Source organism: Ruegeria sp. HKCCD6647-2, from assembly GCF_057221075.1.
On the sequence record NZ_JBWVBD010000005.1, the window covers coordinates 168,954 to 282,532 of the forward strand.

109 protein-coding genes and 3 tRNA genes (1 of these 112 only partly in view) are annotated in these 113,579 nt (G+C 58.2%); 44 read left to right on the plus strand and 68 right to left on the minus strand.

The annotated features are described in order from the left end of the window. Positions 1-78 precede the first annotated feature (78 nt). Genes der through AC2TDJ_RS14720 form a run of 3 tightly spaced genes read right to left on the minus strand, consistent with a single transcriptional unit; the run spans position 79 to position 3,630 of the window. Positions 79-1,542 (minus strand): ribosome biogenesis GTPase Der, encoded by a 1,464-nt coding sequence (der, locus tag AC2TDJ_RS14710; protein WP_480843207.1) that lies wholly within the window; start codon positions 1,540-1,542, stop codon positions 79-81. 48 nt (positions 1,543-1,590) lie between these two features. After that, positions 1,591-2,913 (minus strand): PQQ-like beta-propeller repeat protein, encoded by a 1,323-nt coding sequence (locus AC2TDJ_RS14715; protein WP_480843209.1) that lies wholly within the window; start codon positions 2,911-2,913, stop codon positions 1,591-1,593. A 45-nt stretch (positions 2,914-2,958) separates the two neighbouring features. Beyond that, on the minus strand, positions 2,959-3,630 hold the full coding sequence (locus tag AC2TDJ_RS14720; RefSeq protein WP_480843211.1) for a hypothetical protein: 672 nt from the start codon (positions 3,628-3,630) through the stop codon (positions 2,959-2,961). A gap of 224 nt (positions 3,631-3,854) precedes the next feature. On the opposite strand from AC2TDJ_RS14720, the gene AC2TDJ_RS14725 reads away from it, so the two are divergent. Next, positions 3,855-5,084 (plus strand): efflux RND transporter periplasmic adaptor subunit, encoded by a 1,230-nt coding sequence (locus AC2TDJ_RS14725; protein ID WP_480843213.1) that lies wholly within the window; start codon positions 3,855-3,857, stop codon positions 5,082-5,084. Next, entirely contained in the window at positions 5,081-8,860 is a 3,780-nt protein-coding gene (locus AC2TDJ_RS14730) for an efflux RND transporter permease subunit (protein WP_480843215.1), read from the plus strand. Before AC2TDJ_RS14725 ends, AC2TDJ_RS14730 begins: the two co-directional genes overlap by 4 nt. Positions 8,861-8,908: 48 nt before the next feature. Here AC2TDJ_RS14730 and AC2TDJ_RS14735 read toward each other — a convergent pair whose 3' ends face one another. The 4 genes from AC2TDJ_RS14735 to AC2TDJ_RS14750 form a co-directional block, all read right to left on the minus strand. Further along, positions 8,909-9,232 carry a hypothetical protein gene (locus AC2TDJ_RS14735; RefSeq protein ID WP_480843217.1) on the minus strand — a complete coding sequence of 108 codons (324 nt, stop codon included), beginning with the start codon at positions 9,230-9,232 and terminating at the stop codon, positions 8,909-8,911. A gap of 162 nt (positions 9,233-9,394) precedes the next feature. Beyond that, positions 9,395-9,802 carry a DUF2147 domain-containing protein gene (locus AC2TDJ_RS14740; protein ID WP_480843218.1) on the minus strand — a complete coding sequence of 136 codons (408 nt, stop codon included), beginning with the start codon at positions 9,800-9,802 and terminating at the stop codon, positions 9,395-9,397. A 52-nt stretch (positions 9,803-9,854) separates the two neighbouring features. Then, positions 9,855-11,660, minus strand: a complete 1,806-nt coding sequence (locus tag AC2TDJ_RS14745) for an ABCB family ABC transporter ATP-binding protein/permease (RefSeq protein ID WP_480843220.1) — start codon at positions 11,658-11,660, stop codon at positions 9,855-9,857. Between the two features lie 76 nt (positions 11,661-11,736). Next, positions 11,737-13,062, minus strand: a complete 1,326-nt coding sequence (locus tag AC2TDJ_RS14750) for a LysM peptidoglycan-binding domain-containing protein (RefSeq protein WP_480843222.1) — start codon at positions 13,060-13,062, stop codon at positions 11,737-11,739. Positions 13,063-13,188: 126 nt separating this feature from the next. Here AC2TDJ_RS14750 and AC2TDJ_RS14755 point away from each other — a divergent pair, with 126 nt between their 5' ends. Then, on the plus strand, positions 13,189-13,740 hold the full coding sequence (locus AC2TDJ_RS14755) for an LOG family protein (protein WP_480843224.1): 552 nt from the start codon (positions 13,189-13,191) through the stop codon (positions 13,738-13,740). A gap of 42 nt (positions 13,741-13,782) precedes the next feature. Here AC2TDJ_RS14755 and AC2TDJ_RS14760 read toward each other — a convergent pair whose 3' ends face one another. Next, positions 13,783-14,235, minus strand: coding sequence for a baeRF12 domain-containing protein (locus AC2TDJ_RS14760; protein ID WP_480843226.1), 453 nt, complete (start codon positions 14,233-14,235; stop codon positions 13,783-13,785). A gap of 347 nt (positions 14,236-14,582) precedes the next feature. Further along, entirely contained in the window at positions 14,583-14,999 is a 417-nt protein-coding gene (locus AC2TDJ_RS14765; RefSeq protein WP_480843228.1) for a winged helix-turn-helix transcriptional regulator, read from the minus strand. A gap of 145 nt (positions 15,000-15,144) precedes the next feature. Between AC2TDJ_RS14765 and AC2TDJ_RS14770 the strand changes: the two genes are divergently transcribed. Next, the gene (locus AC2TDJ_RS14770; RefSeq protein ID WP_480843230.1) at positions 15,145-15,915 is read left to right on the plus strand and encodes a nuclear transport factor 2 family protein; all 771 of its coding nucleotides are present in this window, start codon (positions 15,145-15,147) and stop codon (positions 15,913-15,915) included. 213 nt (positions 15,916-16,128) lie between these two features. Here the strand turns inward: AC2TDJ_RS14770 and AC2TDJ_RS14775 are convergent, their stop codons facing one another. Then, positions 16,129-16,728: a superoxide dismutase gene (locus tag AC2TDJ_RS14775; protein ID WP_170375882.1), complete on the minus strand. Its 600-nt coding sequence runs from the start codon at positions 16,726-16,728 to the stop codon at positions 16,129-16,131. 100 nt (positions 16,729-16,828) lie between these two features. On the opposite strand from AC2TDJ_RS14775, the gene AC2TDJ_RS14780 reads away from it, so the two are divergent. Next, complete coding sequence (locus AC2TDJ_RS14780) at positions 16,829-17,590, plus strand: FkbM family methyltransferase (RefSeq protein ID WP_480843233.1); 762 nt, start codon at positions 16,829-16,831, stop codon at positions 17,588-17,590. Between the two features lie 102 nt (positions 17,591-17,692). Beyond that, entirely contained in the window at positions 17,693-18,088 is a 396-nt protein-coding gene (locus AC2TDJ_RS14785; protein ID WP_480843234.1) for a hypothetical protein, read from the plus strand. Between the two features lie 39 nt (positions 18,089-18,127). Here the strand turns inward: AC2TDJ_RS14785 and AC2TDJ_RS14790 are convergent, their stop codons facing one another. From AC2TDJ_RS14790 to AC2TDJ_RS14810, 5 genes are read right to left on the minus strand one after another with little or no spacing between them, the layout of a single operon-like run. Next, entirely contained in the window at positions 18,128-18,694 is a 567-nt protein-coding gene (locus AC2TDJ_RS14790; RefSeq protein WP_480843236.1) for a sarcosine oxidase subunit gamma, read from the minus strand. After that, complete coding sequence (locus tag AC2TDJ_RS14795) at positions 18,687-21,701, minus strand: sarcosine oxidase subunit alpha family protein (RefSeq protein ID WP_480843237.1); 3,015 nt, start codon at positions 21,699-21,701, stop codon at positions 18,687-18,689. The genes AC2TDJ_RS14790 and AC2TDJ_RS14795 overlap by 8 nt, the downstream gene beginning before the upstream one ends. A 43-nt stretch (positions 21,702-21,744) precedes the next feature. Further along, on the minus strand, positions 21,745-22,074 hold the full coding sequence (locus tag AC2TDJ_RS14800; protein ID WP_480843238.1) for a sarcosine oxidase subunit delta: 330 nt from the start codon (positions 22,072-22,074) through the stop codon (positions 21,745-21,747). Continuing rightward, positions 22,068-22,289, minus strand: coding sequence for a hypothetical protein (locus tag AC2TDJ_RS14805; RefSeq protein WP_480843240.1), 222 nt, complete (start codon positions 22,287-22,289; stop codon positions 22,068-22,070). Before AC2TDJ_RS14805 ends, AC2TDJ_RS14800 begins: the two co-directional genes overlap by 7 nt. Continuing rightward, positions 22,289-23,533, minus strand: coding sequence for a sarcosine oxidase subunit beta family protein (locus AC2TDJ_RS14810; RefSeq protein ID WP_480843241.1), 1,245 nt, complete (start codon positions 23,531-23,533; stop codon positions 22,289-22,291). The genes AC2TDJ_RS14805 and AC2TDJ_RS14810 overlap by 1 nt, the downstream gene beginning before the upstream one ends. Before the next feature lie 178 nt (positions 23,534-23,711). Here AC2TDJ_RS14810 and ccmI point away from each other — a divergent pair, with 178 nt between their 5' ends. The 3 genes from ccmI to AC2TDJ_RS14825 are packed head-to-tail and all read left to right on the plus strand — an operon-like array spanning position 23,712 to position 25,644. After that, complete coding sequence (gene ccmI, locus AC2TDJ_RS14815) at positions 23,712-24,932, plus strand: c-type cytochrome biogenesis protein CcmI (protein WP_480843243.1); 1,221 nt, start codon at positions 23,712-23,714, stop codon at positions 24,930-24,932. After that, positions 24,929-25,393 carry a Holliday junction resolvase RuvX gene (gene ruvX / locus AC2TDJ_RS14820; RefSeq protein WP_480843245.1) on the plus strand — a complete coding sequence of 155 codons (465 nt, stop codon included), beginning with the start codon at positions 24,929-24,931 and terminating at the stop codon, positions 25,391-25,393. Before ccmI ends, ruvX begins: the two co-directional genes overlap by 4 nt. A 17-nt stretch (positions 25,394-25,410) precedes the next feature. Beyond that, positions 25,411-25,644, plus strand: coding sequence for a DUF1289 domain-containing protein (locus AC2TDJ_RS14825; protein ID WP_480843247.1), 234 nt, complete (start codon positions 25,411-25,413; stop codon positions 25,642-25,644). Positions 25,645-25,654: 10 nt separating this feature from the next. On the opposite strand, the gene AC2TDJ_RS14830 is transcribed toward AC2TDJ_RS14825, so the two are convergent. The 5 genes from AC2TDJ_RS14830 to dusA form a co-directional block, all read right to left on the minus strand. Then, positions 25,655-25,864, minus strand: coding sequence for a hypothetical protein (locus AC2TDJ_RS14830; RefSeq protein ID WP_480843249.1), 210 nt, complete (start codon positions 25,862-25,864; stop codon positions 25,655-25,657). A gap of 363 nt (positions 25,865-26,227) precedes the next feature. Continuing rightward, the gene (locus AC2TDJ_RS14835) at positions 26,228-26,956 is read right to left on the minus strand and encodes a SpoIIAA family protein (RefSeq protein ID WP_480843250.1); all 729 of its coding nucleotides are present in this window, start codon (positions 26,954-26,956) and stop codon (positions 26,228-26,230) included. 36 nt (positions 26,957-26,992) lie between these two features. Then, a complete protein-coding gene (locus AC2TDJ_RS14840) occupies positions 26,993-27,778 on the minus strand; it encodes a hypothetical protein (RefSeq protein WP_480843252.1) in 786 nt (261 codons plus the stop codon). Continuing rightward, a complete protein-coding gene (locus AC2TDJ_RS14845) occupies positions 27,772-28,596 on the minus strand; it encodes a sulfite exporter TauE/SafE family protein (protein ID WP_480843254.1) in 825 nt (274 codons plus the stop codon). Before AC2TDJ_RS14845 ends, AC2TDJ_RS14840 begins: the two co-directional genes overlap by 7 nt. A gap of 28 nt (positions 28,597-28,624) precedes the next feature. Further along, positions 28,625-29,620, minus strand: a complete 996-nt coding sequence (gene dusA / locus AC2TDJ_RS14850; RefSeq protein WP_480843256.1) for a tRNA dihydrouridine(20/20a) synthase DusA — start codon at positions 29,618-29,620, stop codon at positions 28,625-28,627. Between the two features lie 549 nt (positions 29,621-30,169). Here dusA and AC2TDJ_RS14855 point away from each other — a divergent pair. Next, positions 30,170-31,813 (plus strand): PQQ-dependent sugar dehydrogenase, encoded by a 1,644-nt coding sequence (locus AC2TDJ_RS14855; RefSeq protein WP_480843257.1) that lies wholly within the window; start codon positions 30,170-30,172, stop codon positions 31,811-31,813. 129 nt (positions 31,814-31,942) lie between these two features. Here the strand turns inward: AC2TDJ_RS14855 and AC2TDJ_RS14860 are convergent. Beyond that, a tRNA-His gene (locus AC2TDJ_RS14860) sits at positions 31,943-32,019 on the minus strand. A gap of 47 nt (positions 32,020-32,066) precedes the next feature. Next, entirely contained in the window at positions 32,067-32,549 is a 483-nt protein-coding gene (locus tag AC2TDJ_RS14865) for a GNAT family N-acetyltransferase (protein ID WP_480843259.1), read from the minus strand. Positions 32,550-32,627: 78 nt separating this feature from the next. Here AC2TDJ_RS14865 and AC2TDJ_RS14870 point away from each other — a divergent pair, with 78 nt between their 5' ends. Continuing rightward, complete coding sequence (locus AC2TDJ_RS14870) at positions 32,628-32,816, plus strand: DUF6324 family protein (protein ID WP_480843260.1); 189 nt, start codon at positions 32,628-32,630, stop codon at positions 32,814-32,816. 4 nt (positions 32,817-32,820) lie between these two features. Here the strand turns inward: AC2TDJ_RS14870 and AC2TDJ_RS14875 are convergent, their stop codons facing one another. Then, positions 32,821-33,252 (minus strand): MmcB family DNA repair protein, encoded by a 432-nt coding sequence (locus AC2TDJ_RS14875; RefSeq protein ID WP_480843262.1) that lies wholly within the window; start codon positions 33,250-33,252, stop codon positions 32,821-32,823. 114 nt (positions 33,253-33,366) lie between these two features. On the opposite strand from AC2TDJ_RS14875, the gene AC2TDJ_RS14880 reads away from it, so the two are divergent. After that, positions 33,367-33,690 carry an ArsR/SmtB family transcription factor gene (locus AC2TDJ_RS14880; protein WP_480843264.1) on the plus strand — a complete coding sequence of 108 codons (324 nt, stop codon included), beginning with the start codon at positions 33,367-33,369 and terminating at the stop codon, positions 33,688-33,690. Then, positions 33,683-34,108 carry an SRPBCC family protein gene (locus tag AC2TDJ_RS14885; RefSeq protein WP_480843265.1) on the plus strand — a complete coding sequence of 142 codons (426 nt, stop codon included), beginning with the start codon at positions 33,683-33,685 and terminating at the stop codon, positions 34,106-34,108. The genes AC2TDJ_RS14880 and AC2TDJ_RS14885 overlap by 8 nt, the downstream gene beginning before the upstream one ends. A gap of 214 nt (positions 34,109-34,322) precedes the next feature. Here the strand turns inward: AC2TDJ_RS14885 and AC2TDJ_RS14890 are convergent, their stop codons facing one another. From AC2TDJ_RS14890 to ribB, 4 genes are read right to left on the minus strand one after another with little or no spacing between them, the layout of a single operon-like run. Next, entirely contained in the window at positions 34,323-34,628 is a 306-nt protein-coding gene (locus tag AC2TDJ_RS14890) for a hypothetical protein (protein ID WP_480843267.1), read from the minus strand. Positions 34,629-34,687: 59 nt separating this feature from the next. After that, complete coding sequence (nusB, locus tag AC2TDJ_RS14895) at positions 34,688-35,170, minus strand: transcription antitermination factor NusB (RefSeq protein ID WP_480843269.1); 483 nt, start codon at positions 35,168-35,170, stop codon at positions 34,688-34,690. Beyond that, the gene (locus AC2TDJ_RS14900; protein WP_480843270.1) at positions 35,167-35,718 is read right to left on the minus strand and encodes a 6,7-dimethyl-8-ribityllumazine synthase; all 552 of its coding nucleotides are present in this window, start codon (positions 35,716-35,718) and stop codon (positions 35,167-35,169) included. The genes nusB and AC2TDJ_RS14900 overlap by 4 nt, the downstream gene beginning before the upstream one ends. 2 nt (positions 35,719-35,720) lie before the next feature. After that, positions 35,721-36,842, minus strand: a complete 1,122-nt coding sequence (gene ribB, locus AC2TDJ_RS14905; protein WP_480843271.1) for a 3,4-dihydroxy-2-butanone-4-phosphate synthase — start codon at positions 36,840-36,842, stop codon at positions 35,721-35,723. 412 nt (positions 36,843-37,254) lie between these two features. Between ribB and AC2TDJ_RS14910 the strand changes: the two genes are divergently transcribed. Then, complete coding sequence (locus AC2TDJ_RS14910) at positions 37,255-38,244, plus strand: phosphatase PAP2 family protein (protein ID WP_480843272.1); 990 nt, start codon at positions 37,255-37,257, stop codon at positions 38,242-38,244. A gap of 3 nt (positions 38,245-38,247) precedes the next feature. On the opposite strand, the gene AC2TDJ_RS14915 is transcribed toward AC2TDJ_RS14910, so the two are convergent. After that, on the minus strand, positions 38,248-38,835 hold the full coding sequence (locus AC2TDJ_RS14915) for a riboflavin synthase (protein WP_480843273.1): 588 nt from the start codon (positions 38,833-38,835) through the stop codon (positions 38,248-38,250). A 164-nt stretch (positions 38,836-38,999) separates the two neighbouring features. On the opposite strand from AC2TDJ_RS14915, the gene AC2TDJ_RS14920 reads away from it, so the two are divergent. The 3 genes from AC2TDJ_RS14920 to AC2TDJ_RS14930 all read left to right on the plus strand — a co-directional run bounded on the left by AC2TDJ_RS14920 (position 39,000) and on the right by AC2TDJ_RS14930 (position 43,495). Beyond that, on the plus strand, positions 39,000-40,265 hold the full coding sequence (locus AC2TDJ_RS14920) for a capsule biosynthesis protein (protein ID WP_480843275.1): 1,266 nt from the start codon (positions 39,000-39,002) through the stop codon (positions 40,263-40,265). Positions 40,266-40,357: 92 nt separating this feature from the next. Further along, on the plus strand, positions 40,358-41,491 hold the full coding sequence (locus AC2TDJ_RS14925; protein WP_480843277.1) for a polysaccharide biosynthesis/export family protein: 1,134 nt from the start codon (positions 40,358-40,360) through the stop codon (positions 41,489-41,491). Between the two features lie 3 nt (positions 41,492-41,494). Further along, a complete protein-coding gene (locus AC2TDJ_RS14930; protein ID WP_480843278.1) occupies positions 41,495-43,495 on the plus strand; it encodes a capsular polysaccharide biosynthesis protein in 2,001 nt (666 codons plus the stop codon). Here the strand turns inward: AC2TDJ_RS14930 and ribD are convergent. The 6 genes from ribD to AC2TDJ_RS14960 form a co-directional block, all read right to left on the minus strand. Beyond that, positions 43,492-44,592: a bifunctional diaminohydroxyphosphoribosylaminopyrimidine deaminase/5-amino-6-(5-phosphoribosylamino)uracil reductase RibD gene (ribD, locus tag AC2TDJ_RS14935; RefSeq protein WP_480843280.1), complete on the minus strand. Its 1,101-nt coding sequence runs from the start codon at positions 44,590-44,592 to the stop codon at positions 43,492-43,494. The genes AC2TDJ_RS14930 and ribD overlap by 4 nt on opposite strands. Then, entirely contained in the window at positions 44,589-45,059 is a 471-nt protein-coding gene (nrdR, locus tag AC2TDJ_RS14940; RefSeq protein WP_039534475.1) for a transcriptional regulator NrdR, read from the minus strand. The genes ribD and nrdR overlap by 4 nt, the downstream gene beginning before the upstream one ends. A 121-nt stretch (positions 45,060-45,180) precedes the next feature. Then, positions 45,181-45,591 (minus strand): secondary thiamine-phosphate synthase enzyme YjbQ, encoded by a 411-nt coding sequence (locus tag AC2TDJ_RS14945; protein WP_480843282.1) that lies wholly within the window; start codon positions 45,589-45,591, stop codon positions 45,181-45,183. 23 nt (positions 45,592-45,614) lie between these two features. Beyond that, a complete protein-coding gene (locus AC2TDJ_RS14950; RefSeq protein WP_480843283.1) occupies positions 45,615-46,007 on the minus strand; it encodes a hypothetical protein in 393 nt (130 codons plus the stop codon). Between the two features lie 78 nt (positions 46,008-46,085). After that, a complete protein-coding gene (locus AC2TDJ_RS14955; RefSeq protein ID WP_480843285.1) occupies positions 46,086-46,646 on the minus strand; it encodes a DUF4166 domain-containing protein in 561 nt (186 codons plus the stop codon). Then, positions 46,636-47,058 (minus strand): thiol-disulfide oxidoreductase DCC family protein, encoded by a 423-nt coding sequence (locus tag AC2TDJ_RS14960; RefSeq protein WP_480843287.1) that lies wholly within the window; start codon positions 47,056-47,058, stop codon positions 46,636-46,638. Before AC2TDJ_RS14960 ends, AC2TDJ_RS14955 begins: the two co-directional genes overlap by 11 nt. Before the next feature lie 375 nt (positions 47,059-47,433). Here AC2TDJ_RS14960 and AC2TDJ_RS14965 point away from each other — a divergent pair, with 375 nt between their 5' ends. Then, a complete protein-coding gene (locus AC2TDJ_RS14965; RefSeq protein WP_480843289.1) occupies positions 47,434-48,456 on the plus strand; it encodes an AraC family transcriptional regulator in 1,023 nt (340 codons plus the stop codon). Positions 48,457-48,641: 185 nt separating this feature from the next. Here the strand turns inward: AC2TDJ_RS14965 and rpoD are convergent, their stop codons facing one another. The 8 genes from rpoD to AC2TDJ_RS15005 all read right to left on the minus strand — a co-directional run bounded on the left by rpoD (position 48,642) and on the right by AC2TDJ_RS15005 (position 60,293). Then, positions 48,642-50,633, minus strand: coding sequence for an RNA polymerase sigma factor RpoD (gene rpoD / locus AC2TDJ_RS14970; RefSeq protein ID WP_480843290.1), 1,992 nt, complete (start codon positions 50,631-50,633; stop codon positions 48,642-48,644). Positions 50,634-50,747: 114 nt separating this feature from the next. Next, positions 50,748-52,700, minus strand: coding sequence for a DNA primase (gene dnaG / locus AC2TDJ_RS14975; protein ID WP_480843292.1), 1,953 nt, complete (start codon positions 52,698-52,700; stop codon positions 50,748-50,750). Positions 52,701-52,778: 78 nt separating this feature from the next. Continuing rightward, a complete protein-coding gene (locus tag AC2TDJ_RS14980; RefSeq protein ID WP_480843294.1) occupies positions 52,779-53,075 on the minus strand; it encodes a hypothetical protein in 297 nt (98 codons plus the stop codon). A gap of 34 nt (positions 53,076-53,109) precedes the next feature. Then, positions 53,110-53,655: a sarcosine oxidase subunit gamma gene (locus AC2TDJ_RS14985; RefSeq protein ID WP_480843296.1), complete on the minus strand. Its 546-nt coding sequence runs from the start codon at positions 53,653-53,655 to the stop codon at positions 53,110-53,112. Next, positions 53,648-56,581: a sarcosine oxidase subunit alpha family protein gene (locus AC2TDJ_RS14990; protein WP_480843298.1), complete on the minus strand. Its 2,934-nt coding sequence runs from the start codon at positions 56,579-56,581 to the stop codon at positions 53,648-53,650. The genes AC2TDJ_RS14985 and AC2TDJ_RS14990 overlap by 8 nt, the downstream gene beginning before the upstream one ends. Continuing rightward, a complete protein-coding gene (locus AC2TDJ_RS14995) occupies positions 56,578-56,841 on the minus strand; it encodes a sarcosine oxidase subunit delta (protein ID WP_480843300.1) in 264 nt (87 codons plus the stop codon). The genes AC2TDJ_RS14990 and AC2TDJ_RS14995 overlap by 4 nt, the downstream gene beginning before the upstream one ends. A 56-nt stretch (positions 56,842-56,897) precedes the next feature. Next, a complete protein-coding gene (locus AC2TDJ_RS15000; protein ID WP_480843302.1) occupies positions 56,898-58,151 on the minus strand; it encodes a sarcosine oxidase subunit beta family protein in 1,254 nt (417 codons plus the stop codon). A gap of 711 nt (positions 58,152-58,862) precedes the next feature. Continuing rightward, positions 58,863-60,293, minus strand: a complete 1,431-nt coding sequence (locus AC2TDJ_RS15005) for a Glu/Leu/Phe/Val family dehydrogenase (RefSeq protein WP_480843304.1) — start codon at positions 60,291-60,293, stop codon at positions 58,863-58,865. Between the two features lie 423 nt (positions 60,294-60,716). Between AC2TDJ_RS15005 and AC2TDJ_RS15010 the strand changes: the two genes are divergently transcribed. The 3 genes from AC2TDJ_RS15010 to AC2TDJ_RS15020 are packed head-to-tail and all read left to right on the plus strand — an operon-like array spanning position 60,717 to position 63,605. Then, positions 60,717-62,417 carry a Tad domain-containing protein gene (locus tag AC2TDJ_RS15010; protein ID WP_480843306.1) on the plus strand — a complete coding sequence of 567 codons (1,701 nt, stop codon included), beginning with the start codon at positions 60,717-60,719 and terminating at the stop codon, positions 62,415-62,417. Further along, the gene (locus AC2TDJ_RS15015) at positions 62,414-63,004 is read left to right on the plus strand and encodes a TadE/TadG family type IV pilus assembly protein (RefSeq protein WP_480843308.1); all 591 of its coding nucleotides are present in this window, start codon (positions 62,414-62,416) and stop codon (positions 63,002-63,004) included. Before AC2TDJ_RS15010 ends, AC2TDJ_RS15015 begins: the two co-directional genes overlap by 4 nt. Before the next feature lie 58 nt (positions 63,005-63,062). After that, the gene (locus AC2TDJ_RS15020) at positions 63,063-63,605 is read left to right on the plus strand and encodes a TadE/TadG family type IV pilus assembly protein (RefSeq protein WP_480843310.1); all 543 of its coding nucleotides are present in this window, start codon (positions 63,063-63,065) and stop codon (positions 63,603-63,605) included. Positions 63,606-63,609: 4 nt separating this feature from the next. On the opposite strand, the gene AC2TDJ_RS15025 is transcribed toward AC2TDJ_RS15020, so the two are convergent. Continuing rightward, complete coding sequence (locus AC2TDJ_RS15025; protein WP_480843311.1) at positions 63,610-64,080, minus strand: hypothetical protein; 471 nt, start codon at positions 64,078-64,080, stop codon at positions 63,610-63,612. Between the two features lie 149 nt (positions 64,081-64,229). Here AC2TDJ_RS15025 and AC2TDJ_RS15030 point away from each other — a divergent pair, with 149 nt between their 5' ends. Continuing rightward, positions 64,230-65,141: a pirin family protein gene (locus AC2TDJ_RS15030; RefSeq protein ID WP_480843313.1), complete on the plus strand. Its 912-nt coding sequence runs from the start codon at positions 64,230-64,232 to the stop codon at positions 65,139-65,141. Positions 65,142-65,163: 22 nt separating this feature from the next. Here the strand turns inward: AC2TDJ_RS15030 and AC2TDJ_RS15035 are convergent, their stop codons facing one another. Beyond that, complete coding sequence (locus AC2TDJ_RS15035) at positions 65,164-65,751, minus strand: TetR/AcrR family transcriptional regulator (RefSeq protein ID WP_480843315.1); 588 nt, start codon at positions 65,749-65,751, stop codon at positions 65,164-65,166. Positions 65,752-65,866: 115 nt separating this feature from the next. On the opposite strand from AC2TDJ_RS15035, the gene AC2TDJ_RS15040 reads away from it, so the two are divergent. From AC2TDJ_RS15040 to AC2TDJ_RS15065, 6 genes are all read left to right on the plus strand, one after another. Further along, a complete protein-coding gene (locus tag AC2TDJ_RS15040) occupies positions 65,867-66,100 on the plus strand; it encodes a hypothetical protein (protein ID WP_480843317.1) in 234 nt (77 codons plus the stop codon). 129 nt (positions 66,101-66,229) lie between these two features. Then, positions 66,230-67,516, plus strand: coding sequence for a homoserine dehydrogenase (locus tag AC2TDJ_RS15045; protein WP_480843319.1), 1,287 nt, complete (start codon positions 66,230-66,232; stop codon positions 67,514-67,516). A gap of 71 nt (positions 67,517-67,587) precedes the next feature. Next, the gene (gene glpX, locus AC2TDJ_RS15050; RefSeq protein WP_480843321.1) at positions 67,588-68,571 is read left to right on the plus strand and encodes a class II fructose-bisphosphatase; all 984 of its coding nucleotides are present in this window, start codon (positions 67,588-67,590) and stop codon (positions 68,569-68,571) included. A 91-nt stretch (positions 68,572-68,662) separates the two neighbouring features. Continuing rightward, a complete protein-coding gene (gene recJ, locus AC2TDJ_RS15055; protein WP_480843323.1) occupies positions 68,663-70,405 on the plus strand; it encodes a single-stranded-DNA-specific exonuclease RecJ in 1,743 nt (580 codons plus the stop codon). Positions 70,406-70,514: 109 nt separating this feature from the next. After that, positions 70,515-70,589, plus strand: a tRNA-Glu gene (locus AC2TDJ_RS15060). Positions 70,590-70,613: 24 nt separating this feature from the next. Then, a tRNA-Glu gene (locus tag AC2TDJ_RS15065) sits at positions 70,614-70,688 on the plus strand. A 306-nt stretch (positions 70,689-70,994) separates the two neighbouring features. Here the strand turns inward: AC2TDJ_RS15065 and AC2TDJ_RS15070 are convergent. From AC2TDJ_RS15070 to AC2TDJ_RS15120, 11 genes are all read right to left on the minus strand, one after another. Then, positions 70,995-72,284 carry an ABC transporter permease gene (locus tag AC2TDJ_RS15070; protein ID WP_480843325.1) on the minus strand — a complete coding sequence of 430 codons (1,290 nt, stop codon included), beginning with the start codon at positions 72,282-72,284 and terminating at the stop codon, positions 70,995-70,997. Then, positions 72,281-73,201, minus strand: coding sequence for an ABC transporter permease (locus AC2TDJ_RS15075; RefSeq protein ID WP_480843326.1), 921 nt, complete (start codon positions 73,199-73,201; stop codon positions 72,281-72,283). The genes AC2TDJ_RS15070 and AC2TDJ_RS15075 overlap by 4 nt, the downstream gene beginning before the upstream one ends. A gap of 13 nt (positions 73,202-73,214) precedes the next feature. Then, on the minus strand, positions 73,215-74,327 hold the full coding sequence (locus tag AC2TDJ_RS15080; RefSeq protein ID WP_480843327.1) for an ABC transporter ATP-binding protein: 1,113 nt from the start codon (positions 74,325-74,327) through the stop codon (positions 73,215-73,217). 114 nt (positions 74,328-74,441) lie between these two features. Further along, positions 74,442-75,566 (minus strand): extracellular solute-binding protein, encoded by a 1,125-nt coding sequence (locus AC2TDJ_RS15085; protein WP_480843328.1) that lies wholly within the window; start codon positions 75,564-75,566, stop codon positions 74,442-74,444. Between the two features lie 269 nt (positions 75,567-75,835). Further along, positions 75,836-76,762, minus strand: a complete 927-nt coding sequence (locus AC2TDJ_RS15090; protein WP_480843329.1) for a 3-hydroxyacyl-CoA dehydrogenase NAD-binding domain-containing protein — start codon at positions 76,760-76,762, stop codon at positions 75,836-75,838. Beyond that, positions 76,762-77,502 (minus strand): SDR family NAD(P)-dependent oxidoreductase, encoded by a 741-nt coding sequence (locus AC2TDJ_RS15095; RefSeq protein WP_480843330.1) that lies wholly within the window; start codon positions 77,500-77,502, stop codon positions 76,762-76,764. Before AC2TDJ_RS15095 ends, AC2TDJ_RS15090 begins: the two co-directional genes overlap by 1 nt. Positions 77,503-77,665: 163 nt before the next feature. Continuing rightward, positions 77,666-78,061 carry a cupin domain-containing protein gene (locus tag AC2TDJ_RS15100; protein WP_480843331.1) on the minus strand — a complete coding sequence of 132 codons (396 nt, stop codon included), beginning with the start codon at positions 78,059-78,061 and terminating at the stop codon, positions 77,666-77,668. Next, positions 78,058-78,852, minus strand: a complete 795-nt coding sequence (locus AC2TDJ_RS15105) for an SDR family NAD(P)-dependent oxidoreductase (protein WP_480843332.1) — start codon at positions 78,850-78,852, stop codon at positions 78,058-78,060. Before AC2TDJ_RS15105 ends, AC2TDJ_RS15100 begins: the two co-directional genes overlap by 4 nt. Beyond that, entirely contained in the window at positions 78,849-80,384 is a 1,536-nt protein-coding gene (gene betC / locus AC2TDJ_RS15110) for a choline-sulfatase (RefSeq protein WP_480843334.1), read from the minus strand. The genes AC2TDJ_RS15105 and betC overlap by 4 nt, the downstream gene beginning before the upstream one ends. Next, complete coding sequence (locus AC2TDJ_RS15115) at positions 80,381-81,520, minus strand: aromatic ring-hydroxylating oxygenase subunit alpha (protein ID WP_480843336.1); 1,140 nt, start codon at positions 81,518-81,520, stop codon at positions 80,381-80,383. The genes betC and AC2TDJ_RS15115 overlap by 4 nt, the downstream gene beginning before the upstream one ends. A 134-nt stretch (positions 81,521-81,654) precedes the next feature. Continuing rightward, positions 81,655-82,674, minus strand: a complete 1,020-nt coding sequence (locus tag AC2TDJ_RS15120) for a GlxA family transcriptional regulator (RefSeq protein ID WP_480843338.1) — start codon at positions 82,672-82,674, stop codon at positions 81,655-81,657. Positions 82,675-82,864: 190 nt separating this feature from the next. On the opposite strand from AC2TDJ_RS15120, the gene AC2TDJ_RS15125 reads away from it, so the two are divergent. From AC2TDJ_RS15125 to AC2TDJ_RS15150, 6 genes are all read left to right on the plus strand, one after another. Next, the gene (locus AC2TDJ_RS15125) at positions 82,865-83,236 is read left to right on the plus strand and encodes a YciI family protein (protein ID WP_480843340.1); all 372 of its coding nucleotides are present in this window, start codon (positions 82,865-82,867) and stop codon (positions 83,234-83,236) included. 4 nt (positions 83,237-83,240) lie between these two features. Then, positions 83,241-84,476 (plus strand): RNA polymerase sigma factor, encoded by a 1,236-nt coding sequence (locus tag AC2TDJ_RS15130; RefSeq protein WP_480843342.1) that lies wholly within the window; start codon positions 83,241-83,243, stop codon positions 84,474-84,476. A 69-nt stretch (positions 84,477-84,545) separates the two neighbouring features. Beyond that, positions 84,546-84,932: a VOC family protein gene (locus AC2TDJ_RS15135; RefSeq protein WP_480843344.1), complete on the plus strand. Its 387-nt coding sequence runs from the start codon at positions 84,546-84,548 to the stop codon at positions 84,930-84,932. 27 nt (positions 84,933-84,959) lie between these two features. Then, complete coding sequence (locus AC2TDJ_RS15140) at positions 84,960-85,358, plus strand: MAPEG family protein (RefSeq protein WP_480843346.1); 399 nt, start codon at positions 84,960-84,962, stop codon at positions 85,356-85,358. Further along, complete coding sequence (locus AC2TDJ_RS15145) at positions 85,358-85,702, plus strand: TfoX/Sxy family protein (protein ID WP_480843348.1); 345 nt, start codon at positions 85,358-85,360, stop codon at positions 85,700-85,702. Before AC2TDJ_RS15140 ends, AC2TDJ_RS15145 begins: the two co-directional genes overlap by 1 nt. A 13-nt stretch (positions 85,703-85,715) precedes the next feature. After that, the gene (locus AC2TDJ_RS15150) at positions 85,716-86,375 is read left to right on the plus strand and encodes a DUF2461 domain-containing protein (protein ID WP_480843350.1); all 660 of its coding nucleotides are present in this window, start codon (positions 85,716-85,718) and stop codon (positions 86,373-86,375) included. A 54-nt stretch (positions 86,376-86,429) separates the two neighbouring features. Here the strand turns inward: AC2TDJ_RS15150 and AC2TDJ_RS15155 are convergent, their stop codons facing one another. Next, positions 86,430-87,314 (minus strand): LysR substrate-binding domain-containing protein, encoded by an 885-nt coding sequence (locus AC2TDJ_RS15155; protein ID WP_480843351.1) that lies wholly within the window; start codon positions 87,312-87,314, stop codon positions 86,430-86,432. A gap of 162 nt (positions 87,315-87,476) precedes the next feature. On the opposite strand from AC2TDJ_RS15155, the gene AC2TDJ_RS15160 reads away from it, so the two are divergent. The 4 genes from AC2TDJ_RS15160 to AC2TDJ_RS15175 all read left to right on the plus strand — a co-directional run bounded on the left by AC2TDJ_RS15160 (position 87,477) and on the right by AC2TDJ_RS15175 (position 93,993). Then, positions 87,477-88,481 carry an isopenicillin N synthase family dioxygenase gene (locus tag AC2TDJ_RS15160; protein ID WP_480843353.1) on the plus strand — a complete coding sequence of 335 codons (1,005 nt, stop codon included), beginning with the start codon at positions 87,477-87,479 and terminating at the stop codon, positions 88,479-88,481. A gap of 78 nt (positions 88,482-88,559) precedes the next feature. Next, positions 88,560-90,989 carry a GcvT family protein gene (locus AC2TDJ_RS15165; protein WP_480843355.1) on the plus strand — a complete coding sequence of 810 codons (2,430 nt, stop codon included), beginning with the start codon at positions 88,560-88,562 and terminating at the stop codon, positions 90,987-90,989. 14 nt (positions 90,990-91,003) lie between these two features. Continuing rightward, a complete protein-coding gene (locus AC2TDJ_RS15170) occupies positions 91,004-92,530 on the plus strand; it encodes a trimethylamine methyltransferase family protein (RefSeq protein ID WP_480843356.1) in 1,527 nt (508 codons plus the stop codon). 221 nt (positions 92,531-92,751) lie between these two features. Beyond that, positions 92,752-93,993, plus strand: a complete 1,242-nt coding sequence (locus AC2TDJ_RS15175; protein ID WP_480843357.1) for an NAD(P)/FAD-dependent oxidoreductase — start codon at positions 92,752-92,754, stop codon at positions 93,991-93,993. Between the two features lie 138 nt (positions 93,994-94,131). Here AC2TDJ_RS15175 and AC2TDJ_RS15180 read toward each other — a convergent pair whose 3' ends face one another. Beyond that, positions 94,132-94,290 (minus strand): hypothetical protein, encoded by a 159-nt coding sequence (locus tag AC2TDJ_RS15180; RefSeq protein ID WP_480843359.1) that lies wholly within the window; start codon positions 94,288-94,290, stop codon positions 94,132-94,134. Positions 94,291-94,424: 134 nt separating this feature from the next. Between AC2TDJ_RS15180 and AC2TDJ_RS15185 the strand changes: the two genes are divergently transcribed. Further along, positions 94,425-95,528, plus strand: coding sequence for a mandelate racemase/muconate lactonizing enzyme family protein (locus AC2TDJ_RS15185; protein ID WP_480843361.1), 1,104 nt, complete (start codon positions 94,425-94,427; stop codon positions 95,526-95,528). Positions 95,529-95,700: 172 nt separating this feature from the next. Here the strand turns inward: AC2TDJ_RS15185 and AC2TDJ_RS15190 are convergent, their stop codons facing one another. The 4 genes from AC2TDJ_RS15190 to AC2TDJ_RS15205 all read right to left on the minus strand — a co-directional run bounded on the left by AC2TDJ_RS15190 (position 95,701) and on the right by AC2TDJ_RS15205 (position 99,789). Next, entirely contained in the window at positions 95,701-96,657 is a 957-nt protein-coding gene (locus AC2TDJ_RS15190) for a GlxA family transcriptional regulator (protein WP_480843363.1), read from the minus strand. Positions 96,658-96,730: 73 nt separating this feature from the next. Then, the gene (proX, locus tag AC2TDJ_RS15195) at positions 96,731-97,720 is read right to left on the minus strand and encodes a glycine betaine/L-proline ABC transporter substrate-binding protein ProX (RefSeq protein WP_480843365.1); all 990 of its coding nucleotides are present in this window, start codon (positions 97,718-97,720) and stop codon (positions 96,731-96,733) included. 38 nt (positions 97,721-97,758) lie between these two features. Continuing rightward, positions 97,759-98,694 (minus strand): ABC transporter permease, encoded by a 936-nt coding sequence (locus AC2TDJ_RS15200; protein ID WP_480843367.1) that lies wholly within the window; start codon positions 98,692-98,694, stop codon positions 97,759-97,761. Positions 98,695-98,706: 12 nt separating this feature from the next. Continuing rightward, entirely contained in the window at positions 98,707-99,789 is a 1,083-nt protein-coding gene (locus AC2TDJ_RS15205; protein ID WP_480843369.1) for a quaternary amine ABC transporter ATP-binding protein, read from the minus strand. 150 nt (positions 99,790-99,939) lie between these two features. Here AC2TDJ_RS15205 and AC2TDJ_RS15210 point away from each other — a divergent pair, with 150 nt between their 5' ends. From AC2TDJ_RS15210 to AC2TDJ_RS15225, 4 genes are read left to right on the plus strand one after another with little or no spacing between them, the layout of a single operon-like run. Next, positions 99,940-100,650 carry a GntR family transcriptional regulator gene (locus tag AC2TDJ_RS15210; protein WP_480843371.1) on the plus strand — a complete coding sequence of 237 codons (711 nt, stop codon included), beginning with the start codon at positions 99,940-99,942 and terminating at the stop codon, positions 100,648-100,650. A 7-nt stretch (positions 100,651-100,657) separates the two neighbouring features. Beyond that, on the plus strand, positions 100,658-101,575 hold the full coding sequence (locus AC2TDJ_RS15215) for a dihydrodipicolinate synthase family protein (RefSeq protein WP_480843373.1): 918 nt from the start codon (positions 100,658-100,660) through the stop codon (positions 101,573-101,575). Between the two features lie 5 nt (positions 101,576-101,580). Beyond that, positions 101,581-103,077: an aldehyde dehydrogenase gene (locus AC2TDJ_RS15220; protein WP_480843375.1), complete on the plus strand. Its 1,497-nt coding sequence runs from the start codon at positions 101,581-101,583 to the stop codon at positions 103,075-103,077. Then, positions 103,074-104,414 carry an NAD(P)/FAD-dependent oxidoreductase gene (locus tag AC2TDJ_RS15225; RefSeq protein ID WP_480843377.1) on the plus strand — a complete coding sequence of 447 codons (1,341 nt, stop codon included), beginning with the start codon at positions 103,074-103,076 and terminating at the stop codon, positions 104,412-104,414. Before AC2TDJ_RS15220 ends, AC2TDJ_RS15225 begins: the two co-directional genes overlap by 4 nt. A 21-nt stretch (positions 104,415-104,435) precedes the next feature. Here the strand turns inward: AC2TDJ_RS15225 and AC2TDJ_RS15230 are convergent, their stop codons facing one another. From AC2TDJ_RS15230 to AC2TDJ_RS15240, 3 genes are all read right to left on the minus strand, one after another. Further along, on the minus strand, positions 104,436-105,170 hold the full coding sequence (locus tag AC2TDJ_RS15230; RefSeq protein ID WP_480843379.1) for an SDR family NAD(P)-dependent oxidoreductase: 735 nt from the start codon (positions 105,168-105,170) through the stop codon (positions 104,436-104,438). Next, entirely contained in the window at positions 105,167-105,898 is a 732-nt protein-coding gene (locus AC2TDJ_RS15235) for an SDR family NAD(P)-dependent oxidoreductase (protein WP_480843381.1), read from the minus strand. Before AC2TDJ_RS15235 ends, AC2TDJ_RS15230 begins: the two co-directional genes overlap by 4 nt. Positions 105,899-106,035: 137 nt before the next feature. Then, positions 106,036-107,592 (minus strand): trimethylamine methyltransferase family protein, encoded by a 1,557-nt coding sequence (locus AC2TDJ_RS15240; RefSeq protein WP_480843383.1) that lies wholly within the window; start codon positions 107,590-107,592, stop codon positions 106,036-106,038. Between the two features lie 376 nt (positions 107,593-107,968). Here AC2TDJ_RS15240 and AC2TDJ_RS15245 point away from each other — a divergent pair, with 376 nt between their 5' ends. Continuing rightward, positions 107,969-110,359, plus strand: coding sequence for a fatty acid cis/trans isomerase (locus AC2TDJ_RS15245; RefSeq protein WP_480843384.1), 2,391 nt, complete (start codon positions 107,969-107,971; stop codon positions 110,357-110,359). 118 nt (positions 110,360-110,477) lie between these two features. Here AC2TDJ_RS15245 and AC2TDJ_RS15250 read toward each other — a convergent pair whose 3' ends face one another. The 4 genes in view from AC2TDJ_RS15250 to AC2TDJ_RS15265 are tightly spaced (at most 12 nt apart) and all read right to left on the minus strand, a layout consistent with a single transcriptional unit that may run on beyond the window. Continuing rightward, positions 110,478-111,233, minus strand: a complete 756-nt coding sequence (locus tag AC2TDJ_RS15250) for an ABC transporter ATP-binding protein (RefSeq protein WP_480843385.1) — start codon at positions 111,231-111,233, stop codon at positions 110,478-110,480. Positions 111,234-111,242: 9 nt separating this feature from the next. Further along, positions 111,243-111,998 carry an ABC transporter ATP-binding protein gene (locus AC2TDJ_RS15255; protein WP_480843387.1) on the minus strand — a complete coding sequence of 252 codons (756 nt, stop codon included), beginning with the start codon at positions 111,996-111,998 and terminating at the stop codon, positions 111,243-111,245. A 12-nt stretch (positions 111,999-112,010) separates the two neighbouring features. Next, entirely contained in the window at positions 112,011-113,216 is a 1,206-nt protein-coding gene (locus AC2TDJ_RS15260) for a branched-chain amino acid ABC transporter permease (protein WP_480843389.1), read from the minus strand. 3 nt (positions 113,217-113,219) lie between these two features. Continuing rightward, positions 113,220-113,579, minus strand: the final stretch of a protein-coding gene (locus AC2TDJ_RS15265; RefSeq protein ID WP_480843391.1) for a branched-chain amino acid ABC transporter permease. 672 nt of this gene lie beyond the right edge of the window; only the last 360 of its 1,032 coding nucleotides appear in the window; its start codon lies beyond the right edge, outside the window — the gene reads right to left on this strand; the stop codon is at positions 113,220-113,222.

The following is a 113,579-nucleotide window of genomic DNA, read 5'->3' on the forward strand; positions in this document are numbered from 1 at the left end:
AATGCACGCGCCTGAATGCTAACGCGATGCCGAATGGCTGTCACGCCCCCACGGCTAAAATGCTGAAAATTGGCGCAGTTACGCGCGGCCCTTGAGATGTTTGGCCAGCGCGCCCGCGTTTTTCTTGCGCCGTCCCTTGTACGGGTTCTTGTCCCCTTGCCCGCGCAAGGTCAACCGGATTGGCGTCCCCGGCATGTCAAAGTCTTCGCGCAGCCCATTCACCAGATAGCGTGAATAGCTGTCCGGCATCTTGTCGGGATGTGAGCACATGACCACAAACCCTGGCGGACGGGTCTTGGCCTGGGTCATGTAGCGCAGTTTGATCCGGCGGCCCTGCGGCGCTGGGGGCGGATGCTGTTCCAGCATCGCGGTCAGCCAACGGTTCAAGGCAGCCGTCGGCACGCGACGGTTCCAGACATCATGGGCGCGCAAGATGGCGGCGCGCAGACGCTCCAGACCCCGGCCCGTTTTGGCGGAAACGGTTACCAGCGGCGCTCCGCGCAACTGTGGCAAAAGGCGGTCGAAGGATTCCTTCAACTCGCGCAGCTTTTCCTGCTTGTTGTCCTCGACATCCCATTTATTGACGGCGACCACGACGGCACGGCCTTCACGTTCAGCCAGATCGGCGATGCGCAGGTCTTGCTGCTCGAACGGAATGGCGGCATCCAACAGTACCACCACGACCTCGGCGAACTTGACCGCGCGCAGGCCGTCCGAGACCGAAAGCTTCTCAAGCTTTTCCTGCACCTTGGCCTTCTTGCGCATCCCAGCCGTGTCGAAAATCCGCATCGGCGTGCTGCTGCCATCAGGGTCCGCCCAATCGATCTGCAGGCTTATCGCATCTCGGGTGATCCCGGCTTCGGGACCGGTCAGCAGGCGATCTTCGCCGATGATCTTGTTGATCAAAGTAGATTTTCCGGCGTTCGGACGGCCAACAACGGCCACCTGCAGCGGTTTTGCCGCTGTGATCAGAGGGCTCTCGCCCTCGCCGTCTTCATCCAGTTCGATATCCGTCTCTGGGGCGTCGTCCTGCGCCTGTTCCTCGGCGGCATCCGCCAGAGGCATCAACTGCGCATAAAGGTCGGTCATCCCCTCGCCATGCTCACCCGACAGACGAACCGGTTCGCCCAGACCCAGATTGTAAGCCTCAAGCACTCCGGCATCAGCCGCGCTGCCCTCGGCTTTGTTGGCTGCCAGAATCACGTGCTTGGAGCGCTTGCGCAGGATTTCGGCGAACATCTCATCCGTCGGCGTCAGGCCAGCCCGGGCGTCGATCATGAACAGGCACACATCAGCCATGTCCACCGCTCGTTCGGTCAGCCGGCGCATCCGGCCTTGCAGGCTGTCGTCGGTCGCGTCCTCCAGCCCCGCCGTGTCGATCACGGTAAAGCGCAGATCGCCCAGACGTCCTTCGCCTTCGCGCAGGTCGCGCGTAACGCCGGGCTGGTCGTCGACCAAAGCCAGACGTTTGCCCACAAGGCGGTTGAACAGGGTGGATTTGCCCACATTCGGGCGCCCCACGATGGCGAGGGTCAGCGACATGATACTCAACTTTCAAGACTCAGACGCGCCCTTTAGCGCATCTTGTCGTCAACGGAAAGCGTGTAGATCACCTTTGGTCGAGACCACATACAGCGTCTGCCCGGCCACGACGGGCGTGGTCGTTGCCCCGCCCGGCACCTCGGCCTGATAGACAAGTGAGCCATCAACCGGGTTGAAGAACCGCAGGAAGCCGTCATTCGAGGCCACGACAATACGCCCACCCGCCAGGATCGGCCCGTAATGCGCATAGATCGCGCCGCGACGACCCGGCTTGTCCTTGACGAAACCGGGCAAGTCCTGCGCCCAGACGATCGAACCATCCGCCGCGTTCAGGCGGACCAGTTGGTTGCGGTCGCTGATCAGAAACACGCTGTTGCCTGCGACCCAAACCGTGTCCACTGCACCTTCGGCGGCCGTCCAGTTCCGCTCGCCCGAACTGGCGTCAAATGACACGGTGCGGCCAGAGTGGTTGCCGATATAGATCGCATTGCCGACGACCATCGGCCCTCCGGTCACATCCACGACCTGCGCAGCCGCGCGCCCCCGGCGACCACCTGCGACCGATGCATTCCAGCGCCGGATGCCACCCTTGCGGAACGTGGCTGCAATATCACCTGAACCAAATGCAAAGACCGCGAGGTCCGAGGTCAGAACCGGGGCCGGAGCACCCAAGACATTGCCGACGCTGGGCGTACCGTCGATCTGCCAGGCAATGCGCCCGTCTTTGGTATTCACCGCCCAGCCGGTTTCGTCACCGGCCACCAGATAGAGCAGACCGCCGCTGACCAGCGGCGAACCACTGCCGGTCGCGTTCAACCGTTTTTGCCAACGCTGCGCGCCTGTCTTTGCGTCCAGGGCCGTCAGACGCCCGAAACCGGACGAAACATAAAGAACCCCTTCGGCATAGGCGAGGCCACCACCGGTGGCCTGGTTGTCTTTCTCGGATGGTGGGATCAGATTGGTGCTCCAGGCGACCTGCCCCTGTGGCGTGACGGCGGTGACGGTCGCTCCGGAATCGAGCGTGTAAATCAGGCCGCCCGCGACAACCGGTTCTGCCGTAATCCGTTGTTTGCGCGAATCCCCGGCACCGATCGATGTAGACCAGACACGCTGTGGTGTAGAGCCAAGCGCCGCATTTGTCGTCCGGAACGCGGGTGTTCCAGGGCTTTGCGCCCAACTGGCATTCCGTGACTGGGCAGGCAGGCTGATTGGCTTGGCCCCTTGGGTTTCGACAGTTTCGTTATCCTGAACAGACCGGATGTCTTCACGGGCACCAGGTAGTATGACTTCGGGTTCCTGACAGGCACTCAGCGTGGTCAGGGCAATCACAGCAGCGGGCATCCCAAAGCCTGAGAAAAATCTTGTTACCATCTTTGTTCGAACTCGCCTGTCTGTTTCCCTGGTTCCGCCGCCCGATCAGCCCTGCTGTCCTGCAACCGGAGCAGGCTCGCCACCCAGCGCGATGATCAGCTGCGCAGCGCGCTGTTGCAGATCGACACCCGCCTCAGCGTCCTGCCGCAACGCCTGCAAGCGGTCCATCGCCGCCTGCGTTTCGCCCTCGGCCACATCGATCAGTGCCAATTGCTCCTCTGCCAGCAGACGCAAGGGCGCGCCGGGCACGGCCAGAGCCTCGAATTGCTGACGACGGTCCGCCACGGGCATAGTATCGCCTTGCAGCAGCAATGCCTTGAAAGACGCAATGGCACGGTAGATTTCGGGCAGATCGCCCTGCACCGCAATGGCGTTCAGGCTGGCCACTGCGTCCTGCCGCGACCCGGCTTCGATCTGCGAAGCGGACAGCAGCATATTCAGCACCGCCTCTCCACCCGGCGATTGCGTCTCGATCCCCTCAAGGCTGGCCGCCCGTTCGGTCGAGTCGTTTTCGGCCAGCGAGGACAGAATCGCATCACCCAATGCTTCGGCCTGCGCGGCGTCGCGTGCTTTGCGGTATTCATTGAAGGCCGCACCACCCACAATGGCGATGACGGCGATGACCCCGACCCATCCCCAACGGCGCAAAAGTTGGTACATTCGGTCGCGGCGCACCTCTTCGGTGACTTCTTCAATGAAACTGTCGGCGTCGCTCATCCCTGCCCCCAGGCTACGTGTCTGGCTTTCTAGCGCCATGTCATACCCCGCCGCCACCGGCAAGCCAAGTGCCCGAATTTACGCATTTGCGCCGACTGGCGTGGCACTTGCCAAAAAAAGTAAACCGAACTATTCAGTTCAGTATGGACAAGTCCGCAACCTGACCCCATTTGAAAGCTAATACGCCAATGTCAGGTTGGCCGCAAAATCTGGAAAGGCACCACATGCGTTTGATTTCATTTGTCAACGCCGTATTGGTAATTATTGCATTGTATTTCCTCGTGTTCGAGCGCGACGCGTTGTTTGCTTTTGCCGGTCGCGGCGATGATCAGGCCGAAGCCCCAACTGAGACTGCATCGGAGACCCTTGCACAGGCGCCCGGCACGATCGGCGTGATCGCCTTGCGCTCGACCGCGCGCGAAATCGGCAGCGCCGTTCAGTTGCGCGGCCAGACCAAGGCGAACCGTCAGGTCGAAGTTCTGGCCGAGACGACGTCGACCGTGTTGTCCGACCCAAAGCGTAAAGGTGCTTTCGTCGAGACCGGAGATCTGTTGTGCGAACTTGATCCCGGCACCCGTCCGGCGAGCTTGGCCGAAGCTAAAGCGGCATTGCTTGAAGCCGAAAGCCGCGTCCCCGAGGCCGAAGCCCGCCTGCAAGAGGCCCATGCCCGACTGGCAGAAGCGGAAATCAACCTGAAGGCCGCGCGAAAGCTGTCGGAAACCGGGTTCGGGTCGGAAACCCGTCGGATTTCGAGCGAGGCGGAGATGAGCAGCGCGCAAGCGGGAATCAAGTCCGCCGAAGCCGGTCTGGAAGCAACGCAGGCCGGGATCGAGGCTGCGCAGGCCGCGGTCGCCGCAGCTCAACGCGAAATGGACCGGCTTACCATCGAAGCTCCGTTCAAAGGCCTGCTGGAAAGCGACGCGGCCGAACTGGGCAGCCTGATGCAGCCGGGATCGCTATGCGCGACGGTTATCCAGTTGGACCCGATCAAGTTGGTGGGCTTTGTTCCGGAAACCGAAGTGAACCGGATTGTTGTCGGCTCAATGGCGTCGGCGCAGCTGGTTACCGGGCTGCAGGTCGAGGGGCGCGTAACCTTCCTCAGCCGCTCGGCGGATGAAACCACCCGCACTTTCGAGGTCGAGATTACCGTACCCAACCCGGAATTGCTGATCCGTGACGGCCAGACCGCAAATATCCAGATCGCGGCCGAAGGCGTGAAAGCACATCTGCTGCCGCAATCGGCCCTGACCCTGAACAACGAAGGTAAGCTGGGTGTTCGTACGGTCGGCGCCGGTGATGTGGTCGGCTTCGTTCCGATCCAGTTGCTGCGCGACACCGCCGAAGGCGTCTGGGTCGGCGGTTTGCCGGAAACGGCCGACGTCATCGTGGTCGGTCAGGAATTCGTAACCAGCGGCGTCACGGTTGCGCCCACCTATCAGGAAGCGTCTAAATGACGGGTATTGTCAGTTGGGCCGCTGGCCGGGCCCGAATGGTCATCGCCTTCATCGCGATCTCACTGATCGTCGGTGGGTTTGCCTATGTGAACCTGCCCAAGGAGGGCGAACCGGACATCGAGATACCGGCCTTGTTCGTGTCGGTCAGTTTCCCCGGAATCTCAGCAGAAGACAGCGAAAACCTTCTGATAAAACCGATGGAAACCGAACTGGCGGATCTGGACGGTCTGAAAGAAATGACCGCTACCGCCGCCGAAGGCTATGCCGGTATTGCGCTGGAATTCGACTTTGGCTGGGACAAGACGGCCATAACCGCGGACGTGCGCGATGCCATGAACACCGCGCAGGCCGATTTCCCGGATGGGGCGGAACAATACACACTGACCGAGATCAACTTCTCGGAATTCCCCATCGTTATCGTCAACCTGACCGGCGCTGTCCCTGAACGTACAATGGCCCGCATTGCCAAGGACTTGCAGGACGAGCTTGAGTCTCTGGATGCAGTTCTTGAGGCCGGAATCGCCGGTAACCGCGACGAGATGCTTGAGGTCGTCATCGACCCCCTTCGACTTGAGGCTTACAACGTCACCGCCGACGAACTGATCAACGTGGTTCGGAACAACAACCAGCTGATCGCGGCAGGTGAGGTGGAAACCGCGCAAGGGACATTTTCGGTCAAGATCCCTTCGTCCTTCAAAACCGCGCAGGACGTTTATGGTCTGCCGATCAAGGTCAACGGTGACCGGGTTGTGACGCTCGGTGAGCTTGCCCAGATCAACTACACGTTTGAAGACCGCGAAGGCACCGCGCGCTTTGACGGCGAACCGACGGTCGCTTTGCAGGTGGTCAAACGCAAGGGCTTCAACCTGATCGACACAGTTGCGCTGGTCAAAGAAACCGTCGCCGCCGCGCAGGCCAAATGGCCGCCCGAGATGCAGGCCGCCGTTGGTGTCGGCACATCCAACGACCAAAGCCGCATTGTGGGCTCCATGGTCAGCCAGTTGGAAGGCTCGGTTCTGACCGCGATTGCGCTGGTGATGATCGTGGTTCTGGCCTCGCTGGGCACGCGGGCCGCACTTTTGGTGGGTTTCGCAATTCCCACCTCATTCCTGCTGTGTTTCGCCTTCCTTGCCGTGATGGGCGTCAGCATTTCGAACATTGTGATGTTCGGCCTCATCCTTGCTGTGGGGATGCTGGTCGATGGTGCGATCGTGGTGGTGGAATACGCCGACAAGCGCATCAAAGAAGGCGTCGGCCCGATGCACGCCTATGTCGAGGCGGCGCAACGCATGTTCTGGCCCATCGTTTCGTCAACCGCGACAACCCTGTGTGCTTTCCTGCCCATGTTGTTCTGGCCCGGCGTACCGGGCGAGTTCATGGGAATGCTGCCGGTCACGCTGATCTTCGTTCTGTCGGCCTCGCTGATCGTGGCGCTGATCTACTTGCCGGTCATGGGTGGTGTTTCGGGCCGTCTGAGCCGAGTGTTCGACCGCACCTCGAACTGGCTGCGGGCCCGCACGCCCTGGTGGATGCGCGCGATCATGGTGCCGCCGTCGCTGTACATGATCTTCCTTGGCGCGATGCAGATGCTGAACCCGGATTACCTGTTGCCCGGAGGCTCATTCGCCGGTGCCCTGCTGTTCCTGTTCGGCGCTTTCGCCGGCTCGGTAACCCTGAGCGCCGCCAGAATCGAACGCCATGTCGAAGAGCGCGTGCACACGGCCAAGGAACACACACCTTTCGGCTATGTGATCAAGTTCCTCGTCGGCAACCCGATCATGCCGATTGTATCGCTCGTTGCAGTTGGCTTTGCCGTGTTCACTGTCATGACTGCCTATGGCGAGAACAACCGGGGCGTCGAGTTCTTCGTCGAAAGCGAACCGGAACAGGCCACTGCCTATGTCCGTGCACGCGGTAACCTGTCTCTGGCTGAAAAGGACGCGATGGTCCTGGCCGCCGAAAAGGTGATTGCTGCGCATCCTGCGGTGATCAATGTCTTTGCCTTTGCTGGCGAGGGCGGACTGAACCAGAACAACGGTGGGGCTCAGGCCCCGGCCGATACCGTGGGCCGCGTCCAGTTCGAAATCATTCCTTGGGAAGATCGTCCGAATATCTCGGAACCCGTTCTGGGTGGCCTGTTCGATCGGCACGTTGTGGCGCCGGACTATGATGGCGACTTTGTCATTGATCAGCTAAATGCAGAACTTGCGAAACTGCCCGGTATCGTGGTTGAAATCCTGGCACTGGAACAGGGACCAGCCTCGGCCAAGCCGGTGCATCTGCGCATTAAAGGTGACGGCTGGGAGGAACTGACCACCGCCACAGTCGCGGCACGCGAAGCTTTCGAACAAACGCCCGGTCTGATCAAGATCGAGGATACATTGCCCCTGCCCGGCATCGACTGGCAAATCGACGTCGACGTCGCGAAAGCGGGCCGCTTTGGCGCAGACGTTGCGACCGTAGGCGCCATGGTCCAGTTGGTCACGCGCGGTATCCTGTTGGGTGAGATGCGTCCGGACAGCACGGATGAAGAGATCGAAATCCGCGTTCGACTGCCCGAGAATGACCGGGTTCTGTCCACTCTGGATACGCTCAAAGTACGCACGCCGGACGGATTGGTCCCCCTGTCGAACTTTGTCACGCGTCAGCCGGTGCCGAAGCTTGCCGAGATCAACCGCGTAAATCAGCAGCGCTATTATGATGTTAAGGCCGATGTTGAACCCGGTTTGAACAAGGTTGTGATTGACGGCCCGGATGGAAGTGAACAACGACTGGCCGTCGTACGCGAAGTGGCCGAGGGATTGACCCCAACCAATGCAGTTGTCACCAGCACGGATGGCATAGACTATGAGCTTTTCCAACTGACCGAAGCCGAGAACGTTGGCGCCCTTCAGGCTGCAATAGACGGCGGCGAGGCCCGGTTTGCCCTTATCAATCCCAATGAGCGGATCTCGGTACTGACGGAATGGCTGCAAAGCGATCCGTTTGGCAACACCATCAGCTGGGAGTGGACCGGCGATCAGGAGGATCAGGAGGAATCCGGAGCCTTCCTCGTCAACGCCTTCATGGGCGCGCTGGGCCTGATGTTCGTGATCCTGCTGGCGCAGTTCAACTCGTTCTACAACTCGGTGCTGGTTCTGCTGGCCGTGGTATTGTCGACCACCGGAGTGCTGATCGGGATGATGGTCATGCAACAACCGTTCTCGATCATCATGACCGGTACCGGCATTGTGGCCCTGGCAGGGATCGTCGTGAACAACAACATTGTTCTGATCGATACCTATCAGGAATACAGCACCTACATGCCAAGGATCGAGGCGATTGTGCGCACGGCTGAATCGCGCATTCGACCGGTCCTGCTGACCACGCTGACCACGATGGCGGGTCTGACACCGATGATGTTCGGCTTGTCGCTGGATTTTATCAACGGCGGATACTCGATCGACAGCCCCACAGCGCTGTGGTGGAAACAGCTGGCCACTGCGGTTGTGTTCGGCCTGGGTATTGCCACCGTGCTGACGCTGATTGTAACGCCGTCCTTCCTGGCGTTGCGCGTGTGGGTGACCACATATGCCATCTGGCTGGGCAAACTGCTGGCGCGTGTGACAGCGGGTCGGGCGAGCAAGATCGCGCAGGACATGGCCATCGGCAGATCCGCGCGCAGCATGCAGACCACCGAAATCCTGTGGGATGGCGACGAGGTTCCGACCGGCCAAGACGGGACGGATCAGGAACCGCGCGATCCCCCATCCCATCCGCTCAAGGCTGCAGAATAAAAAAATGGCGAGCCCCAGGGCTCGCCATTTTCAAATCGGGGTCACGGATCAATCCGTAAAGACATACTCACCCAGGTCGCACAGATCCAGGCCATAATCCTCGGCTGTCGATCCATCCGAGAACTCTCCGCGGATGTCGTAGATACAGGTCGACAATCCGTCTGCGATCACAACATCGATCTCGTAACCCGGCGCGATGTACCCTCCGCGCAGCAGGTTACCTTCCCAGTCATTCGAAGATGCAGGTGAAACATTGAACCCGGTCAGGTCTGCGCTGCTTTCATTTGCCAGCAGAAACGTCAGGTCCTCGGCCTGAGCCGTGGACGCCAGAAACAAAACGCCAACAATCGGTGCTGCAAGAAATTTCTTCATCAAGGTTTCCTCTGTAATCGTGCCTCATCTCACGCGAACTGCGTGCCGCAGTTCGTGCACATCGGTAATATGTGATGGTGACACCCGGTCAACTAAATATTGCGACCAGGGATTTCGGGAGGCTTCCCCAAAAGTGATCGGTAGCGCAGCGCGATACCGGATTTAAGGGTGCAGCCGCGTCCAGGTCTGATGCGCGCATACAACGTGCTCGCATCCCCGCACGGAAAGTGAATTGCCGGACAAGGTCATTTGCGGGGAAACGTCAACGTTGATCATGGGGACCCAGAAATCACCACCCCCGTAGTTGCCACCGCCTTGGTTTGCCACATCCCAAAACAGTTTCTTTCCGATATTGGGCGTCTGCACTTCCTTGCCGGACGCATCATAGGCCGAGAGTATCTGCCCGCAGAATTTGTCGCCGCAGGCCGTGATTTTGATGTGAGAGGTCAGGTTCTTACGATCCGGTTCCGTCTTCCATACACCTTCGATCGGGTCGGCCGCGGCAGCAACCGCACCAATTAGCAAGGCCGCCAATGCCGGCAGAAACGTCTTTCGCAGTGATCCGCGCATGAGGAACCCTCCGCTGATCTGCGACCCATCATAGCATTTCTGAGCGGCTTCTTCACGCCGCCTGTGCGTCCGCCTGCTGCCGGCTCCAAAGCTGTGCGTACCGGCCCTCGCGCGACAGCAGTTCGTCATGCGTGCCCTGTTCGATGATCTCGCCACGTTCCAGCACGACGATCTGGTCCGCCTCTGCGATCGTGCTCAGGCGGTGGGCAATCGTAATCACCGTCCGCCCCTCACCTGCGCGCGCCAGAGCGTCCTTGATGTCCTGTTCCGTGTCGGTATCCAATGCCGAGGTCGCCTCGTCCAGCAACAGGATCGGTGGGTTCTTCAGCAGCGTCCGGGCGATGCCCACGCGCTGTTTTTCACCCCCGGACAGTTTCAATCCCCGCTCGCCCACCTTGGTATCATAACCCTCGGGCAACGAGACGATAAAATCGTGTATCTGGGCGGCCTTAGCGGCCTCTTCTACATCGGCTTGCGAGGCGCCTTCGCGACCGTAGGCAATGTTGTAGCGGATCGTGTCGTTGAACAGTACGGTATCCTGCGGCACTACGCCGATGGAAGAGTGCAAGCTGGTCTGAGTAACATCGCGCACATCCTGCCCATCGATCTTCAATGCCCCGCCGGTGACGTCATAGAACCGGAACAACAATCGGCCAATGGTGGATTTTCCCGACCCGGTCGCACCCACGATAGCCACGGTCTGCCCCGCCGGTACAGTCAGGGAAACACCTTTGAGGATTTCTCTGTCCGCCTCATAGCCAAACCGGACATTTTCCAGCGCGACCTCGCCGCCGGACACATTCAGGTCCGGTGCACCCGGTTTGTCGGTGACTTCAGCAGGTTGTTCGAGCAGGTCGAACATCTGCCCCATATCCACCAGTGACTGCCGGATTTCCCGATAGACCGTGCCCAGAAAGTTCAGTGGCACCGTGATCTGGATCATGTAGGCGTTTACCATCACGAAATCGCCCACTGTCAGCGACCCGTTCTGAACCCCGGTCGCGGCCAGAACCATGACGCCGATCAGACCGCATGTGATCAGAAAAGACTGACCAAAATTCAGAAACGCCAGCGAATAGGCCGTTTTCAAAGCCGCCTGCGCATAAGCTTTCATTGACACGTCATAACGATCAGCTTCGCGCGTTTCGGCGTTGAAATACTTGACCGTTTCGAAGTTCAGCAGGCTGTCGATGGCGCGTTGATTGGCCTCGGTGTCCTGATCGTTCATCTCGCGCCGCAGCTTCACGCGCCATTCGGTTATGGCAAAAGTGAACCAGATATAAAGCGCAATGGTGACGGCAACGACGACCAGGTACCAGACATCGAAAAGCCACATCAGGATGATCGCGACCAGCAACAGTTCCAGGATCAACGGTCCAATGGAAAACAGCAGGAACCGCAACAGGAATTCGACACCCTTTACCCCGCGCTCAATGATCCGGCTGAGGCCACCAGTGCGGCGGGTCACGTGATAGCGCATCGATAACTGATGGATATGCTGAAAGGTTTCCAGCGCCAGTGCACGCAGCGCCCTCTGTCCGACCGGTGCGAACAAGGCATCGCGCAATTGCTGGAACCCGACGGTCATCATGCGCGCAACGCCATAGGCCACGGTCAGGCCAACCGCGCCCAACGCCAATGGCGGAACGCCTTCGCCGGCCAGACTGTCCACCGCCCCTTTATACAGGATCGGCGTATAGACGGCGATCAGCTTGGCCAGAACCAGCATGACCATTGCCAGCACCACGCGACGTTTGACCCACGATTCGTCTTCGGGCCAAAGGTACGGCGCGACCTTGCGTATGGTGCGCCAGCCCGAGCGGTGTTCGTCTGGTGCGGGATTGTCGGCGGAATGCATCAGGGTGTTTGCCTTTTCACGTACCTTGTGCGGTCAGGGATATTCGCCAGCCCCAATAGGGCCAGAGGTCATGCGTTTACTCGGGGATGGTGAAAATCTGCCCCGGATAGATCAGGTCGGGGTCTCGGATCGAATCCCGGTTAGCCTCGAACACCCTGACATACAGAATACCGTCCCCATACCGCTTGCGTGAAATGGCCCAGAGCGTATCTCCCTTCTGAACCGTCACCGACCGGATCGGAGGCGTCTCGCCTGTTGTTTCAGGCTCTGCCTCGCGCAGCACCTCCACAGGTTCGCGTTTGAAAGGCGTTTCAAGGCGGCTGACAACCGTCCCGTCCGACGCGACCTCATCCACGCGCAGGGTATAGACACCGGGGTCAATGTCTTCCAGCTCACTCCGCCACTTTCCATCTTCGGTCGGGGCAAGATCATCGACAAGTCGATTGTCCAGATACAGCCGCACAGCCGAATCCTGCTGCACGCGTCCTGTCAACTCGACGTCACCGACGTCGGAGTAGCCGATAGTGTCTAATGCAACTTGCTCCGGCGGAGTGGTCTGTACGGTCGGCGGTTGTACAAGCTCCACGCCCTCCTCGCCCGAACGAATTACAGCCACTTGCTGGTCCTGCGTGGCGTCCGTCGCATCCGTGGTGAGTTCGGCTTGTGCGTCGAGCTGTCCCTCCTCTTCGGTCCGTTCGGGATCTGCATCAGCGATCTCGGCATTTGCCGGTTCGGTCACAGAATCCTGAGATGCGGCATCTTCGGCTGCGGGTGACGCGGCGACCCCAGCCGGAGAGGCTTCCGGCTCCGGTTCGGGCAATGCGGCGATCAGGTAGTCATCCGATCTTGTCGACTGCGCACCGTCTCTAATCTCCAGGACAAGCCCGCGCGCCGTCTCGGCAAAGGGTATGGTAACGAAAACGGCGAATTGCCCGGTTTCATCCACCGTGAAGCTGTGTACCGGCTCTCCATCGAGCAATACGTTGATTTCGACACCGGGATCGGCAGTTCCCGACAAAACCGCATTTCCATCCGGTTCAACGAAAATCTGGTCCAGAACAGGTGCCGCCGCGACTGTCGCCGGAGCTTTGGTTTCACCCACTGCTTCGTCCACTGGAGTCTCGGCAGTCTCGGTCGCGGCATCTTCCGTAACCTGCTCAGATTCCTCTGTTACGGATGGTGTCTCTTCAGTCGCCTCAGGCGTCGCGTCGTCTGTCTGTGCAACGGTTTCATCCGTCGGCTGTTGTGCTTCAGACTCCGCCGTCTGAGCCGGAGGCGCATCGCCATCTCCGTTCAAGATGCCGCTCAGATACAGTCCTCCCGCTGCGATCACTGCAATGAGACCAGCGATCACCCCCCAGGCGAACGTTCCGAAACCTCCGCTTCCCGACTTGGCGTCCATTGTTTTCCTTTCATTCCGCAGCGCAAATGCTTTGACTTCCACACATTCTGCGTGGCGGTTGAGCCAACCTATCAATCCCGCTATCAGGGGTCAAAACCTGAGATACAAGTCCGGAGTCTTCAATTCATGTCCCAGAAATCCGTCTGTGTGTATTGCGGGTCACGTAACGGCGCAAACACAGCCTATGCCGACGCGGCCCGAGAGTTCGGGACCCTGCTGGCCAACGAGGGATGGCGCCTCGTCTACGGTGCCGGAGATGTCGGCTTGATGGGAGAGGTCTCGCGCGCCGCCCAATCGGCCGGAGGTGACACGTTCGGCGTGATCCCCGTACACCTGTTGCAACGCGAGGTTGGCAAAACCGACCTGACGCGCTTTGTCGTTACTGAAACGATGCACGAGCGCAAAAAAGTCATGATCATGAATGCGGATGCCGTAATGGTATTGCCCGGTGGCCCCGGGTCATTGGACGAACTGTTCGAGGCCCTCACATGGCGTCAGTTGGGGCTGCATGACAAACCAATTCTGGTGATGAATGTCGCCGGGTATTGGGACGCACTGCATACATTACTGGACGGTGTTATCGACCAAGGATTTGCCGAAAGCTCTTTGGCAGAGTTCATTACCTGGGTCGACACACCGCAGACCGCCATGTCCAAACTGCGCAACATGCTGGCCTGACAGAAGAAAACGGGCGGTCCATGCCGCCCGTTAGTTTTTGACTTAGGCCGGTTTGGCCAATCTGGATCTGAGGATCCCTTCGACCTTGTGCAGGGGATGATTGGTCAAGGTCTTGTCAATTTCGGCGACAACCTTGGCCAAAACTTCGGTGTGAAGACGGCGGCGCAAAAGGCCCAGAACATGCGGACTGGCGACCAGAACCAACCGTTTGTAAGCCCCTTTCAATCCTTTTCGGTTCAGCAGATTGGCAACATCCTGAACGAACAGTGATTTGGCATGGGTTTTCCATGTTTCTTCTTCGACTGCCGATTTCTGCTTCGGGCCCCCGTCATAGCGCCGACCAGCTTTATCGTTGCGTTTTGAAGGCTCTGCGTCCGTTTCTTCAACGGATACGACCACCAGGTTGGGGTCCTGTGCATCCGTAATGTTCTCCATCACCAATGCCTTTTCTCCGTCGGCGATGATGACCCAAGTTCCCTGTTCAAGTGCTGCCATTGTAATCTCCTGCAAAGGCTAAACTGGCTTCCCTCGTGTTTCAGACACAATTCCGCTGTTGCGCGCAGACGGGTTTTCCACGCACCGTTTCGATAGGTCTTCTATTGGTTGGCGGCTCTCTCCCTCCGCACACTATAGCTAGGTACTGCCAGCGCCCCTGCAATAGGTCTCAATCCGAAAGTTGACGTATCGGCAGGTTTTCACCGGCAATCGGCCAAGTAAGAAATGCCGCTACCCATCGACAAGCGGCGCGGCTGCAGGTTGGGAATAGCAGTTCGATGCAACGTCGACTCAATGTCAGGTTGATGCAACATTTATGGCCTTGAAAAAGACACCGGCCCTGAGCGTCACTTCGTTTGCTCTCTCTCGAATTCCATGCGCGCGGATTTTACCTGGTCCATTTGCTCGTGAGACCACAATACCAGCGGTTTTAGCAGTTCCAGCAAACTGCGGCCCAATGGTGTAAGCTCGTACGACACCGCGACAGGTGGACCCGGATCGACCGTTCGGGTCAGGTACCCGTCACGCTGCAGACCCCGCAGGTTCTCGGTCAGCACGCGCTGCGTTACGTCTCCGATACAACGCTTGAGCTCTCCAAACCGTTTAGGTTCGTCCTCCAACGCCAGAATAATGATCATGCGCCACTTACCCGTCACGTTGGACAGAACGGAGCGAATAGAGCAGTTCGACGCTTCGGCTTTGCTGTTGACGCCTACAGGCAGCATTGTGATCCCAGGTGCGTTTTTGATACTAAACACGATCATAGTACCAAATCCTTTTAATTCAAGTCCATGTTTTTAATTCAGTAACCTTCACACAACCATGTTTCCATAAAGTGCGTAGTTGATATGTAGTTCGTTTTTAATACTTACTATTGCCACAACTCGAATCACGAAAAGGAAGCTCAACATGACCCCCAAAGAACTTGTCCTCGCCTTGTTTTCAGCGGCCTTTATTGAACACGACCCTCAAGCCGCGGGGCAATTGGTGGCACCCGACTACATTCAGCATAATCCGCAAGTCCCAACCGGTGCCGAAGGTCTGATTGGGCTGATACCTTTAGTTGAACAATCCGGCATGACGGTGACGACCCATCGGGTGATAACCGAAGGCGATCTGGTGGTGTTGCACAATACTTACGAAAACGCCGACGCCTTTGGCGCGCCATCCCTCGCCGCCTTCGATGTGTTCCGCGTCGAGGACGGCAAGGTCGTCGAACACTGGGACAATCTGCAAGCGGTTCCCGAAACCACCGTTTCTGGCCGCGGGATGACAGACGGCGCCACTGAAATCACCGATCCGGACCAGACCCAAGCCAACAAAGCGCTTGTTCTGGGCTTTGTCCGCGACGTACTGGCCGGGGCCGCCCCGGAAAATGTGGCGGATTACATGGATCCCGAAATTTATATGCAGCACAACCCGATGATCGACGATGGTCTGGATGGGCTCATGGCCGCCATTGAAGAATATGCCGCGCAGGGGCAGGTTATCACCAAATTCGAACCGCAATTCGCAGTGGCCGAAGGGAATTTTGTCTTTGTGGCATCGGACGCAATCATGGGTGGCAAGCCCTGGGCGTTCTTTGATCTTTGGCGCGTTGAGAACGGCAAAATCGTCGAACACTGGGATGTGGTTTCTCCGATCCCCGTAGAAATGGCGCATGACAACGGAAAGTTCTGACCGTCTTCATTCCCCTGCCTGGCGGCCAATTTCGCAGATGTTGACCGCTGGGCTTAGGGTTGTTTTGTTTGCACGCAGCACTGCCAAGCAATGGCCCCGACCCGACAAATTCGCTGCCGCGGCGCTGTCCTCGGCTAACAGCCGCCCCAGAAAGAAAAAGCCCGCCAGCGTCACTGCCGGCGGGCCCTTGTCCCACGTTAGCGGGCTATTGGATTACATGCGCGACGCAACGTTTTCCCAGTTCACCAGATTGTCGAGGAAGTTCGACAGGTATGCCGGACGCTTGTTGCGGAAATCGATGTAATAGGAATGCTCCCACACGTCGCAACCCAGCAGAGCAGTCTGACCGAAGCACAGCGGGTTCACACCGTTTTCGGTCTTGGTGACAGCCAGCGAACCGTCCGAATTCTTGACCAGCCACGCCCAACCGGAACCAAACTGGCCTGCACCGGCGGCGCTGAACTGCGATTTGAATTCGTCGACCGAGCCGAAGCTCTCGGTCAGGGCCTTTTCCAACTCGCCAGGCATGGCGTTGCCGCCGGGGCCCATCATTTCCCAGAATTGGTTGTGGTTCCACAGCTGGCTGATGTTGTTGAAGATGCCGTTCTGTGCCACGGCGTTGGCGTCGTAGGTGCCAACGATGATCTCTTCCAGCGACTTGCCGTCCCACTCGGTTCCGGCGATCAGCTTGTTGCCGTTGTCGACATAGGCTTTGTGGTGCAGGTCGTGGTGATATTCCAACGTTTCCGCGGACATACCCTTGGCTGCCAGCGCGTCATGTGCATAAGGAAGATCAGGAAGTTCAAAAGCCATCTTGGCCCCCTGTGAAATATAAGTTGCGGTTCCCAAGGGTTAAATGCTTTGGCAACAGCCGCAGGTCAAGGGCCGAGATCACAAAACCACGAGGTCCGCGATGCTGACACAGGCGCGCAAGATGTTTTACCGCGCCCGCGGGTATTATGCAGGCAACCTGAATGGCGAGCCATTTCGTCTGGACCCCTACCATTCGAAATTCTGGCGCAAGGCCTCGGCCGGTGCCTGGGAACCCGAGACTTTTGACGTGCTGGACAAACACCTGTCCCCTGACGGGGATTATCTGGATATCGGCGCATGGATCGGCCCCACCGTCCTGTACGGTGCCCGCCGCGCCCGTCATGTGTGGTGTTTCGAACCCGATCCCACCGCGTTTCGGCACCTGGCATGGAATTTGGATCTGAACAACATTCGCAACGTTTCGGCCTTCGGTGTCGCCCTGTCGGACGAGTTCGGCGTTGCGCGTATGGCCTCGGTTCGGGGCGAACCTGGCGATTCCACCAGCTCTCTGCTGCATGACGGCGCACACGGGACCGACGCTATGACCATCGCATGGGATCAGTTCGAGGCAGTCAATGACCTGTCCAGAGTTTCGCTGGTCAAAATGGATATTGAGGGGGCCGAGTTTTTTGTTTTGCCGACGCTGTTGGCATGGCTGAAGAAACAGCGCCCAGCCTTGTTCCTGTCGCTTCATTCGCCCTTGTTGGCAGACGAAAATCGGCATGAATGGACAAAAAATCTCTTAGAAAGCCTGTCATTCTATTCCGAGGTTCGGAACGTAGCCGGACATCCGTTGGACATCCAGAATATCCTTGGGCAACAGGAGTTGATGAAGTACCAATCCATATTGCTCTTACGGTAGAGTGGGTGAACTCATTTTCCCGAATAAGTAATTTTCTGCTTGCAACCTCAAATAAGTGATTGTTGAACTGCACTTACGGAAGAGTAGGAAGGATATTAACTAGTGAGAGTTTCATTAGCTTTATTGTTTGCCGGCATGATGACCGCTCAGACAGCAGCCGCAGAGACCATGACCATTCATTGCAAAATGACCAAACAGGATGGCCTTGGCTGGATCGCACCTGAATATGCGTTCCAGATTGATGCCAATTCAGAAAAGGCGAAGGCCGTCAGCAGCTATCACGACTGGACAGAGGCGCGATTGAAGAACCGTGGTGCAAAAGGGTATCGCATTTCTTGGAACATAACCGCTCCATTGTCTGATGGCACGAAACAGCGGGTGAAATACCAAGCAAACCTGGATGCCGCGAACAAGACAGTAAAAGTCCGTATGTCCTGGGCTCATGCGAATTACAGCAACAAACCCTACGGTGTCGGTAATTGCAGCGCCAAAAGTTAAGAGAGGCCCCGGAAGATCTGGGGCCTTCACTTTTCAGTACTAGTAAACCCCGACCTCACTGCCCGGCTGCGCCGCCACCTTGATCAGTTTGAATACATAATCGGCAGTCGACCGGAAACAGACGACGCGGAAGGTCTCGGCATCGTCCATCCAGAATGCCCCCGCCACTTGCGCCAGGCGCGAACGGCGGATCTGGCCGGGTTGAAATGCCTCGGCTGACAGATCAACCGGAGCCAGCTTGCCCAGCACTTCGCACGCGTTGCCACCCGAGATGCGGAACACGGCGCGGGCATCCGACACGTTGACCGCCAGTGCATGCGTGCCGCTCAGCGCGTTGGTCATGGCGGTCAGTTTGGCCTCGACCTCGGCGTAGGGAACAAGCACCAGCAATTCGTCAGTGGACATCCAGCAGACGCCGGTATCGCCGTTGACAAGTGCCTCACGCTGGCCGGGCACCTTCTGCCCGGTGGCGTCCTTGACGGCCTTGGCCAACACCTTGTCTGACAAGTCGCCGCGCAGGGTGATCATGCCCTGCAGGCCGACTTCCTCGACCTTGGCGATGCCATCATAGCTGGCGTGGTTCAGTGCGCTGATGGGTTCAGACATTCTGCTTCTCCCCGTCCTTGTCGAAGAAGATCGGGTCCACGATCTTTGCTTTGTAGGTTTTGCCGTCGGTGCCCGGGAATTCGACAATCTCACCCATCCGGTCCGGGCCGTGCTTGATCAGGCCCATGGCGATGCCTTTGCCCAGGTTGGCCGAGTAATAAGTCGACGTTACACGCCCGATCATGTTGCGCTGACCGTTGGCATTGACGCCCTCGCCCGCTGCATAAGCCCCGTCGGGAATGACAGAACCATCCACAGTCTCGAGCCCGACCAGTTTCCAGCGCTCCGGATCGGTCATATGGACACGTTCCTGAGCCCGTTTCCCGAGGAAATCTTCTTTCTTTTTCGAGATTGCCCAGTGCAGCCCCAGATCCTGCGGGATCACGGTGCCGTCGGTCTCGTCCCCGATCATGATAAAGCCTTTCTCGGCCCGCAGGATGTGAAGACATTCGGTGCCATAGGGCATCACGCCGAACTCTTTGCCCGCTGCTATCAGAGCGTCCCAGAACGCCTGTCCCTGGCTGGCAGGAACTGCGATCTCATAGGACAGTTCGCCCGAGAACGAGATACGGTAAGCGCGGCAATCGAACTCACCGATCTTGCCATCGCGCCACTCCATGAACGGCAGCGCCTCTTTGCTGACATCCATGCCGCCTAGCTTTTCCAAAACCTTGCGGGCGTTGGGGCCGACCACAGCGACCTGAGCATACTGCTCGGTCACATTGGCGACGTAGACTTTCCAGTCCCACCATTCGGTCTGCAGCCATTCCTCCATGTGACCATGGATGCGCTCGGCCCCGCCCGTGGTTGTGTGACACAGCCAGGTATCCTCATCGATTCGGGCGACAACACCGTCGTCGATCAGGAAGCCGTTTTCCGAACACATCAGGCCATAGCGGCATTTGCCGATCTTCAGCGTGGACATCATGTTGGTGTACATCATGTCGAGGAACTTGCCTGCGTCGGGGCCCTTGACGATCAACTTGCCCAGCGTCGAGGCATCAAGCAGGCCGAGGTTTTCGCGGGTGTTTTTCACTTCGCGGTTCACCGCGTCATGCACGGACTCACCGGGACGGACATAGGCGTAGGTCCGGCGCCAGTGGCCGACCGGTTCCCAGTCTGCTCCGTTCTTGTCGTGCCAGTTGTGCATCGGTGTCTGGCGGATTGGCTGGAACACGTCGCCACGCGCTTCGCCGCCGATCGCACCCATGGAAATGGGCGTGTACGGTGGGCGGAACGTGGTGGTGCCGACTTGCGGAATCTCCGAGTTCAATGAGTCCGCCAGAATCGCCAAACCGTTGATGTTGCTCAACTTACCCTGATCGGTCGCCATTCCCAGCGTCGTGTATCGCTTGGTGTGCTCAACGCTCTCATAACCCTCGCGCGCGGCGAGCTGAACGTCGGACACTTTGACGTCGTTCTGGAAGTCGAGCCAGGATTTCATCCGCAGTTGAACCTCGGCATTGGCTGGCATCAGCCAGACGGCTTCCATCGGTGCTTCATCCGTGGTTTCGCCGGTCGGAGCCTTGGTGTTCTTGGGCTTGAAACCGGCGGCCTTCGCTGCGGCCTTCCCCGCCGCATGCGCGTCGGCCAGAACTTCACCCAACGCCAGCGGCCCGTTCGAGGACCCGGCAGCAACAACGAACCCTTCGCCATCGGCGCCAAGCGGCGGACGATCCGGATCAGGGCGGAAATGCGCATTGGCTTTGTCCCAGATCAGCTTACCGCCGCAATGGGACCACATGTGCACGACCGGAGACCAGCCACCCGACATGGCGACCGCATCGGCCTCGACCTCTTCGCGTGCACCACCGACACCTTCCTGATTGCAGATCGCAACTTTCTTGACGCGCTTGCCGCCTTTGACTTTGGCAATGGCTTTGCCCGGGTCGACACGAATGCCCAGTTGGCGCGCCTCTTCCGCCAGCGGACCCGCCGCAGCACGGGCGTCAACAATACGCAGCACTTCGACGCCGGCCTGCTTCAGGATGATCGCCGTGCGATAGGCGTCATCATTGTTGGTGGCGATGATAACGCGCTCACCGGGTGTGACACCCCAGTTCACCACGTAATCGCGCATGGCCGAGGCCAGCATAACGCCCGGCACATCATTGCCCGCGAAAGACAGCGGACGCTCGATAGCGCCAGTGGCTGTGACAACCTGCTTTGCCCGGATGCGCCACAGGCGATGACGTGGTCCCTGAACGCCTGGTGTGTGGTCGGTCAGACGCTCATACCCCAGCACATAGCCGTGGTCATAGACGCCTGCGCCCATGCAGCGCGAGCGCATCGTGACGTTGTCCATTGTTTCCAGTTCGGAAACCAATTGTTCCACGAACTTATCCACAGGCTCGCCATCGATGGTTCCGCCGTCAACCGGGGCGCGACCACCCCAATGCGCGGTCTGTTCAATCAACATGACCTTGGCACCGGACTGTGCTGCCGCCTTCGCGGCTTGCAGGCCAGCGACACCGCCACCGATGACCAGAACATCGAAGAAGGCGTAGAAGTGTTCGTAGGTATCTGCGTCGCGAGTATCCTTGTCAGGTGCTTTACCCAGACCGGCAGACTGACGGATAAACGGCTCGTAGACGTGTTTCCAGAACGGTTTCGGATGGATGAATGTCTTGTAGTAGAAACCGGCCGGCAGGAACCGGGCAAAAGCCGTGTTCACCGCGCCAATATCAAACTCCAGATTCGGCCAGTGATTCTGCGAGATAGCGGTCAAGCCGTTGAACAGTTCGGTCGTGGTCGCACGCTGGTTCGGTTCGAACCGGTTGCCCTGTCCCAAACCGACCAGAGCGTTTGGCTCTTCCGCCCCGCTGGCGACGACGCCGCGCGGACGGTGGTATTTGAACGACCGGCCCATCATCATCTGATCATTGGCCAACAGCGCCGAGGCGAGCGTGTCGCCCTCGTAGCCCTGCATTGAGGTGCCGTTAAAAGTAAAAGTGACCTGTTTCGACCGGTCAATCAGCCGGCCTTGTTTTGCGAGACGGGTGCTCATGTTACGGACCTTTCGCAGGCGGTATTACGGATGGCGGCGCGGATCATTCAAACTCTCTCCACTTCCAGCCAGGGCGCTTGGCCGAAATAGCCTCGCGAATTTCTTTCGGGGGCTCGGTGGTCTGCGCGGAATACGTTCCGAACACTTCGAGCGTGTTGGTGCAGCGTGCCGCGTGGAACCACTTGCCGCAGCCATTTGCATGGCGCCAGCGTTCAAAATGAACGCCTTTGGGGTTCTCACGCATGAACAGGTAGTCGTGGAAGTCATTGTCCGACGAACCGGGGCCATAGCGCTTCAGATGCGCCTCGCCGCCAGCGGCCAGTTCAGATTCTTCGGCATCTACGCCACAGTAAGGGCAATTCAGGATCAGCATTTTGCCACTCCTCGCTTGATTTTTTTCATCCACACGCTCAAGTTGAAGGCATGGATTCTTTTACTATTTTTTTCATCATTACCGGCACGTTGGCCGCAATCGGTCTGATCACCCTTCTTGTCTTCCGAACGGAAGAGAAAAAAGCGATCAAGCCGCGCCCCGAAACCCCGGAACGCCCGGATAGCATTCATCGAGCTGACTCCGGCGACTGACATCAGTGGGCCACCCCGGCGGCGACGCTTTCATCAATGAAGCGTCCCTCTTTGAAGCGCTCCAGCGAGAAGGCTTCGGTCAGCGGCGAATGGCCGGTGGCCATCAGCTGTGCCATGCCCCAACCTGACCCCGGGATAGACTTGAAGCCGCCAGTGCCCCAGCCGCAGTTGATAAAGCAGCCGCCCAAGGGCGTTTTCGACAGGATGGGCGAGCGGTCACCAGTCATGTCCACGATGCCGCCCCACTGACGCAGCATTTTCAGACGCGAGATCATCGGGAAGGTCTCGACCAGCGCGCGGACGGTTTCCTCGATATGGTGGAACGACCCGCGCTGGGTGTAGTTGTTGAACCCGTCGGTGCCGCCGCCAATCACCATCTCGCCTTTGTCGGACTGGGACATGTAGCCGTGAACGGTATTGGCCATGACCACCACGTCCATACAGGGCTTGATCGGCTCGGACACCAGCGCCTGCAGGGCCAGCGACTCGACCGGCAGGCGGAAGCCCGCCATCTCGGCCAGTTGGCCCGAGTGACCGGCGACAACAATGCCCAGCTTGTCACACTCGATCGCACCCTTGGTGGTTTCGACACCCGTTACGCGTCCGTTTTCCCGGCGCACGCCGGTGACTTCGCATTTCTGGATGATGTCCATGCCCATGTTCGAGCATGCGCGCGCATAGCCCCAGGCCACCGCATCATGTCGGGCCGTGCCACCGCGTTCCTGCCACAGCGCGCCCAGAACCGGATAGCGCGGACCGTCGATATTGATGATTGGCACCAGTTCCTTGACGCGCTCGGGGGTGATCCACTCGGTTTTTACACCCTGCAGTGCGTTGGCATGTGCCGTGCGCTGATATCCGCGAATCTCGTGCTGGGTTTGGGCCAGCATCATCACGCCGCGGGGGCTGAACATGATGTTGTAGTTCAGTTCCTGGCTCAGATCCTCATACAGGCCGCGCGCCTTTTCGTAGATCGCAGCCGACGGATCCTGCAAATAGTTCGAGCGGATGATGGTGGTATTTCGACCGGTATTGCCACCGCCCAGCCAGCCTTTCTCGATTACCGCGACATTCTGGATACCGTAGTTCTTCCCCAGGTAATACGCGGTCGCCAAACCGTGACCACCGGCACCGACGATGATCACGTCATACCGTTTCTTTGGCTCGGGCGAGCGCCAGGCGCGCTCCCATCCGGTGTGATAGCGCAGCGCTTCACGCGCCACAGCAAAGGCTGAGTAGTGTTTCATGTGCGAATCCGTCCGGTCTTCGGTGATTGGGCGCAGATATGCCGTGTGGCGGCATTTTACCTGTGCCACACAACGTCGCAATAATGCGTTATTGCGACATGAAGGCCCCTCGCGGCCATTTGTCCCTTTTTTCGGGTCGCCGACAGGTCTAAGTCAGGGCAACCATTTTGGAGGGACCATGACGTTCTCGGTTCTCATCGTCTTGATCGCACTGTTGATCACAGGGTTTCTTGGGTATTCCATGCTGCGCGGACGCCGGAACGGCAAGCCGACAGCGGCTTATGACCTGAGTGTCTATCGGGAGCAACTGGCCAGCGTCGATCGCGATCTGGCGCGCGGCGTGATCGGCAAGGCCGACGCGGACCGCGTGCGCACGGAAATCTCGCGTCGCATTCTGGCCGCTGACGCCCAGTTGCGCGGCGAAACTGACAGCGCCGGCCCGTCACGGGCTGTATCCGTGGTTGCTCTGGTGCTGATGGCCGCAATTCTGGTGGGCGGCGCATTGGCCATGTATCGTCAGATGGGGGCCGCAGGTTTTCCAGACATGCCCCTGTCCGCGCGAATCGAAATGGCGGAAGACGTGCGGGAAAACCGCCCCGGCCAATCCGATGCAGAGGGAATGGCGCCTGCGGTGCAGACACCGGAACTGGAAGAAAGTTATGCAGCACTGCTGACGCAGCTGCGTGATACGGTGGCGCAGCGTCCCGATGATCTGCAAGGCCATATGCTGCTGGCACAGCACGAAACCAACGCCGGCAATTTCAAGGCCGGATACGAGGCGCAACAGCGCGTTATCGAATTGTCCGGCGACACTGCCACGGCCGAAGCTTATGCCGATCTGGCGGAAATGATGATCCTTGCGGCTGGCGGCTACGTCTCGCCCGAGGCTGAAGAGGCTTTGCGTCAGGCGCTGGAACGCGATCCGAGCTTTGGGCCAGCGCGCTACTATTGGGGACAGATGCTGGCCCAGATCGGGCGGCCCGACATGGCCTACCGGGTGTGGGTGGACACGCTGCGCGACTCTCCGTCCGGTGCGCCATGGGTACAGGCGATCCGAGGGCAGATCGACGACCTGTCCTTCCGCGCGGGCGTCTTCAACGCGCCCAGCCTGAGCGCCGAACCCGGCCCTTCGCAGGAAGACATGCAGGCCGCGGCTGACCTGACCCCCGAAGAACGGCAGGAGATGATTCAGGGCATGGTGGACCAACTATCTGACCGTCTGGCCACCGAAGGCGGTTCACCTGAAGAATGGGCACGCCTGATTGCGGCGCTTGGCGTGCTGGGACAGGCTCAACGCGCGATCGACATCCGGGATGAGGCGATGGCTGTCTTTGCCGGCAACACCGAAGCGCTGCAGGTGATTGATGCGGCGGCGCTTCAGGCCGGAATTGCGCAATGATCTACGACGTGTTCGAAGAGTTTGCCTCGGCTTTGCCTCCGATGACGGCACTGATGGGGTTGGACCTTGGGGAAAAGACCATCGGTGTGGCGGTCTCGGACCGGATGCGTACCGTCGCGAGCCCATTGGAGACCGTTCGGCGCAAGAAATTCACCCTCGATTCAGCCCGCCTGATCGAGATTGCGACGGATCGTGAAATCGGCGGCATCCTTCTTGGCCTGCCCAGGAACATGGACGGGACCGAGGGCCCCAGATGCCAGTCGACCCGCGCTTTTGCACGGAATCTGATGCGTTTGACCGATTTACCGATTGGTTTCTGGGATGAACGACTCAGCACAGTTGCTGCCGAAAAGGCACTACTTGAGGCGGATACGACACGAAAACGTCGCGGACAGGTTATCGATCACGTTGCGGCCGGCTATATCCTGCAGGGAGCGCTGGACAGACTGCGCTTTCTTTAACGGATCGGAAAACGCTGATGACAAATATGGTTTGGAAACGGAACGAGGTCGAAAGCCCTTGCATCCAGATCTGCGTCGTCCACCCGACCGAACGCATCTGCACCGGCTGTTACCGCACCATCGATGAAATTACCCGGTGGTCCAAGATGGACAGCTCTGAACGCGCCGGCATCATGCAGGAATTGCCCGAGCGAAAGCCCCGTTTGGCCAAGCGCCGCGGCGGTCGTTCCGCACGCCTGAACGGATCTTGACCCCGAAACTTCAGTCCTTCGACTCGGAATCCGAAGCCTGCACTGAAACAGCGTGCAGGTCTTCGTGCGCGCGCAAGTCGGCACCGAACAACTCGACCAGTTCGGTCTGGCTGGTTGAGTGCAACGCCTGCCTGTCCGCATCCGACTTAAAATCAAGCGGGATCGGCAGGACCATTGTCTTATCCGAGAAGAAGCGTTTCCAAACAGAATTGATTTTCATTTCACATGCCAATGAGGGTCAACCAACGTCGCTGCGGGTCGGCTCCGAACTCCGAGGGGGAAAGTGAGCTCGGGCGCTTTAGCTTGAGTGAGTGGCACCCCCCAGCGACGCGGTCCAGTTTCGATGCCCGCCCCTTGAAATCCGGAGGCAGACCCGCGAATTTCTGAAACTTTTTGATTGATCAATCAAGAAACACCCCGGATGTTTTTTGCCTTCCGTGGCGTCAAGCCGTGCCCTGCCCGGCAAAAGACCATGCGAGGCAGAACAGTTTTTTCTGCCGCAAACAACCCTCATCGTCGACCAACGATCAGTTTTTTCGCGGACTAATAGATTGCAGAAGTTGACTTTTTCGCGCCTGACTTCTTACCCGGCCGAGAGCCACGCTTTGGCGTTTTCAAAATCCTCTGACGGGAAATACTGCGTCCGTGTGCCCAGAACATGGCTGGCCATTCGCTGCGCCATTTTTTGCCAGGCCTTATCTCCGACAATTGCCGCCCGATCCAGCATTCCAATATGCCCTGCCGCCAGACGAAAATGTGCAGCCATAGCGGTAAGCCCCTGCCATCCATCAAATTCTCGCAGGTCGATCAGCAGGCGAAAACCCTTCCGGTCGCCCAGCGTGGCGTCCAGATCGACCTGCGCCTGTTTGTATTCTTCTGAATCCAGCTTCCCCATCAGACTGATCTGGACGCACGGTCCGCCCAGATCGGTCACGTGAATTGTACCAAGAGATTCGCGAATCCATCTGCGGGCAGATTCTAATTCATCCATCCCGAACACCTGAACCGGACAGGGCAGGATTGGTGCCGCTAACCGAATGCTCGTCTGCACCCAGCCCTGATCGGCGACAACGCCGATGCGGTCGAACCCGCGCCAGTGGCTGAGCCCAAGCTTGGTGTCGGACCAGGCGGCGCCCAGATCGTACCCCTTGAATTCCGGCGTGACGATCGCCAACAGGCGCACCGCGTCGTGATCTTCCAGTGCGGCTTCGATTGCAGGGACCAAAGTGGCTGCGTAATCTGCGCTTGTGACCTCACCGGACAATTCCACCTCGATCAGGGCACCATCGGAACTCGTGTGAACCGTAATCATTGAAAATCTCTCCAAAGCCATAAGAATGGCAGGAGGTTACGGGGATTCGAGCCATTCGGCTACACCGCCCGGACACTCGGGCCGGAAATAGGCGATCATTCGTCCGTCGGGCCCTGCGGTGGCGTTCTCGCCCCAAGGCGCAACACCGTGCAGACAATGCCTGTGCAGCAAATAGGCCTCTCCCGGACGGGCGGGCAGTTCAATGCGTGGACAGGTGTCAAAAACCTCTCTTCGGGCGGCCTGATAAACGTCCGTGATGTCGGCCCGACCCAACGAGTCAGGCGCCACGTCCGCCAAGGACCGCCGAAAGGCGGCGCCCAGTATTTTGTGGCTTCCTTCCCACAGCACCATGGGCGCGGCGTCCGCACTCGCCTCGTTCAGGGGAATGCCCAATATCCAGGCATGTGGTTCATCGACCTGACGTCGGCGATCCGGGCCCGTCGGTTTCAGGCCGTCCACGTGTGCCGCATCACGCCTGCTTCTGTATCGTGCCGCGGCCTCAGATTCCCCGCGCCGGGGTTGCGGATAGCCCGGATAAATCACCGACACCTGCGCCTTGTGCAAATCGATCCGTCCATATTGCCGTGTAGCAAAGTCGATCGCCTGACCAGAAAGTGAGGGTGAGCCTGCCACCCTGCCCCGCACGTCATTGTCCAACGCATCGACTCCGATGAACCACGTCCCCTCGCAATCGTGCCATTCCGCAAGGGCCGGATCTGCCACCGAAGCGCGGGCCGCAGGCAGGGCGTGGGCAACCCATTCAAACAATATCGGGTCGTATGGAAACTTGACCCAACCGCGATCCCAGAACACGTTTACCACCCCAACGCTCGCCGCAGCATGTTCAGCGCTACGAGTGTCAGGAACACCGCAAATACGCGTTTCAGCGGTTTGGGGTTCATGGCATGGGCCAGTTTGACCCCCCAAGGCGCGGTGATCATCGTCATAGCGATGACGATGAAGAAGGCCACTAGGTTCACGGCACCAATGGTGAACGGAGGACGGTGTTCCGGAGCAATATTGAGAAACAGGAAGCCAAGAACCGACGGAACGGCGATAATCACTCCGAACCCGGCAGCGGTCGCCACAGCCCGATGAATCGGCGTGTTGTAAAGGCTCATCAGCGGTACGCCAAAACTGCCACCCCCGATGCCCATCAATACCGACAGAAACCCCACGGACGGGGAAAGCGCCGCGCGCTTCACGCCTTTGGGCATCGCGTCACCCAATCTCCATTCGGATCGACCCAGCCCGAGATATGCACCGATTACCATGCCCAGAATACCAAACAACGCCTGCAGCATTTCAGTCCGCAACGCCGAGGCCACCAGGACCCCAATGATCGCGCCCACGGCAATCCCCGGTCCCCAACCACGCAGGATATCCCAATCCACCGCGCCTTTCTTGTTGTGGCTCAGCACGGACCGGACCGAAGTCACGATGATCGTTGCCAGGGACGTCGCCAGGCACATCTGCATCAGCTGCGGCCCGCCATAACCAAGCGTCTGAAAGGTATAGAAAAACGCAGGAACCAGAACAATTCCTCCACCAACGCCCAGCAACCCGGCCAGAACCCCAGCCAAAGCGCCGATCGCAAGCAAAAGGCCCAGCATCTGGGCCAGCAACATTGTCTCGGGCATCATCCCCCCATGTCGGCGCTGGGCCGTATCAAACCGCTCGATCCACCCGTGACAGTGGTTCGACGCAGGCCAGGGCCTGCAACACCACCTCAGGGCCCGCATGTTCGCGTACCGCGCCTTCGGACAATGTCCTGCGCCAACCGCGCGCTCCGGGGCGGCCTGCGAACAAGCCCAACATGTGGCGGGTGACCTGGTGCAGACGCCCACCCTTGGCAAGGTGTCGGTCAATATAGGGCACCATTTTGTGTACGGTGTCCACCGGATCAACTCTCGGTCCGGTGCCAAAAACCTGCAGATCTGCTTCGGCCAGAATATCAGCGGGCTGGTGATAGGCCGCGCGTCCGATCATCACACCATCCAGCCCGGCCTCAAGATGCGCGCGGGCCTGCGAAAGCGAGGTAATGCCGCCGTTGATCGAGATATGAAGGTCGGGAAAAACTGTCTTCATCCGATGCACCAGATCATAATCCAATGGCGGAATATCTCTGTTCTCTTTGGGGCTTAGCCCCTGAAGCCAAGCCTTGCGGGCATGAATAGTAACGCGCTGGCATCCTGCAACCTGAATCTGGTCGAGAAAAGCCGGCAGCACTTTCTGCGGGTCTTGTTCATCAACGCCAATTCGGCATTTGACCGTAACCTCGACATCCACGGCCTCGCGCATCGCGGCGACGCAATCCGCGACCCGGCCGGGTTCCTTCATCAGAACCGCGCCGAACGTCCCCGACTGCACCCTGTCCGATGGGCACCCACAGTTCAGGTTAATTTCATCATAGCCCGCATCCGCTCCTGTTTTGGCCGCTTGGGCCAGCTCTTTGGGGTCGGAACCACCCAACTGCAACGCCACTGGGTGCTCTGCCGGATCATGATCCAACAGGTGCAATGCCCCGCCCCGCACCAGCGCCGGCGCAGTGACCATTTCGGTATAGAGCAACGTCTCGGCACTCAGCAGCCGGTGAAAGTACCGGCAATGCCGATCTGTCCAATCCATCATGGGCGCGCAGCTCAAAGCTGCGTGTCGGCGCATTTTTTCTCTTCTTTCTTTAGACACCTGCCCAATCCCCAAATGCTCAAAACGCGCAACTAGCATAAATGAATTTCCAAGATAAACCGAATTCGGTGCGAGGACGGACGGCGGCCGCGTCGATTTTGGATAGGTACGGCCTGCAACGTCGCTGGAATCTGGCGCGAAACGCCTTTTCTCGCAAACAAGTCAATCGTCAGCACGTGGAACCAGCAATGAGTTTTTGGTTCGACAGCCCAGAAACCAAGTTGCGATTGATAGGATGGTAACCTGAGGAGGCCACCGAAAGGCATTTCCTTGCGCCGCCGCTCAGGTTTCCACAACCGACCGTTGTGGGAGTTCTCGACACCAGTCGAGACTGGTTGCAGAAAATGCAAAGAAGAGCAAAAACATACGCTTGATTCCAATGCGATGCTGATCCCGCAAGATCGCAGAAGAAATTTTGAACTCTGTTTCTTTCTACTAGGTTGCTATTATGCTCAGCCTTGCAATCCTTTGCCGCAGGTACGGGCAACTTTCTGCTTGGCGAGTTCAGTGTGAGGTAAAAGTGCGATGAATTTGTTTTTGAAGGCTGTTTTTGTTTTGCTTCTTGGCGGCGCAACCATGGGAGCGGGTGCGGCAATAGTGCACTACAACACTGCGCCATATCGGGCGGCAAAAAAGGCAGTAAAAAGCGTTTTCCCAAAGGATTCGGCGGACGAACACTATTACGAAACAATCCTTTTCGCACTTAGGGGTGAAGAGTTTGTTGTTCCCAGAACTCGCGAAGGGTCTGGCGGCGCATTGACGGAAATTGATGGCGATGTGCTTTTGCTAACCCACGAGGGGGAATTCTTCCATGTCGTCGACTCATCGGATGTCGAGAAACTTGATATTGCGCCGCCATTTAATGGTCTGGAAGCCTATATCGCCGATGCTGAGGACAAATTCTCGCATTTGCGGCATGAGTTTACCACTTTCCGCTACAACGACGTCATGATTGTGAACAAACCCGGAAGGCGCGAACTTTATGTGTCCTTCACGCGCTACGTTCCGCAAGAAAACTGCTTTCACAACACGATTGCGCGGGTGCGATTGCCAACTAAACACATCCGGGCGACGGAGCTTTCAGAGACAGATTGGGACGTCGTTTTCGATGCAGCGCCATGCATGCCGATCACGGAAACGTTTGTCGCGATCGAAGGCCACATGGCAGGTGGACGCATGGCTTTCGATGGTGTTGAAACAATCTATTTAGGCTCGGGCGACTATCACTTCGACGGAGAACACGCGGACAGAATTATCGCTCAGGACAGTGCATACCAGTACGGAAAAGTCATTGCGCTCAATCTGGACACTCTCGAAAGCCGCATTGTTTCGGTTGGAAACCGCAATATGCAAGGCGTCGCTTATCTGGATGGCGACCTATTCGTCGTTGAACACGCATCTCGTGGAGGCGATGAGCTAAACCTTATCAAAGAGGGTGCGGACTACGGTTGGCCCTCCGTTACACTCGGCACATCCTACGAGAAAACACCAATGCCGATCCCCGATCCCAAGGACTATGGGCGGCACGACGGTTATGAGAAACCGGTCTTTTCGTGGCTTCCATCGGTTGCGATATCCAGCCTTAACGCAATTGACGGATTTCATGCCTCCTGGGACGGCGACCTGCTCATGGGGTCCCTGAAGGCGCGGAGCCTGTTTCGGATTCGCGTGGAAGAGGGGCGGGTTCTCTTCGCGGAACACATATTCATTGGTGAGCGGGTGCGATATGCTCTGCAACAGTCGGATCGCATTGTCCTGTGGACCGATTCAGGCAAGCTTATTTTCCTTGAGATCGAACCTTTTGGAAAAAATAAATCCCACGTAGACGATGCAATTGCCGCGATGAACCTGTCAGAGAACGAGGCGGAAACATTGGCGCAGGTATTTTTGGGTTGTCAGGAATGTCACTCCGTTCAACCGAACGAAAACCAGAGCGCCCCGAGCCTCGCCGCCGTGTTTGGTCAGCCAATTGCATCGCGACCTTACGATGGATACTCGGAGGCCCTGACCCGCAAGGGTGGCAATTGGACACGCGAAAACCTGTTTGCTTACCTCAGCGACACCGGCGCGTTCGCTCCTGGTACGCTGATGCCAGCGGCCCGTTTGCAGGGTCCGAATGAAGTTCACTCGGTCATCAACCTTTTGGAACAGCTTTCGGAGCTTAACTGAAGGGCCATTAGTGTGGCTGGTGTGTTCAGAGTACGGCAACAGCCTGCTTTGGTCGCGCCGTCACCGATTGCGACATACCGGACAGCAATACAAGCTATTGTTATTGTGTGTTTATTTCGTCGTGAGAGATGGTACCGCCTCCCTGGCTTGAACAGGGGACCTCTGGATCCACAATCCAGCGCTCTAACCAACTGAGCTAAGGCGGCACTCGTGAAGGGCGATGTACCGAACGCGTGCGGGGAATGCAAGGGTATTAAAGCCGAATTCTCCAGCTTTGTTCGACAAGATCGACGCCGAAAGAATGTACCGGTTTGCTGTCGATAAGCTGCCATCCGAACGCCCGATAAAGCGCGCAGGCGGCCGAGTGGCTTTCGTGCGTCCAAAGAACCATGTCTCGGTAACCGGACTCGCGTGCGAACTCCATGCAGGTGCGTAGAAGGCGCTTGCCCAGACCCTGCCCGCGCACCTTTGGTTCCAACAGAAACAGACGCAGTTTGGCCGTCCGGTCATCGTGCGAAACGCAAAAGATGCTTCCCAGTCGCACAGCGTCTTTTTCCGCGATCCAGCCCCGTTCCCGTGTCGCGTCATGACCCGCCACGAATTCGTCGAGAATACGCGCGACCAACGGGGCAAAACTGTCATCAAAGCCTTCATCCCGGGTGTAGTGGGCCCCGTGACGCTCGATCAGCCAGGGGGCGTCATCCGGGCGGAACAGTCTGATTGTAATATCATCCATGCCCTATTTGACCGCAGAGGCCGCTTGATTCTCAACCCGCTGCGCGCTAGCACAAACGCTCAGTCCCCGGAGGCGCAAATGGGCATAAACACCGAACGCGATATCGAAGCTAACCTGCAAATCGGCCCGACCGATCAGGGCATGGTGCGCTTGTTCATCGAGGCACCGGGCACCGAAATACCGATGGATTTCGACCCCGAAGAGGCCGAGGAAATCGCGGATGAGATTCGCGCCGCGGCTCAGGCAGCCAGGGCGGTGAAAGGCTGAGTGGTCAGACCCGTGGGTCCCGCAATGCCTGTAACCTGCGAGCGGCATCTACGGCAAATTTCTGAATCATCTTCTTGCGACGTGCCGGTGCCAGTTTGCTTTCCGGCCCCATTCGCAGAATCTCGGCATCATAAGCGTCAGCGATAATCAACCCGGTCTCAGGTGGCAACAGATCGGTCGGGAACTCGGTATCCACCGCCCAGAAAAACCGATCGCACCATTCCAGGTAACCCTGCCATTTCGAGTCCGACTGATAGTCGGCCCGGCTGGATTTGCATTCGATCACCCAGATCTCACCCTTGGGACCCAGCCCCATGACGTCGACCCGCAATCCGCGCGCAGGCACGAATTCCTCAATCGAAACATAGCCATGAGACGCAAGGTGCCGCGAGACACCGCGTGCAAGTTTCTGTCCGGGCTGCAACTCCATGGTCATTTCAGGAATGTGAACAATTCGTGAACAAAAAGCAAGCACACCTGAAAGCTTGACATGATACGATTTGGTACTCTATTTAAATGATACCGAAAGGTATCGTAAATGAGAGAACTCATGGACCATCAAACCCAAAACGCGTTTCGCGCCCTCGCCGACCCGACGCGTCGCGACATCGTTCGCATACTGGCAAGTCAGGACATGACCATCGCTCAGCTGACCGACCAGTTCGACATGACGCGCGCTGCGGTCAAAAAGCACCTGACGGTGCTTTCCGATGGTGGGCTGATCACGGTCGAGTCCAAAGGCCGCGAGCGCATCAACAGACTTGAACCTGCGGGAATGACGCCCGTTCTGGACTGGCTCAGATATTTCGACCGGTTCTGGGATGACCGCCTTGCCAACCTGAAAGACGCAATTGAAAGGAAAAGACATGACTGACGCTGTATTGCAAAAGACGATCTTCCTGCGAGCAGATCCCGAAACCGTCTGGGATTACCTGACCGAGCCGGACCGGTTGGCCGAATGGTTTCACAAACCCGAACGCCGTTTGGCCGCTGGCCAAAAGCTTGAGATGTTTGGCACCACCAGCGGAGATCTTCTGATTTGGGGAGAAGTTCGCGCGGCCCGTCGGCCAGAATACCTTGAGTATACTTTTACCGTGAAGCCCATGGGCGATGCCGTCAGCGTGGTCAAATGGACCCTGGAACCGGTTGCGGGTGGAACCCGCCTTGCACTGCTGCATGAAGGCCTGCCACAAGGTGCCGAGGCGTTCGGCCTGATCCTTGCCCTGGATAACGGCTGGGACGAGCATTTCGGCAAGATGCGCACCGCCTTGCACGAAACTGTTGACGCGTGACCCCTTGTGCAAACCCGCCGCACGCCCTACTTAGGCGCGTGGCGGGTTCTGCCCTTCTCGTGTCCGGCAGCATTCCGGTGGCCTTAAGCAATTCCGAGGGAGCTGGCTCTGTTCAGGTCCTGGCCTGATTACCCGGCGCCCACCTGTATACACAGGTCCTCGGGAATCAAAGCCCCACGGTTGACTGGCGGTCCCGCCACATTTCTTTCGAAATTCAGCGCCCTGCGCGGGCTTCCTGCTTTGCGACCATTGGTTCAAAGCTGTGGGCAACCGGCGTACCCCGCCGAGGGCCTTTGGGCTTTTCGGCCATATTCATGATCGCGTAAGCGAATTGAACACCGGCAAAAACGATCCCATTCATGAACCAGATCATCAGCAATGCGATCAGACCGATGTCCGAACCGGTGATCAAATGGCGCAGATTGGCGACGTTCAGCGCCAGAAGTACCCCGACAAACACGGCCGAGATGACGAATCCCCAAGCAACCTGAGTGATATAAAGACGGATCAATTTGGGCATTAGGAACCTCCTTGCGCCATGACATTCAGCTTAGCGCATGTCTGTTCCGGGTAAAGGCGTCAGAACGCCTCGGGCTTGGCCTCGCGCGCCATGTGATCCAGAACAGCGTTGACGAATTTGGGCTCTTTCCCTTCCGGGAAGAACGCGCGGGCCACGTCAACGAATTCGGTGATAACCACTTTGGGCGGCGTGTCGCTTTGGGTCAGTTCAGACGCTGCCGCGCGGAACAGGGCGCGCAGAGTTGGGTCGATGCGCGCAATCGGCCATTTGGCCACCAGCGCACGGTCGGTCATCTGGTCAATGGGCGCCTGATAATTCACTGCATTGTCGACCAGCGATCGGAAGACTGCGATGTCTCCATCCAGCATTTCTTCGCCCTCGTAGACAGCGCCGAAACGGTGATCCAGAAACTCGTTTACGACCTGTTCGGTCGTCTGCCCGGATTGCTCCATCTGGAACAGTGCCTGCACAGCATAGAGCCGGGCAGCGGATTTCATCAGGCGTTTCTTGTTAACCGGTTTCGGCGCGTCTGTCTGGGTCATGCGGTCGTGGATCCGTTGTTGTCGCCCGCCACAAGGATGGACTCGGACGGAGGTTTGAAGCCGACGCCCTTTTGTGAGGCGCCCCACTTACGGCTGAGCGCGATCAGATGCAAGGCCGCGGCGGCCGCTCCGCCGCCTTTATTCATCTTTTCGGGATTTGCGCGAACTTCAGCCTGATCGTCATTCTCGACTGTCAGGATGCCGTTGCCGATGCAAAGACCCTGGAGACCCATCAGTTGGATCGCGCGGCTCGAGTCGTTACACACTGTCTCATAATGCGTTGTCTCACCGCGAATGACGCAGCCCAGCGCCACGTAGCCGTCGAAATTGCACTGACGGTCGGCCATGGCGATTGCAGTGGGGATTTCAAGCGCGCCGGGCACCTCGGCCACTTCACAGGTGCCACCTGCTGCTTCGATCTCGGCCTTTGCACCGGCCACAAGGTTGTCGGCAATTGCACGGTAGAACGGAGCCACCACAATCAGCAGTTTCACCGGCTTGTCAAAAGTCGGCGTCGGAAGCACGCCATGTTTGTCTTGTTCAGCCACGATCAGTCATCCTTGAGAATGGAGCGGGTCCCGACGATGGACAGGCCAAAGGCGTCGAGCCCCAGATATACGGTTTCCGGCGAGTCGGTCAGCAGCACCAGTTCCTGAATACCCATCTTGGACAGGATCTGAGCACCAAGCCCGGTTTGCTTGATGGTGCGCGGGCCTTCTTCCTCGGTGGCGTACAGAGAGTTGCGCGGCTGGCGGAACAGGCACACCACTCCGCGACCTTCATTGGCGATCTTCTCCATCGCGCGCGGCAGTTCCTGCGGAGATTTCGGGCCGAGACCCAGTATGTCCGGTGCTTCGTGCAATGCGTGGGTGCGGGTCAGTACCGGCTCGGGCGTGGTAATGTCGCCTTTGATCATGACCACGTGCTCGATTCCGTGGGTCTGATCGGTGAACAGGCGCATCTCCCACTCGCCACCATATTCCGACGTCACCATTTCCCGAGACGTCTCGACCACCAGATTGTCATTTCGCGAACGATAGGCGATCAGGTCGCTGATCGTGCCGATCTTCATGTCGTGCTCTCTGGCAAACTCCACCAGATCCGGAAGGCGCGCCATGGTGCCGTCAGGCTTCATGATCTCGCAGATCACGCCCGAGGGGTTCAACCCCGCCAGTCGCGAAATATCCACTGCAGCTTCGGTATGGCCTGCACGCACCAGCACCCCTCCCCGCTTGGCCCTTAGCGGGAAGATGTGACCCGGTGTCGCGATGTGGGCCATCGTGTTTTGTTCGTTGATCGCCGTCGCCACCGTCAGAGCACGGTCTGCCGCCGAAATGCCGGTGCTGACACCTTCGCGCGCTTCGATCGAAACGGTGAACGCGGTTTCATGACGCGACGAGTTGTTCACCGCCATCATCGGCAAGCCCAGGGCATCCACCCGCTCTGCCGTCATCGGCAGGCAGATCAACCCGCGACCGTGGGTCGCCATAAAATTGATCGCCTCGGCATCCGCGAATTCGGCGGGGATTACCAGATCGCCTTCATTCTCGCGATCCTCGTGGTCGACCAAAATATACATCCGGCCCTTGCGCGCCTCTTCGATGATATCCTCGATCGGGCTGATCGCATCGCGCAGCTGGGCCTCAACCGGTCCGGGGGTTTCAAAGCTCATGGGGCAGCCTTTCACAAGAGCATGTTTGTTGGGCGGGATAGACCAGTGTGGGCCCAATGACCAGACGACAATCGACTGACCTACCTAAAAGTGCAGTCTGGCTGTGTATTGTGATGTGCAAATCCATGTGACTTCGAATGCATTCAGGCCCGTCGCCATGGTGCGACAAAGCACTTCCCCCATCCAACGCAAATGCTGCTAGCACACACAAACGCGCAAGCAGTTAGCACCAAAAAAAGCCTCGGTGCAATTGTCCACAAAAATGCCCAAATCAGGTCGCTGGATTGCCCAAGCTTATCCCCAATGAATAACCGACGCACCATGAATTTGATGAGACAAAGCGACTGTGTTTTTTTCAACAGAATTACCCCAACAAAGGTCCTACTTTTCGGGAGTTGTCAGGCGAAACAGGTTGTTAATTTCCATCGTGTCGCTGCATGTACTCTGCGGGATAGTTGTTAGTATCTACACGGGCCGCTCTTACTGGGCATCCACTGCACCAAACATCCTGCATAGTTTCACCACGCTATCTATGTTTATAGCGTCAAACTACTTTCTTTGGCGGCTGGCTATTGCGGTTGTCAAAGCGAAACCCTCCAAGCCAATTCACTGGATGCTTTCCGACCTGAGAACGACGCTTTCGGACCGGGAGAGAACTTCTGACGCGATTGTATGCTACCTGAGCATTGTACCGCTAATCGTTACGTTTTCGTATCTCAAAGACGAAATACCCAATTTGGTTGCGTATTCATGGGATCCTTTTTTTGCCCAATTGGACAGAACCCTTCACCAAGGTCATGACGTTTGGACGCTCCTCTGGCCTGCCCTGGGTTCCCCATATGTCACAACCGCGATCAACATGGCTTATCATGGTTGGTTCGTCCTGATTTACATAGCGGTCTGTCTCGCCTGCTTAGACCGTCGCGATCCTGACAGAAGCACTGTTTTTCTGGTCGCCTTCGCACTGAGCTGGGCCATCGGCGGCAATCTTCTTGCCACTATCTTTGCCTCTGTCGGTCCAGTCTACTATGAGGCATTTGGCTTTGGCGACACATTTACACCGCAAATCGAGTTGCTTCGTCAATCACATGAGATTAGCCCAGTCTGGGCTCTGGAGTGGCACCAACTCCTGCTTGACGGGTATTTCAACGGCGGACCAATCAGCGGCATCTCGGCCATGCCCAGTATGCATGTTTCCAGCAGCGTATTGCTAGCTATCTATGGTTTTTCATATTCACGGTATCTCGGTGCAGCCCTGACCATCTTCGCCGCGGTCATCATCCTAGGATCGGTTCATTTGGCCTGGCATTACGCTGTCGATGGCTATGCTTCGATTGCCCTCGCGTTCGCCATATGGTGGGTTTCCAAGAAGCTGACGGCCAGGTTTGGGCCGTCCACCTAATCGTCAGGAAACTTCGGCCAGTCTGGCGACGTACCGGGCCAGAGTATCGATTTCCAGGTTCACTTTGTCGCCGACCGCGACACCGCCCCAGGTCGTTACCTCTTTGGTGTGCGGAATAAAATTGATGCCGAAATCACATCCGTCGACATCATTAACTGTCAATGACGTGCCGTTCAGCGCCACGGAACCTTTTGGTGCAATAAAGCGCGCCAAATCCTTCGGTGCACGCAAGGTCACTCGTGTGCTGTCGCCCTCATCCTTGAGGTCAACGACCTCGGCCACTCCATCCACGTGGCCTGAAACAATGTGTCCACCCAGTTCGTCCCCAACCTTGAGCGCCCGTTCCAGATTGACCCTTTTGCCAATTGTCCACGTGTCGAGATTGGTCTTCGAAACGGTCTCGGCGCTGATTTGCACGTCATACCAGCCATCTCCCAGGGCGATTACGGTCAGGCAAACCCCGTCGCTGGCAATGGACGCACCAATGTCGATGCCCGCCGTGTCATAATTGGTGGCAATCCGCGCGCGAAGGTCACCTTGCTGATCCAACTCAGTAACAGTGCCGACATCGGTAACGATCCCTGTGAACATTCTATTAACCCTCTTGCGTCTAGGTTTCAGAGCCGAGGTAAGCCCAAGCGGCCGAACGGGCAAGCCCTGCCTTGCCCGGAATTGTGCAAACAGGCATAGTTTAGGGAATAATCACGAACAGAGCAGCACCATTGCCCCCTATTGCAACCAAACCAGATAAGCGCGTGTTCCTGTTTCTTCAGGGACCGCACGGCCCGTTTTTCAGCGCTCTGGGTCGCATTTTGCGGGCTTCGGGCGCGACTGTTTTGCGGGTTGGGTTCAACGCCGGAGATCAGGCTTTCTGGTGGGATCGGGAAAGCTATGTTGCTTTCCATGGCTGTCCGGACGACTGGCCAGATACTCTCAGCAGCCTGATGGACGACCATGGCGTGACGGATATTGTGCTCTATGGTGATACGCGCCCGGTTCATGCCAGCGCCGTGGAAATCGCCCATCGTCGGGGCGCGACCGTCCATGTGTTCGAGGAAGGCTACCTGCGTCCCTGGTGGGTGACTTATGAGCGCTCGGGATCGAACGGCAACTCCCTCCTGATGGACCTGACTGTCGATCAGATGACTCAGGCAATGGCGCATTCGGAAAATCCCGCGCCACCGCCGCCATCGCATTGGGGCGATATGCGGGAACACATTTTCTACGGCGCGCTGTATCACTGGTTCGTTTTGTTCCGGAATGGCCGTTATCGCAATTTTCGCCGTCATAGAGAGTTGCCGGTCTCAAAAGAATTCAAACTATATTTCAAACGTTTGGCACTGATGCCTCTCCACCGCCTCCAGCGTAGCCTGGCCACGGCCCGCGTCCGACGAGGCGGCTTTCCTTATCACTTGGTCTTGCTGCAACTGGGGCATGACAGTTCCGTCCAGGCGCATTCCGAATACGCCACAATGACCGAATTCGTCGAACAGATGATTGCCGGCTTCGCCCAGGGCGCCCAAGCGCATCATAGACTTGTGATCAAGGAGCACCCATTGGAAAATCAACGCGAACCCCTGCGGAAACGAGTACGGGATGCTGCGCGCGCGCACGGAATTGCCGACCGCATCCACTATGTGCCCGGTGGAAAACTGGCGCGCTTGCTGGATGAGGCCAGTTCGGCCGTGACAATCAATTCGACCGCGGGTCAGCAGGTGTTGTGGAGGGGTATTCCGTTAAGAAGTTTCGGGCGTTCTGTCTACGACAAGCCCGAATTCGTCTCAAAACAACCTGTTGCGGCGTTCTTTACAACCCCCACCGCTCCGGACAGCGAAGCCTACCAGAGGTATCGCGACTTCCTGCTGAGCACCAGCCAGGTTCCGGGCGGATTTTATTCCCGGCGCGGGCGGCGGCAGTTGTTGCGGCGGGCGGTGGATATGATGCTGCGGCCGCAAGATCCATACCAGACGATCCTCGCCGGTAACGCGACCATGACGCCACAGTTGAAAATCGTTAGGTAGAGCGCGCCACCATTGGCTGGATGTTTTGCAACAAAATGAGTAGCCTGCGCAAAACAATAAAACACAACAAAGACGACTGAGGGAAATCGGCAGTGCAGCGATCTCGAAACCGGTGGGTACGGGCAGCGTCCCTTTTGGCTGTTTGCGGCCTTTTGTCAGCGTGTCAGCTTCCGAAGGCCGGGCCAAACAAGACCGAAATTCTGTCCGGATCGACTGAAAACGGCGGCAACGCCTTTGTTGTGGAAGTCGATGATCGCGTTGCGAAAGCGACTTCTGCCATACCGCATTACGGGTTCTCTCAGTCCTTTCGAAACGCGCAGAGTGTTACTGCGGATACCGTGCGGCCGGGGGATGTCCTGGGACTGACGATCTGGGAAAACGTCGATGACGGCCTGCTGACCACCGAAACCGGCGGCGCTACGTCGCTGGACGAAGTACAGGTCGACAGCGAGGGGTATATCTTTGTGCCCTACGCCGGTCGCCTGCGTGCCGCAGGCAATACGCCCGAGCAATTGCGCAACCAGATTTCCCAGAAGCTTCAGGAGCAGACGCCTGACCCGCAAGTGCAGGTGCGACGTGTGGCGGGCAAAGGTTCGTCGGTATCGCTGACGGGCACCATTGGTCTTCCGGGCATTTACCCGATCGAACAGCCCACCCGCACCCTGTCGGGTATGCTGGCCAATGCCGGTGGCGTAACGGTCGCCACGGATATCGCGCTTGTGACGGTTATCCGCAATGGGACAAAGGGCACGATCTGGTACGAAGACCTGTTCCGCAATCCGGAAACCGATATCGCACTGCGGGGCGGTGACCGCATTCTGGTCGAGGAAGACAGCCGATCTTATATCGCACTGGGCGCAACGGGCGGCCAATCCCGGGTCGCCTTCGACAGCCAGGATCTGTCAGCGCTCGAGGCCCTGGCCCAGGTGGGCGGGCTGCAATCCCTCTCCTCGGACCCGACTGGTATCTTTGTATTGCGCAAGGAGCGTCAGGACATTGCCCGCAACGTTATGGGACAGCCTAACTTGGAAGGCGATCAGCGCGTGATCTACCTGCTGAACCTGACCGCCCCAAACGGGCTGTTCATCGCCCGCGATTTCGTCATTCGCGACGACGACACGATTTACGTAACCGAGGCACCCTACGCGCAATGGTCCAAGTCCATTTCCCTCATCGCGGGCGGTCTGACCCCATTTGCGAATGTGGCGACCTTGACGGGCGGCTGACGCATGCTTTCTGAAACGGAGTCCGGCGCCGGGGACAGTCGTTCCCGGCTTTTCGTTTACAATGGCGGATTCCTGACACAACGGCGGGTTCGGCGGATTCTGTCTCTGGCTGGCTACGACATCCGGCTGGGATTGCCCGGGACCGGCGACTGGGTTGGTGTCTGGGGCAATAGCCCAACTGCACATCGCGGGCTGACTATCGCCAAAAAACGGGACGTACCCGTCTTGCGGGTCGAGGATGCCTTTCTCCGGTCACTGAACCCCGGACGCGGCGGGGAGGCGCCGATGGGTCTTTTGCTGGACCGAACGGGTTTGCATTTTGATCCGTCCGCCCCATCAGATCTTGAACGTATACTGGCAGAGCATCCCCTGGACGACACGGCCCTGCTGGACCGCGCTCGTGGCGGGATCAGGCGGCTGCGTGAACTGCACCTGAGCAAGTACTCGGCCTTTGATCTGGACCTGGCTCCACCCGATCCCGGCTATGTACTGGTAGTGGATCAAACACAGGACGATGCCGCCGTAACAGCCAGCAAGGGTGACCGCGCGCGGTTCCTTGAAATGCTGGTCATCGCGCAGGAGGAAAACCCGGGCGCACGGATCGTCATCAAGTCGCATCCTGAAACGTTGGCCGGCCATAGGGGCGGATGTTACACGGATCAGGACCTGAACGCGCGGGTATCGATGTTGCGCGATCCCATCAGCCCCTGGTCCCTGTTGGAAGGCGCAATTGGCGTCTATACGCTGTCCTCGCAACTTGGGTTCGAGGCTATTCTGGCAGGCCATAAGCCCCGCGTTTTTGGGCAGCCGTTCTACGCAGGCTGGGGGCTGACGCAGGACGAAAGCCCGCTCACCCGCCGTCAGCGCAACCTGACGCGCGCGCAGCTTTTCGCGGCGGCGATGGTCCTTTACCCGACATGGTACGATCCATACCGCGATCAGCTATGCGACTTTGAAACGGCGGTGAACGGACTCGAAGCGCAGACACGCGCGTGGCGAGAGGACCACAAGGGCTGGACTGCTTCTGGGATGCGCCTTTGGAAACGGCCACACCTCCAGCGGATGTTCGGGCGATATCGGGGAATTCGTTTTGTGGCTGAACCTCCGCAAGCCCCCGCACGGCCGCACATGGTCTGGGCCAGCCGGGCCAATAATACCCAGAACGCCGTGCGGATCGAGGACGGTTTTCTACGCTCCCGTGGGCTTGGCGCTCAGCTTGTACCGCCGGTGTCGCTGGTGACGGATGATCTGGGCATCTATTACGACCCGACCCGCCCCAGCCGACTGGAAGAGTTGATCGCAGCGCGCGAAACCCTTCGCCCCGATCAGCAGCGCCGCGCCGAACGATTGGTCGCCAGTTTGCTCGCGCAGGGTCTGAGCAAGTACAATACCGGAGGCGAAACGCCCGCCCTGCCCGAGGGGCACCGCATTCTCGTGCCCGGACAGGTTGAGGATGATGCGTCGATCCTAACTGGCACAAGCGACGTAAGAACCAACTTGGATCTCTTGCGCGCAGCACGCGGTGCGAACCCCGGCGCAATCCTGATCTACAAACCCCATCCAGACGTCGAGGCCGGATTGCGGGATGGCGGCATCGGCGCGGCCGATCTGGCCGATGTCATCGTCAGAGAAACCGACCCCGCATCATTGATTACGCAGGTCCATGAGGTCTGGACCATGACCTCACTGCTGGGGTTCGAGGCGCTGCTGCGGGGCGTTTCTGTAACCACGTTGGGGGCACCGTTCTACGCAGGCTGGGGGCTGACAACCGATTTGGGAGCAGTCCCGGCACGGCGCGGGGCACGGCCATCGTTGATGGGCTTGGTTCACGCAACACTGATCGACTATCCCCGCTATCAGGATCCGGTCACGGGCCTACCCTGCCCTGTCGAAGTGGTTGTTGATCGTCTGGCTCAGGGATATTCCTCGCCGACCGGTGCATTGAACCGAGTGTTGTGCAAACTCCAGGGTGCCCTGGCAACCCATTCGCATCTGTGGCGCTAGCGCGTGACACGCGCCCATCGATGCAGGACGTCCCCGCCGATATTCTGCGTTTCGATCAGATCAAACCGAGGTGCATTGTCCAGTGTTTCAAGACGTAGCGCCCCGACAGCCGGCAACCCTTCGGCCCCTATGGTCAAACCGGCGGTAAAGCCGACCAGTTCATCCACCAGATCCTCGGCCAGCAATGACGCGGCCAAAGCCGAACCGCCTTCGCAGAAAACGCGTGTCAACCCTGCCTGCCCCAGCTGATGCAACAGGTCGGCGGGGTCAATGTGATGTCCCTGCAGCGCGCAGGGCAGCAGGCGCGCGCCCAGCCCCTCCCATGCGCGAGCTCGTTCTGCATCCGGGTGCGGGCCGTGACACAGCCAGACAGGGGTTTCCTCGGCTGTCCGGGCAAGTTGGCCCATCAATGGCAGGTCCAGATGCCGGGACACGACAACCCGTACCGGCTGCCGGGTGACGCCCATGTCCCGCACGGTCAGCGAGGGATCGTCCGCCCGCGCTGTTCCGGCACCGACCATCACTGCGTCATGCCGCGCGCGCATTGCGTGAACGGCACGTCGGGCTTCGGGGCCGGTGATCCATTTACTGTGACCGGTTTCGGTGGCAATCCGTCCATCAAAGCTGCTGGCCAGTTTGAGTGTAACAAATGGGCGGCCCTGTTCGGTTTTCAGGAAAAACCCGGCGTGATCCAACGCGGCCTGATCGGCAAGCACCCCTGTGACCACGTCGATCCCAGCTTCGCGGAGCATTGTGAAGCCTTGCCCAGCCACGCGCGGATCGCTGTCTTCTATTGCGGAAACAACCCGCGCAACACCTGCGTCAATCAACGCCTGCGCACAAGGAGGTGTGTTTCCGTGATGGGCGCACGGCTCCAGCGAAACATAGGCTGTTGCACCGCGTGCTGCGGCACCTGCCTGCTCCAATGCTTCGGTTTCCGCATGAGGGCGTCCACCGGGTTGCGTCCAACCGCGCCCGATGATGCGGCCACTGCGCACGATGACACACCCCACCGACGGATTAGGCCAACAGGTGCCCTGCCCGCGCCGCCCCAGTGACAGGGCCAGCGCCATATATCGCTTGTCAGTTTCGTTCACTCGTCCGTTGAGGGCTGCGGCGGGCGCAACTCGTGGACGAACTCCTCGAAATCATCGGCCGCCTGGAAATTCTTGTAGACACTCGCGAACCGAACATATGCCACAGTGTCGATCCGGGCCAGCGCTTCCATAACGATTTCACCGATTTTGTTGGACGGAATATCCGTCTCGCCCATGCTTTCCAAACGCCGCACGATGCCCGAGATCATCTGGTCGATCCGGTCGGGGTCAATGGGGCGTTTCTGCATCGAGATCCTGATCGAACGCTCCAGCTTGTCCCGATCGAAATCTTCACGTTTTCCGTTGGTCTTGATGACGACAAGATCGCGCAACTGCACCCGTTCGTAGGTGGTAAATCTGCCCCCACAGGCCGGGCAGAACCGACGCCTGCGGATCGCGACATGATCTTCCGCCGGGCGTGAATCCTTGACCTGAGTGTCGATATTTCCGCAAAACGGGCAGCGCATCCGCCGTCTCCTCGTCCCTAGTTCCGCCTCTTGTTGTAAGCACTTCGGCCTACTTATCCACAACTATAGGACAGCCGCTAGGGTTTGGGTAGTTGGAATTTTGCAACGCTAAATAAAGGGGTCAGGCAAAATGCCCCGCGACTTTCCGAGAGTGCGGCGCATTGCGATGTTCGAACAGGTAAATGCCCTGCCACGTGCCCAGAACCGGCTGCCCGCCGGTGACCGGGATCGACAGCGAAACCGGCATCACAGCCGCCTTGATATGGGCCGGCATATCGTCCGGACCCTCATAGGTATGCCGCAGATAAGACATTGTGGGGTGGTCGGATGGCGGCACCAAACGGTCAAAGAACTCTTTCAGATCGGTCTGAACTTCTGGATCTGCATTTTCCTGAATCAGCAGGGAACACGATGTGTGGCGGACGAACAGTGTCAGCAACCCATCCGATGCAGGCATCAGCCAAGACCGCACGGGCGCGGTAAACTCGTAAAGCCCCGCGCCCTGTGTCTGGATCGTGAATTCGGTTTGCACCTTCGCCTTCTCCTGAGCCTTGATCAGAAAACCGGGCGAACCCGGCAGCGGCCGTTTGCGCCCTGCACCGACATGCTGTCGCCTGCCTTGAATCCTGCAGAGATGCTGCTTTGCTGCTCTACGTTGGTTGGCATTTTCAGCGAGAACTGAACGGCCGTGCGCCGGCCCGTCGTGACGCTGGGCCCGTAACCTCGCAGAACATATATCTGTTGCTGCCATCCCGCACCCAATTTGCGGCGGGCGAAATCGGCGGCCGCACACCAATAGCCGTCAATGTCCGTTCGGGCCCGCGGAATGACTTCGAATTCCGTGCTGTTGATCGCTTCGGTCTGATAGCCGTTAGGGGCAGCGTTCGCTGTCAGCGGAACGTTCAGCGCGAACATGGCCAGAATTGTACAAGTGATAATCCGTTTCATTGCCAATACCTTCCTTACATCGATCTGTCGCACAACTAGTTTGCCATACGCCCGGGAACAGAGAGACTCACAATCAAGTCAGGCATCCTGCGGATTTGCGTGATCGCGTGTCAACCAGCCCTTGTACCGGATCAGCCGCCCTAGTACGGGCATTTCCGCCGATATGTCGAACCGAAACCGGCCCTGTTCATCCTGCCATTCAACCGAGATCGAACGCGGCAACAGGTACCTGGGGCACGGACACCCAAAGATCCTAAGGCGTGTGATTTCAAGGTGTAATTTACCCTCAGACATGTCAGGTCGCATCCAGATTGTCAGGCCGCCGATTTTTTCACGCACCAAACCGTGCCTCGGATCAGTACATAGGCGCGAGCGGGTCTGATGCCCCGCGAAATCACGAATCCAGACCCATTGCTTTCCATCCTTCCGAGTTGTCAGGATCACAGGGACGTCATCTGCCGGTGGCGGAAACCGCCCAACGCGCAACGCCAACGCTGTCAAGGCACCCGTGCCATGGACAATCGAACATCGGCCAGAATAATGGCCGGGCCGACTGTGCAGGTCTCTGACAGCCGAGGGCAACCCGTTGGAATGCGGCACGGCACGCAGGAACGGGTCAGCCATCGTTTCAATACCCATCGGGCGCAAAGCGGCTCAGAAGAGTTTGATCCGGGACAAGACACGTCTCTGATCGGCCGAACAGTTGGTATCGGTTTCGTGCGATAAGATGGTAAAGCGGGTCTTTCACCATTTTCGGCAGGAACCGGCAGAGGGAGAGTGCTTTCCATACGCCCGGCAAAGCCCGCATTGCAGCGGCGAAGGCATCCAGCCGTTGATGGACTGCCCCATTGATGATGACCAGGTTGGTCTCGAATTCCCGCGTCGGCAACCCGAGGTCCGTGTACAGCCGTTGCCCCAACAGGGATTGCGCAGTGGCGAACTGGAATTGCCTCCTCCGGTCATGACGCACCATGAAACGGAAAAAACCCGAACACAGTACGCATTCACCGTCAAAGACAATCAAGTTCTGTTCTAAAATGGACGGATGCATGAAATCACACGTGATTACCGCGCTTTACGATGGGATCTTGGCACGTCGGACCAAGGGCGGCAATGCGACACAACGAGCCCGAGAACCTTGCGATTCCGAGTCAAAGGGGCGTGCCGGGGAGCCTTACTTGAAGCGGGATGGTCGGCCGTTCAATCAGGCTCTGACCTCATCCCCGAAAGGTGCTGACCCGACAACAACGGTTATGTAGGCTGTACCGTTGTCCGGTTCATTTGCGTAGCGGACAATTCCTTGTGAGTTGCTGACAACCGATACGGAAACTATCTGACCGAACCGAGTGCCGTGACAAAAGCTGGCAGTGAACGCCCTTTTGCAGTTACGTTTGAACGTATTCGAAATTGTTTGCCAGACAGATTTATGGACGTTGATATTTCCAGAATTCAATTATTGGCCAGAGAACTGGATCAGCATTCGGGCGACCCGGCGGTGACGGATGACGTACTGAGCATCTGCGGTTTGAGCCGCGCTGACATCGCCCCGCCCACCAAAAGCTATAGCGCTCTCAAGGAGGCCCTGTTCGTGCGCCATGCGTGCGATGCACTCAATGACATCACTTTCGGGGCTTGCGCGGGTTTGGAATTCAAGGCCTCGTCGAGTGTGACGGCCTATATCAGCAAATACTCGCGTGATCTGCGACAGGTGATAGAAAACACCGCGCGCTTTCATTGGATGATCGACCCCGCGTTGAAGTTCAGGTTGCGTGAATCCAGCAATGCAGCATCCTTTGAAATCGATTGGAAAGATCCCGGTTACTCGCGCTATCACCGCAGAACAGAGTTTCTGCTGTTTGCTGCGGTCGCGCGCATGCGCGCTCTGACAAGGGTGGAGCTGCATCCCCTCGAAATGCGGTTTCAACATGAAATCGGCAATCACACATCTATGTACGACAAGATCGGTGGATTTCCGGTCAGCTTTGGGGCCGAGAGAATGGAGATCATCCTGTCCCTGTCGTCGCTGGATTTGCCTGTTCCAACTTACGATCCAAGTCTGCGCGCCCACCTGCTGGAATATGGCGAAAGGTTGCTGTCCGAGCGACCTGCACTCCAGAAAAAGACACGAGCCAGAATCGAAGGACTCATCACACGCTCAATGCCGGGTCGGGTTCTACAAGCCGAGGAAGCTGCCGCCAGCCTTGCGCTCAGCCCGCGCACACTCGCACGTCGGCTGGCCGATGAAGGCACCAGCTATCGCGAGATTGTTGAAGACTTGCGATGTGATCTCGCACAGACATTTATCAAGAACGGCATGCCTCTGTCCGAGGTTTCGTACTCACTGGGCTATGCCGACCAAGCGGCATTTTCAACCGCATTCAAGCGCTGGACCGGTCAGGCCCCCAGCACGTTCCGCAAGCGGGTTGATCACCCTCTCTCTCGGACTTGAGGGTGGCCGGGGGTCATCGGTGTTGCCACCTCGCCCCGGCCTGTCCCGTGAGTGGACAATGGCGATATAGATGGCGCAGGCGCGCCGCCCTTGCGAGTTCCCGCCAATTTGATTTCAGGTTCGGACAACGTGAATTTGCGTGACCGCAAAAAATTAAAGGCGCCTCGATTGAAGCGCCTTTGACTTTATTGATCGAGGAACGATCGCAGCTTTCGTGAACGGCTGGGATGCTTAAGCTTCCGCAGCGCCTTCGCCTCGATCTGGCGGATACGTTCGCGGGTCACGCTGAATTGCTGGCCAACCTCTTCCAGCGTATGGTCGGTGTTCATGCCGATGCCAAAGCGCATTCGCAGAACGCGTTCCTCGCGTGGGGTGAGCGAGGCCAGAACCCGTGTGGTCGTTTCCTTGAGGTTTTCCTGAATGGCGCTGTCCAGCGGCAGCACAGCATTCTTGTCCTCGATGAAATCGCCCAACTGGCTGTCTTCCTCGTCGCCGATCGGCGTTTCGAGAGAGATCGGCTCTTTGGCGATTTTCATCACCTTGCGAACCTTCTCCAGCGGCATTTGCAACTTTTCGGCCAGTTCTTCCGGCGTCGGTTCGCGGCCGATTTCGTGCAGCATCTGGCGGCCTGTCCGGACCAGCTTGTTGATCGTTTCGATCATGTGGACAGGGATCCGGATCGTACGGGCCTGATCCGCAATCGAGCGTGTGATCGCCTGACGGATCCACCAGGTCGCATAGGTCGAGAACTTATAGCCGCGGCGGTATTCGAACTTGTCTACCGCCTTCATCAAGCCGATGTTGCCTTCCTGAATAAGATCAAGGAATTGCAGGCCACGGTTCGTGTATTTCTTGGCAATCGAGATCACCAGACGCAAGTTGGCTTCGACCATTTCCTTCTTGGCCTGCCGCGCCTCTTTCTCGCCCTTCTGGACCTGCTGAACGATGCGGCGGAATTCGGGAATATCCAGACCGACATACTGCCCGACCTGCGCCATGTCGTTGCGAAGCTCCTCAACCTTGCCGGACGAGCGTTCGATGAACATCTGCCAGCCGCGACCGGGCTTTTCCGCCATCTCGGCCAGCCAGTTGGGGTCCAGTTCGCGGCCACGATAGGCATCGATGAACTCACGGCGGTTGATACGGGCCTGGTCGGCCAGCTTCACCATCGCGCTGTCCAGCGACATGACGCGGCGGTTGATACCATAAAGCTGATCGATCAGCGCTTCGATCCGGTTGTTGTGCAGATGAAGCCCATTCACCAGCTCGACAATCTCGGCGCGCAGCTTCTGATAGGTCTCTTCATCCTTTTCGCTGAATGTACCGTCTTCGTTCAGAGTGGCCGAAATCCGGCTGTCCTGCATCTCCGACAGCATCGAGAAATCGCTCGAAATCCGTTCCAGCGTGGTCAGGACCTGATCCTTCAGCGCCGCTTCCATGGCGGCAAGGGACATGTTCGCCTGATCGTCGTCATCGTCGTCATCATCGGTGGCGATCGGGTTACCGTCCGCGTCGAGTTCCGGACCGGCGTCTTCCTTTGCGGGCTTTGCCGCCTGCACCGCAGTCGTGTCGACAACGGGCTCCTCGACATCGCCTTCTTCGTCCAACTGGTTGCCGAAAGTCGTTTCCAGATCGATGACGTCGCGCAGCAGAATGTCTTCGGACAGCAATTCGTCGTGCCAGATGGTGATCGCCTGGAAGGTCAGCGGGCTTTCACAAAGACCGGCGATCATGGTGTTGCGGCCGGCTTCGATCCGCTTGGCGATGGCGATCTCGCCTTCGCGGCTCAGCAGTTCGACGCTCCCCATCTCGCGCAGATACATGCGGACGGGGTCGTCGGTGCGGTCCAGTTTCTCGGTCGCGGCACCAGCCAGAGCAACCTCACGGTTGCTTTCGGTGGTTGTCAGTTCGGTCGAGCCCTTGTTCTCTTCCTCTTCGGCCTCTTCATCTTCGATGATGTTGATGCCCATTTCGGACAACATCGACATGACATCTTCGATTTGTTCCGAACTGACCTGATCAGGCGGCAGAACCTGATTGAGCTGGTCGTAGGTGATGTAACCTTTCTCGCGAGCCTCGGCGATCATCTTCTTGACCTGGGCCTGGCTCATGTCCAGCGAGATTTCCTGTTCCTGCTCGTCGGATTTGCGGTCTTCGTTCGTATCCTTGGCGGCCATTCAATGCTCCTGCAGGGATGGGTGATTCGTTTGACCCGAATCATTAGCGCGTAGAAGTGATTCGGCCACCCGTTTACCCGTTTTTCTTTTCCAGTGCCTTACGAAAACACCACTTTACCGGCGTTTCCGTTCGAATTTGATGCCTGACATGATGGCTTCGAACGCGTCTTTCTCGTCGCGGTTGATTCGCGCGCCATTGTCGGCGATGTCGAAAACGGCCTTGTCCTCGTTCTGGCTGCGGCTTGTGCGGTTGCGCTCTTCGGCGGCTTGCGCCAGCCGATATGTCAGCGCCTCATCGGCCAGATCAGACAACTCCTCTGCCGCTTCGGCAATTTCAGCATCCAACCCCCGGAGCGCTTTGATCTTTGCGAGTTCCTCGGCCAGCGTCATCTCGGCCTTTTCTACGTCGCCCGGTTTGTACACACAGGGGATCACTGCGACATGGCGAAGGGCCAGCAGGTTTTCAAGGGGTTCCGGTCCCAAAGCTGCGACAATATGATCTTTAATGTTGTCCGGATCATCAACCGCATGTCGCAACAAGACATCTCTCATGGCATTTAGTTCGGGATCCAAGCATGTCATTTCGTCGATCTGAATTTCGAACTGCACCACCAAAGCAGGCGTCAATATAGCAACTGCAAGAATGACACTTTCACGGAGCCGAATAGCAGCGCTGTTGTCGTTAGCAGCCAAGAAGGAAGTGCGTGCACCCTGTGTAGGTCCGGCAGTTTTGCGATCCCTTTCCCGATTGGATTTCCAATTTTTTACAGGGAACTTTTTCTGAGAGCGGTAAAAACGAAAAAGTAGATCCCGGATCTCCTGCCGATAGTGATTTCGTATCGACTTATCTCGGATTAACTTGATCTTCTCCCAAAGCGCTTTGTCCAATGCAGATCTGCGTTCTGGGCTATCAAAAACCTTGCCCTCAGTCTCGCGCTGCCACAGCAGCTTCACCATCGGAATGGCACCGTCCAGAACTGATCGAACTGCCCCTGCGCCTTCGGCGCGCAGCAAATCGTCAGGGTCCTTGCCTTCAGGCATTAGCGCAAAGCGCAGTGACTTACCCGCCTCCAGCAACGGCAATGCCAAGTCGACCGCCCGCATCGCCGCGCGCAGACCAGCGGTATCGCCATCCAAAGCGATGATCGGCTCGTCTGAGATGCGCCACAGCAGTTGCAACTGATGCTCGGTGATCGCCGTTCCCAGCGGTGCGACCGATGCGCCGAACCCGGCCTCGGCCAGCGCGATTACATCCATATACCCTTCGGCAACGATCAAAGGCTGTCCCTTGCCCGCGGCTTGTCGCGCCGGCCCGTGGTTGTACAGGCTGCGCCCCTTGTCGAACAATTCCGTCTCGGGCGAGTTCAGGTACTTGGCGTTGTCATTCGGGTCCATCGCCCGACCACCAAAAGCGATACACCGCCCACGCGGGTCGCGGATCGGATACATGATTCGGTTGCGGAAGGTGTCGTAGGGCTTTTTGCCCTTGTTTGAGGGCTTTGCCAAACCAGCCCCAAGGATCAGATCCTCGGCTACGTTTTTGCCGCGCAGATGATCCCATAGCGCCTGCCAACCGTCCGGAGCAAAGCCGATCTCCCACCGCTCCAGTGCTTCGGCCTTCAGCCCACGACGCGACAGGTAATCGCGCGCGTCCGCCCCTGCCCCGGTTTTGAGCTGCAAGCGAAAGAACTGCACCGCCTGCTCCATCACGTCAGCCAGCTGCGAGCGATGATCCTGCTTTTCTTGCGCCTTGGGGTCACGAGCGGGCATGGGCATCCCGGCCTCTCGCGCCAATATCTCGACCGCTTCAATGAACGAGACATTCTCGGTCTCTTTCACAAAACTGATTGCGTCGCCCTTGGCGTGACATCCGAAGCAGTAATAGAACCCCTTCTGGTCGTCGACGTGAAACGAAGCCGTTTTTTCATGATGGAATGGGCATGGCGCCCACATATCGCCCTTGCCCTGATTGGACTTGCGCGGATCCCAGATGACTTTGCGCCCGACGACCTGAGACAGGCTCAGACGGGTACGCAGTTCATCCAGAAATCCGGGGGGCAATGACATTTTTAGAACCTGCCAGAAATGAAAACGCGCGCCAAGGGGATGGCGCGCTTATCCACAAGGAAATGGGCTGGCTGTGGATTACTGCTGCAAGCACAGCTCCAACCAGGCCGCGCCCAAGTCCTTTTTCCGCACGTCGCGCATCTTTTGTTCGTAAACCCACGGAGTGATCAGCGGTATCGCGGCATTGTAGTTTTCGGGCCATGTCGGGCTGCTCTCGGCCACGGCCTGCGCGACATCGCGTTCCTTCACGCGATCCAACCTCGCCTTCTGAATCGCGGCAACAACATCAGCCTGATATTTACAGCTTTGCTCTTTGGTCTCTTGGGCAGCCACAGGACTGGCTAACAGAGCCGCGACGAGCGCGATACGCAACATGGAAAACCCCCGGAATCATTTCTTCAGCCGCAGCTTACCCCCGAGCGCTGACGCCTTCCATCGCCCTTTTCAAATCGTGAACCAGAGTTTCTGCCATGGATCGAAAAACCATGATCTGAAACGCGCTTTCCCCGACCCGAGTGATCGAGGCCGTCATATGAAACAGCAGGCTGCGCGCGGTATGGCCGCGTTTGAACTGCGCCGCCCTCAGATCCACGGGAACCAGCCGGGCCAAAACAGCCTCGACCCCGTCACCTTCGATGCGAACAATGGCCCATGCATCGGATTGATCCACTAAGGCGGCGTGTTTTGGCAACGCGGCATCCGGTGTCGGTCCAATCAGCACGGCGTGCGCACGACCAAACCACACGGCGCGCGCACCGGCGTTTCCGGTCGCACGATTGGCCGCAGGATAGGTCATCCCATGCGCTTTCTTCATCGCGTCAGACAGTGCTTTTGCCTGCCCTTTAAAGGGAGAGATCGAGTGAACAGAACCAGCATCCACCTCGCTCAGCGTCACGGAACCCACGGTCAACGGAAGCAGCCCTTCACAGGGCGATTTGGCTATCAGTTTATCCACGAACACGCCCTCCTTCCGGGTCAAAGAAGACCGGGTTCACCACTTCACACAGAGTTGTCACACCACGCAAATGGTCCACCATCTTGATGACTTCTCCATACCGTTCCGGACCGTCTGCCAGAAAACCCAAGCCCAGCATCGTTTCCAGCGTCGGCGAGTAGCAGACCGATGTGATGTATCCCTGATCGTTGGTCCGCACCGGTTCTGCCTCTTCGTTGTAAAGATGCGCCCCGGCCAGTAACTGCTTGCTTTCGCCGATGGGCTTCAAACCTACCAACCGTTCTCGCCCAGCCTCTTCCAGACCCGGTCGTTCGGACATGGTCTTGCCGATACAATCCTTCTTTTGCGAGACCATCCGCCCCATGCCGATGTCGTAAGCCGTGGTGCGCCCATGGATTTCGGCATGAGTAATAAAGCCCTTCTCGATCCGCAGAACGTTCAGCGCTTCCATCCCGTAAAGTCCCCCGCCCAGCGCCTCGGCACGTCTGGTCAGAATGTCGAACATGCTGGCGCCATAGCGGGCAGGCACGGCAATTTCATAGGCATGCTCACCCGAGAACGAGATGCGGAACAATCGACCCGGAACGCCCATTACATCAATTGCTCCACAGGCCATGAACGGCCAGCTTTCATCGTCAATGGGCTGGTCCAGCAGACCGTTCAGCAACTCACGGGATTTCGGCCCGGCGACCGCAAACTGAGCCCACTGCTCGGTGACCGAGGTGAACGACACATCCAGGTCCGGTCGCAACCCCTGATGCACGAACTCCAAGTGCTTCATCACGTCGCCTGCGCCGGCGGTTGTGGTTGTCATCACGTAGTGTGTCTCACCCAATCGCGCGGTTGTGCCGTCGTCCATGACATACCCGTCCTCACGCAGCATCAGACCATAGCGGACGCGGCCCACCTTCAGGGTCGAGAACATGTTGGTGTAGACGAAATCCAGAAAAGCACCGGCGTCCGGACCCTGAATGTCGATTTTGCCCAGGGTCGAAACGTCACAAACGCCGACCGCCTGGCGCACCAAGTTGACCTCACGGTCGCAGGATTGCCGCCAGGTGGTCTCTCCCGCCTGGGGGAAATAGCTGGGGCGATACCACAGCCCAGCCTCGATCATCGGCGCATTCCGCGCGACCGAGGCCTTGTGCGAGGTGGTAAACCGCTGCGGTTTGAAGCCTGCCCCCTCGGCCCCTGCACCCAATGCGGCAATGGCCATGGGCGAGTACGGGGGGCGGAACGTGGTCGTCCCGGTTTCCGGAATCCCACGCCCGGTCGCGTCCGCCAGAACGGCCAGCGCAGCAACGTTCGAGTTCTTGCCCTGATCTGTCGCCATGCCCTGCGTGGTGTAGCGCTTCATGTGCTCGACAGACCGGAAATTCTCGGTCGCTGCCTGTTTGACATCTTTGACCGTGACATCGTTCTGGAAATCCAGCCACGCCCGCCCCTTGCCCGGAACAGCCCAAAGCGGCGAGATCTCGTACGGCGTGTCGTCTGCCTCGGGGTACTCCGTCTTGGGAGCTTTCATTCCCAGTTCGGCCAATGAGTTTTCCGCAGCCGCGATCCCTTCCCCAAGGCATGCAGCGGTCGAGAACGATCCGTAGCACGCCCCGGCCGTGACCATCCCGGGCACTGCGCCCGGCGTTGGGACAAAGGCGGCGATGTCGCGCTGCCAGGTCGGACGGCCATTCATATGACATGTCAGGTGAACCGACGGGTTCCAGCCCCCGGTCATGGCAAGGCAGTCAGTATGAATGCGATCCTCTCCGCTGGCGCGACGCACCGTGATTGCCTCCAGCCCCTTCCCGCCCGAACTGCCACAGACCTGCGCGCCCCGCAGAACCTGATAATCATCCGACAGTGGCGCATCGTGGCGGCTGTCGATTACGGCCGCGACATGGACCCCGGCCTCAAGCAGATCACGTGCCGTTCGGTGAATGTCATCGTTGTTGCCAAAGATCGTGACGTTCCGTCCCGGGCTAACGCCCCAGCGGTTCAGATAGGCCCGCACAGCACCCGCGTTCATGATCCCCGGTCGGTCATTGTCGCGGAACGCCACCGGACGTTCCAGTGCACCAGCAGCCAGAACCGACCGCTTTGCCGCGATCCGCCAATAGGTCTCAAGCGGTGCGCCATTCGGGCGGCGATCGGTGTGGTGCAGGACCCGTTCAAGCGCGGCAAAGGTGCCCTGATCGTATGCCCCCGTCACAGTGGTGCGGGTCATCAGGCGGACGTTGTCCATGACCTGAAGCTCGGACAGAACGTCTTCTGCCCAAACATGACCCGGTTTGCCGTCGATTTCGTAGGTTTCAGCCAGAAGCCGCCCGCCCATACGGGCGTTTTCATCCGCCAGAATGACATCCGCCCCGGCGCGTCCGGCCACCAAAGCCGCCATCAGACCCGCGGGGCCCGCTCCGATGATCAGTAGATCACAAAAGGCATAAGCGCTTTCGTACTTGTCGGTATTGTCCTGCCCGGACAGCGCACCAAGCCCGGCTGCACGCCGAATAACGGGCTCATAGAGCTTTTCCCAAAAGCTTTTGGGCCACATGAAGGTCTTGTAATAGAACCCTGCCCCCAGAAACGGGGCCGCAAGGTCATTGACCGACATCAGGTCAAACCCAAGACTGGGCCAGCGATTCTGGCTGCGCGCCTCAAGCCCCGGATAGATTTCCTGCATCGTCGCGCGCATGTTCGGCTCTTGCGCGCCGCCATTGCCGACGGTCACGAGCGCGTTTGGTTCTTCGCTGCCGGCCGTCAACACGCCACGAGGGCGGTGATATTTGAATGACCGTCCCATCAGGCGCACCTCATTGGCCAACAAGGCCGAGGCCAGAGAATCCCCACGGAAGCCGGTATAGCTGACACCGTCAAAGACAAACGGCACCGTTTCAGTGCGGTCAATCAGACCTTTGCCGTCGATCCTCATGAACGCTCCTCCGACGCCAGTTGCGTCCCTAGCATTTCGTGTGTGACCGTATCGCGGGTCACGACAACCCAGGCACCACAGCCACCCTCGTGGTACCAAAGCTCACGCGTGGGACCCGCTGGGTTTTCCCGCGAATAGACAAAGTCGTCCCAGGCATCCGTTCCGGCATCAGGTGCCGGTCTTTCCAGATCCACAGCAGCGCCGCGATAATAGAACTCGCGCCGATCCCGCTCACCGCAATGTGGACAGGTGATCCTCATGACCGCGCTCCCAATTTCACTGTCTTAGAAATACTCGACACCGGTATCGCCCCACCTCAATGCAGATTGTGCTGAGAGCCCTTGCCCTCTTCATCAATGATCCCGCGCCCGGTGCGGAATCGATCCAGCCGGAACCCCGTGGCGTTCTCGTGATATCGGTCGGTCGCAATCAGATGGGCGAAGACATTGCCCGATCCGGGCACGGCCTTGAAACCTCCGTAGTTCCAGCCGCAATTCAGGTAGAGCCCGTCAATATGCGTCTTGTCGATGATCGGAGAGCCATCCGGCGACATGTCCATTATCCCTCCCCAGGATCGCAGCACCCGCGCCTTGCCGATCATCGGCATCAGGGCCATCCCGGCCTCCATGACATTTTCCACTGTCGGCAGGTTGCCCCGCGCCGCGTAGGAGGCGTAGAAATCCAGATCGCCGCCAAAAACCAGACCGCCTTTGTCGGATTGGCTGATGTAGAAATGTCCCATGCCAAAGGTCACGACATGGTCGATGCAGGGCTTGAGCCCCTCGGTCACGAAAGCCTGCAGTACGTGGCTTTCGATCGGCAAGCGCATCCCCGCCATTGCAGCCACCTGGCCTGACCGACCGGCGACAACCATCGCGACTTTCTTGGCCCGGATCGCCCCACGAGAGGTTTGCACACCGCGCACAACGCCGTTTTCGATATCGATACCCGTGACTTCACAGTTTTGAATCAGATCGACGCCACGCTGATCCGCCCCCCGTGCAAAACCCCAGGCGACCGCATCATGGCGCGCTGTTCCACCCCGAGGATGATACAGCCCGCCATACAGCGGGAACCGCAGGTCGTTGTAATTCAGGTAGGGCAGCATCTCGCGCAATTCGTCACGGCTCAGAAGGATCGCGTCATCGCCCTGGCTGATCATCATGTTGCCCCGACGCGCCGCCGCATCGCGTTGCCCGTCCGAATGGAACAGATTGATGATACCCCGCTGCGAGTGCATCACATTGTAGTTCAGATCTTCTTCCAACCCCTCCCACAACTTCAAGGAATGCGAATAGAATTCTGAATTTCCTTGCAAAAAGTAATTTGCGCGAACGATGGTCGTATTGCGCCCGACATTACCACCACCGATGTAGCCACGCTCCAGCACAGCCACATTGGTCAGCCCGTGCTCTTTGGCCAGATAGTATGCGGTGCTGAGCCCGTGGCCGCCGCCTCCGATTATGACGATGTCATATTCAGCCTTTGGCTCGGGGTCACGCCAATGCGGCGTCCAACCTTTGTTACCGGTCAGACCTTCCTTGAGGACTCGCAAGCCGGAAAAGCGCATTCAAACCTCCCTGCAGGTGTGTCGGCATCGAACCAACTGTGACCAGCAGTAACAATGTCCTCGGGGCGTTCCGCAACCGTTTTCGACCCAGACTTGTCTGTGCGCGACGTAATTTGGCGGAAACACACGATCACAGCGTACTTCAGAAATGCAGCTGAAAGACTTCGAGGTCATTTGTCGCGGAATCCGACAAGACCGCAAATGCCAGTCCAACCTTCAGGTTCGGATTAATGGCTCAGGGCCTCTTGCAGATAACCTGGGTAAATCCTTCAGAACCGCAGGCGTGCCTTTCGCAGTCCGACCGCAGCTGATGCGAAGCGACAACACTGGCACCATTGACCAACACAAATAAAAAGGGAGCGCTTACCCGTATGTCGCCCATAACTTCCCACAGGTGTTTTCCCGACAGGCCAAAATTGTGGAAAACCGGTCATAGCAGACCAAAGCGTCCGCGAAAGCTCCGCCTTTAAGCCTGTGGATGGCGCCTCTAAGCCCATAACCCGGTTTGTGGCGAAATCTCCGCCACCCAACCAGAAGGCGGTCGTGATCCAGTTAGGTTGGTGCACAACTGCAATGGGGTATAGGCCGATATGGTCACTGCTTATTGGGAGAACTTCACCCGCCCTGATCCCTCAGCTACATCATGGTGCCTACAGGAAGAACGGCAATCGGACCAATGAACCTGGCCCGACCACCTGTTTTTGGTTCCGATCAGAGTCCTTTGGCGCGATAGCTTTTCGCCACTCTGTCGATGGCGACGATATACGCAGCAGTGCGCAAATCCTCGACATCAGCACGGTCATGCCAGACCTCGCTCATGGATTGATAGGCAATCCGCATGGTGTCATCGAGACCGGACCGCACCAGCTCGAGTTCGCCTGCGCCTTTGAGGTATTTCGCCTTGAAATCCGGTGACATCGACCACGCATCGCCCAGATAACGGTCCAGCCGTTCAAGTTCGCTGACGATCAATTCATGCCGCGCTTCTTCCTGACGACGTTGCATACGACCAAAGCGGATATGGCTCAGGTTCTTGACCCATTCGAAATAGGATACGGTCACACCGCCGGCGTTGGCATACATATCGGGAATGATCACCGTGCCCTTTTTGCGCAAAATCTCGTCCGCGCCGGCCGTGACGGGGCCATTCGCCGCCTCGATGATCAGCGGAGCCTTGATCCGTTCGGCGTTGGACAGGTTGATCACCCCTTCCAGTGCCGCGGGGATCAGGATGTCGCACTCAGCCTCTAGTACCGTGGCGCCATCTGCCGAATGCGTGGCGTCGGGATAGTCCTTGACCCCGCCATGTTTGACGATCCACTGGCGGACGGCTTCGACATCTATGCCGTCCGGATTGTAAAGGGCGCCATCCCATTCGATGATACCGATGATGCGCGAGCCGTCTTCCTCGCTCAGGAACTTTGCGGCGTGATAACCCACGTTGCCCAGCCCCTGAACAACGATCCTTTTGCCGTCGAGTTTACCTGACAATCCAGCCTTCTTGACGTCCTCAGGATTACGGAAGAATTCGCGCAGCGCGTATTGAATACCTCGGCCGGTGGCTTCGACCCTGCCTGCAATCCCTCCGGCGTTCAACGGTTTGCCGGTAACACAGGCCCGTGCATTGATATCCGTCGTGTTCATGCGCGCGTACTGGTCGGCAATCCAGGCCATCTCGCGCTCGCCCGTGCCCATATCGGGGGCTGGAACGTTCTGAGACGGGTTGATCAGGTCGCGTTTGGCCAGTTCGTAGGCAAAACGGCGCGTGATCTGCTCCATCTCATGTTCTTCATATTGGCGCGGGTCTATACACAATCCGCCTTTCGAACCACCAAACGGAGTTTCGACCAGCGCACATTTATAGGTCATCAGGGCTGCCAGCGCCTCGACCTCATCCTGGTTCACGGCAAGCGCGAAACGGATACCACCCTTGACCGGCTCCATATGTTCGGAATGAACGGAACGATAACCGGTAAATGTGTGTATCTGCCCCCGCAGCCGCACACCGAACCGCACTGTGTATGTTGCATTGCAGACCCGGATTTTTTCCTCAAGGCCCGGCGGTAGGTCCATCAGGGACGCTGCCCTGTTGAACATCAGATCAACACTTTCGCGAAAGCTGGGTTCTTTGATGCCGGTCATAAATTCCTCCGTGTCGGCGAATGACAAACGTCATGACTTTTTGTCGCACCACTGTCACGAAGCCGCAATCACCAATTGCACGTTTTTTCATCATTTTATGAACAACGCGTTTCCAGCTTCGAATGAGTCGCATGCGAAATTTCAGGCTGCAATTGTCAATTCCTTCGAAACAAACGCGCCAAAACTGGTGTTACTAAAGCCGTTTTTCACGCGAAATGAGCAATATAGCGGCCATAGCGCCCAAATCTCGCCATGATCCACGTCTAAATTATTAACCTTGCAGAGAACTGGTTCCGGGACACCCGGTCGGCAGAGGAATGCGTTATGAATAACTCTGATTGGAAGTCGAAATTTATCAAATTGCGCCGCTCAAATTCAAGCTCGCGGCACCTTCACAGGTTTGCTGGCTCGGAAGACGGGTCCATGACGATCCTGGCGTTGTTTCTGTTTATTATCGTCTTTACCACCGCCGGCTTTGCAGTAGACATGATGCGATATGATCGGGAACGGGTAAAACTGCAATACGCCCTGGACCGCGCTGTGCTCGCTGCAGCGGACCTTGACCAGGACCTGTGCCCCAGAGACGTGGTCAAAGATTACCTGAGCAAGGAAAACCTGGATCAATACCTTGTCGGTGAGATCAAGGTCGAGCCTGAGACATGCGGTTCGGCCGCTGTCAGGCTTCAAGGTAAACGCCGGGTTGAAGCCAGCGCTGAAATGAATGTGCAGACGCACTTTATGCAGTGGAGCGGTGTTGAAACACTGGGAACCACGGCCACCAGTGTTGCCGAGGAATCGATTGGTAACGTTGAAATTTCCCTGGTTCTGGACGTCTCGGGTTCGATGCGTGGGACAAAGCTGACCAATCTCAAGAAGGCGGCCAACGATTTTATTGACGAAATGACAACCAAATCCGAAGACGGAAAGCTGTCCATTTCGATCATCCCCTATTCCGAGCAGGTTTCGGTTCCGAAGTACTTTTTTGACGCATTGAATACGATTGGTGGAAACGAACGAGCCAACTGCGTTGATTTCGAGAGCCCCCATTTCTCGACGATGAATTTCGATTCCTATGACATCGTTGATCCCGACACCGGTGCCATCATCCGCAAAGGCACCTACGTCAACCAAACACTGCATTTCAGAGACAATGGCAGCAACGACTACAGATCCAGCAATGGGCTGGTGTACAGCGACATTTGCCGCAAAGAAACGTCGACCGATCAGCGTGAAATGGCGATCATGCAGAAAGACGCCAACACACTGAAAAACAAGATAACCAACATGCAGGCCAGTGGCTGGACGTCCATTGATGTAGGCCTGAAGTGGGGTCTTACCCTATTAGACGACAGCGTTCAGCCGCTGATCGCGCAACTTCAGCATGGCGGCGCGCCGATCCCCAGCGAATTTGCCGTCCGTCCCGGACGAAACAAAACCTCCGACACGTTGAAGGTTCTGGTTTTGATGACCGACGGGGAAAACACCCGACAGCATAAAGTGAATCCACCATTTAACAACGGTGATTCAAACATCTTCTGGAATGCAGGCTGGAACAACTATTCAGTGTACGACCCTGAAAACAACCGCTTTGGCTGGCCAGACGTCAGGGTTACAGTACGGCACAGCAACGGCAGTCGCTGGACAAGAGACTACTACCAGGATCATGCCTTCGGCCACGGAACATATCGCCGTTACTATTGCACCAGCTATTATGACGGCAGATGCCACAGCGTTAACACCAACTACTACTATTTGGAAAGCGAAGGCGGCACTCCGGTTGAGCTAAAATGGCCGGATGTCTGGGCCCACACAGAAAAAAACGCCATCTATAACATGCTGAACCATACATATGGTTACGCGCGTGCAGAGGAATGGTGGGACGACTCCACAACCGAACTGCGTCAGTGGAACAAGGACCCGCGCGTGGATTCACTTTGTGCAAAGGCGGAGCAGGAAGACATCCTCATCTTCACGATCGCGTTTGAAGCGCCCACTGGTGTGAAGCCGATGCTCAAGCGGTGCGCCGTGGAAGATGGCAGGTACTACGAAGCATCCGGCACACAAATCATAGGCGTGTTCGACTCGATCAGCTCGACCATTCAGAACCTGAGGTTGACCCAATGATGCGCGCGTTAAAAGGACGGTTGCGCCGGTTTCGTCGATCCGAAGACGGCAGCGCGACAACCATCGAGTTTGTATTTTGGTTCCCTTTCTTCATTTACGTCACATGGTCGGGCATCGATCTGGGCATGATGTCATTCAGCCACGCAAATCTTGAACGGGCATTGGATGAAACGATAAGAGAGGTCCGCCTGAATAGACTTCCTGCAGGTGAAACCGAGTGGAACCATGACCTGTTGAAGAGAATGGTTTGCGACAGAACACATCATGTTCCCAATTGCTCGCGCGATCTGGCTCTGGAAATGAAATCTGTCGACCCTCGTGTCGGCAATCAGCTGGCGGCGGACGCTTACTGCGTCGATCGGGCGGAAGATATCGCTAAAGAGAGAGAGATTGATTTTGATAGCGGAACCTCGAATGAACTGATGATCATTCGGGCCTGTCTTGAAGTCTCACCTCTTTGGGGTTTCACAATGATTGGCCGGGCTGCGCAGCAGGACCCCGATGGCCAGTGGGAACTGCATGCAACAACGGTGTTTGTGCATGAACCATTCGGCGGATCGACCAGCGTACCAGCAGGAGGGTCCTAAGTTGGCACACCGGCTGCAAAAAACTGCTCAGACAAGTAAACGCGGCGTTCAAGGCTTTTTGAAACGCTTTTTTCACCGGGAACAGGGGGCAATTACGGTAGAAGCCGTTTTGGTTCTGCCGATGCTTTTCTGGTCGATTTTTGCGACCTACACGTTCTATGACGGCTACCGTCAAAGTGCACGCAGTATCAAGGCCGCATTTGCGGTTGCTGACGTCATATCGCGCGAGCGGAACATGGTGAACGCAGCCTATGTCGATACAATGCACGACCTAATTGAGACCATGGTTGCAACCCGTGCCCCTGTGTCCATGCGCATTACCTTTTTGACTTATCTGGACGCCTCAAAAACCCACGAAGTTCTGTGGTCCTGTGTCCGCGGCGCCAATTTCAATCCGTGGACAAACGCGGATGTCTCATCCATCAAGGACCACATCCCAACGATGCCCGACAACGGCAAGATGATCATCGTTGAGACCACAAACGAATATCGCGCCGCGTTCAATGGCATCAGCTTCGGGTTCGAGGATTTCACAATGGGCAACTTTGTGTTCACGCATCCGCGTGTCTTTGACAACATTGTCGCCAGCGATCCCTGCTGAGGGTTTATTCCCTTTCCAACAGCATTGCAGACAACATCTCGGACATGAACTTGGTTTCGGCGGCGGCAGTCATGCCGCCGATGCCAATGCGGCGCCCCACGCGCCACCACAATCCGGGGGCCCAGGCTTTCTTTCCCGCTACGCGCGTTGTCACCAGGAATCCGTTTGAAGGCTTGAACGCGAAGACCCCGCGTTCCACGGCCTCGATATCGTCGACTTTGCACACCACCCGGCCAGACCGGGTGCGCAACTCGGTCTTTGTCAGTTCGATGGCGTCCTGCGTGGCCAGCCACATACGCTGTGCCAGCCAGAACGATGCCACGCCGACACCGATCAGAAAAACTTGCCAACCCAATTCGGGTGGTGAAGCCAACGCCACATAAATCACCAGTATTCCAACTGTGGCCAGCATCCCTACCCCGGTCCAACGGCGAGGGCCCGAAGCCTCAACTCTGGCAAGCACCTCATCTTGCATGCAACTCTCCCGATTTTCGTCCTTCCATTAGCTGCTTTGCACACCAATGGACAGAGGTCTGAGCGCCTTTGCACAAAACCCGTGTATTGGCGCAAATTGATTGCATCCGCTCAAGCCATAGATTGCGATCAAACAAACAGGAGGCTGACATGTCCCTCAGACCGACACTGGAAACACGCCAGGCCGTACCGACGATGGAAGGCGCCGGTGTAAAACTGCACCGCGCCTTTGGGTTTCAGGATCCGTCCGAACTGGATCCGTTCCTGCTGTTCGACGATTTCAGAAACGATCGGCCCGAAGACTACAAAGCCGGTTTCCCATGGCATCCGCATCGGGGCATCGATACCATCACCTATGTTCTGTCCGGAACCGTAGAGCACAGCGACTCGTTGGGCAATCACGGCAGTCTAGGGGCCGGTGATGTTCAGTGGATGACCGCCGGGTCAGGCATACTGCATCAGGAGATGCCCACCGGCAACGCCTCCGGTCAGATGCATGGATTCCAGCTGTGGGGAAACCTGCCATCGGATCAAAAGATGACCGCACCGCGATATCAGGACGTCAAGAGTGCCGATATTCCGGAAATCACGGATGATGATGGCACCACTGTCCGCGTGATCGTCGGCGAGTTCTGGGGAAAGTCCGGGCCGGTTGACGGTATTGCGGCTGACCCTCAGTATCTGGACATTCAGATCCCCGCTGGCGTCAGGAAAACCTTCCCGATCGACACGTATCGCCGTGCCTTTGCCTATGTGTTTCAGGGTCAGGCGGCGTTCGCCGATGCCTCGCAACCTACGGGCGTGTTGTTGGAAAAGGAAATAGCCGGGCAAGAAGTCAACATCCGTGACATGTCAGGCGACCGGACGCTGGTCCGGTTCGGAACCGGGGATGAAATCACGGTGCAGGCCGGGCCCGAAGGCGTCCGCTTCCTGTTGATTTCGGGAGCCCCAATAAACGAACCCGTGGCCTGGCACGGACCGATTGTCATGAACACGCGATCCGAACTTGAACAGGCATTTCGCGAGCTTCGCAACGGAACGTTTATCCGACCAGCGCATTAAGCCATCGTTGCCGCCTGCCCTGTCAGGCGGCAACGGATTTACGCACCATGTCCCAATAGACCTGTTCAACCTGGTCCAGGGACAGCCGCCCCCCGGTTCGATACCAGGTCATGACACCGTTCAACATGGCGATCACCGCAAGCGTGGCAATCTTGGTGTCGGCGACAGAAAACTGACCGGTCTGCTGACCGTGACGCAAAATGCCTTCCAACGAGTCTTCGTAGCGGCGGCGCAAAGCCTCGATCTCGGCAAAGTTATCGGGCGTCAGGTTTCGCAGTTCCATGTAGGCGATAAAAACCTCGTCCGGTCGTTGCAGATGATAGCGGATGTGAAAGCTCACGAACTGGCGCAGGGCATTCTGCGGATCCTTTTGGTCCGCCAGATTTTCATAAGCCGCCAGCAGGTCCTGCATATGGTTCTGCATCAGTCGAAACAGAAGGCTTTGTTTGTCTGGTGTATAATTGTACAGCGCGCCGGCCTGCACGCCAACCTCGCTTGCGATTTGCCGCATGGAAACAGCGGCATAGCCTTGCCGGGCAAACAGTGAAAGCGCCGCCTCGCGGATGCGGGGGCCGGTGATGTCGGAATGTGAACCTTGGGTACGCGCCATGGTTTCACTGTATATGAACAGATGTTCAGATAGAACCCCGCTTGAACCACAACGGCAAAAGGTGCATCACGGATCGCAGATCCCAACTCGAAGGCCAATGATGAAGCCACTTTTGATGATACCGTTGCTTGTCATCTGTTCAGCATGCACTGACATTCCCGAGTTGGAAGGCAGCGAGACACCTTCCCTGCGCAATGCGCCCTATCCCGAACTCATTCCGCTGGACGATAATCTGGGTCCGCCGGTCGATCCCGTAAATGAAGCTGAGGAAATCGAAAAAGACTTGGCGGATCGAAGCGAAGCGCTGGCACAAAAGGCCGAGGCACTGCAGAACGCTGAGACCAATTAAGGACAGTCCACCAAATCCAAACGATTGTGCAGCCCGAGACGGATTGCGCCCAAGTCCTGAACCCGCTAAGGCAGCCGACAAAGGACAACTCGTCCTCATCGGCAAATCGAGCGGAAAGGATCCCACGGAATGACACAGGCGCTGCGGCTTGGAATTGCGGGTTTGGGAACCGTTGGTGTGGGCGTGGTCAGGATCGTTCGCCGCCATGCCGATCTGCTGCAGGCCCGGACGGGACGCGCAATTGAAATCGTTGCTGTATCGGCGCGCGATCCGAAAAAAGACCGTGGCGTCAGTCTGACCGATTACGCGTGGGAGACCGATCCCGTCGCGCTGGCCAAACGGGATGATATTGACGCCTTTGTCGAACTGATGGGGGGTGAAAATGGCCCCGCGAAAGCATCGGTTGAAGCCGCGCTGGCAAGCGGCAAAGACGTAGTTACCGCCAACAAGGCTCTACTGGCCGTTCACGGCCAGGATTTGGCCGAACAGGCCGAGGCCGCGGGGCGCGTCATCCGGTTCGAGGCCGCCGTTGCCGGAGGCATTCCCGTCATCAAATCTCTGACCGAAGGTCTGGCGGGCAACGACGTCACCCGCGTAATGGGAGTGATGAATGGCACCTGCAACTATATCCTGACCCGGATGCAGTCACAGGAGTTGGGCTACAATGCCCTGTTCGAGGAATGTGCGCAGCTTGGGTATCTTGAAGCTGACCCAAACCTTGACGTTGGCGGAATTGATGCCGCGCACAAACTGGCTCTGTTGTCGTCAATTGCGTTCGGAACCAAACCAAATTTTGATGGCATCCAGATCGAGGGCATCCAGCACATCAGTCTGGACGACATTCATCAGGCTGCCGACATGGGTTACCGCATTAAACTGCTGGGCGTAGCACAGCGCACCGCCCGAGGGCTTGAACAGCGGATGCAGCCTTGTCTGGTTCCCAGTGACTCGCCGCTGGGGCAGCTCGAAGGCGGCACCAATATGGTCGTGATCGAGGGCGACTCGGTCGAACAGATCGTTCTGCGCGGCCCTGGCGCGGGCGAAGGGCCCACGGCCAGCGCCGTGATGGGCGACGTCTGCGATCTGGCGCGCGGTCTGCAAATCCCGACTTTTGGACGCCCCGCCACGTCCCTGCAGGATGTTCCGCCCGCTCAGACTGGTCTGCCGGCCCCCTACTATTTGCGGTTGAGCTTACTGGACAAGCCCGGCGCACTGGCCAAGGTGGCCGCGATTTTGGGCGATGCTGGTGTGTCTATCGACCGGATGCGCCAATACGGTCACACGGAAAGCACCGCGCCTGTACTCATCGTGACCCACAAAACCACGCGCTCGACACTGGATCACGCGCTGAGCGGGCTGCGCGACACAGATGTGGTCGCCGGAGAACCCGTCGCCCTGCGCATCGAACAGGTCTGAACGCTTGCAGCCTGCCATACGGGCAGGCTATGCCGGAATAAACGTCTTCGCTGACCAAAGGATTACGGAACATGAACGCTGCCAAGATCGATTTCAACGACCGTCTGCTGTCTCTGGGGCTGGCAAGAGTGGCGGAACAGGCCGCACTGGCCTCGGCATCGCTGGTCGGCCGAGGTGATGAGAAAGCCGCCGATCAGGCAGCCGTGAACGCGATGCGCGAGCAGTTGAACCTGCTGGACATAGAAGGCGTTGTCGTCATCGGCGAAGGAGAACGCGACGAAGCGCCGATGCTATATATCGGTGAAGAGGTTGGCACCGGGAATGGACCGGGTGTTGACATCGCTCTGGATCCGCTGGAAGGCACGACGCTGACCGCCAAAGACATGCCCAACGCGCTGACCGTGATTGCGATGGGCCCCCGCGGTTCAATGCTGCACGCGCCTGACGTCTATATGGACAAACTGGCCATCGGGCCTGGCTTTCCTGAAGGTGTCGTCAACCTGGACATGAGCCCGCGCGAGCGGGTGGAAGCGCTGGCCAAGGCCAAAGGCTGCGAGCCTAAGGACATTACAGTCTGCATTCTGGAACGTCCCCGCCACGAGGCGATGATCGCCGAGGTGCGCGAAACCGGCGCTTCGATCCGTCTGATCACCGACGGTGACGTGGCTGGTGTCATGCACTGTGCCGAAAGCGAAGCAACCGGCATTGACATGTATATGGGCCAGGGCGGCGCGCCCGAGGGCGTTCTGGCTGCGGCAGCTTTGAAATGCATGGGCGGGCAGATTTCTGGCCGTCTGCTGTTCCGTAATGATGACGAACGCGGTCGCGCGGCCAATGCCGGGATCACCGATCTGGATCGCGTCTATTCGCGCGATGAGATGGTGACCGCAGACGTTATCTTTGCCGCAACCGGTGTGACCGGCGGCTCGCTGTTGCCCCGCATCAAGCGCGAGCCGGGTTGGGTCGAGACGACGACGCTGCTGATGCGATCCAAGACCGGCTCGGTCCGGCGCATGTCCTATCGCACGCCGACCTGGCCGCACGACAACGCTTAACGGCTTGCGCCGCTGCCTTCGGCAAGAGTATTTGTGAAAAGATGAAGGCCGGGTCCGGAAGGGTCCGGCCTTGTACGTGAAGGGGGACAGATTGGGCTTTTTGGGTGTTGAGCAATCGTTGACCGGACGGCGCTGGGTTGGCCCAACGTCTGAGGTGGAACGCGCGGCGGATATGATGGCGCAACAGACCGACTTGCCCCACGCGGTGTGTCAGGTGCTGGCACGGCGGGGCGTTCCGCCGATGGAGGCGCGCGGTTTTCTGGACCCAAAGCTGAAGGAGTTGCTGCCCGACCCGCGCGCGATGAAGGACATGGAAGCCGCTGCAACGCGGTTCCTGAAAGCTGTGCGACAGCGGCAACGGATCGCTGTATTCGCCGATTATGACGTCGACGGCGGCAGTTCGGCGGCCCTGCTGCTGGTCTGGCTGAGACAGATGGGCATACAGGCGACCCTGTACGTACCGGACCGAATTGACGAAGGCTATGGCCCCAACGTTCCAGCCATGAAGGAATTGGCTGCGACTCACGATCTGATCGTCTGCGTCGATTGCGGCACGCTGAGCCATGAACCTATCGCCGCCGCCGAGGGCGCGGACGTGATCGTACTGGACCACCATCTTGGAGGGGAAATACTGCCGGAATGTGCCGCCGTGGTGAACCCGAACCGTCAGGACGAAAGCGGTGATCTGGGCTATCTCTGCGCTGCCGGAGTGGTGTTCCTTATGCTGGTCGAAGCTGGACGACAATTGCGCGAGGACGGCGTAAAAGGCCCCGATCTGATGGCCCTGCTGGATCTGGTTGCGTTGGCTACCGTGGCCGACGTTGCACCGCTGATCGAGGCCAACCGGGCGCTGGTACGGCAGGGCCTGAAAGTAATGGCAAAGCGCCAGCGCCCCGGGTTGGTGGCCCTGTCCGACGTTGCACGGATGGATACGGCCCCCAACAGCTATCATCTGGGATTTCTGCTGGGTCCGCGCGTGAATGCCGGCGGGCGGATCGGGCAGGCCGATTTGGGCGCACGGTTGCTGAGCACGGATTCACCGTCTGAGGCGCAAGCCCTGTCCGAAAGACTGGACGCGCTGAACACAGAACGTCGCGACATCGAAAACGTCGTGCGCGCCGCAGCGCTGGAACAGGCCGAGGAACGCGGATTGGATGCGCCTCTGGTCTGGGCTGCCTGCGAGGGCTGGCACCCGGGCGTCGTCGGAATCGTCGCGTCTCGCCTTAAGGAGTCCGCCAACCGTCCGGCGATAGTCATAGGCTTCGACGGCGACGAAGGGAAAGGTTCGGGCCGTTCCGTGTCCGGCGTTGACCTTGGCGCATCGATCCAGCGACTTGCGGCCGAGGGGCTGCTGGTCAAGGGCGGTGGCCACAAGATGGCGGCCGGGTTGACCGTAATGCGCGCTCAGCTTGAACCCGCGATGAATCGCTTGTCCGAGTTGCTCGCCAAACAAGGCGCGGGTGACCGAGGCCCCGCCGACCTGAAGCTGGACGGAGCCCTGATGCCGGGCGCAGCGACGGTCGATCTGATCGAACAGATCGAACAGGCCGGGCCCTTTGGTGCCGGCGCCCCTGCCCCGCGGTACGCCCTGCCAGATCTTCAGGTTCGCTTCGCGAAACGGGTGGGCGAGTCGCATCTGAAACTCACTCTGTCCGACGGGATGAGCAGCGGTCTGGACGCAATCGCCTTTGGCGCGTTCGATGGGCCGATGGGGGATCGGCTGTCCAACCACGGCGGCGCACGGTTTCACTTTGCTGGTCGGCTTGAGGTGAATTCCTGGGGTGGCAGGCAGACGGTACAGCTTCGGCTTGAGGACGCGGCCGAGGCGAATTGACCCGATTGCGCGCCCGGTGGACAAGGGATCAAAAAAGTTTCACAACCTTGCATTTTTCGGCTTGCGGGGCTGTGGTGTAATCCGTACAAGGCGCTCCACAAGCCAGCGTGGCCCGTTCGTCTATCGGTTAGGACGCCAGGTTTTCAACCTGGAAAGAGGGGTTCGATTCCCCTACGGGCTGCCACTTGTCTTGAACCGGATACCAAGTGGCCCGTTCGTCTATCGGTTAGGACGCCAGGTTTTCAACCTGGAAAGAGGGGTTCGATTCCCCTACGGGCTGCCATTTTTTTCCTGATGACAAGCTGCTGCGTTGAGATGCCGACCTAGCAAACGAAATGGCCTGTCTGGACGTCGTGATGTGGCGATAGGTTCTATCCAGGATATGGTTGTCACGTCGTAATTGTAGCCTCTGCCCGACGACCGCAGCCTGCTGAATGATACAACTCCATTTCTCCGGCCTCAGACGATCCTGCTTATCAGTGAAACGGTCAAATCGGTCAGCACGTGCATACTTGCAGGATCAGAAAGACCCCAAAGAAAAAAGCCCCGGTCGAGATTGGCCGGGGCTTTTTCGTTTTGTGGGAGCAGACTATTCGTCCCCACTCTGCAAACTGTTCGGATCGAAGACATTTCCGAACCCGCTGTTTCCGGATGGCTGCTGTTCGGTGTCCGAAGCTCCGTCGTCACCATCCCCGCTGAGCGTGTTTGGCGCGAAGACGTTACCGAAACCGGAGTTGTTGGACTCCGCAGGGGCCGGTGTGTCCTTTTCCTCGGTTCCGGGCCGCAGATCGTCAGGGTCGAACACACCTTCAAAGCGGCGCTGGCGGCGCTCTTCGCGCTCGCGGCGCAACTCTTGGATGCGCTGTTCGGCCTCCAGCTGCTTCTGCTCGCGGACGTCGGCGATGCACTGACCCGGGTTGTAGGCCGTCGCCGTGCCCACCACGGTGATGGTCGCCACGGCAAACACGACCACAAGAACCGCCGCCGTGTTGCCGGCGAAGAAACTGGGCAGCTTGATCTTGCCGGCCAGCTCCTCGACGGTCGCCTGCTTGCGCGCTGCCGCGACCAGTTCCTGACGCTTCAGCTTGGCTTCGTTCAGCAGAGCGAAAAACACCGTCAGCGCCACGATGATGAAGGCCAGCGCCGAGATCGCGGGCGTGATGCCATAGCGCACCTTCTGTGCCAGTTCGATCGTCAGCGTCGGATATTCACCAAAGGTGAAGGTGGTGGTGTTGTAGTTCTCGAACGAGGCCAGAAACGCCAGCACCGCAGCCGAAGCTATCGCCGGGCGCATGAACGGCAACAGGATCTTGCGGAACGCCTGAGCGTGCGTCGCTCCCAGATCCAGTGCCGCCTCGGTCAGGGCGATGTCATACCGTTGCAGGCGCGCCACCAGCACCAGCATGCAGTAGCTGGCGATAAAGGTGGACTGACCGATCACCGTCAGGAAGATACCGTTCGACAGCACGCTGTCCGCGCCCAGCCCCAGCATCCGGTTGATCCGGTCCCAGAACACCAGTGTCGAGATACCCAGAACCACGCCGGGGATCAGGATCGGAGCGATGATAATCGTGTAGTAGGTTGCGCGCAGCTTGGGCCAGATCTGGGTCAGCATCAATGCGCCCGCCAGCCCCATCGCCACCGACAGGATCACCGTCCCGGCACCAACGATTACCGAGTTCTTGATGCCGTTCAGGATACGCTGATCGCGGAAGAGCTCACCAAACCACTCGAATGTCAGGCATTCCCAAGGGCTCATCCGTGGAAAGACGGACGAGTTGAAGGCGGTGACTGACATGATCACCAGCGGCCCCAGCAGATACAGGAAGAAGATCGCCAGATAGACCCAGATGCTAATACGGAGGAAGGAATTGTTCATTTCCCGATATCCCCCATGTTCACCTTGAACAGGCGCATCACTGCCAGCACGAACAGGATACAGGTCACCAGAAGCACGATGGCGTAGGCGGCCCCCTGCGGCCAGTCATTATTGTCGTTGAACTGCTGATAGATCAGCTGCGTGAACCAAAGAGACGAGGGCCCGCCGAGAATTTGTGGCGCGGCCAGCGCACCGGCGCTGAGCATGAAGACCATGGTACAGCCCGAGCTGATCCCCGGTTTGGCATAGGGTATGACCACCCGCCAGTGAATCCGCCACCAAGGCGCACCCAGATCCCGCGCTGCCTCGATCTGGTTTCCGTCCAGGCTTTCGATCACGTTGTACATCGGGAAGATCATCAGCAGGATGTAGGCATAGCCCAGACCGGCATAGAGCGCGATGTCGTTGCGGATGAAGTCGAACGGCGTGTCCCAGATACCTAGCCCCATGAACAACGTGTTCAAAACGCCCGTTTCTCCAAAGATGATGCGCAGGGCAAATGCGCGCAGAATCTCGTTGATCCAGTACGGAATGATCAGCATGATCGCAAAGATGCGGATGTGGCTGCCCTTGGACTGCCCCAGGTAATAGGCGATCGGATAACAGATGATCAGGTTGAAGATTGTCACGCAGACCGCGGCCAGCAGCGTGCGGAAGAACACCCGCAGGTCAACCACGTTGTAATCCTGACCGCCGCCCTCGGGGCCGTAGATCAGGTATTTGTAGTTCTCCAGCGTATAAACGTCCTTGGGCCCGCCGATCTCGGGCGGCGGCAGGTTCGGACGGAACGAGAAGTCAAGCATCGACAACTGCGGCAGGATGATCAGGCCGATGGTCCAGAACAGGACAAGGCCCAGGATCGCCAGCCCCATACCGGTGCCGTTGCGGTTGAAGAAGTCTTTCAGAAATCGGGGCATTTGTCTGGTCCCCTCATTCTGCGGCCAGTTCACCAGCCGGAACCAGAACCGCGTTGCGGGCCTCATATTCCAGCGTGATGGTCTGGCCGGTGTGATCCTCGAAGGACTGACCGTGGTTGGGCAACGAGACCTTGATCTCTTTCCCGCCATCGCCTTCGGTGAAGATGTTGAAGACGTTGCCTTCGAATTCCTCGTGGTTCACCCGCGCGGTGACAAAGTGGTCGCCGGTGGCACCGTCCGGCGCAATCGCCAGGGCTTCGGGGCGGATGAACATCATGGCGTCATCGCCTTCCTTCATCTTGCCCTGATTGGCGGTGGAAATCCGCGCCACCAGGTCGCCGGAGCGGTTGGTCGAAATCAGCGCCTCGTTCCCCATGACCTGCTTGATCTTGCCGCGGAACACGTTGTTTTCCCCGACGAATGAGGCCGCGAAGGCTGTCGAGGGGTCGTTATAGATCGTCTTGCCATCAGCAATCTGATCAATAACACCCGCTTTCATCACCGCGATATTGTCCGACATGGTCAGGGCCTCGCCCTGGTCGTGGGTGATGTATATGAAGGTGATACCGACACGCTGCTGAATCTCGCGCAGTTCGGTGCGCATGTGCTGGCGTAGCTTGAGGTCCAGCGCAGACAGGGGTTCGTCCAGCAGCAGCACATCGGGCTCGGCGCATAACGCCCGCGCGATGGCGACCCGCTGGCGCTGACCACCCGACAGCTCGCTTGGCAGTTTGTCGCCCTGTCCCGGCAGTGCGATCATGTCCAGCAGCTCATCGGCGCGCTTGCGGCGTTCGGCGGCGTTGGCACCGTTGATCTCCATCGAGAAGGTGATGTTCTCCCACACCTTCATCAGCGGGAACAGCGCGAGGTTCTGAAAGATCAGCGCGGTCGGGCGCTTGTTTGGCCCGATCCCTTTCATGTTGTTGCCGCCGATCAGGACGTTGCCCTCGCTGGGCTCCAGAAACCCCGAGACAGCGCGCAGGATGGTGGTCTTTCCACACCCCGATGGGCCGAGGAACGAAAAGAAATCGCCCCCGTTGATGTTCACATTCGCATCGCGCACGGCGACAAAGTCACCGAAACGGATCCACAGGTTCTCCAGATCTACGCCGACCCCTGCACTCATTTTCAATATCTCCCTGGGGCACGACCTGAAGTCACGCCACATTACTGACCGTCACACCCGGGCGGTGTGCGGAAAATGGCCCCTCGCGTTGCGAGGGGCCCGATGTCAAGGCGATCAGGCGCTCTTGAACTTGTTGACGAACTCGGTCCGGGTTTCCGCATACCATGGTGCTTCGGCCGGCCACGGGTTCAGATTGGCCAGCGAGTCGCCCGGATAGGCCTCGGCAAAGTTCTTCTTGTAAGTGTCGCCGGAATATTGATCGGCACCCAGAACCGGAGAGTTGTAGCCGTGGCTATCGATCGCCACCCCGGCCGGTTTGGCCTGATAGGCGAAGTCGATAAACGCGTAGACCTGATCAATGTTGGTGGCACCGGTCGGCATCGATATACCATCGACCCACGCCATCGCACCCTCGATCGGGGCCTGGTAGTGCACAGGCTCACCCGCGGACTTCAGCGCCAGCGGCGGGCCGTCCCAGGTCTGACCGACAACGACGCCTTCGTTCAGCAGGCCGTTCTTCTGGGTATCGGCATCGTTCCAGATCAGCTTGATGCGATCCTTGCGCGCGATACACCAGTCGGCGATCTGACCCCAGACCTTGCGCATGGTGTCTTCGTCGCCATAAGCGGCCCAGACGGAACCCGGCTCCATCTCACCGGCACGCTCCATGTAAAGACCCGCGCCCAGCATCATCGAATGCGCCCGGCCCATTGTCTTGCCGGCGTTTTCCTCGGACCAGACATCGCCATAAGACGGCGCGTCGCCTTCGGGCAGCCACAGGTCGGTGCGATAGGCGATGCCCTCGGTGCCCCAGATATGCGGCAGCCAGTGAGCTCCGCTGTCGCCGAAATTCCAGGCATCGGTGCCGATTTTGGCCATCGCCGGGTTCACCAGATCAATCGGAACCTTGCTCATGTCGAAAGGTTGCAGCAGCTCCAGCGGCTCCCACTGCAGCGAGCGGTTGTTGGTGGGCGAGACGATGTCAAAGCCCTGCCCCTTGGTCGCTTTCATCTTGTTGATGATTTCTTCGTTCGAACCAATACCGGTGTAGTTTACCTTGATGCCGGTAAGGGTTTCGAATTCCTGAATAAAACTGGGCGGCAGATAGTCTGACCACATCAGAATGTTAATCTCGCCCGACGAGGCCAACGCGCTCTTGCTGTACAATGGCGCAGCCAAAGCAGCCGCACCGGCCCCCTTCAGGACCGTACGCCGAGTTACTTCTTTACGTGTGACCATAGTAGATTCTCCCGTTGTTGGACTGCACGTTTTTTGTGCTTGTGATTGCAGGCTAGACCTTTCCCGCTGAGCTGTCAGTCCAAAAGTGACAGTTGGGATCATTCAATGAGTCCAGATTACCAGAAAGGAACCAGAGCCCTATTGCCAGTTAGGAATATTCGACCTTTTCACGAAACAAAGCCGACGAAGAAAATCAGAGCTGTCGTCCTTTGAATCTCAGAAACAGCGCAGCGCCCCCGACAAAGCTCAGAATCGGTTGTGATTGAAGTTTAACGCAATTCCTTGACGGATTTCTGCAAAGCAACAATCAAAGCGTCCCGTTTTTGCGAGAGCTGAGCCGGCGTCATGCCCTCAGCCTCAGCACGAACACCTTCCGTCAGCTGCTCGGTCACGTCCTCGGTCAGGTACACTTGCCCCAGATCGTCCCACCAGCCGTTAAAGGTATCGGAAAAGTGATCGCAGAACGCCCCGAGCCCCCCCTCGCCGGCACCAAGATTAAACAGCATGGTCGGCCCCATCGCCGCCCATCTGAGGCCCGGCCCAGCCCAAACCGCTTTGTCGATATCCTCAACCGATGCAACACCGGTGACAACCAGATTGATGGCCTCGCGCCAGATCGCGGCTTGCAATCGGTTGGCCACATGACCGGGCACTTCTTTTTGAAGCCGGATCGTCGTCTTTCCGACACTTTCGTAGAAGCGCTGCGCAGCTTCGACCACGCCGTCCCCGGTGCGTTCGTTTCCCAAAATCTCGACCAGCGGAATAAGATGCGGTGGGTTGAACGGGTGGCCGAGGACGAAACGCGACGGATTGGACCAGCCCGGCTGCATCTGTCCCAGCGTCAAACCGGAGGCCGAACTGGCGACGATTGCATCCCGGTCAAGTGCTGGTTCAATCGCCGCAAAGGTGGCGTGTTTGATTTCCAGCCGTTCCGGTACGTTCTCCTGCACGAATTCGGCGCCTTCTACCGCCTCTGCGGCACCGGCATGAAAGGTAACCGCATCCGGCGATCCATTCTCGGTCAAGCCCAGTTCCGTCATCGCGGGCCACGCAGTCTCTATGTAATCGCGTACCTTCTTTTCGACCTGCGGATCAGGATCAAAAACGGCGACCGAGCGGCCGGACGCCAGAAACAAAGCTGTCCAACTGGCACCGATCACTCCTCCGCCGAGGCAGGCCGTATGTTGAAACTCCATCAGAACAGTCCCGGATTCAATGCGGAAGCCGCCGTCATACCGCCATCCAAGGTGAACAGTTGGCCGGTGGCAAAGCTTGCCTCATCCGAGGCCAACCAGACTGCCATGCTGGCGATATCTTCGGGTTTGCCAAATCTGCGAACGGGGTGGCGCACCAATGCGTCCTGTCGTGCTGAATCAGGGCTCGAGGCCAAATCGAACCCGGCATCCAGCATGCCGGTCTCGATCCAGCCGGGGCAGATCGCGTTGCATCTGATTTTGGGGCCGTAATCGACGGCAATGGATCGGGTCAGCCCATGCACAAATGCCTTTGACGCGTTGTACAGCGCCATCGACGGGTCAGCGACCCTGCCTGAGATTGAGCCAATGTTGATGATGGAGCTGCCTTGGGGCATTCGGGGAATGAAGGCCCGGCACAGGTTGAACACGCCCCGGCAATTGGTGCCAATGACGGCCTCCCAATCTGCATCCGTGCTTTCGGGCACGGTTTTTTCGACCTGAACGCCGGCATTGTTCACAATAACGTCTGGATTTTCGCTGGATCGGGCAAGGTCTTCAACGGAAGCCGCGTCGGTGACATCCAGCGAATACCAAAGGATGTTATCGCCCAACCCTTCTGGTCTGTCGCCGCGTCCGCACGTTGCGACAATTGCGCCTTCCCGAACAAACGCTTCGACAATCCCCCGCCCGATGCCTTGACGCCCTCCGGTTACCAGCGCTCTTTTACCAGCCAACCGCATTATCTCACCTCCGCCAGATGGCACGTCAGAGTCCCGGCAGCCCCGGAACAGGCCAATAGACTGGACTTCATCCCTGGTTCCTTCGCCTTCCCGGTGGACCGCAGAATTCTCTTCCCAATTCCGCTCAAACCATCAGCAATTGGGCGAGAAAAGAAATGATTGGTCATGTGATCGCACCCCAGGCACCGCGCCGGTCCTGCTCGATAATTTCGATGACATCGCCGGGCCTGGCCACAGTGATGTGCGTGAACTGGCTGTCGCGCGTGGCTCCATGCCAATGAGGATGACCGGCGGGGATAGTTACAACATCTCCGGGCTCCATGATCTGTTCGCCGTGTTCGTCGGCGACGATACCCCTGCCCGCGGTGGCGATCAGGATCTGATCGACGGTGTGGGTATGGACGCGGTTGCGTTCACCGAAACCGAAGGAAACGGTATAAACCTCTACGTCTTCAGTCTGTGGAGAGCCTGCCAGCAAGGCGAAAGTGATGCTATCCCCAAGGTACAACTCGCCCGTCGCTCGTTCAGCCGTGGTTTGGTTTGATTTCAAAACTTTCATAGTTTCATCTGCTGAACTTGCGCGCTCAGCCCTCCGTCTAGAACCCAAAGTTGACCGCTGGCGTAACGCGCCTCGTCTGAGGCCAGCCAGTTGACCAGATTGGCGATGTCTTCGGGCGTGCCGTAAGTACGCATGGGATGCACGTCACGCACCGCTTGCTGCAATTGATCGATGGTCTTGCCGCCACCACCCGATCCGTCGCCGGTGAAAAAGCTCTGCAGCATCGGTGTATCGACATAGCCGGGGCAGATCGCATTCACCCGGATGCCCTCGGACCCGTGGTCACAGGCCATCGCTTTGGTCAGTGCATGAACCGCACCCTTGGTGGCGCAATATGCGGCAAGACCCGGGTCGGCGATAAAACCATCGTAACTGCCGAAGTTTATGATCGACGCCGAAGTGCCTGATGCTGCTGCTTTTCGCATTAGCGGCAATGCATGCTTGGACGTCAGGAACGTACCGGTCACGTTGACCGCAAACGAGAGGTTCCATTCCTCCAGCGACGTCTGCTCGATTGTCTTTTCGATCTCAATCCCGGCTGCATTCACCAGAATGTTCAGTTGCCCCGCCTCTGCGCCGACCTGATCCATTGCGGCGATCGCGTCGGCTTCTTTCGTAACGTCCAGTTTAAGAAAGATGCTGCCGTCGTCGTCATGCGCAGCCAATGATCCCTGCGGCGTCAGGTCGGCCGCATAGACACGCGCGCCTTCACGCAGAAAGCGGGCCACAATGGCGCGCCCAATCCCACCGCGCCCACCTGTGACCAACGCGGTTTTGCCTTCCAGCATCATTCGTCATTCTCCTTCAAAGGCGGATAGCGATATCGGGCCGCTGCGACCGTCCAATCCATATGATTGCGAACATATTCCTGCGAAGCGTCCCGCGGCGGGTTGTAATCCCAGGACTCGCCCGCACCAGCCTCCATCGCCGCGTGCAGAGCACGACGGGAATTCTGCGTTGCGATCACATCGGCGCGCAGTTCTTCACTGTTCCATCGTTGCGCTACTTCGGCGGCGAATGAAGCAGCCTGATCCGCGTAAACCGGATCAGTTGCAACGTTCACCTTTTCCAGGGGGTCGCGCGAAAGGTCATAGAGCTGCGGCGGGTCCGGGTCGCAATGGATATATTTCAAAGGCCCGCGACGAATCATGAAGACTGGATATGGCGTCATCTCGGCACAGTATTCACCGATGGCCTCGTCCACAGGATCAATGTCGCCGCGCGCCAGTGGCATCAGAGAGCGCCCATCAACCGGTTCGCCGAGCATTGCGTTCGACCCACCGGCTATCTCAATAAACGTAGGCAGCAAGTCCAGCAGCGAACAGGCATTTGATGCCGAACCCCGTGCGACACCCGGCCCTGCCATGATCAAGGGAACGCGAGCGGAATTTTCAAAGAAATTCATCTTGTACCACAAGCCGCGCTCACCCAGCATATCACCGTGGTCTGCAGTGACGATGACAATTGTATTGTCCAGCTCTCCTATGTCTGCCAGCGCCTTCACCATCGCGCCGACCTTGCTGTCAAAATAGCTGACATTGGCCAGATAGGCCCGCCGGGCCCGGCGGATTTCCTCTTCGGTCAGGGGGACATAGCTGGCCTCGATCCCATCCATGACCCGGCGCGAGAACGGGTCCTGTTCGTCGGTCGTCAGGGTGAATTCCGGCATCGGAATGTCCGTGTCGGAATAGAGGTTCCACCATTCCGGCTTGGCCACATAGGGATCGTGTGGGTGTATGAAACTGGCGACCAGACAGAACGGAGCCTCATTGCCGGCGGCCCGGTCGCGACCCCGATCGACCAGCCAGCGACGGGCGGCGAATTCAACTTCATCGTCGTAATCGGTCTGGAAGGTGGCAATAGCCTCGCCACTTTCCTTGACTGTCTGCATGTTGTGGTACCACTTGTCGATGCGCTCGTCCGGGGCCTCCCAGTCCGGGGTCCAAGCGAAGTCAGAGGGGTAGATGTCGGTGGTCACTCGGTCCTGAAACCCGTGCTTCTGATCGGGACCCACGAAGTGCATTTTGCCCGACAAACAAGTTCTGTAACTCAGCGTCTTAAGGTAATGCGCGAAGGTCGGGACGGACGCGCGAAACTCGCTGGCGTTGTCGTAGGCCGCAATTCGACTGATCAACTGCCCCGACATGAATGCGAACCGCGACGGTGCGCAAAGGGGCGAGTTGCAATAGGCCGCATCAAACCGCATTCCCCGCTCTGCCAGAGCGTCGATATGGGGCGTCTTGACCGTTGGATGGCCGTAGGCACCGCAAAAATGCGGCGCGAACTGGTCTGCCATCACGACAACGATGTTTGGCCGTGTCACGGAGAGGCCTTTGCATAGGCGTCCAGAACCAGCCCGTGGAAATGATGCACCGCATGCTCCGACTTACCCGAGCCGTTCGGGTCATGCACAATGCGGCCCTGAGTAAAGGCGGGCGTACTCATGCCGCGCTGAACACTTTCAACGATGTCGATATCCTCACGCTGCAGCACTTCGTCCAGATAGCGGATGGCCTCCAGCTCCGCCTCGTCAGGCTCGGGTGTTTCTAGGAAGAAATCATAGGTTTCCAATGTGCGGTCGGGACCAACCGGAATAATGTTGAGCACGATCATCGAAGACCGCCCCGGATAGCGCATCAGGCAGGTTGTTGGCCACAGCCACCAGACGGCGTGGGTGCGCACCGTCGCGTTCGACACGTCATAGGCGGTGTTCGCGCCTGTGCCTGCCTCGGCCAAATGGCTGGAATAGATGCCATAGGTCGTCACCTTGTAGGTGTCCATATCCACCAGATCGCAAAAATCCTTGTGTGCGGTCGGACAGTGGTAGCATTCGAGGAAGTTGTCCACGACGTTCTTCCAGTTTGACTTGATGTCATAGGTCAGCCGGTGGCCAAAGGTAAGCTGTTCAATGTCCGGTGCCCAGTGGCGGATTTCGGTTTCGAGATTCCCCGAAACCTCTTTCAATGGGGGTGCTTCCGGGTCGAGGTTAACATAAATGAAGCCAGCAAACTCTTCGACTTGCACCTGATCCAGACAAATGTCTGATGTGCTGAACCCGGTTAGGTTTTCCGTCTCGGGCGCGCGGACAAGCTGTCCGTCCAGCTTGTAGACCCAGGCGTGGTAAGGGCACATGATGCGCGTTGTTTCGCCCTCGCCCGACAACAGGTGATGTGCGCGGTGTTTGCAGACATTGTAGAAGGCCCGCAACACACCCTCGCGGTCGCGCACTACAGCTATGGGTCGCCCGGCAATCTCGACAGTCACATAGGATCCGGGGGAACGCAATTTCTCGACGTGGCAAACCCATTGCCAGTTCTTTGCGAGGATCTCGTTGAGATCAACCCGATGCCACGCCGGGTCCACATAGGCTTCGGCCTTCAGCGACTGGGTGTTGAAAGGATCCGGGTTGAACCCATCGGAAATCCGCTCGAATTGTTCTTTGGAGGGCAGCTCGCTCATGGGTAACTCCGAAATTTCAGGCCGGGCTTGGCCCAAGTGACTGGCTTGTGCGGCGTATGATCAACAGAAATCTGCATTGCAGCTTAACTATTCTGGACGCTGTTTTGATCATTTCGGCCATCTCGCATTAATGGCTATGCCCGTTTGGGTTTGCGGTGCATCGGCCAGGCGCGGTATTCGAAGGGGACCCTGCCTTCGAGCCGGTCCCGACTTGGCGGTAACCCAAATCTGTCCTTGTACGACCTGCTGAAATGCACCTGACTGGCAAAGCCAGAGGCCATGGCAATCTCGGCAATCGGCATTTCGGTCTGCGTGACCAGCCCCCTGGCCCGGTCCAACCGGATATCGCGATAGTACAGCACAGGGGTCTTCTTGATGTACGTGGCAAATAGCCGGTCCAGCTGACGATGAGAAATCCCGGCCCGCCTGCAGATTTCCGGAACAGGCATCGGGTCTTCCAGATTGGCTTCCATGATCTGGATTGCCGACTTGAGCGTGGCAGGAACGATTGCGCCCAAAGGTTCGCTGCCTTCGGGTTGCTGCATGGCTGCCGGACCCCTGAGCCGATCGTGAAAAATGTATCTGGCAGCAGCGTTTGCAAGTGCGCTTCCATGTATCCCCTGCAGGATCTGCAGCCCAAAATCCACTGACGCGCTGCCGCCGCAACATGTGACCCGGTTCCCATCCAGCACATACAGGTTTTCAACCACCTCGATATCGGGAAAGAGCTCCTGAAAGGCGTCGATATGTTCATAGTGAACGGTTGCGCGCCGACCCGATAGCAACCCGGCCTGCGCCAGAATGAAAGCCCCGGTATCCAGCGCACCCAATGTCGCCCCGCCGCGCGCCCAGTTGCGCAACGCGTTACCAATTTTGGAGGTCAGGTGCTTTTCAGGAGTCCAACTGGATGAAACGACAATAATATCAGCCGGTTGAGAAGTGACTTCATAAAGGGGTCTTGTGTCTATTCCGGCGCCGTTGCTGGAGGCGCAGAACCCGCCTTTTTCCGACACGAATTCCCATCTGAAATAGGGCTTGCCGTCCAGGTAATTGGCCGCGCGAAACGGATCGATGAAGCTCATCGTTGCTGACATGTTGAAGCTTGGCGCGACGATCACAAAAAGCTGGGTGTCTACTTCTGCCGCCTTTGCCATTTGGCTTTTACCTCGCTTGCCGAACCCACCGCTCAAGAAGATAGCTTTTACTTTCTGGACGCAAGATCGTTGGACGCAACCGTTTTGCTGGCGTACTTGAGGTGTTCGACAGCAATTCTCTGACGGAACTGTCGGATTTGCATTGCAATACGCGTCCTTGCAACATGAAATCATCGTTGCGGAGGCGGACATGATCTATGCAATTACCATCTACGGGGAACCCGGCGTGTTCGAAGCGCTTCCAAAAGAGCGACAGGACGAGATTATGTCCGGGCATGGCGCGCTGCAAAAAGCATTGGACAAGCGGGGTTCGTTTGTGTCCGTGAAGCTGATGCCACCGACATCGGCCGTGATGGTCGAACCCGCATCGACCGCGGATGCCAAACCCCTGGTTGTGGACGGCCCTTATGCCGAAACTAAAGAAAGCTTCCTTGGGTTCTACGCTGCCGATTTTGCCGATCTGAACGAAGCCCTTGAGTATGCCAGGATGATATCCTCTCCGATCGCCCGGCTGGAAGTGCGCCCGGTCGCCTGGGCCGGCGGTGCGATCTCGTCGGAGTGAAGTCGTGTCGGATTGGCTTGAGGCAACCTTTGCACAGCATCGGCCACGCGCCATCGCCGCCTTGACCCGGTTATTCCGCGATATCGACATCGCCGAAGATGCCTTTGCCGATGCGTGCCTCAAGGCCTTGACCGCATGGCCAATGGAAGGAGCCCCGAGGGAACCGCTGGCGTGGCTGTTGGCGACCGCCCGCAATGCCGGATTGGACCGCGTGCGAAAAACACGGCGCCGTGACGCCATTCTGGCGCGGCATGGAGCAGAATTTCCGGCAATGACAGACACCCCACCCGATCCCGATGAACTGCGCGACGACGTTCTGCGCCTGTTGTTTATTTGTTGCCACCCTAAACTGGAACGCCGTGATCAGATTGCAATAGCACTGAAGGTCGTCGCCGGGTTAAGCGTTGACGAAATTGCGCGTGGGTTCCTGATCAGACCCAAGGCAATGGAACAACGGATCACGCGCGCGAAGAAGAAGATCGCCAGCAACCCTGTCGCCTTTGAAACCCCAAGCCCACAAGTGCGCGGCGCGCGGTTGGGGGAAGTATCCTTGATGATCTACCTTATGTTCAACGAAGGGTGGTCTGCGTCCGGCGGAGCCGACCAAATGAACCTCAAGCTGTGCGAAGAGGCGATCCGACTCGCGCGCCTGCTTGTGACTCTGTTTCCTTCCATGGGCGAACAGACGGCGCTGTTGGCGTTGCTGCTTTTTCAACACGCTCGGCGAAATGCGCGCATGGATGCGGATGGGCGACTTGTGACGTTGGAAAACCAGGATCGCACCAAATGGGACAGCGCGAACACCGTCGAGGCAATGGCGTTGCTACAAAAGGCCCAGCGGATCAACCATCGCGGAACATACATCGTTCAGGCCGCTATTGCCGCCGCTCATGCGCGTGCGCCGTCCGCTGAAGAAACGGATTGGAGGGAAATCGAGGCGCATTACGCAGCACTCTACGCCTATCAGCCCACGCCCGTCGTCCGGCTCAATCAGATCGCGGCGCAAGCCAAGCTGTACGGAGCGGAGTATGCCTTGAAAGAGATGCGCGCGCTGGCGGATGATCTGTCGCAGTATCGCTGGTTTCATGCCATGCGCGGGGCGTTTTTGCAGGATACGGACAACCACAGGGCGGCGATTGCAGCCTATGAGACGGTACTGACACTCGGACCAACCGTGCCCGAGCGCGTTGCGATCCAAGAGAAAATCGCAAGCTGTCAAAAAGAACTAAGTCAATTGTAGGGAATTTTCTCAGTCACGCGTCCTAGGATCAGACCCGCATATCGCGGGCCTGCATCCAGGGAGACGAAGATGAGCATTCTTGAAATGACCGAAGTTGGAAATTCAGGCTGGATCGGCCATTCCGGCCCGGATCAGGGCAAAGCCAAAGCTTTTTATCAGGACGTACTGGGCTGGGCAATCAACGACATGCCGATGCAAGACGGTTCAAGCTATTCAGCCTTCATGGTCGGGGAAACGGCCATCGGCGGCTTTTCACCCGTGCCCGAGGAAAACGGCAGTTGGACGATCTTCTTTACCGTTGCCGATGTCGACAAAAGCGTCGCGACCGCGAAAGGTAAAGGGGCCACCGTGTTGCAACCTACCATTGATATGCCCGGCGTCGGGCGTATGGCAACGCTGATTGATCCACAAGGAGCCCGTTTCGCACTCATCACATACGAGAGCATGGCGTCGTAAACGCAGGTACGGGAAGGAAAAACCCAGATGGAGCATACTCCGCAAATCGCGCTTGGCGTCACTGCCATACTTGTCCTGATGAGCATCCCAATGGCAATTTCGGTTGGGCTGCGACGAGCCAAAACCGGAATCATGCTGTTGCATGGTGAGGACGAGGATCTGCTGCGGCTGATCAGGGCGCACGGAAACTTTGTGGAGTATGTGCCGCTTGCCCTGCTTGCCCTCGCAGGCGCGGAAATCGCAGGCGCCGCGCCGTGGCTGATTGCCGCCTGCGGGGCAACCCTGCTGCTTGCGCGGATTGTTCATTATTATTCGCTAAGGACGGCTTCGGACAGCAAGGGCCGCGCAATCGGGGCCGGATTGACGACGTTGACCATGCTGGCTCTTTCGATTTCCATCCTGTGGCAACTATGGGAGGGCCGTTGATGCCTTATGACGAAACCCTGAACCAACGGATGCGCGGCGCGCTTGAGGCGCATGCCGGTATTACCGAGAAACGGATGATGGGCGGCATCTGTTTCCTGCTTAACGGCAACATGGTGTCCGGTGCGCGTCGCCATCCGGACGGTGTGGGGCGGTTCATGTTCCGCGTCGGCAAGGACAACGAGGCAATGGCCTTGCAGGACCCTGCGGCCCGCGCCGTCATCCATGGAAAACGCAAGCTTGGCGGCTTTGTTCAGGTTGACGAGACGGATTGTGACCCAGCGGCCATGTCACGTTGGCTACGGATGTGTCTTGAACACGCGGCATCGCTGCCAGCAAAGAATTGAGAGGGAAGGCGCAATGACTGACTTCGATTGTTACTCGCCGCAGGCCTTAACCTTCCTTGCCGAACTCAAAGCTGACAACACAAGGGATTGGTTCGCGGAAAACAAAGGCACTTATGAGGCTGAGATCAGAGACCCGACCAAGCGGTTTGCGAATGAAATGGCCCTCGCCCTGGGCGACTTCACGAAACACCCTCACCACAGCAAGATCTTTCGGATTCATCGTGACGTGCGGTTTTCCAAGGACAAAACACCATACAACGCCCATGTTCATATCGCCTTCGTCCCGGAAGACAAAACGGCGCAGCCGCCAATGTGGTTCTTTGGATTATCCCCTGAATCACTGTCGCTAGGCTGCGGAGTTTTTCAGTATGAGAAGGCACGGCTAGCTGCGTTTCGCGATGCGATGTCTGGTCCGTTGGGAACCGAGCTCATGAACATGACAGAAACGTTCCGCGCACAAGGCATTCGCATTGGTGCGCCGGAACTGAAACGGGTTCCCGCGGGCTGGGACAAGGATCACCCAAATGCGGACGCACTGCGCCGCAAGGGCTTTACCGCCTGGATCGATGTCGAGACACCGGCATTCGCCACTCAACCAAATCTGGTTTCACGAACCGGACACGAATTGGCGCGGCTTAAGCCGGTTTTTGATCTGCTGCTCAGGATCGATTGAGGGTGCGGCCGGTATGAATGCCCGCGTGTAACATGCCAAAATGGGATACGGTCGTTACTCGCGGTGTTTCGTAAGCCAGTTAAAGACAAGGTTCGCTCTGTCCGAGGCACGATTGTGCAGCTTTACGTAGAAATCCTGGGGTGACGATATTGTATCCGGAAGCAACTTGACCAGTTTACCGGAAGCAATCAGATCGGACGTCAGCCCTTCCCACCCCAGTACAGCTCCCATATCATCTCGGGCGGCCTGAAGCGCGATGACGTAGTTGTTGACGCGATGCGCTGCATTGAGCTTTGCGGTGCAACCCAGTGCCCGCGCCCAGGCATGCCAGTCGGTCCAACCGGTTTCCGGTGCCTCGAGGTGAATGAGTGGAATGCTTGCTATGTCCTCGACACGTTCGATTTTGTGCTCAGCGGCAAATCGCGGACTGCCCAGTGCCATGATCTGATCGTGGAACAATGCACGGCAATTTCCGCTGTCCTTCGACATGTCGCCATAGTGGATGCTCAGATCACAATTGGGCGCATTCAGATCATAATCGCTGACGACCTGAGCGACGGAAATATGCCCGTAACTTTTCCAGAATTGCGCCAACCGAGGTGTCAGCCAAAGTGAGCTGACCGCAGTGGTCGATCGGATCGTTACCACCGCGCTTCCGTGCTGGGCGCGCAGCTGACCCAGGGCTTCGCTGATTCCCTCAAAACCCCTTTGCAACGCGACCAACAGGTAGGCGCCGCTTTCCGTCAACTCCACACCGCGATGATACCGGTGAAACAAGGAACATCGGATTTCCTGTTCCAGTGCCTTGACCTGATGACTGATTGCCGCAGGGGTCACGTTGAGTTCGTCCGCAGCCGCCTTGAAGCTGACATTTCGCGCGGCCGCCTCAAAACTGACAAGCGAGCTTACAGGCGGTAGATCATAGGGTCGCTTGGGCAAATTATTCTGTCCTATCCTTCTCGACTCAGCGCACCAGCACAGCAGATACCGCCATTTAGCATTACTTTTTCTAATTCGATATTAGTTTTTTTGCAATTGTCGGACTGCCCCCGCCATGAGACCCATTTGGTCCAACAGAATGACAGCGCGAAGAAACACACCATGTCCAAACCTCAGAACCCTCAGATTGCCGACGCCCTTCACGCCACGCGGCAGACCTTCGACAAAATTCCGGTGGTCGATCTGGCACCTTTGATCAGCGGTAGCGATCCCCAGAAGGTTGCCAAGGAAATCCGATGGGCATTGTCCAATGCGGGTTTCATGTACGTCAAGAACCACGGCATTGCCGACACGGTTGTGGAAAACGCCTTTGATCGCACGCGGGCCTTTTTCGATCTGCCCGAGGCTGAAAAAATGAAGCTGCACATCGCCAACTCGGGCGAGGCACTGCGTGGTTACATCGAACCGTTCGGCGAAAACACCGATCCCAGCAAGACAAAGGACTTAAAGGAGTGCTTTGACATCGGGCCCGAATCCGCTGCGACCGGACCTTTCTTTGGTCCGAATCAATGGCCCGCCGATGAATCGGTGCCCGGCTTCAAGGCGGCTATTTACGGCTATCACGAAGAGATGAAGCGCCTGTCGATGATCCTGCTGTCCGGCATCGCCCGGAGTTTGGATCTGACGCCGGACTTCTTCGAAGCCAAACTGCGCAATCCGATCAGCATCCAGCGTTTGCTGCATTATCCGTCGCAAACCGGCGTTGTAGACGAAAGTGTCATCGGTATCGGTGCGCATACCGACTATGGGAACCTCACTATTCTGGCGCAGGACGACGTGGGCGGTCTGCAGGTCATGAACCGTGATGGCGTCTGGGTCGAAGGCACGCCGATCCCCGGCACATTCGTCATCAACATCGGTGATCTGGTGCAACGGCTGACCAATGATGTCTACCTGGCCAATCTGCACCGGGTCGTGAACACCTCGGGGCGCGAGCGCTATTCGATCCCGTTCTTCATCGATGCGGATTATGACGCAGAGTTTGCACCACTGCCGTCCTGTATCAGCGACGACAACCCTGCACGATATGGGCCTGTCACCTGTGGGTCTCATAAATTCGATCGGTTCGTCAAAAGCTTCCCGCATCTGCAAAAAATTCCGGCCTGATCAGCGGCCGCAGAAAAGAACTACGGAAATCAAGCGGCAGTGCCGGCACTGCCAAGAAACTCTCGAAGGAGTCACTAAATGAAGTCGCACGCAAAGGTCATCGTTGTTGGTGGAGGGTGCGTTGGGGCATCGATCCTCTACGGTCTGACCCAACACGGTTGCACGGATGCCGTCATGCTGGAGCGCACCACTCTGACCTCCGGTTCGACATGGCACGCGGCCGGGCTGCTGGTGACCTTCGTGCGCTCGCACAACATCTCGAAAATGACGATGGAAACGATCCGCATTTACGGCGAGGTCGAGGAAAAGCTGGGCACATCAGTCGGGCTCCGTCAGGTGGGGCAGTTGCGTGTCGCCAACACCGAAAAGCGTTGGGACGAGTTCCAGTCCTATATCTCGATCGCCGAAGCCGCCGGGGTCCTCTGCCGTCTGGTGACGCCGGAAGAGATCACGGAAATCCACCCCTTGCTGGCGCAGAGTGAAAGCATCCGGGGCGGTATCCTGCACGATCAGGACGGGTACGTGAATCCGGCTGACATCACCATGGGTCTGGCCAAGCTGGCACGTGATCAGGGCGCCACCGTCTATCAGAACACCGAGGCGCAGGCCTACGAAAAGCTGGAGAACGGCCACTGGAAAGTGACCACGAACAAGGGCGAGATCACCTGTGAGCATCTGATCTTTGCCACCGGAAACTATGCCCGCGAAAACGCCCGCCGGGTGGGGTTGGACCTGCCCTGCATCCCGATCGTTCACCAATACTGGACGACCGAGACGGTCCCGTTGCTGAAAGAGCGCCGCGAACAGGGCCTGAAGGAATTCCCGATTCTGCGGGACGAGGATTATGGCGCCTATCTGCGTGAAGATGTGGGCGGCTTCCAGTTCGGGCCGTACGAGTTTGAAAAGGACCTGAAGCTGTTTGCCGAAGATCGCGTCCCGCCGGACTTCGGGGCAGATCTGCTGCCCGAGGATTTTGATGCCGTCGAAACCCAGTGGGAACGCGCCATCGAACGCGTACCCGCCCTGGGGGAGGTCGGCATCAAGGCCAACACCCGCGGCCCGTTCCAGATGACACCGGACGAACTGCCGCTTTGCGGCCCTGCCCCGGGTCATGAAAACCTTTGGCTGGCCGAAGGTGTACCGGGCGGCATCCTGTGGGGCGGCACCATGGGCGAACGTCTGGCCCGCTGGATCGTCAATGGTCATCCGGGCATCGACATGTCGGAAATCGACCCGCGTCGTTTTGGCGATTACGCATCCAAACGCTGGACCATGGACAAGGTGCGCGAAACCTGGGGCACACATATGGACGCCCATGTTCCGGGCGAAGACTTTCCCAGCGCCCGCCCGATGAAAACCATGCCGTCCTACGACCTGCTGACCGCTCAGGGCGCCGTATGGACCAGTTTCAACGGTTATGAGTTCCCCCGCTGGTTTGCCAAATCGCCCGAGCAGGCGATCCCCGAGCACAGCTTCCGCCGCACCGATCACATGGAACTGGTGCAGGAAGAGGTGCGCGTGACCCGAGAAGAAGCCGGGTTCATCGAAATGTCGCCGATGACCAAGTTCACCGTGCGCGGCCCCGGTGCAGCCAAATGGCTGGACGGGATCATGGCCAACAAGCTGCCCAAGGTGGGCCGCATGACGCTGGCCGTGGCCCTTAACCCGCAAGGCGGCATGGAGGGCGAATACACCATCGTTCGCTATGGCCAGAATGACTTCTACCTGGTCAGCACACCGAACGGTCAGGTCTACAACTGGGATTACCTCAGCCGCCTGCTGCCGGATGATCGGTCGGTTGTCATGGAGGATATCTCGGAACAGCTGGGCGTGATCGCACTGGCTGGCCCGAAATCGCGTGAAATTCTGCAAAAGCTCACGGATAATGACCTGTCCAACACGGCGTTCCCGTGGCTGTCGGCGCAAATGGGCGAAGTGGGCTATGCCAAAGGCGTTCACCTTCTGCGTGTGAGCTATACCGGTGAGCTGGGTTGGGAACTGCACCATCCTATCGGTTACAACCGTCATCTGGTCGATCAGCTGCTCAAAGCCGGTGTCAAACCCTTCGGTCTGGAAGCGTTGGAATCCATGCGTCTGGAGAAGTCATATCGCGCCATCAACCGCGAAATCTGCAAGGACATGACCCCGTTCGAGGCCGGTCTGGACCGTTTCGTAGCACTTGAAGGTCGCGAGTTCATCGGACGCGACGCCTTGCTGAAACAGAAGGCCGAGGCGGGTTACAACACCCTGGTCACGCTGAAACTGCCCTTCTGCGATACGTCGGTCATTGCGGATGAAAGTGTCTACAAGGACGGCGCGCTGATCGGGCGCGTCACCTCGGGCGGGTTCTCGTATTACTGCAACCACGACATCGCAATGGCGCTGGTACCGCAGGAATTCACCGCAGAAGGCACGAAATTGCAGGTCATGATCCACAACGAGCTGCGCGATGCAGAAGTTGTGGATGTCTGCCTGGTCGATCCAACAAGCGCCCGCGCGCGCGCCTGAACAGGAGCAACAAAATGGTCGAAGTCAAAACGCGCAGCGCGCGCAGCGCCCGCGGTGGTCGCGCCGCCCGGGTTCAGGCCCGCACCAACCCGGCCCCGGTCTATCTGCCGACCCTGAACCGCAAGGTGGGTCCGATCGATCTGCTGGGTCCCGAAGGGGTCGAGAAGATCCACAACGCGGCTATGTCAATCCTTGAGAATGTCGGCATCGAATTCCGCGATCCGGTCGCTTTGGCCGACTGGAAACGCGCAGGCGCGGACGTCCAAGGCGAGCGGGTCCGTATCGGACGCGATATGCTGATGGACCTGATCTCGACTGTGCCGACAACTTACAAGATGAATGCGCGCAATCCGGAACGCAGTATCGAAGTGGGCGGGCGCAACTCGATCTTCGCCAATGCCTATGGCGCTCCGTTCGTCTATGATCTGGATGGCGTTCGGCGTCCGTCGCAACTGAAGGATGCACATAATTTCTTCAAGATGGCGCAGATGAGTCAAGGCATGCATGTCCCGGGCATTCTGCCCGTCGAACCGCAGGACGTCCCCGTCCCCTTGCGGCATCTTGAACTGGTCCACGCGGCGTTGACCCTGACCGACAAGCCAATCAAGGGTTCGGTGCTGTCGGAAACCGCCGCCCGCGATACGGTCGAAATGGCCCGCATCGTGTTTGGCGAAGAGTTCGTGGATCAGAACGTGGTCCTGACCTCACTGCTGAACTGCAACACGCCCCTGGTGTGGGACGAGACGATGCTGGAAAGCCTGCGAGTCTATGCCGCCGCCAATCAGCCCTGCCTGTTGTCGCCCTTTGTTCTGGCGGGTGCCAGCGCCCCGGCCAGCCCGCTGGGCGGCGTGTCGCTGCTGATCGCGGAATCGCTGGCTGGCATTGCCTACAGCCAGATCATCCGCCGGGGCTGTCCGATGGTAATGGGCGTCGCGATCATGGGCGTGTCAATGAAAACCGGCGCACCGATGATGGGCTCGCCCGAGCCGGGCCTGATGAACTTGCTGGTGGGCCAGATGGCGCGTCACTACGGGGTGCCGTGGCGGTCCTGCACAATGTGGACCGGATCAAAAGCGCCAGACCTGCAGGCCGGTTTTGACAGCGCCAACACGATGTGGCCGGTTCTGCTGGGCGGTTGCAACTTCATCGTCCACTCCGCCGGATTTCTGGAGGGGGCGCTTGGCGTCAGCTACTCGAAATGGGTGCACGACGCCTATCAGCTTGAGGTCTATCACCGCTTTTTCTCGGGTCTGGCCGAGGAAAACCTGGACGCGTTGCTGGGTGACGTAGCCGAGATCGGCCCGGGCGGGCATTTCCTTGGCACTGACCATACCCGTGAGAACCCGCTGCAGATCAACCCGCTTCAGAACAATGACAGCTATGAGCAGTGGTTCGATGAGGGCGCGAAAGATGCCGATTGCGTCGGTCGTTTGGAAGCGCGACGCATCTTGGACAACTATGTTCGGCCGCCAATGTCTGATGATCAATCCGGCGCACTGTCGGAGTTCGTGGAAAAGAAGCGTGTTGAATACCAACCTTGATCCGCTACTGGGGCGAGAGGAATCTCTCGCCCGAAACACATTTGCGGGAAAGGACTTATGATGATGGTCCCGAACCAAGCAAAAAGCGTTCTTGCCAACCAGCTCGCAGGCAACTGTCCTGCGTGCAGATTGCTGACCACGACCCACGTTAAGACACCAAAACAGCCAGCGATAACCAAAACGGGATTGGTCCGCCTCATTAGTCGGGGGTCGTCACCGGAATGAAGCGTGTTGTTGTCATTGGGGGCGGAGTCGTCGGTGCATCCTGTGCTTTATCCCTTCAGGCAGATGGTCATTCGGTGACAATACTGGAGCCGGGCCCTGTTGGCGAAGGGGCCAGTTGGGCGTCGTGTGGCTGTATCGCAGTCGGAGAGATTGTGCCGTTGTCGCAGCCCGGAATGCTGATGAAGGTGCCGGGTTGGTTGCTTGACCCCGAAGCCCCTCTTTCGCTGCGCCCCGCCTCAGCGCCGAAATTGCTGCCGTGGTTCATGCGGTTCACCGCCAATTCGATCCCGTCACGCATGCGGGCCATTGCTGCAGATCTTGCGCGGCTGACATTTGTCGCGACCGCCGATTTCAAATCTCAGATCAACGATCTGGGTTGTCCCGATCTGCTTGTCGAACGTCCCGTGATCAAATTGTTCGACGACGATGCCGATCGCAAAACAATGGGCGCGGCCTTTGATCTTGCCCGTGAGCTTGGATGCACGATCGATGAAGTCTCGGGAGCGGACGCCCACGACATGGAGCCGGCTATCGCGCCTGATTTCAAACATGCCGCGCTGCTGAGAGACTGGAGCAATGTGACCAACCCCAAGCGGTTGGTCGAGAAACTGTTGGAAGGCTTTCAATTCCGCGGCGGCGTCCTTCTGCGCACATCCGGTATTGGGCTCGGACGCACCGGCGCGTCTGTCACGAGCGTGCGGACATCCGACGGCAACAGTGTTCAGGCGGATGAGATCGTCATCGCCGCAGGAACGGCCTCGAAAGCGCTGTCAAAGCAGTTGGGGATCAAGCTGCATCTGGAAGGTGTCGCCGGTTACTCAACAGGGTTGCAAGATCCCGGTGTCGAACTCAAACATACCGTTTTCTACCCCAAAGGCGGGTTCGGCATTACCCCATATGACAACGAGCTGGCAATAGCCGGAACCGTCGAATTCGCAAGCCTCGACGCCGCACCCAAATGGCGCCGCGCCGAAGTTCTGGTCAAGCGCGCCCAAAGGGTCTTGCCAGACCTGCACACGCGCCAAACTGAACGTCGCATGGGACGGCGGCCATTTACACCGGACACCCGCCCCATCATCGGGCGCTCTCACAAGGTTCCGAATGTCATATTCGCCACGGGCCATGGCCAGCTTGGCCTGACCTTGGGCGCAACGACCGGAAAACTGGTTGCCGATCTGGCCGCAGACAGGCGACCGGGCATCGATATCGCGGCGTTCAGCCCCGACAGATTCAACTGAGTAGACCTCGGCAGGAGGCCGACGCATTCGCGAAGGAGGCACATGTCAGCCAATCATACGTTCACGGACTTGCAGATTGGAAGAATACCAAACGAGCTTTGCAAAGGTCACAGGATCTTTATCACTTTGATCAGCAAGCTAACCCTGGCCGCTCGGGTTCTTAAGGCGTTCTCCACCGCCGAGCCGCCGGGCCTTGAGGTCGGACCCCATTGTCTGGCAGGTGCAGGCGTCCTCAAGTCCATAGTCATGAGGCAGATATGCGTCGTTCTGGCCAACTCGCCCGACCGTGATGGCCATCTGGGAAATCAGCCCGTGTTCTAGTCGCAACCGCATCGCACGCCAGATCGGGGCCCGACCAGTTGCAGGTCACGATACCCACTGTTTAAAAAACCAAATGAAGAACCATTAAACCGCAGGCATCACGCATGAACATGAAAATCAAAGAAATCCACATTTATGCGCACGACCTACCCGTCAAAAATGGGCCCTACACAATGGCCAGCGGCGCGGTATACGCACTGGACACGACGCTGGTCAAACTTGTGGCGCAGGACGGCACAATTGGATGGGGCGAAACCTGCCCTGTCGGTCCCACTTATGCCGAGGCGCATGCGGAAGGCGCGCGTGCGGCGCTCAAGGTTCTGGCCGCCGGCCTGATCGGAACCGAGATCTGGCCAGCGACTTTGAACCGAAAAATGAACGGTCTGCTCAATGGTCACAATTATGCCAAGGCCGCCGTGGACATTGCCGCCCACGACCTGATCGGCAAAATGCTGCGGGTTAGCGTTGCCGACCTGTTAGGTGGGGTCGAGACGGATCGCGTGCCCTCCTATTACGCCACGGGTGTCGGTGAACCGGACGACATTGCGCGACTGGCGGGTGAGAAACTTTCCGAAGGGTATCCACGCCTGCAGGTCAAGGTCGGGGGCCGGCCCGTCGAAATCGACATCGAAACGATCCGTAAGGTTTGGGAAGTTGTCGGTGGTTCGGGAATGCGCCTGGCGGTGGACGGCAATCGCGGTTGGACCACGCGCGATGCGCTGCGTGTTAGCCGTGAATGCCCGGATATCCCCTTCATCATGGAACAGCCCTGCAATACGGTTGAAGACCTGAGAAAGATCCGCCCGCAGGTCGGCCACGGGATTTACATGGACGAAAACAGCGTTGACCTGAACGCAGTGATTTCGGCCGCGGGCACCGGGCTGGTAGACGGGTTCGGGATGAAGGTCACCCGGATCGGTGGCCTGCAGAACATGCGCGCATTCCGTGACATTTGCGAGGCACGAAACCTGCCGCACACTTGTGATGACAGCTGGGGCGGCGACATCATTGCGGCGGCCTGCACACAAATCGGATCGACCGTCAGGCCCGACTTGCTGGAAGGTGTGTGGCTGGCAGCACCCTATATCGAAGGCAACTACGACCGCGAAAACGGCATCTCGATCAAAGGCGGGCACATTCAGCGCCCGACAGGGCCGGGTTTGGGTATCACCCCGGACGAAAGCCTGTTTGGGCCCCCGGTCGCGTCATTCTAAGACGTGTTATGGCGGAAGTTACCCCTTCCGCCATCACTACGACAGGTTCACAGAAATACGATGCCTGCCCGCAGAAATACCTTGCGACCCCGGACTTCCGACACCGCTTAGGGAGCAGCCTCGTATGAACGAAAGATAAACTATCTTAATCGATTACAGGCAAATCTTCATCTCAATCCAGCCGTCCCCGCTGGAGCATCGGTGTCACACCGAATGTCGCTCTGTAAACGCGAGAAAAATGACCGGCGCTTTCAAAACCACAGGCAAATGCCACGTCCGTTACCGACGCCTCGGTCTGAATGAGAAGGTTGCGCGCCCGCTCCAACCGCATTTCCATGAAATATTTTTTTGGCGACGCATTCAGGTACTTCCCGAACAGGCGTTCAAGTTGCCTGGTCGAAATCCCGATCTGCTCGGCAATGAGTGACGGCGAAACCGGATCTTCGATGCGGTCGTGCATGATCTGGATGGCTTTTGCCAGATGGGTGTTCCGCATTCCGTTGCGCGACTGAAGAGACACGCGCTGTTCGGCGGTTGCGTTGCGAACAGCATTATAGACCATCTGATCTGCCACGGCGACCGACAGGTCATAGCCGTGATCCCGTTCAATCAGATGCAGCATCAGATCAGCGGTCGCGGTGCCGCCCGACGCCGTGACATGCTTTTCGTCGGCAACAAACACGCTGCGAACAAGGTTCACCTCGGGGAAGGCCTCCATAAAGGCATCATGGTACTCCCAATGGATCGCGGCCTGCATCCCGTCCAGAAAACCGGCCTCGGCCAAAACCCAGGCGCCCGAACACAGCGCCCCGATCGACGTCCCCTTTGCGCGTTCACGGCGTAGGCTGCCCAGCAGGGCACGCGACACGTGATTGCGCATGTGGATGCCCGACAGCACGAAGACCTGATCGCATTTAGGCAGCGCGTCGAACGCGGAATGCACCAGCGTGACCGACCCGTTCGAACAGACGACCTTTTCCCCCTCTTCCGAGGCAAAGGTCCATTTGTACAGCTCCTGCCCGCTGACGAGATTGGCGATGCGCAATGGTTCAACGGCACAGGAAAACGCCAGGTGCGAGAATTCCTCGACCAGCATGAAGTTGTAGTGCTGTGTTTTGGTCTGGGTCATGACTACCCCGTCTTCAGAAAGAAACTGCGCGAGCATCAGCCCGCGCAGATCAGTGATTGGCTGTCAGGCGGTATTATTGAGCGGCAGCACGCGCCGCATCAAGCCAACTGTCATAGGTTTCGCGGTTCTTCTCAATCCAGGCTTCGACGTGACGGTCGATATCGTCCGAGCTGTCCTGACCATCAGAAACCATCTTGTTCTGCGCCGAAATGTCGTTGATGTCGATCTTCGCCACTTCGAACAGTTTGGCCGCCGCAGGGTTGGCACCCAGGAAATCGTCGGTGGCGACAACGCGGATGCTGTCGACGGCAAAACCCAGATCCTTGCCGTCAAAAGTGGTTTCCGCGGTCGCCCCATCCGGCAGCGACGAATAGGGCACGGCCAGCCATTCCACATCTTCACCCGGCACCAGTGCGCCAGACACCCAGTAGGGTGTCCATGTGTAATACAGCACGTTTTCACCCGACGCGTTGCGGGCTATCGTGTCCGCGATGATGGCGTTATAGGCACCCTGATTGTGGGCAACAGTGTCGCGCAGGCCGAATTCATCCAGTTGATGCTCGATCACGCGCTCGCAGCCCCAGCCGGGAACACAGCCCGCCAGATCCGCCATACCGTCGCCATCCGCGTCAAACAGCTTGGCTTTCTCTGGGTCCTTCAGGTCACCCAGATTCTGCACACCCGCATCATAGGCTGACTTGTTGACCAGATAACCTTGCAGCGCGCCGTCGATCAGCGTTCCGACTTTCTCAAGCACTTCGTCACCGCCGGATTCCTGAAAGAACGTGTCATGCAGCTTGTTCCAGTGCACAGCGGTGAAATCTCCGTCACCGGTACCCAGTGCCAGGTGGATGGTCTGGTATTCAATCTCCTGCGGGTCGGCAATTTCGTAGCCGAGGTCTTCCAGCGCCGAGAACAGGATACGGTGCTGGAAGATTTCCTCGACCGAGGGTGCCATCACGGGGCGGACGGTCACGCCCTCGCCCGGATTGCCTTCCGCCAACGCGACACTGGTCAGCATCGTCGTCGCGGCAAAGGTTGCGATTGCAGTGGTTTTGATCATTAAGTTTACCTCCCTGAGGTTCAGTTGAACGGTGAGTTTCATGCTTTTCCGAACAAGTGCAGCACCGCGCCCACCGGGCCGGTCTGCCACCAGTGACGGTGACCGCGTTCGCGCCCCGACTGGCCCATGCCCTGCGTGATCCGGTCGAGGACGATGGCCAGGATCACGATGCCCAGACCTCCGACCAGCGCCTTCCCGGCGTCCAGCCGGCCCATGGCGCGCAGCACCTCGTTGCCCAGACCCTTGACCGAAATCATCGAGGCGATCACGACCATCGACAGCGACAGCATGATGGTCTGGTTGACCCCTGCCAGAATGGTCGGCGTGGCCAGCGGTAATTCGACTTTGAACAGGATCTGCCGGGGGTTGGCACCGAATGCACGCGCTGCCTCGACCACGGAATCGTTGACGCCCCGGATACCCAGCGATGTCAGACGGATCAGCGGCGGCAGCGCAAAGATGATCGTGACGATGACGCCTGATACGTTGCCGATCCCGATCAGCATGACGACCGGCACCAGATAAACAAAGGCCGGAATGGTCTGCATCGTGTCCAGAACCGGACGGATCGCGGCCTCGAACCGGTCGTTTTTGCCGGCCAGAATGCCAAGCGGCAGGCCGATGAAGAAACACAGGATCACCGCCGAGATAACGATCGCCAGCGTCGTCATCGCCAGCCCCCAGGCGTTCGGCGACAGGAAGCCCAGCACCGTCATGCTGATGGCCACCAATATAGCGACCCGGCGACCTGCGGCCTGCCACGCGACAAGGACCAGAAACAGCAGCATGATCAGCGGCGGGACGGCGTTCAGGCCGTTGTCGATGCCGACAATCAGGTCGTTGAAGAAACTCTTGATCGGCTGGATAATGCCGCGATTTGAAATCGCCCATTGTTTAACGCCGTCAGCCGATTCCGCCAGCCCCAGATCGACCGAGGAGAACGGGTCGAGAATGTTGAATTCCGTATCTGCCATGTCGTTTGATCCTCAGTATTTCAGTGCGCCAACGTCTTCGACGTCGCCCTGAATGCCGCGCAACAGGGCGTTCTTGGTCACGATCCCGATGGCCTTGCCATCCGCCTTGACCACGACCGGGTGTTGAGTGGAGATCGAAAGGTTCACGAGGTCGTCCAGCGAATGATCCGGATGCGCTTCGGGCCAGTCGCGGACATCGATCGGGCCGCTGTGACGCTCGAAGGACTCGACGGGTTCCATAATCTTGCCGGCCGAAATCAGTTCCAGTTTCGAAATTCCCGCAACGAAATCCGCCACATACTCATCGACCGGATTGGTCACGATGTCCTCGGGCGTTCCGACCTGGACCAAAGCGCCGTCCTTCATGATGGCGATCCGGTCGCCAATGCGGATGGCCTCGTCCAGGTCGTGCGTGATGAAGAGAGTCGTCTTCTTCATCTCGGCGGACAGGGACATGAACTTGTCCTGCAACTGGCGGCGGATCAGCGGATCAAGCGCCGAGAAAGGTTCGTCCATCAGCAGGATGGCCGGGTCGGCCGCGATGGCGCGGGCCAGGCCAACACGCTGCTGCATACCGCCGGACAATTCGTCGGGGTACTTCTGGTCCCAGCCGTTCAGGTCCACAGCATCGATCGCGCGCAAAGCGTTTTCACGGCGTTCGCGCGCATCGTGACCGCGCACTTCCTGACTGAACGACACATTGTCCAGTACCGTCCGATGCGGCATCAGGGCCATATTCTGGAACACCATGCCGATCTTTTCGGCGCGCAGTTCACGCAAATCGCGGGCGGACAGGGCATTCACGTCCTGACCTTCGATAAAAAGTTGCCCGGAGGTCGGCTCGATCAGGCGGTTCACATGGCGAATCAACGTTGACTTGCCAGAGCCGGAAAGCCCCATGATGCAGAAGATTTCACCGCGATTGACGGTGAAAGTCGCATCCTGAACACCTACGACACAGTTGAAATGATCTCGGACTTCGAGCTTACCAAGCCCCTGTTCCTGAACGGCTTTCATAGCCTCATCGGCGCGCTTTCCAAAAATCTTCCACAGACTTCGGCAATCGATCACGGGTTCTTCCAATGTGCTGGCCACCGGCGTCGTCCTCCTCCAGTTTTTTCGCACACTGCACAAATTTTTTTTGTGTACAAGTTGTATTTTTATAGGATACAGCAAGAACGCCAATTGTGTTTTGCCCACGATTCGTCATTCTGACATCGGGCAAACGCAGCGAAGGGACACGCGATGAAAGACGAGGCAAAAAAGCGGAAGGGCGAGCTGCGGGAACACCTGAAGGTTTCGATCCTGACGTTGCGCCTGAGACCCGGCGAGGATCTCGATGAAGCGCAACTGTCCGAAGCCTTTGGCTTGTCCCGCACTCCATTGCGCGAGGTCTTCCGCGAGCTCGCGGGCGAAGGCTATCTGGACTTGCGCACCAATCGCAGTGCGCGCGTGTCCGAGATGTCATATACGACGCTGCGCGATTTCTTCCTGGCCGCGCCAATGATCTATGGCGCCATCCTGCGCCTTGCCGCGCTCAACGCGACGCCCGCTCAGATCGAAGAGCTGAAAGCCTCGCAGGAAGCGTTCAAATCCGCGTTGCGTACCGGGTCCAGTGAAGACCGGGCCCTGGCCAACAACCGTTTTCACGAAGTGACTGGCGAGATGTCGGGCAATATCTACCTGTTGCCGTCGTACAATCGCCTGCTAATCGACCACTCTCGGATCGGCATGACATTTTATCGTCCGCAATCGGCGGAGATGTCGGAAAACCTGTCGGAGGCCAGCCAGCAGCATGACGCAATCATCGCGGCCATCGAAGCACGCGACGATGTGGCCGCAGCCAGGCTGGCCGATGACCATTGGAACCTTTCACGCGACCAGATCGAACTGTTCGTAATGCCCGAGGCCCTGGACGTACCGATGGGCGCCCTGCCCCGATCAAAACCAGCATGAGGACTGAATGAACCCAATATTCAGATTTGAGGGGATCTATACCCCTGTCGTCACGCCCTATCACGATGACGGAACCGTCAACTGGGATGCGCTGACCGACGTGATCGAGTACCTGATCGAAAACGGCGTGCATGGCCTGATTTCGGGAGGCTCAACGGGCGAAAACTACGCTCAGACCGTCGAAGAACGTCTGGCGCTGGCGCGTTTTACCCATGAGCGCCTGAAGGGTCGCCTGCCGCTGGTTGTCGGCACAGGCGCCATGCTGACGCCGGATTCAATCGCATTGGCTTCGGGTGCCCGGGAACTGGGGGCGGACTCGATCCTGCTGGCCAGCCCGCCCTATTCGGTCCCGACTGACCGGGAAAACGCGCTGAACGCGCTGGCCATCGACAAGGCCGCCGATCTGCCGGTGATGCTGTATAACTACCCGCACCGCACCGGCACGATGATGGGCGAGGAATTCCTCGACCGCGTCGGACGCAGCCGGAACTTCTGCGGCATCAAGGAGAGCTCGGGTGACATCAACCGGGTGCATCTTCTGGCGCGGGATTACCCCCATATCCAGCTGGGCTGCGGCATGGACGATCAGGCGTTGGAGTTCTTCGCCTGGGGCGCGCCCTTCTGGGTTTGTGGCGGCTCGAACTTCCTACCCGCCGAACACGTCGCGCTTTACAATGCCTGCGTGGTTGAGGGGAACTTTGCCAAGGGCCGCCGGATCATGTCGGCGATGATGCCGCTGATGCGTGTGTTGGAACAGGGTGGCAAGTTCATCCAGACCATCAAGCATGGCGTGACCATGAACGGGATCGACGCGGGCGCGATGCGGCCTCCGCTGAAGGGTCTCAACAAGGACGACAAGCGCGCGTTGGAACAGGTGACACGCGTTCTGAAAAAGACAATCGCCGACATCGTTGCCGAGGGGTAAGAGACATGGATCTGCTGACACAGGACGAATACAAATCCATCGCCGCAGGCCTTGCCCTGCCGACCGGAGCCTTCATCGACGGTAGCTTCCGCCCCGCAGTTTCTGGCGAAACTTTCGAAACCGTGAACCCTGCCACAGGCCAAAAGCTGACCGATATCGCGTCCTGCGCTGGGGCTGATGTGGATTTCGCGGTCGAAAAGGCGCGCGAGGCGTTTGACGACGGCCGCTGGAGCAAAATGCACCCGTCCGAGCGCAAGGATGTCCTGATCCGGCTGTGCAAGCTGATGACCCGCAATGCGCGCGAACTGGCGGTGATGGAAAGCATAGACAGCGGCAAGACCATCTATGACTGCGAAACCGTTGATGTGCCCGAGACGATCCACTGCCTGAAATGGCACGCCGAGGCGATCGACAAGATCTATGATCAGGTCTCACCGGCCAGCGACGATCACATCGCCATGGTGGTGCGTGAACCGATAGGTGTGGTTGGTCTGGTGCTACCGTGGAACTTTCCGCTGCTGATGCTGGCGTGGAAGATCGGGCCTGCTCTGGCCGCGGGGTGTTCGCTGGTTGTGAAACCGGCAGCCGAAACCACCCTGACCGCGCTGCGTGTGGCCGAGTTGGCGATGGAAGCGGGCCTGCCACGCGGTGTTCTGAACATCGTTCCGGGTGGAGGGGCCAACGTAGGTGAGCCCATCGGACGCCATATGGATATCGACATGGTGTCGTTCACTGGCTCGACTGTGACCGGAAAGCGGTTCCTGACCTATTCGGCGGAAAGCAACGCCAAGGAAGTAGTGCTGGAGATGGGCGGCAAGAATCCGGCCATTGTCATGGATGATGCCGAAAACCTGGACCGCGTGGCGCAGCATGTCGTCAACGGTGCATTCTGGAACATGGGCGAGAACTGCTCGGCCTCGTCCCGGCTTATCGTGCACAAGGACGTGAAGGCCGAACTGCTGGAGCGCATTGCGCATCACGCCAAGCAGTGGAACATCGGCGATCCGCTGGATCCTGAAACCCGCATGGGCGCGCTGGTCAGCGAAGGCCATTACAACAAGGTCTGCGGTTATCTGGATCAGGCCGAAAGCGTTGTAATCGGCGGCAAGGCGGAAAAAGGCTTTGTCGAAGCCACGGTGGTCGAAGTGCCCGGCAATGACGCCGTTCTCGCGCGTGAGGAAATCTTTGGCCCGGTTCTGTCGGTCATCGAGGTCTCGGGCTTTGACGAGGCCATCAGGATCGCCAATGATACCGAATACGGCCTCTGCGCCTCGATCTTCACAGCCAATGCCAAACGCGCCATCCGCGGCGCCCGGGCGTTGCGGGCCGGAACCGTCACCGTGAACAGCTTTGGCGAGGGTGATATCACCACGCCCTTTGGCGGGTTCAAGCAATCGGGCTTCGGCGGTCGCGATAACTCGGTCCATGCGCATGATCAATATACTCAGCTAAAAACCATCTGGATCGATCTGGCAGATGACGCCGACGAGGCTGTGGATTGAGTAGCTACACCGCCCGACAACACCCCGTCCATCGCGGGCCGGCTGCCTGGAATGCCATTCTGGGCAGCCAGCCCCCTGCATACGAGCTGGACGCGACCCTGACCGCCGATTTCGCGGTGGTTGGGGGCGGTTTTGCCGGGTTGACCGCAGCCCGCCGCTTGCGGCAGCTACAGCCGGACGCCAAGGTTGTCGTGCTGGAGGCCGGACGTCTGGCCCAAGGTGCGGCTGGTCGGAATTCCGGGTTCATGATTGACCTGCCGCATGATCTGTCCTCGTCGGATTATTCCGGATCGGGTGACGACAAGACAATGATCGCGTTGAACCGGCAGGCCATCGCCTTTGCCCGTAGCGCTGTCGAGGAATACCAGATTGACCGGAATTTCTTTGATCCGGCCGGCAAGGTGAACGGTGCAGCCAGCGCGGCTGGACAGGCGCATAACGAAAGCTACGCCAAGCACTTGAAAGCATTGGGCGAAACCAGCGAAATGCTGGACCCGCAGCAAATGCACGAACTGACCGGTTCGCGACACTATGTGTCTGGCCTTTACACGCCCGGTACCGTGATGCTGCAACCGGCCGGATACATTCGCGGACTGGGTGCCGGTCTGACCGGGAATGGCGTCACAATCTGCGAAAACTCGGCTGTGACGGAGTTTGTGAAACAGGGCGACGCCTGGCTGGTCAAAACGGATCGCGGCTCGGTCAGTGCCGGTGCGGTCCTGCTGACAGTCAACGGGCATCTGGAAAGCTTTGGTGTCGAACGTGGGCGGTTGATGCAACTGTTTCTATATGCCGTGATGACGCCGGAGCTGGATGATGAAGCACTGTCGCGCCTTGGCGGGCAGTCGCGCTGGGGTGTGACGCCATCGGACCCTATGGGAACCACCATGCGGCGGATCGATACCGGACAGGGCGGCAACCGCATCGTCACCCGTACCTGCGCAACCTTGCGCCCCGGCATGAAGGCCTCTCAGGCCGATCTGGCTCGGGCGGCCAGGGTCATGCAGCGCAAATTCGATCAGCGGTTCCCCCAGCTTGCCGGAACGCAGATGGAGTATCAATGGGCCGGGCATCTGTGCCTCAGTCTCAATGGCGTGTCCGTCGCGCGCGAGATCGAGGCGGGCGTCTATTCAGGCTGTGTTCAAAACGGGCTGGGAACGGCGCGCGGCACCCTGACCGGTATCGCGGCGGCAGAGATGGCTTGCGGGCATAGGTCGACCATCACCCGCTTTTTCGAGGCCTCCGACCGGCCCAAACGCCTGCCACCGCAGCCATTTCGTGAGATCGGGGCCAATTTGGTTCTGCGCTGGAAAGAATGGCGCGCCCGCGACGAATAATCGGGGCGCGTTCAAGTCCTTTCACGGCAGACTGAGCTTGGCCATACGACCGCCATCGACGGTATAGACCTGACCGGTGATGAAACCGGCCTCTTCGGCAGCCAAGAACGCCACCAGTGCGGCCACCTCTTCCGGCGCGCCGGTGCGGGCGACGGGATGAATACGCCCGATATCTCGGCGAAAGGCTTCGGGGTCCGGCATGGACTCGATGAAATCCATGTTGAGCTCTGTGTCGATCCACCCTGGCGCGACCGCGTTGCAGCGAATGCCCTCGGCTCCGTGATCCACCGCTACCGCGCGGGTCAGCCCGTGAAGGCCAGCCTTTGACGCGCAATATGCGGCGTGGCCGGGATTGGCGCCCAGCCCCTCGATGGAGCCGATATTAACGATGTTTCCGCGGGTCTTGCGCAAATGCGGCAGGGCCGCTTTGATCATCAGAAAAGGCGCGGTCAGATTGACTGTCAGGTTGCGCTGCCAGTCTTCGACTGACATTTCCTCGACAGAAGCCTCCTGCATCATACCGGCGTTGTTCACCAGCACATCGAGCCCCCCCGCCGTCCTGACGACCTGAGAAACGACAGCCGCAGGATTGCTGGGATCGCTCAGATCCGCCTCAATTCCTTCGAACCTCGCATCCTGTCCGCGCTGCGCAGTAAACACACGGGCACCTTCCTGCCGAAGCCGTTCCGCAATTGCCCGACCAATGCCGCTGCGGCCGCCTGTGACGAGCGCTGTCTTGCCCTCGAACCGAGTCATGACACCGGTTTCCCGCCGTTGACCTCGACAAGTGAACCGCAGATGTAGCGCGAAGCATCCGACACGAGGAACATCACGACGTCAGCAATATCCTCGGGTTCTGCGACACGGCCCAAGGGTACCGTTTTCCCCAGCTCGGCCACTGCCGTATCAGGGTCGAATCCACGCTTGGTAAATCCGGTGCGCAACATCGGCGTGTTCACCTCGTTCGGGCAAACCGCGTTGATGCGGATGCCCTGATGAGCGTGATCCATCCCCATGCACTGTGTCAGAGACGCGATGGCCGCCTTGGTCATGCAATAGAGCGCGTGATTGCCACCCGGCCGCAGGCCCCAGCACGAAGCGGTGTTGACGATTGCCCCGCCGCCATTGCGGGCCATGATCGGGATCGCGGCGCGGCAGATGCGAAACGGTGCCTCAACGTTCACACCCATGGACAGCGACCAATCCGCGTCCGAAGTATCCGTGACCGGACCGCGTGTGATCACGCCGGCGTTGTTGACAACAATATCCAAATGACCGAGAGAAACTGCTGCTGCATGCGGCAGACTGTCCGCATAAGCCTGATCCAGCAAGTCTCCGGGCAGGTGTGCCTCAGCCTCAATCCTGTCGACCTCACGATCGGCAGCTGCGACACGAGCACCCGCCTCGCGCAATTGTTTGACAATCGCGGCGCCGATACCTCCGGCTGCACCGGTTACCAATGCAGCCTTTCCTGCCAGTTCCATGTCTCTTCCCATATCTCGTTGCTTCCCTGCTGAACGGACGTCGCCTCGTCTGCGAACCATTGGCGCCGTTTCACGTTATGAGTCTCACCAAAAAAGAACCCGCCCAATTTCTTGGGCGGGCAAGTTCGGGGGAGTGTTCAGTAACTTTGGTTCAGTTCATCGGCCACAGGGATTTCCCGTTCCCGGCGGGCGATGTAATCCAGCAAGGCTTCGTTCTTGGCTTCATCCAGCTTTGGCTCTTCATACTCGGCCAGCAGCTTTCGCGCGTGCTTTAAGGCCCGTTCGGTGATCTCAACCTCGCCCTCGGCCACCCATTGCTCGATTGAATTATTGTCGAACAGTTCCGGCATGAAGAACGCTTCCTGGAAGTTGTCCTGCGTATGCGGATGGCCCAGATAGTGCCCGCCCGGCCCGACATCGGGCACCGCCGAAATCGCCTGATCGAAATCATGCCACTTTGGGCCTTCGGCCATGCGGTAGGCCATCGCGCATTGTTCTGCATCGACGATAAATTTCGCGACCGAACAATGCATGCCTGCTTCGTTCCAACCTGCGCTGTGCCAGATATAGTTCGCACCGGCATGGACAACGGCCTGCAGTGTTGTGGCGGATTCGTACCCGGCTTGCGCGTCGAATGTCTTGGCCCCGCCCAGTGTGTTCGATGTCCGCCATGGCACGCCGTAGTGCCGCGCCATCTGACCGATCATGAAGTTCATCAGGCTGATTTCGGGCGTGCCGGCCATCGGCGCACCGGATTTCATCGACACCGTCGAAAGATAGTGGCCGTAGATTGCGGGCGCACCCTTGCGGATGACCTGCGTATAGGCCAATGCCGATAGCGCCTCGGCATTCAGCTGTGCCACCGTGGCGGGCACTGATGCGGGCGTGTTCGCACCACCCAGAACGAAGGGCGAGCACAAGACCGGCTGGTTGCGGCGGCAGAAGGCGCGCATCGCGCCCAGCATGGTTTCATCCCAGACCAGCGGTGAGTTGCCGTTGCAGTTGCCGGTCGTGACCGGGTGGGTCTCCAGATACTCTTCGCCAAACAGGATGGCACACATGTCCATCACGTCCTCGGCATTTTTGGGCGAGGTTGTCATGCCCATGAATGTCTTGTCCGAGTGCTTCATCGACGAATAGGTGATGCGCAGATGCCGCTGGCTGATCGGGTGATCGTAAGGCTCGACGATATGGTGGGCCGAGCTGTGCATCGCCGGCATCATATGTGCCAGCTTGTGGAACATCGCCAGATCGTCGAGCGTCGGATTGCGCCGAACATCATCCAGATCGCGCAGGAAGGGCGCGCCGGTCATTGGCACGAAAATCGAGTGTTTGCCACCAAGGCGCACGTTCTTTTGTGGATTGCGGGCGTGATATGTGAAATCCGCCGGGATCGTCGCAATCAGTTCGCGTATAAGACCGCGATCCAGATAAACCAGTTCGCCGTCGACCTTGGCGCCTGCCCGTTTCCAGTCTTCCAGCGCGATAGGATCACGGAACTGAACGCCGACATTTTCCAGAATATCCATCGAGGCATTGTCGATGCGTTCGACCTGTTCCGCATCCATCACTTCGCACAAGGGAATACCTCGGGTCAGGCCGGGCAGCATGTCGAATTTTGGTGCAGTCCGGATCGCACGACGCGCGGAACGGCCGCCGGTACGGGTTCTGGTTGCAGGGGCGGAAGTGTTCATTTGTGAGGTCTCCTTCACCTGTATCATTTCCAAGTTCACGGGGCGACACATGCATGAATGCGAAACGTTGTTGCAGAAAGCGACTCTGCCAAAAGCCGCCGGTATGCAGGCCGGAAACACGCCTAATTCTGGCGGTTCGCTCTACGTGATCCGGCACCCGGACCACGACCGCTGACCGATTTCCACTCGCCCCGGATTACCCTGCAAGCGCAGTGAATTCAGGATCGTTTGCCCCGCTCCTCAGTTACCTAAAACGAGGACGCCCGCAGGCGGGTGGTTTACCAAAGTAAACAACGTTAGGCTGAGGCATGTCGAACCGAGATATGACGACGAAGTCCAATGTGTGTATGAATAATTTGCAGACCGGGGGACATGGATGCTGAACGCTCGAGTGTTACGAAACTGTGCCGCTGTGTTGGGTTTGTCCGTTTTACTCCACGATTCAGGCGAAGCCCGGGCTCAGCAAGGCTCGGCCGACCCGGAACCGAATGTGTTGGCCGCAACGTCTTCGTCCCCCGAAGATAACTGGGCCGATGTAAGGACCGTGTTGGATCAGCGTTGTGTCGTCTGCCACAGCTGCTACGACGCGCCTTGCCAGCTTAAACTGACATCACCGGATGGTTTGCTGCGTGGAGGCAGCAAGGACGCCATCTACCACACGGAACGCCTGTCAGATGCGCAGCCTACACGGCTTGGAATTGACGCGCATACGGTGCCCGAATGGCGCGCGCTCGGGTTCTATTCCGTTATGCGGATGCCGGGGCAGTCGGCCGACGCTCCGTCGCTGCTGGAGCAAACCCTAGAACTTGGGCGTCAGAATACGTTGGAGGCCAACGCCCCTGTGCCCAATGACCTTGGCCTCGCCGTTGATCGAGCGCTCGTCTGCCCCACGACAAGCGAATTCGACGCGTTCCGAAAAAACCATCCGCTCGCTGGTATGCCTTATGCGATGGCTCCACTGGATCACGACGACTTCCAAACACTTATGTCGTGGGCCAGCAGCGGAATGGTGCCCTCTTCTGTCCCACCCGAATTACCCGACGAAATCCGGGAACAGATCGCAGCGTGGGAGACATTTCTGAACGGGACCGACCTGCGAACCCAGTTGATGAGCCGGTACCTTTACGAGCACCTGTTTCTCGCCCGGCTGCATTTTCAAGGCGACCCATCCAGACGGTTCTTTCAACTCGTTCGATCGACTACGCCACCTGGCGAAGCAATCGACGTAGTCGCGTCGCGACGTCCGTTTGATGATCCGGGCGAGGGTTCGTTCTACTACCGACTGCAGTTGTTTGATGAGACGATTGTGCACAAAGACCATTTGGTCTACCGGATCGGGCAAGATCGGATGGCGCGATATCACGAGCTGTTTCTCGAACCCGATTGGTCACTGGCCGAACTGCCACCCTACGGCAATGCCGAGGGCAGCAGTCCATTCACCACTTTTGTCGAGATGCCGGCACGAAGCCGCTATCAGTTTCTTTTGGACGACGCCCTGTTCTTTGTGCGCAGCTTTATCCGAGGCCCGGTCTGTCACGGCCAGACTGCGGTCGATGTGATCGAAGATCGGTTCTGGGTCAGCTTCCTTGCACCGGATGCCGACCTGTCGGTTACGGACCCGAGCTATCTGGAAGAAGGCGCCACGTATCTTGAGCTGCCCGTTTCGCAGGTCGACCGCGGGGTGTTGGGCGACCTGCAAACGTTCTCGCACAAAAACCAGATCAAATATCTGGATTTTCGGGACGCGCGGTACCGAGTTAGCCCAGCGCACAAAACCGGGTTCGGGTACGATGCGATTTGGGATGGCGACGGCACGAACCCGAATGCCCTGATCACTGTTTTTCGCCATTTCGACAATGCCTCAGCCATGACCGGGTTTCATGGCGGTATTCCGGAAACGGCCTGGGTCATCGATTTTCCGATTTTCGAACGCATCTACTATGATCTGGTGGCGGGATACGACGTCTTTGGTCGTGTCGAGCATCAGCTTGCGACACGGCTGTACATGGATGAACTGCGCATGGAGAGCGAGGACACGTTCCTGACATTCATGCCCAGAAACATCCGCACAGAAATGCACCGGGACTGGTACAAAGGCTACCTGGCCGAAATACACACGTTCTGGCATCAGCGCCGCGTAGACGACAGTTTTCCCACAGGCATCGATTTTGCCACGACCTCCCCGAAGCAGGAATTTCTTCTTAACCTGCTCAAGCGCGGCAATGGGCTATGGCCGTTGACCGATCCGATCAATCGATGCGCGGCAGAGAACTGCCCGCAGGGCCAAGGCGATGACGTGGAACCGATGTTGCGGGAACTCGCAGACCAGACAGGTGATTGGGTGAAGTTTCTGCCGGACCTGTCCGTTCTTTTGATCGAAAAAATCGATGGCACAACAGAAGTCTTTTCATTTGCGCATGACAAGGCTCACAAGAATGTGGCCTTTCTGTTCGACGAAGAGGCCCGGCGCGAGCCGCAATTGGATGTGCTCACAATCATTCCGGGACAGTTCGCGAGCTATCCAAATTTCTTTTTCGATATCCGTCAGAACGAACTCAGTAGCTTCGCATACGATCTGAAGTCGATGCGATCACAGCAAGACTGGATGGACGTTGTTGCCAGATATGGCGTGCGCAGAACAAGCCCCGATTTCTGGGCCATCAGCGATCAGCTGCATACGATCTTTTCTCAGCAATTGCCGATTCAGGCCGGTATTCTGGACCTCAACAGATACAAAGACCCCAAAGCGGACGACGACCCGACCTGATCCGGGTCGGGCGCGCTCCCCCCCTTTCTCGTTGGACATACACAGGCACGCCACCCGCGCCCGGCAGCGGTTGACATTGGCCGCGCGTGCGCCGCGCAGTGATTGGTGATTGCGAGAGCTAGATCGCCAAATACTCTTCACGAAGCTTGGCATTCTCCAACACTTCGTTGGCCGTTCCGTCAAAAACGATGCTTCCCGTATCAAGAATTATCGCACGATCGGCAAGCTCCAACGCCCGAACAGCGTTTTGTTCGACGATGATGGTCGTCATACCCTGTTGCTTGACATGAATAAGGGTTTTTTCGATCTCATCGACGATGACGGGGGCCAATCCCTCGTAAGGCTCATCCAACAGCAGAACCTTGATGTCCCGCGCCAGTGCTCTGGCGATTGAAAGCATCTGTTGTTCACCACCGGACAGAGTAATCCCCTCCTGTTTGCGGCGCTCTCCCAGCCTTGGGAACAGTTCATACAGCCGTTCCAGCGACCACCCGACGGGCGGTGCTATTTGTGCAAGCTGCAGGTTTTCTTCCACCGTAAGCCCAGGGATAATTCGTCTGTCTTCCGGGACCAGTCCAAGCCCGGCGGACGCAGCTTCGTAGCTTGTCATTTTATGCAAGGGCTGGTGATCCAGCCAGATTTCTCCGTGCCGGACTTCGGGCTCCCCAACCCTTGCGATGGAACGTAGGGTCGAGGTTTTTCCAGCGCCGTTGCGCCCCAGCAGAGCCAGGATTTCGCCTTCGTGAACGTTAAAGCTAACGCCCTGTACGATATAGCTTTCACCATAGTAAGAATGCACATCCCAGACGGAAAGAAACGCCGGTGCCGTGCTGGCCATATTCGCGTTTTTTGAAAAGTCAGGTTTCTCATTCATAGCTTTTCCTTACGCAGCTTCGCCCAGATACGCTTCGCGGACCTTGGGGTTACCGCGAATATTTTCTGGCGTGTCTTCGACCAGCGGAGTGCCTTGGGCAAGAACGGTGATCCGTTCCGCCAGGCTGAATACCACATGCATGTCGTGCTCGATGATCGCGATGGTGATATCGCGCTCGTCTTTGATTTGTTTTAGCAAATCAATCGTGTTGTTGGTGTCCGCCCGAGCCATACCGGCAGTTGGTTCGTCCAGTAACAGTAGCCGAGGGTTCTGACTGAGGCACATGCCGATCTCGAGGCGCCGCTTGTCTCCGCGTGACAAGGATGCCGAATGCATGTGACGTTTGTCAGCCATGTTCATCTCTTCCAGCATGGTCTCGGCCTGCTCGACAATGGCTTTTTCGTTTGCGATGGTCTCATAAGCATGCATCCGAAAGGCACCGTCGCGCATGGCGAAAATCGGGATCAGCATGTTTTCCATCACGGTCAGCTCGCCGAAAATTTCCGGTGTCTGGAACACGCGGCTTATGCCCATCTGGTTGATTTGATAGGGCTCGAGCCCCAGAACCGACGCGTTGTCGAACAACACAGCTCCTGTATCCGGCATCAGCTTGCCGACCAGGCAATTGAGCAACGTGGATTTGCCTGCGCCATTCGGACCGATGATTGCATGTACCGAGTTTTCTTCGACGCTGAGGTTGACGTCCGTCAACGCTTTTAGCCCACCGAAGTTCTTGCTGACGTCTTTGACTTTTAAGATTGCCATTCTCGCGCCCCCTTATTCCGCAGGCTCGGTTTCACCGGACTGGGTATCGCCGGTTTCCGATTTCTTGCGCTTGAACCACTTCATCAAGCGCTGACCACCTTCGACAAGGCCGCCGGGCAGATAGATCACCACAAGCATGAACAGAATGCCGAGGGTCAGGTGCCAGCCCTTCCCGATGAACGGGTGAATCAGGAACACCACCGCATCTTCAAGCCCGTCGGGCAGGAAGGCGAACCAGCTGTGCAGGACATTGTCGTTGATCTTCGAGAAGATGTTCTCGAAATACTTGATGAAGCCCGCGCCCAGAACCGGACCGATCAACGTGCCCGTGCCGCCGAGAATTGTCATCAATACGACCTCACCAGAGGCGGTCCACTGCATCCGTTCGGCACCCGCCAGCGGGTCCATGGCGGCCATCAGACCTCCGGCCAGACCGGCGTACATGCCCGAGATCACAAAGGCGGCCAGTGTGTACGGCTTCGAGTTCAGGCCGGTGTAATTCATCCGCTGCTGGTTCGATTTGACCGCACGCAGCATCATTCCAAAGGGTGAGCGGAAGATGCGGATCGCCAGATAGAAGACGATCATCAGGACCACTGCGCACAGGTAATAGCCCGCGTTGAAGTCAAAGCTCCATGCACCCAGATCCAAGGTATAGGTCGCGCGCATCGGCAAGCCGAACAGGTGCGGCAGGTCCGGCGCGTTGGCACCCTGCAATATCTGCGGATCATCCGCGTAGACCTGCAGACCAGTCTCGCCGTTGGTCAGGTTGAACTTGGGGTTCGACAGCACCGAATAGGCCAGCGCAAAGCTCATCTGCGCAAAGGCCAGCGTCAGGATCGAGAAATAGATGCCTGACCGCCGCAGGCTGACAAACCCGATCAGAAGCGAGAACAGCCCGGCAACGACGACGCTCAGCGCGATGGCCGGGATGACGTTATAGCTGAGCAGCTTGAACATCCACACCGCGGAATAGGACCCCACACCCAGAAAGGCCGCGTGGCCGAAGGACAGATACCCGGTCAGGCCGAACAGGATGTTGAACCCGATGGCAAAGATGCCGAAGATCACGAACCGCTGCATCAGATCCGGGTAACCCGCGTTGAACTGCGCCATCGCGCTGCCTTCCGGAAACGGATTGAGGATGAAGGGGGCCAGCAAGGTCAAAATACCGACAATAATCAGCAGGCTGGTGTCTCTTTTGTTCAGTCCCAACATTGATTATTCCTCCATCACGCCTTTGCGACCCATCAGCCCGCGAGGTCGCGTCAGCAGCACAATGATGGCGACAAGGTAGATGATGATCTGATTGATTCCGGGAATCGTGGTTGTTGCCCACGTGGTCGAAGCAAAGCTTTCAAGGATGCCCAAAAGGAACCCGGCCAGAACGGCACCGGGCAATGAGCCCATGCCGCCCACGACGACCACAACAAAGCTGAGAACCAGGAAGTCCATGCCCATGTGATAGTTCGGCGGGTTTAGTGGCCCGTACATTACCCCGGCAAGACCTGCGACAGCGGCGGCGATGCCGAACATAATCGTAAAGCGACGGTCAATATTAATACCCAACAGGCCCACGGT

Coding starts and splice junctions, on each gene's coding strand:
- der (WP_480843207.1), bottom strand. CDS start 1,542: ATGTCGCTGACCCTCGCCATCGTGGGGCGCCCGAATGTGGGCAAATCC.
- AC2TDJ_RS14715 (WP_480843209.1), bottom strand. CDS start 2,913: ATGGTAACAAGATTTTTCTCAGGCTTTGGGATGCCCGCTGCTGTGATT.
- AC2TDJ_RS14720 (WP_480843211.1), bottom strand. CDS start 3,630: ATGAGCGACGCCGACAGTTTCATTGAAGAAGTCACCGAAGAGGTGCGC.
- AC2TDJ_RS14725 (WP_480843213.1), top strand. CDS start 3,855: ATGCGTTTGATTTCATTTGTCAACGCCGTATTGGTAATTATTGCATTG.
- AC2TDJ_RS14730 (WP_480843215.1), top strand. CDS start 5,081: ATGACGGGTATTGTCAGTTGGGCCGCTGGCCGGGCCCGAATGGTCATC.
- AC2TDJ_RS14735 (WP_480843217.1), bottom strand. CDS start 9,232: ATGAAGAAATTTCTTGCAGCACCGATTGTTGGCGTTTTGTTTCTGGCG.
- AC2TDJ_RS14740 (WP_480843218.1), bottom strand. CDS start 9,802: ATGCGCGGATCACTGCGAAAGACGTTTCTGCCGGCATTGGCGGCCTTG.
- AC2TDJ_RS14745 (WP_480843220.1), bottom strand. CDS start 11,660: ATGCATTCCGCCGACAATCCCGCACCAGACGAACACCGCTCGGGCTGG.
- AC2TDJ_RS14750 (WP_480843222.1), bottom strand. CDS start 13,062: ATGGACGCCAAGTCGGGAAGCGGAGGTTTCGGAACGTTCGCCTGGGGG.
- AC2TDJ_RS14755 (WP_480843224.1), top strand. CDS start 13,189: ATGTCCCAGAAATCCGTCTGTGTGTATTGCGGGTCACGTAACGGCGCA.
- AC2TDJ_RS14760 (WP_480843226.1), bottom strand. CDS start 14,235: ATGGCAGCACTTGAACAGGGAACTTGGGTCATCATCGCCGACGGAGAA.
- AC2TDJ_RS14765 (WP_480843228.1), bottom strand. CDS start 14,999: ATGATCGTGTTTAGTATCAAAAACGCACCTGGGATCACAATGCTGCCT.
- AC2TDJ_RS14770 (WP_480843230.1), top strand. CDS start 15,145: ATGACCCCCAAAGAACTTGTCCTCGCCTTGTTTTCAGCGGCCTTTATT.
- AC2TDJ_RS14775 (WP_170375882.1), bottom strand. CDS start 16,728: ATGGCTTTTGAACTTCCTGATCTTCCTTATGCACATGACGCGCTGGCA.
- AC2TDJ_RS14780 (WP_480843233.1), top strand. CDS start 16,829: ATGCTGACACAGGCGCGCAAGATGTTTTACCGCGCCCGCGGGTATTAT.
- AC2TDJ_RS14790 (WP_480843236.1), bottom strand. CDS start 18,694: ATGTCTGAACCCATCAGCGCACTGAACCACGCCAGCTATGATGGCATC.
- AC2TDJ_RS14795 (WP_480843237.1), bottom strand. CDS start 21,701: ATGAGCACCCGTCTCGCAAAACAAGGCCGGCTGATTGACCGGTCGAAA.
- AC2TDJ_RS14800 (WP_480843238.1), bottom strand. CDS start 22,074: ATGCTGATCCTGAATTGCCCTTACTGTGGCGTAGATGCCGAAGAATCT.
- AC2TDJ_RS14805 (WP_480843240.1), bottom strand. CDS start 22,289: ATGTCAGTCGCCGGAGTCAGCTCGATGAATGCTATCCGGGCGTTCCGG.
- AC2TDJ_RS14810 (WP_480843241.1), bottom strand. CDS start 23,533: ATGAAACACTACTCAGCCTTTGCTGTGGCGCGTGAAGCGCTGCGCTAT.
- ccmI (WP_480843243.1), top strand. CDS start 23,712: ATGACGTTCTCGGTTCTCATCGTCTTGATCGCACTGTTGATCACAGGG.
- ruvX (WP_480843245.1), top strand. CDS start 24,929: ATGATCTACGACGTGTTCGAAGAGTTTGCCTCGGCTTTGCCTCCGATG.
- AC2TDJ_RS14825 (WP_480843247.1), top strand. CDS start 25,411: ATGACAAATATGGTTTGGAAACGGAACGAGGTCGAAAGCCCTTGCATC.
- AC2TDJ_RS14830 (WP_480843249.1), bottom strand. CDS start 25,864: ATGAAAATCAATTCTGTTTGGAAACGCTTCTTCTCGGATAAGACAATG.
- AC2TDJ_RS14835 (WP_480843250.1), bottom strand. CDS start 26,956: ATGATTACGGTTCACACGAGTTCCGATGGTGCCCTGATCGAGGTGGAA.
- AC2TDJ_RS14845 (WP_480843254.1), bottom strand. CDS start 28,596: ATGCCCGAGACAATGTTGCTGGCCCAGATGCTGGGCCTTTTGCTTGCG.
- dusA (WP_480843256.1), bottom strand. CDS start 29,620: ATGCGCCGACACGCAGCTTTGAGCTGCGCGCCCATGATGGATTGGACA.
- AC2TDJ_RS14855 (WP_480843257.1), top strand. CDS start 30,170: ATGAATTTGTTTTTGAAGGCTGTTTTTGTTTTGCTTCTTGGCGGCGCA.
- AC2TDJ_RS14865 (WP_480843259.1), bottom strand. CDS start 32,549: ATGGATGATATTACAATCAGACTGTTCCGCCCGGATGACGCCCCCTGG.
- AC2TDJ_RS14870 (WP_480843260.1), top strand. CDS start 32,628: ATGGGCATAAACACCGAACGCGATATCGAAGCTAACCTGCAAATCGGC.
- AC2TDJ_RS14875 (WP_480843262.1), bottom strand. CDS start 33,252: ATGACCATGGAGTTGCAGCCCGGACAGAAACTTGCACGCGGTGTCTCG.
- AC2TDJ_RS14880 (WP_480843264.1), top strand. CDS start 33,367: ATGGACCATCAAACCCAAAACGCGTTTCGCGCCCTCGCCGACCCGACG.
- AC2TDJ_RS14885 (WP_480843265.1), top strand. CDS start 33,683: ATGACTGACGCTGTATTGCAAAAGACGATCTTCCTGCGAGCAGATCCC.
- AC2TDJ_RS14890 (WP_480843267.1), bottom strand. CDS start 34,628: ATGCCCAAATTGATCCGTCTTTATATCACTCAGGTTGCTTGGGGATTC.
- nusB (WP_480843269.1), bottom strand. CDS start 35,170: ATGACCCAGACAGACGCGCCGAAACCGGTTAACAAGAAACGCCTGATG.
- ribB (WP_480843271.1), bottom strand. CDS start 36,842: ATGAGCTTTGAAACCCCCGGACCGGTTGAGGCCCAGCTGCGCGATGCG.
- AC2TDJ_RS14915 (WP_480843273.1), bottom strand. CDS start 38,835: ATGTTCACAGGGATCGTTACCGATGTCGGCACTGTTACTGAGTTGGAT.
- AC2TDJ_RS14930 (WP_480843278.1), top strand. CDS start 41,495: ATGCTTTCTGAAACGGAGTCCGGCGCCGGGGACAGTCGTTCCCGGCTT.
- nrdR (WP_039534475.1), bottom strand. CDS start 45,059: ATGCGCTGCCCGTTTTGCGGAAATATCGACACTCAGGTCAAGGATTCA.
- AC2TDJ_RS14950 (WP_480843283.1), bottom strand. CDS start 46,007: ATGAAACGGATTATCACTTGTACAATTCTGGCCATGTTCGCGCTGAAC.
- AC2TDJ_RS14955 (WP_480843285.1), bottom strand. CDS start 46,646: ATGGGTATTGAAACGATGGCTGACCCGTTCCTGCGTGCCGTGCCGCAT.
- AC2TDJ_RS14960 (WP_480843287.1), bottom strand. CDS start 47,058: ATGCATCCGTCCATTTTAGAACAGAACTTGATTGTCTTTGACGGTGAA.
- AC2TDJ_RS14965 (WP_480843289.1), top strand. CDS start 47,434: ATGGACGTTGATATTTCCAGAATTCAATTATTGGCCAGAGAACTGGAT.
- rpoD (WP_480843290.1), bottom strand. CDS start 50,633: ATGGCCGCCAAGGATACGAACGAAGACCGCAAATCCGACGAGCAGGAA.
- dnaG (WP_480843292.1), bottom strand. CDS start 52,700: ATGTCATTGCCCCCCGGATTTCTGGATGAACTGCGTACCCGTCTGAGC.
- AC2TDJ_RS14980 (WP_480843294.1), bottom strand. CDS start 53,075: ATGTTGCGTATCGCGCTCGTCGCGGCTCTGTTAGCCAGTCCTGTGGCT.
- AC2TDJ_RS14990 (WP_480843298.1), bottom strand. CDS start 56,581: ATGAGGATCGACGGCAAAGGTCTGATTGACCGCACTGAAACGGTGCCG.
- AC2TDJ_RS14995 (WP_480843300.1), bottom strand. CDS start 56,841: ATGAGGATCACCTGTCCACATTGCGGTGAGCGGGATCGGCGCGAGTTC.
- AC2TDJ_RS15000 (WP_480843302.1), bottom strand. CDS start 58,151: ATGCGCTTTTCCGGCTTGCGAGTCCTCAAGGAAGGTCTGACCGGTAAC.
- AC2TDJ_RS15005 (WP_480843304.1), bottom strand. CDS start 60,293: ATGACCGGCATCAAAGAACCCAGCTTTCGCGAAAGTGTTGATCTGATG.
- AC2TDJ_RS15010 (WP_480843306.1), top strand. CDS start 60,717: ATGACGATCCTGGCGTTGTTTCTGTTTATTATCGTCTTTACCACCGCC.
- AC2TDJ_RS15015 (WP_480843308.1), top strand. CDS start 62,414: ATGATGCGCGCGTTAAAAGGACGGTTGCGCCGGTTTCGTCGATCCGAA.
- AC2TDJ_RS15025 (WP_480843311.1), bottom strand. CDS start 64,080: ATGCAAGATGAGGTGCTTGCCAGAGTTGAGGCTTCGGGCCCTCGCCGT.
- AC2TDJ_RS15030 (WP_480843313.1), top strand. CDS start 64,230: ATGTCCCTCAGACCGACACTGGAAACACGCCAGGCCGTACCGACGATG.
- AC2TDJ_RS15035 (WP_480843315.1), bottom strand. CDS start 65,751: ATGGCGCGTACCCAAGGTTCACATTCCGACATCACCGGCCCCCGCATC.
- AC2TDJ_RS15040 (WP_480843317.1), top strand. CDS start 65,867: ATGATACCGTTGCTTGTCATCTGTTCAGCATGCACTGACATTCCCGAG.
- AC2TDJ_RS15045 (WP_480843319.1), top strand. CDS start 66,230: ATGACACAGGCGCTGCGGCTTGGAATTGCGGGTTTGGGAACCGTTGGT.
- glpX (WP_480843321.1), top strand. CDS start 67,588: ATGAACGCTGCCAAGATCGATTTCAACGACCGTCTGCTGTCTCTGGGG.
- AC2TDJ_RS15070 (WP_480843325.1), bottom strand. CDS start 72,284: ATGAACAATTCCTTCCTCCGTATTAGCATCTGGGTCTATCTGGCGATC.
- AC2TDJ_RS15075 (WP_480843326.1), bottom strand. CDS start 73,201: ATGCCCCGATTTCTGAAAGACTTCTTCAACCGCAACGGCACCGGTATG.
- AC2TDJ_RS15080 (WP_480843327.1), bottom strand. CDS start 74,327: ATGAGTGCAGGGGTCGGCGTAGATCTGGAGAACCTGTGGATCCGTTTC.
- AC2TDJ_RS15085 (WP_480843328.1), bottom strand. CDS start 75,566: ATGGTCACACGTAAAGAAGTAACTCGGCGTACGGTCCTGAAGGGGGCC.
- AC2TDJ_RS15090 (WP_480843329.1), bottom strand. CDS start 76,762: ATGGAGTTTCAACATACGGCCTGCCTCGGCGGAGGAGTGATCGGTGCC.
- AC2TDJ_RS15095 (WP_480843330.1), bottom strand. CDS start 77,502: ATGCGGTTGGCTGGTAAAAGAGCGCTGGTAACCGGAGGGCGTCAAGGC.
- AC2TDJ_RS15100 (WP_480843331.1), bottom strand. CDS start 78,061: ATGAAAGTTTTGAAATCAAACCAAACCACGGCTGAACGAGCGACGGGC.
- AC2TDJ_RS15105 (WP_480843332.1), bottom strand. CDS start 78,852: ATGATGCTGGAAGGCAAAACCGCGTTGGTCACAGGTGGGCGCGGTGGG.
- AC2TDJ_RS15115 (WP_480843336.1), bottom strand. CDS start 81,520: ATGAGCGAGCTGCCCTCCAAAGAACAATTCGAGCGGATTTCCGATGGG.
- AC2TDJ_RS15120 (WP_480843338.1), bottom strand. CDS start 82,674: ATGGCAAAGGCGGCAGAAGTAGACACCCAGCTTTTTGTGATCGTCGCG.
- AC2TDJ_RS15125 (WP_480843340.1), top strand. CDS start 82,865: ATGATCTATGCAATTACCATCTACGGGGAACCCGGCGTGTTCGAAGCG.
- AC2TDJ_RS15135 (WP_480843344.1), top strand. CDS start 84,546: ATGAGCATTCTTGAAATGACCGAAGTTGGAAATTCAGGCTGGATCGGC.
- AC2TDJ_RS15140 (WP_480843346.1), top strand. CDS start 84,960: ATGGAGCATACTCCGCAAATCGCGCTTGGCGTCACTGCCATACTTGTC.
- AC2TDJ_RS15145 (WP_480843348.1), top strand. CDS start 85,358: ATGCCTTATGACGAAACCCTGAACCAACGGATGCGCGGCGCGCTTGAG.
- AC2TDJ_RS15150 (WP_480843350.1), top strand. CDS start 85,716: ATGACTGACTTCGATTGTTACTCGCCGCAGGCCTTAACCTTCCTTGCC.
- AC2TDJ_RS15160 (WP_480843353.1), top strand. CDS start 87,477: ATGTCCAAACCTCAGAACCCTCAGATTGCCGACGCCCTTCACGCCACG.
- AC2TDJ_RS15165 (WP_480843355.1), top strand. CDS start 88,560: ATGAAGTCGCACGCAAAGGTCATCGTTGTTGGTGGAGGGTGCGTTGGG.
- AC2TDJ_RS15170 (WP_480843356.1), top strand. CDS start 91,004: ATGGTCGAAGTCAAAACGCGCAGCGCGCGCAGCGCCCGCGGTGGTCGC.
- AC2TDJ_RS15175 (WP_480843357.1), top strand. CDS start 92,752: ATGAAGCGTGTTGTTGTCATTGGGGGCGGAGTCGTCGGTGCATCCTGT.
- AC2TDJ_RS15180 (WP_480843359.1), bottom strand. CDS start 94,290: ATGGCCATCACGGTCGGGCGAGTTGGCCAGAACGACGCATATCTGCCT.
- AC2TDJ_RS15185 (WP_480843361.1), top strand. CDS start 94,425: ATGAAAATCAAAGAAATCCACATTTATGCGCACGACCTACCCGTCAAA.
- AC2TDJ_RS15190 (WP_480843363.1), bottom strand. CDS start 96,657: ATGACCCAGACCAAAACACAGCACTACAACTTCATGCTGGTCGAGGAA.
- proX (WP_480843365.1), bottom strand. CDS start 97,720: ATGATCAAAACCACTGCAATCGCAACCTTTGCCGCGACGACGATGCTG.
- AC2TDJ_RS15200 (WP_480843367.1), bottom strand. CDS start 98,694: ATGGCAGATACGGAATTCAACATTCTCGACCCGTTCTCCTCGGTCGAT.
- AC2TDJ_RS15210 (WP_480843371.1), top strand. CDS start 99,940: ATGAAAGACGAGGCAAAAAAGCGGAAGGGCGAGCTGCGGGAACACCTG.
- AC2TDJ_RS15215 (WP_480843373.1), top strand. CDS start 100,658: ATGAACCCAATATTCAGATTTGAGGGGATCTATACCCCTGTCGTCACG.
- AC2TDJ_RS15220 (WP_480843375.1), top strand. CDS start 101,581: ATGGATCTGCTGACACAGGACGAATACAAATCCATCGCCGCAGGCCTT.
- AC2TDJ_RS15230 (WP_480843379.1), bottom strand. CDS start 105,170: ATGACTCGGTTCGAGGGCAAGACAGCGCTCGTCACAGGCGGCCGCAGC.
- AC2TDJ_RS15235 (WP_480843381.1), bottom strand. CDS start 105,898: ATGGAACTGGCAGGAAAGGCTGCATTGGTAACCGGTGCAGCCGGAGGT.
- AC2TDJ_RS15240 (WP_480843383.1), bottom strand. CDS start 107,592: ATGAACACTTCCGCCCCTGCAACCAGAACCCGTACCGGCGGCCGTTCC.
- AC2TDJ_RS15245 (WP_480843384.1), top strand. CDS start 107,969: ATGCTGAACGCTCGAGTGTTACGAAACTGTGCCGCTGTGTTGGGTTTG.
- AC2TDJ_RS15250 (WP_480843385.1), bottom strand. CDS start 111,233: ATGAATGAGAAACCTGACTTTTCAAAAAACGCGAATATGGCCAGCACG.
- AC2TDJ_RS15255 (WP_480843387.1), bottom strand. CDS start 111,998: ATGGCAATCTTAAAAGTCAAAGACGTCAGCAAGAACTTCGGTGGGCTA.
- AC2TDJ_RS15260 (WP_480843389.1), bottom strand. CDS start 113,216: ATGTTGGGACTGAACAAAAGAGACACCAGCCTGCTGATTATTGTCGGT.